The organism is Variovorax paradoxus (assembly GCF_000834655.1).
GTDB lineage: Bacteria > Pseudomonadota > Gammaproteobacteria > Burkholderiales > Burkholderiaceae_C > Variovorax > Variovorax paradoxus_F.
Genome location: NZ_JXQQ01000008.1, coordinates 225764 through 333991, shown reverse-complemented (window position 1 = coordinate 333991; position 108228 = coordinate 225764). Strand labels below are relative to the sequence as shown.

Annotated in this window: 113 protein-coding genes, 1 tRNA gene and 1 pseudogene (2 of these 115 only partly in view); 39 read left to right on the top strand and 76 right to left on the bottom strand. The window is 67.8% G+C overall.

What is annotated here, in order from left to right; all coding sequences use genetic code 11:
• A pseudogene (locus RT97_RS04145) lies at positions 1 to 1270 on the bottom strand (PQQ-dependent dehydrogenase, methanol/ethanol family) (it extends 851 nt beyond the left edge of the window).
• Positions 1271 to 1403: 133 nt separating this feature from the next.
• Here RT97_RS04145 and RT97_RS04140 point away from each other — a divergent pair.
• Complete coding sequence (locus tag RT97_RS04140; protein WP_042577505.1) at positions 1404 to 2633, top strand: helix-turn-helix domain-containing protein; 1230 nt, start codon at positions 1404 to 1406, stop codon at positions 2631 to 2633.
• A gap of 38 nt (positions 2634 to 2671) precedes the next feature.
• Here the strand turns inward: RT97_RS04140 and RT97_RS04135 are convergent, their stop codons facing one another.
• Positions 2672 to 3526 (bottom strand): IclR family transcriptional regulator, encoded by an 855-nt coding sequence (locus tag RT97_RS04135; RefSeq protein WP_042577504.1) that lies wholly within the window; start codon positions 3524 to 3526, stop codon positions 2672 to 2674.
• Positions 3527 to 3647: 121 nt separating this feature from the next.
• Here RT97_RS04135 and RT97_RS04130 point away from each other — a divergent pair, with 121 nt between their 5' ends.
• The 4 genes from RT97_RS04130 (at position 3648) to RT97_RS04115 (ending at position 7418) form a co-directional block, all read left to right on the top strand.
• On the top strand, positions 3648 to 4916 hold the full coding sequence (locus RT97_RS04130; RefSeq protein ID WP_253278120.1) for a 3-isopropylmalate dehydratase large subunit: 1269 nt from the start codon (positions 3648 to 3650) through the stop codon (positions 4914 to 4916).
• Positions 4913 to 5419, top strand: a complete 507-nt coding sequence (locus RT97_RS04125) for a 3-isopropylmalate dehydratase (protein ID WP_042577503.1) — start codon at positions 4913 to 4915, stop codon at positions 5417 to 5419. Before RT97_RS04130 ends, RT97_RS04125 begins: the two co-directional genes overlap by 4 nt.
• 71 nt (positions 5420 to 5490) lie before the next feature.
• Positions 5491 to 6372, top strand: coding sequence for an isocitrate lyase/PEP mutase family protein (locus RT97_RS04120; protein ID WP_042577502.1), 882 nt, complete (start codon positions 5491 to 5493; stop codon positions 6370 to 6372).
• A gap of 44 nt (positions 6373 to 6416) precedes the next feature.
• Complete coding sequence (locus tag RT97_RS04115) at positions 6417 to 7418, top strand: Bug family tripartite tricarboxylate transporter substrate binding protein (protein WP_052810541.1); 1002 nt, start codon at positions 6417 to 6419, stop codon at positions 7416 to 7418.
• Between the two features lie 25 nt (positions 7419 to 7443).
• Here RT97_RS04115 and RT97_RS04110 read toward each other — a convergent pair whose 3' ends face one another.
• The 5 genes from RT97_RS04110 to xylF all read right to left on the bottom strand — a co-directional run bounded on the left by RT97_RS04110 (position 7444) and on the right by xylF (position 14267).
• Entirely contained in the window at positions 7444 to 9903 is a 2460-nt protein-coding gene (locus tag RT97_RS04110) for a glucose/quinate/shikimate family membrane-bound PQQ-dependent dehydrogenase (RefSeq protein WP_042577501.1), read from the bottom strand.
• Positions 9904 to 9971: 68 nt separating this feature from the next.
• Positions 9972 to 11129 carry an ROK family transcriptional regulator gene (locus RT97_RS04105; protein ID WP_042577500.1) on the bottom strand — a complete coding sequence of 386 codons (1158 nt, stop codon included), beginning with the start codon at positions 11127 to 11129 and terminating at the stop codon, positions 9972 to 9974.
• Between the two features lie 13 nt (positions 11130 to 11142).
• The gene (locus RT97_RS04100; RefSeq protein ID WP_042577499.1) at positions 11143 to 11949 is read right to left on the bottom strand and encodes an ATP-binding cassette domain-containing protein; all 807 of its coding nucleotides are present in this window, start codon (positions 11947 to 11949) and stop codon (positions 11143 to 11145) included.
• Position 11950: 1 nt separating this feature from the next.
• The gene (locus RT97_RS04095; protein WP_042577498.1) at positions 11951 to 13141 is read right to left on the bottom strand and encodes a sugar ABC transporter permease; all 1191 of its coding nucleotides are present in this window, start codon (positions 13139 to 13141) and stop codon (positions 11951 to 11953) included.
• A 103-nt stretch (positions 13142 to 13244) separates the two neighbouring features.
• Complete coding sequence (xylF, locus tag RT97_RS04090) at positions 13245 to 14267, bottom strand: D-xylose ABC transporter substrate-binding protein (RefSeq protein WP_042577497.1); 1023 nt, start codon at positions 14265 to 14267, stop codon at positions 13245 to 13247.
• 233 nt (positions 14268 to 14500) lie between these two features.
• On the opposite strand from xylF, the gene RT97_RS04085 reads away from it, so the two are divergent.
• From RT97_RS04085 to RT97_RS04075, 3 genes are all read left to right on the top strand, one after another.
• Positions 14501 to 14905, top strand: coding sequence for a surface-adhesin E family protein (locus tag RT97_RS04085; protein WP_253278119.1), 405 nt, complete (start codon positions 14501 to 14503; stop codon positions 14903 to 14905).
• A gap of 68 nt (positions 14906 to 14973) precedes the next feature.
• Positions 14974 to 15993 carry a thiamine pyrophosphate-dependent dehydrogenase E1 component subunit alpha gene (locus tag RT97_RS04080; RefSeq protein ID WP_042577495.1) on the top strand — a complete coding sequence of 340 codons (1020 nt, stop codon included), beginning with the start codon at positions 14974 to 14976 and terminating at the stop codon, positions 15991 to 15993.
• Complete coding sequence (locus tag RT97_RS04075; protein WP_042577494.1) at positions 15984 to 16949, top strand: alpha-ketoacid dehydrogenase subunit beta; 966 nt, start codon at positions 15984 to 15986, stop codon at positions 16947 to 16949. The genes RT97_RS04080 and RT97_RS04075 overlap by 10 nt, the downstream gene beginning before the upstream one ends.
• Positions 16950 to 16978: 29 nt before the next feature.
• On the opposite strand, the gene RT97_RS04070 is transcribed toward RT97_RS04075, so the two are convergent.
• A complete protein-coding gene (locus RT97_RS04070) occupies positions 16979 to 17746 on the bottom strand; it encodes an SDR family oxidoreductase (protein ID WP_042577493.1) in 768 nt (255 codons plus the stop codon).
• A 124-nt stretch (positions 17747 to 17870) separates the two neighbouring features.
• On the opposite strand from RT97_RS04070, the gene RT97_RS04065 reads away from it, so the two are divergent.
• On the top strand, positions 17871 to 18797 hold the full coding sequence (locus RT97_RS04065; protein WP_042577492.1) for a LysR family transcriptional regulator: 927 nt from the start codon (positions 17871 to 17873) through the stop codon (positions 18795 to 18797).
• A gap of 64 nt (positions 18798 to 18861) precedes the next feature.
• Positions 18862 to 19881 (top strand): Bug family tripartite tricarboxylate transporter substrate binding protein, encoded by a 1020-nt coding sequence (locus RT97_RS04060; RefSeq protein WP_042577491.1) that lies wholly within the window; start codon positions 18862 to 18864, stop codon positions 19879 to 19881.
• A gap of 117 nt (positions 19882 to 19998) precedes the next feature.
• Here the strand turns inward: RT97_RS04060 and RT97_RS04055 are convergent, their stop codons facing one another.
• Entirely contained in the window at positions 19999 to 20322 is a 324-nt protein-coding gene (locus RT97_RS04055) for a DUF1840 domain-containing protein (RefSeq protein WP_042577490.1), read from the bottom strand.
• A 12-nt stretch (positions 20323 to 20334) separates the two neighbouring features.
• Complete coding sequence (locus RT97_RS04050) at positions 20335 to 21606, bottom strand: SAM-dependent methyltransferase (protein WP_042577489.1); 1272 nt, start codon at positions 21604 to 21606, stop codon at positions 20335 to 20337.
• A 122-nt stretch (positions 21607 to 21728) separates the two neighbouring features.
• Between RT97_RS04050 and RT97_RS04045 the strand changes: the two genes are divergently transcribed.
• Genes RT97_RS04045 through RT97_RS04020 form a run of 6 tightly spaced genes read left to right on the top strand, consistent with a single transcriptional unit; the run spans position 21729 to position 28662 of the window.
• Entirely contained in the window at positions 21729 to 24113 is a 2385-nt protein-coding gene (locus tag RT97_RS04045) for a bifunctional salicylyl-CoA 5-hydroxylase/oxidoreductase (RefSeq protein ID WP_042577488.1), read from the top strand.
• 1 nt (position 24114) lies between these two features.
• Positions 24115 to 24591 carry a MarR family winged helix-turn-helix transcriptional regulator gene (locus RT97_RS04040; RefSeq protein WP_042577487.1) on the top strand — a complete coding sequence of 159 codons (477 nt, stop codon included), beginning with the start codon at positions 24115 to 24117 and terminating at the stop codon, positions 24589 to 24591.
• Positions 24588 to 25442 (top strand): enoyl-CoA hydratase family protein, encoded by an 855-nt coding sequence (locus RT97_RS04035; protein WP_042577486.1) that lies wholly within the window; start codon positions 24588 to 24590, stop codon positions 25440 to 25442. Before RT97_RS04040 ends, RT97_RS04035 begins: the two co-directional genes overlap by 4 nt.
• A gap of 3 nt (positions 25443 to 25445) precedes the next feature.
• Positions 25446 to 26639, top strand: a complete 1194-nt coding sequence (locus RT97_RS04030) for an acyl-CoA dehydrogenase family protein (protein ID WP_042577485.1) — start codon at positions 25446 to 25448, stop codon at positions 26637 to 26639.
• 5 nt (positions 26640 to 26644) lie between these two features.
• Positions 26645 to 28267 carry an AMP-binding protein gene (locus RT97_RS04025; RefSeq protein ID WP_042577484.1) on the top strand — a complete coding sequence of 541 codons (1623 nt, stop codon included), beginning with the start codon at positions 26645 to 26647 and terminating at the stop codon, positions 28265 to 28267.
• Positions 28264 to 28662 (top strand): RidA family protein, encoded by a 399-nt coding sequence (locus RT97_RS04020; RefSeq protein WP_042577483.1) that lies wholly within the window; start codon positions 28264 to 28266, stop codon positions 28660 to 28662. The genes RT97_RS04025 and RT97_RS04020 overlap by 4 nt, the downstream gene beginning before the upstream one ends.
• Before the next feature lie 20 nt (positions 28663 to 28682).
• On the opposite strand, the gene RT97_RS04015 is transcribed toward RT97_RS04020, so the two are convergent.
• A complete protein-coding gene (locus RT97_RS04015; RefSeq protein WP_042577482.1) occupies positions 28683 to 29657 on the bottom strand; it encodes a GlxA family transcriptional regulator in 975 nt (324 codons plus the stop codon).
• Between the two features lie 114 nt (positions 29658 to 29771).
• On the opposite strand from RT97_RS04015, the gene RT97_RS04010 reads away from it, so the two are divergent.
• Entirely contained in the window at positions 29772 to 30416 is a 645-nt protein-coding gene (locus RT97_RS04010) for an HD domain-containing protein (protein WP_042577481.1), read from the top strand.
• Positions 30417 to 30526: 110 nt separating this feature from the next.
• Here RT97_RS04010 and RT97_RS04005 read toward each other — a convergent pair.
• The 18 genes from RT97_RS04005 to rplN all read right to left on the bottom strand — a co-directional run bounded on the left by RT97_RS04005 (position 30527) and on the right by rplN (position 39452).
• Positions 30527 to 30603 (bottom strand) — tRNA-Met (locus tag RT97_RS04005).
• A gap of 18 nt (positions 30604 to 30621) precedes the next feature.
• Entirely contained in the window at positions 30622 to 31020 is a 399-nt protein-coding gene (gene rplQ / locus RT97_RS04000; RefSeq protein ID WP_013544103.1) for a 50S ribosomal protein L17, read from the bottom strand.
• Positions 31021 to 31107: 87 nt separating this feature from the next.
• The gene (locus tag RT97_RS03995; RefSeq protein WP_009124827.1) at positions 31108 to 32097 is read right to left on the bottom strand and encodes a DNA-directed RNA polymerase subunit alpha; all 990 of its coding nucleotides are present in this window, start codon (positions 32095 to 32097) and stop codon (positions 31108 to 31110) included.
• 139 nt (positions 32098 to 32236) lie between these two features.
• Positions 32237 to 32860, bottom strand: a complete 624-nt coding sequence (gene rpsD / locus RT97_RS03990; protein WP_009124826.1) for a 30S ribosomal protein S4 — start codon at positions 32858 to 32860, stop codon at positions 32237 to 32239.
• Between the two features lie 129 nt (positions 32861 to 32989).
• Positions 32990 to 33394, bottom strand: coding sequence for a 30S ribosomal protein S11 (gene rpsK, locus RT97_RS03985; RefSeq protein WP_009124825.1), 405 nt, complete (start codon positions 33392 to 33394; stop codon positions 32990 to 32992).
• A 12-nt stretch (positions 33395 to 33406) separates the two neighbouring features.
• Entirely contained in the window at positions 33407 to 33772 is a 366-nt protein-coding gene (rpsM, locus tag RT97_RS03980) for a 30S ribosomal protein S13 (RefSeq protein ID WP_013544105.1), read from the bottom strand.
• A 23-nt stretch (positions 33773 to 33795) separates the two neighbouring features.
• Positions 33796 to 33909, bottom strand: coding sequence for a 50S ribosomal protein L36 (rpmJ, locus tag RT97_RS32320; RefSeq protein WP_013544106.1), 114 nt, complete (start codon positions 33907 to 33909; stop codon positions 33796 to 33798).
• A 77-nt stretch (positions 33910 to 33986) separates the two neighbouring features.
• On the bottom strand, positions 33987 to 35300 hold the full coding sequence (secY, locus tag RT97_RS03975) for a preprotein translocase subunit SecY (RefSeq protein WP_042577480.1): 1314 nt from the start codon (positions 35298 to 35300) through the stop codon (positions 33987 to 33989).
• Positions 35301 to 35327: 27 nt separating this feature from the next.
• On the bottom strand, positions 35328 to 35759 hold the full coding sequence (rplO, locus tag RT97_RS03970; RefSeq protein ID WP_042577479.1) for a 50S ribosomal protein L15: 432 nt from the start codon (positions 35757 to 35759) through the stop codon (positions 35328 to 35330).
• A gap of 11 nt (positions 35760 to 35770) precedes the next feature.
• Positions 35771 to 35956, bottom strand: coding sequence for a 50S ribosomal protein L30 (gene rpmD / locus RT97_RS03965; RefSeq protein WP_009124818.1), 186 nt, complete (start codon positions 35954 to 35956; stop codon positions 35771 to 35773).
• 25 nt (positions 35957 to 35981) lie between these two features.
• Complete coding sequence (rpsE, locus tag RT97_RS03960) at positions 35982 to 36500, bottom strand: 30S ribosomal protein S5 (RefSeq protein WP_042577478.1); 519 nt, start codon at positions 36498 to 36500, stop codon at positions 35982 to 35984.
• An 18-nt stretch (positions 36501 to 36518) separates the two neighbouring features.
• Positions 36519 to 36884 carry a 50S ribosomal protein L18 gene (gene rplR / locus RT97_RS03955; RefSeq protein WP_042577535.1) on the bottom strand — a complete coding sequence of 122 codons (366 nt, stop codon included), beginning with the start codon at positions 36882 to 36884 and terminating at the stop codon, positions 36519 to 36521.
• 14 nt (positions 36885 to 36898) lie between these two features.
• Positions 36899 to 37432, bottom strand: a complete 534-nt coding sequence (rplF, locus tag RT97_RS03950; protein WP_013544111.1) for a 50S ribosomal protein L6 — start codon at positions 37430 to 37432, stop codon at positions 36899 to 36901.
• A 24-nt stretch (positions 37433 to 37456) separates the two neighbouring features.
• Positions 37457 to 37852, bottom strand: a complete 396-nt coding sequence (gene rpsH / locus RT97_RS03945) for a 30S ribosomal protein S8 (protein ID WP_042577477.1) — start codon at positions 37850 to 37852, stop codon at positions 37457 to 37459.
• Positions 37853 to 37872: 20 nt separating this feature from the next.
• Positions 37873 to 38178, bottom strand: coding sequence for a 30S ribosomal protein S14 (rpsN, locus tag RT97_RS03940; RefSeq protein ID WP_042577476.1), 306 nt, complete (start codon positions 38176 to 38178; stop codon positions 37873 to 37875).
• 8 nt (positions 38179 to 38186) lie between these two features.
• Entirely contained in the window at positions 38187 to 38726 is a 540-nt protein-coding gene (gene rplE / locus RT97_RS03935; protein ID WP_013544114.1) for a 50S ribosomal protein L5, read from the bottom strand.
• A gap of 11 nt (positions 38727 to 38737) precedes the next feature.
• Positions 38738 to 39070 carry a 50S ribosomal protein L24 gene (gene rplX, locus RT97_RS03930; protein WP_042577475.1) on the bottom strand — a complete coding sequence of 111 codons (333 nt, stop codon included), beginning with the start codon at positions 39068 to 39070 and terminating at the stop codon, positions 38738 to 38740.
• A gap of 13 nt (positions 39071 to 39083) precedes the next feature.
• Positions 39084 to 39452, bottom strand: a complete 369-nt coding sequence (rplN, locus tag RT97_RS03925; RefSeq protein WP_009124801.1) for a 50S ribosomal protein L14 — start codon at positions 39450 to 39452, stop codon at positions 39084 to 39086.
• 215 nt (positions 39453 to 39667) lie between these two features.
• Here rplN and RT97_RS03920 point away from each other — a divergent pair, with 215 nt between their 5' ends.
• Positions 39668 to 40837, top strand: coding sequence for an esterase-like activity of phytase family protein (locus RT97_RS03920; protein WP_042577474.1), 1170 nt, complete (start codon positions 39668 to 39670; stop codon positions 40835 to 40837).
• A complete protein-coding gene (gene proC / locus RT97_RS03915) occupies positions 40834 to 41691 on the top strand; it encodes a pyrroline-5-carboxylate reductase (RefSeq protein ID WP_042577473.1) in 858 nt (285 codons plus the stop codon). Before RT97_RS03920 ends, proC begins: the two co-directional genes overlap by 4 nt.
• Positions 41692 to 41697: 6 nt before the next feature.
• Here proC and RT97_RS03910 read toward each other — a convergent pair whose 3' ends face one another.
• From RT97_RS03910 to RT97_RS03860, 11 genes are all read right to left on the bottom strand, one after another.
• Entirely contained in the window at positions 41698 to 42165 is a 468-nt protein-coding gene (locus RT97_RS03910; RefSeq protein WP_042577472.1) for a MaoC/PaaZ C-terminal domain-containing protein, read from the bottom strand.
• 10 nt (positions 42166 to 42175) lie between these two features.
• Entirely contained in the window at positions 42176 to 43036 is an 861-nt protein-coding gene (gene ubiA, locus RT97_RS03905; RefSeq protein ID WP_042577471.1) for a 4-hydroxybenzoate octaprenyltransferase, read from the bottom strand.
• A 94-nt stretch (positions 43037 to 43130) separates the two neighbouring features.
• Positions 43131 to 43712: a Dps family protein gene (locus RT97_RS03900; protein ID WP_042577470.1), complete on the bottom strand. Its 582-nt coding sequence runs from the start codon at positions 43710 to 43712 to the stop codon at positions 43131 to 43133.
• Positions 43713 to 43846: 134 nt separating this feature from the next.
• Entirely contained in the window at positions 43847 to 44812 is a 966-nt protein-coding gene (locus tag RT97_RS03895) for a LysR substrate-binding domain-containing protein (RefSeq protein WP_042577469.1), read from the bottom strand.
• 81 nt (positions 44813 to 44893) lie between these two features.
• Complete coding sequence (locus RT97_RS03890; RefSeq protein WP_052810540.1) at positions 44894 to 45901, bottom strand: TRAP transporter substrate-binding protein; 1008 nt, start codon at positions 45899 to 45901, stop codon at positions 44894 to 44896.
• A gap of 4 nt (positions 45902 to 45905) precedes the next feature.
• Positions 45906 to 47633 carry an acetyl/propionyl/methylcrotonyl-CoA carboxylase subunit alpha gene (locus RT97_RS03885; RefSeq protein ID WP_042577468.1) on the bottom strand — a complete coding sequence of 576 codons (1728 nt, stop codon included), beginning with the start codon at positions 47631 to 47633 and terminating at the stop codon, positions 45906 to 45908.
• 10 nt (positions 47634 to 47643) lie between these two features.
• The gene (locus RT97_RS03880; protein ID WP_042577533.1) at positions 47644 to 49245 is read right to left on the bottom strand and encodes an urea amidolyase family protein; all 1602 of its coding nucleotides are present in this window, start codon (positions 49243 to 49245) and stop codon (positions 47644 to 47646) included.
• 2 nt (positions 49246 to 49247) lie between these two features.
• Positions 49248 to 50027, bottom strand: coding sequence for a LamB/YcsF family protein (locus RT97_RS03875; RefSeq protein ID WP_042577467.1), 780 nt, complete (start codon positions 50025 to 50027; stop codon positions 49248 to 49250).
• A 52-nt stretch (positions 50028 to 50079) separates the two neighbouring features.
• Complete coding sequence (pcp, locus tag RT97_RS03870; RefSeq protein WP_042577466.1) at positions 50080 to 50766, bottom strand: pyroglutamyl-peptidase I; 687 nt, start codon at positions 50764 to 50766, stop codon at positions 50080 to 50082.
• Positions 50767 to 50776: 10 nt separating this feature from the next.
• Complete coding sequence (locus tag RT97_RS03865) at positions 50777 to 51733, bottom strand: DUF979 domain-containing protein (protein ID WP_042577465.1); 957 nt, start codon at positions 51731 to 51733, stop codon at positions 50777 to 50779.
• Between the two features lie 2 nt (positions 51734 to 51735).
• Entirely contained in the window at positions 51736 to 52479 is a 744-nt protein-coding gene (locus RT97_RS03860; protein ID WP_042577464.1) for a DUF969 domain-containing protein, read from the bottom strand.
• A 310-nt stretch (positions 52480 to 52789) separates the two neighbouring features.
• Here RT97_RS03860 and RT97_RS03855 point away from each other — a divergent pair, with 310 nt between their 5' ends.
• Both RT97_RS03855 and RT97_RS03850 read left to right on the top strand, forming a co-directional pair.
• Entirely contained in the window at positions 52790 to 53494 is a 705-nt protein-coding gene (locus tag RT97_RS03855) for a GntR family transcriptional regulator (RefSeq protein WP_042577463.1), read from the top strand.
• A gap of 75 nt (positions 53495 to 53569) precedes the next feature.
• Positions 53570 to 54202: a LysE family translocator gene (locus RT97_RS03850; protein WP_042577462.1), complete on the top strand. Its 633-nt coding sequence runs from the start codon at positions 53570 to 53572 to the stop codon at positions 54200 to 54202.
• A gap of 15 nt (positions 54203 to 54217) precedes the next feature.
• Here the strand turns inward: RT97_RS03850 and recG are convergent, their stop codons facing one another.
• Genes recG through RT97_RS03835 form a run of 3 tightly spaced genes read right to left on the bottom strand, consistent with a single transcriptional unit; the run spans position 54218 to position 58520 of the window.
• Positions 54218 to 56344: an ATP-dependent DNA helicase RecG gene (recG, locus tag RT97_RS03845; protein ID WP_042577532.1), complete on the bottom strand. Its 2127-nt coding sequence runs from the start codon at positions 56342 to 56344 to the stop codon at positions 54218 to 54220.
• Positions 56345 to 56355: 11 nt separating this feature from the next.
• Positions 56356 to 57852, bottom strand: coding sequence for a TIGR01777 family oxidoreductase (locus RT97_RS03840; RefSeq protein WP_042577461.1), 1497 nt, complete (start codon positions 57850 to 57852; stop codon positions 56356 to 56358).
• On the bottom strand, positions 57849 to 58520 hold the full coding sequence (locus RT97_RS03835) for a DUF4166 domain-containing protein (protein WP_042577460.1): 672 nt from the start codon (positions 58518 to 58520) through the stop codon (positions 57849 to 57851). The genes RT97_RS03840 and RT97_RS03835 overlap by 4 nt, the downstream gene beginning before the upstream one ends.
• Before the next feature lie 127 nt (positions 58521 to 58647).
• Here RT97_RS03835 and queA point away from each other — a divergent pair, with 127 nt between their 5' ends.
• Both queA and tgt read left to right on the top strand, forming a co-directional pair.
• A complete protein-coding gene (gene queA, locus RT97_RS03830; protein ID WP_042577459.1) occupies positions 58648 to 59691 on the top strand; it encodes a tRNA preQ1(34) S-adenosylmethionine ribosyltransferase-isomerase QueA in 1044 nt (347 codons plus the stop codon).
• A gap of 8 nt (positions 59692 to 59699) precedes the next feature.
• Positions 59700 to 60872, top strand: coding sequence for a tRNA guanosine(34) transglycosylase Tgt (gene tgt / locus RT97_RS03825; protein ID WP_042577458.1), 1173 nt, complete (start codon positions 59700 to 59702; stop codon positions 60870 to 60872).
• A 20-nt stretch (positions 60873 to 60892) separates the two neighbouring features.
• Here the strand turns inward: tgt and RT97_RS03820 are convergent, their stop codons facing one another.
• On the bottom strand, positions 60893 to 61264 hold the full coding sequence (locus RT97_RS03820) for a hypothetical protein (protein ID WP_253278118.1): 372 nt from the start codon (positions 61262 to 61264) through the stop codon (positions 60893 to 60895).
• A gap of 137 nt (positions 61265 to 61401) precedes the next feature.
• Here RT97_RS03820 and RT97_RS03815 point away from each other — a divergent pair, with 137 nt between their 5' ends.
• The gene (locus RT97_RS03815; RefSeq protein WP_042577457.1) at positions 61402 to 62202 is read left to right on the top strand and encodes an SDR family NAD(P)-dependent oxidoreductase; all 801 of its coding nucleotides are present in this window, start codon (positions 61402 to 61404) and stop codon (positions 62200 to 62202) included.
• Positions 62203 to 62313: 111 nt separating this feature from the next.
• On the opposite strand, the gene RT97_RS03810 is transcribed toward RT97_RS03815, so the two are convergent.
• The 7 genes from RT97_RS03810 to RT97_RS03780 all read right to left on the bottom strand — a co-directional run bounded on the left by RT97_RS03810 (position 62314) and on the right by RT97_RS03780 (position 68814).
• Positions 62314 to 62691 (bottom strand): DUF3597 domain-containing protein, encoded by a 378-nt coding sequence (locus tag RT97_RS03810; protein ID WP_042577456.1) that lies wholly within the window; start codon positions 62689 to 62691, stop codon positions 62314 to 62316.
• Between the two features lie 181 nt (positions 62692 to 62872).
• Positions 62873 to 63937 carry a zinc ribbon domain-containing protein gene (locus RT97_RS03805; protein WP_042577455.1) on the bottom strand — a complete coding sequence of 355 codons (1065 nt, stop codon included), beginning with the start codon at positions 63935 to 63937 and terminating at the stop codon, positions 62873 to 62875.
• 24 nt (positions 63938 to 63961) lie between these two features.
• Positions 63962 to 64747 (bottom strand): DUF2145 domain-containing protein, encoded by a 786-nt coding sequence (locus RT97_RS03800; RefSeq protein ID WP_042577454.1) that lies wholly within the window; start codon positions 64745 to 64747, stop codon positions 63962 to 63964.
• Positions 64744 to 65202: a hypothetical protein gene (locus RT97_RS03795; protein ID WP_155403718.1), complete on the bottom strand. Its 459-nt coding sequence runs from the start codon at positions 65200 to 65202 to the stop codon at positions 64744 to 64746. The genes RT97_RS03800 and RT97_RS03795 overlap by 4 nt, the downstream gene beginning before the upstream one ends.
• A gap of 44 nt (positions 65203 to 65246) precedes the next feature.
• Positions 65247 to 65744, bottom strand: coding sequence for a YiaA/YiaB family inner membrane protein (locus tag RT97_RS03790; RefSeq protein ID WP_042577452.1), 498 nt, complete (start codon positions 65742 to 65744; stop codon positions 65247 to 65249).
• Between the two features lie 117 nt (positions 65745 to 65861).
• Positions 65862 to 67817, bottom strand: coding sequence for an MFS transporter (locus RT97_RS03785; RefSeq protein ID WP_042577451.1), 1956 nt, complete (start codon positions 67815 to 67817; stop codon positions 65862 to 65864).
• Positions 67818 to 67956: 139 nt separating this feature from the next.
• Positions 67957 to 68814, bottom strand: a complete 858-nt coding sequence (locus RT97_RS03780; RefSeq protein WP_042577450.1) for a hypothetical protein — start codon at positions 68812 to 68814, stop codon at positions 67957 to 67959.
• A 139-nt stretch (positions 68815 to 68953) separates the two neighbouring features.
• Between RT97_RS03780 and RT97_RS03775 the strand changes: the two genes are divergently transcribed.
• A complete protein-coding gene (locus RT97_RS03775; RefSeq protein ID WP_042577449.1) occupies positions 68954 to 69688 on the top strand; it encodes a helix-turn-helix domain-containing protein in 735 nt (244 codons plus the stop codon).
• A 4-nt stretch (positions 69689 to 69692) separates the two neighbouring features.
• Here RT97_RS03775 and pyrF read toward each other — a convergent pair whose 3' ends face one another.
• The 5 genes from pyrF to RT97_RS03750 are packed head-to-tail and all read right to left on the bottom strand — an operon-like array spanning position 69693 to position 73449.
• Positions 69693 to 70517, bottom strand: coding sequence for an orotidine-5'-phosphate decarboxylase (pyrF, locus tag RT97_RS03770; RefSeq protein ID WP_042577448.1), 825 nt, complete (start codon positions 70515 to 70517; stop codon positions 69693 to 69695).
• A gap of 33 nt (positions 70518 to 70550) precedes the next feature.
• Positions 70551 to 71348 carry a uracil-DNA glycosylase family protein gene (locus RT97_RS03765; RefSeq protein WP_042577447.1) on the bottom strand — a complete coding sequence of 266 codons (798 nt, stop codon included), beginning with the start codon at positions 71346 to 71348 and terminating at the stop codon, positions 70551 to 70553.
• Positions 71348 to 71890, bottom strand: a complete 543-nt coding sequence (gene rimI / locus RT97_RS03760; protein ID WP_042577446.1) for a ribosomal protein S18-alanine N-acetyltransferase — start codon at positions 71888 to 71890, stop codon at positions 71348 to 71350. Before rimI ends, RT97_RS03765 begins: the two co-directional genes overlap by 1 nt.
• The gene (tsaB, locus tag RT97_RS03755) at positions 71887 to 72627 is read right to left on the bottom strand and encodes a tRNA (adenosine(37)-N6)-threonylcarbamoyltransferase complex dimerization subunit type 1 TsaB (protein ID WP_042577445.1); all 741 of its coding nucleotides are present in this window, start codon (positions 72625 to 72627) and stop codon (positions 71887 to 71889) included. The genes rimI and tsaB overlap by 4 nt, the downstream gene beginning before the upstream one ends.
• A 48-nt stretch (positions 72628 to 72675) precedes the next feature.
• Positions 72676 to 73449, bottom strand: a complete 774-nt coding sequence (locus RT97_RS03750) for a DeoR/GlpR family DNA-binding transcription regulator (protein WP_042577530.1) — start codon at positions 73447 to 73449, stop codon at positions 72676 to 72678.
• Between the two features lie 80 nt (positions 73450 to 73529).
• Here RT97_RS03750 and RT97_RS03745 point away from each other — a divergent pair, with 80 nt between their 5' ends.
• The 3 genes from RT97_RS03745 to RT97_RS03735 all read left to right on the top strand — a co-directional run bounded on the left by RT97_RS03745 (position 73530) and on the right by RT97_RS03735 (position 77327).
• The gene (locus RT97_RS03745) at positions 73530 to 74117 is read left to right on the top strand and encodes a GDP-mannose pyrophosphatase (RefSeq protein ID WP_042577444.1); all 588 of its coding nucleotides are present in this window, start codon (positions 73530 to 73532) and stop codon (positions 74115 to 74117) included.
• Between the two features lie 37 nt (positions 74118 to 74154).
• Positions 74155 to 75579, top strand: a complete 1425-nt coding sequence (gene dacB / locus RT97_RS03740; RefSeq protein WP_042577443.1) for a D-alanyl-D-alanine carboxypeptidase/D-alanyl-D-alanine endopeptidase — start codon at positions 74155 to 74157, stop codon at positions 75577 to 75579.
• A 155-nt stretch (positions 75580 to 75734) separates the two neighbouring features.
• Positions 75735 to 77327, top strand: coding sequence for an alpha/beta hydrolase family protein (locus RT97_RS03735; RefSeq protein WP_042577442.1), 1593 nt, complete (start codon positions 75735 to 75737; stop codon positions 77325 to 77327).
• A 100-nt stretch (positions 77328 to 77427) separates the two neighbouring features.
• On the opposite strand, the gene RT97_RS03730 is transcribed toward RT97_RS03735, so the two are convergent.
• The 3 genes from RT97_RS03730 to purE are packed head-to-tail and all read right to left on the bottom strand — an operon-like array spanning position 77428 to position 80167.
• Entirely contained in the window at positions 77428 to 78429 is a 1002-nt protein-coding gene (locus tag RT97_RS03730) for an L-threonylcarbamoyladenylate synthase (protein ID WP_042577441.1), read from the bottom strand.
• A complete protein-coding gene (locus tag RT97_RS03725; RefSeq protein WP_042577440.1) occupies positions 78426 to 79619 on the bottom strand; it encodes a 5-(carboxyamino)imidazole ribonucleotide synthase in 1194 nt (397 codons plus the stop codon). Before RT97_RS03725 ends, RT97_RS03730 begins: the two co-directional genes overlap by 4 nt.
• Positions 79616 to 80167, bottom strand: coding sequence for a 5-(carboxyamino)imidazole ribonucleotide mutase (gene purE, locus RT97_RS03720; protein ID WP_042577439.1), 552 nt, complete (start codon positions 80165 to 80167; stop codon positions 79616 to 79618). The genes RT97_RS03725 and purE overlap by 4 nt, the downstream gene beginning before the upstream one ends.
• 36 nt (positions 80168 to 80203) lie before the next feature.
• On the opposite strand from purE, the gene RT97_RS03715 reads away from it, so the two are divergent.
• The 4 genes from RT97_RS03715 (at position 80204) to RT97_RS03700 (ending at position 83551) form a co-directional block, all read left to right on the top strand.
• Complete coding sequence (locus RT97_RS03715) at positions 80204 to 81124, top strand: tetratricopeptide repeat protein (protein WP_042577438.1); 921 nt, start codon at positions 80204 to 80206, stop codon at positions 81122 to 81124.
• A gap of 125 nt (positions 81125 to 81249) precedes the next feature.
• Positions 81250 to 81558, top strand: a complete 309-nt coding sequence (locus RT97_RS03710) for a helix-turn-helix domain-containing protein (protein WP_042577437.1) — start codon at positions 81250 to 81252, stop codon at positions 81556 to 81558.
• Between the two features lie 41 nt (positions 81559 to 81599).
• On the top strand, positions 81600 to 83048 hold the full coding sequence (locus RT97_RS03705) for a type II toxin-antitoxin system HipA family toxin (RefSeq protein WP_080898158.1): 1449 nt from the start codon (positions 81600 to 81602) through the stop codon (positions 83046 to 83048).
• A gap of 62 nt (positions 83049 to 83110) precedes the next feature.
• Positions 83111 to 83551: an META domain-containing protein gene (locus tag RT97_RS03700; RefSeq protein WP_042577436.1), complete on the top strand. Its 441-nt coding sequence runs from the start codon at positions 83111 to 83113 to the stop codon at positions 83549 to 83551.
• Between the two features lie 104 nt (positions 83552 to 83655).
• Here the strand turns inward: RT97_RS03700 and RT97_RS03695 are convergent, their stop codons facing one another.
• The 4 genes from RT97_RS03695 to RT97_RS03680 form a co-directional block, all read right to left on the bottom strand.
• Entirely contained in the window at positions 83656 to 84561 is a 906-nt protein-coding gene (locus tag RT97_RS03695; RefSeq protein ID WP_042577435.1) for a phosphoribosylaminoimidazolesuccinocarboxamide synthase, read from the bottom strand.
• A gap of 206 nt (positions 84562 to 84767) precedes the next feature.
• A complete protein-coding gene (fba, locus tag RT97_RS03690; protein ID WP_042577434.1) occupies positions 84768 to 85832 on the bottom strand; it encodes a class II fructose-bisphosphate aldolase in 1065 nt (354 codons plus the stop codon).
• A gap of 64 nt (positions 85833 to 85896) precedes the next feature.
• The gene (locus RT97_RS03685) at positions 85897 to 86826 is read right to left on the bottom strand and encodes an alpha/beta hydrolase (protein WP_042577433.1); all 930 of its coding nucleotides are present in this window, start codon (positions 86824 to 86826) and stop codon (positions 85897 to 85899) included.
• Positions 86827 to 86861: 35 nt separating this feature from the next.
• Complete coding sequence (locus RT97_RS03680; protein WP_042577432.1) at positions 86862 to 87347, bottom strand: Lrp/AsnC family transcriptional regulator; 486 nt, start codon at positions 87345 to 87347, stop codon at positions 86862 to 86864.
• A 136-nt stretch (positions 87348 to 87483) separates the two neighbouring features.
• On the opposite strand from RT97_RS03680, the gene RT97_RS03675 reads away from it, so the two are divergent.
• Positions 87484 to 88500, top strand: coding sequence for a 1-aminocyclopropane-1-carboxylate deaminase (locus RT97_RS03675; protein WP_042577431.1), 1017 nt, complete (start codon positions 87484 to 87486; stop codon positions 88498 to 88500).
• A 102-nt stretch (positions 88501 to 88602) separates the two neighbouring features.
• On the opposite strand, the gene pyk is transcribed toward RT97_RS03675, so the two are convergent.
• From pyk to RT97_RS03660, 3 genes are all read right to left on the bottom strand, one after another.
• Positions 88603 to 90051, bottom strand: a complete 1449-nt coding sequence (gene pyk / locus RT97_RS03670) for a pyruvate kinase (RefSeq protein WP_042577430.1) — start codon at positions 90049 to 90051, stop codon at positions 88603 to 88605.
• Between the two features lie 87 nt (positions 90052 to 90138).
• Positions 90139 to 91332, bottom strand: a complete 1194-nt coding sequence (locus tag RT97_RS03665; protein ID WP_042577429.1) for a phosphoglycerate kinase — start codon at positions 91330 to 91332, stop codon at positions 90139 to 90141.
• A gap of 93 nt (positions 91333 to 91425) precedes the next feature.
• The gene (locus RT97_RS03660; protein WP_042577428.1) at positions 91426 to 92331 is read right to left on the bottom strand and encodes a LysR family transcriptional regulator; all 906 of its coding nucleotides are present in this window, start codon (positions 92329 to 92331) and stop codon (positions 91426 to 91428) included.
• Positions 92332 to 92416: 85 nt separating this feature from the next.
• Here RT97_RS03660 and RT97_RS03655 point away from each other — a divergent pair, with 85 nt between their 5' ends.
• The 3 genes from RT97_RS03655 to RT97_RS03645 are packed head-to-tail and all read left to right on the top strand — an operon-like array spanning position 92417 to position 95727.
• A complete protein-coding gene (locus RT97_RS03655) occupies positions 92417 to 92965 on the top strand; it encodes a VOC family protein (RefSeq protein WP_042577427.1) in 549 nt (182 codons plus the stop codon).
• A complete protein-coding gene (locus tag RT97_RS03650) occupies positions 92958 to 94079 on the top strand; it encodes an alpha/beta hydrolase family protein (protein WP_042577426.1) in 1122 nt (373 codons plus the stop codon). Before RT97_RS03655 ends, RT97_RS03650 begins: the two co-directional genes overlap by 8 nt.
• 7 nt (positions 94080 to 94086) lie before the next feature.
• Entirely contained in the window at positions 94087 to 95727 is a 1641-nt protein-coding gene (locus tag RT97_RS03645; protein ID WP_042577425.1) for an FAD-dependent oxidoreductase, read from the top strand.
• Positions 95728 to 95731: 4 nt separating this feature from the next.
• On the opposite strand, the gene RT97_RS03640 is transcribed toward RT97_RS03645, so the two are convergent.
• From RT97_RS03640 to def, 5 genes are read right to left on the bottom strand one after another with little or no spacing between them, the layout of a single operon-like run.
• Positions 95732 to 96067 carry an AzlD domain-containing protein gene (locus tag RT97_RS03640; RefSeq protein ID WP_042577424.1) on the bottom strand — a complete coding sequence of 112 codons (336 nt, stop codon included), beginning with the start codon at positions 96065 to 96067 and terminating at the stop codon, positions 95732 to 95734.
• Positions 96064 to 96804, bottom strand: a complete 741-nt coding sequence (locus tag RT97_RS03635) for an AzlC family ABC transporter permease (RefSeq protein ID WP_042577423.1) — start codon at positions 96802 to 96804, stop codon at positions 96064 to 96066. Before RT97_RS03635 ends, RT97_RS03640 begins: the two co-directional genes overlap by 4 nt.
• Positions 96804 to 97757, bottom strand: coding sequence for a methionyl-tRNA formyltransferase (gene fmt / locus RT97_RS03630; protein ID WP_042577422.1), 954 nt, complete (start codon positions 97755 to 97757; stop codon positions 96804 to 96806). The genes RT97_RS03635 and fmt overlap by 1 nt, the downstream gene beginning before the upstream one ends.
• The gene (locus tag RT97_RS03625) at positions 97754 to 98251 is read right to left on the bottom strand and encodes a hypothetical protein (RefSeq protein WP_042577421.1); all 498 of its coding nucleotides are present in this window, start codon (positions 98249 to 98251) and stop codon (positions 97754 to 97756) included. Before RT97_RS03625 ends, fmt begins: the two co-directional genes overlap by 4 nt.
• Positions 98252 to 98256: 5 nt before the next feature.
• A complete protein-coding gene (def, locus tag RT97_RS03620; protein WP_042577420.1) occupies positions 98257 to 98775 on the bottom strand; it encodes a peptide deformylase in 519 nt (172 codons plus the stop codon).
• Between the two features lie 160 nt (positions 98776 to 98935).
• Between def and RT97_RS03615 the strand changes: the two genes are divergently transcribed.
• Genes RT97_RS03615 through RT97_RS03605 form a run of 3 tightly spaced genes read left to right on the top strand, consistent with a single transcriptional unit; the run spans position 98936 to position 101895 of the window.
• Positions 98936 to 100153 (top strand): LysM peptidoglycan-binding domain-containing protein, encoded by a 1218-nt coding sequence (locus RT97_RS03615; protein WP_042577419.1) that lies wholly within the window; start codon positions 98936 to 98938, stop codon positions 100151 to 100153.
• A 37-nt stretch (positions 100154 to 100190) separates the two neighbouring features.
• Positions 100191 to 101342 (top strand): DNA-processing protein DprA, encoded by a 1152-nt coding sequence (gene dprA, locus RT97_RS03610; protein ID WP_042577418.1) that lies wholly within the window; start codon positions 100191 to 100193, stop codon positions 101340 to 101342.
• A 34-nt stretch (positions 101343 to 101376) separates the two neighbouring features.
• The gene (locus RT97_RS03605; RefSeq protein ID WP_042577417.1) at positions 101377 to 101895 is read left to right on the top strand and encodes a DUF494 family protein; all 519 of its coding nucleotides are present in this window, start codon (positions 101377 to 101379) and stop codon (positions 101893 to 101895) included.
• Positions 101896 to 102015: 120 nt separating this feature from the next.
• On the opposite strand, the gene RT97_RS03600 is transcribed toward RT97_RS03605, so the two are convergent.
• The 5 genes from RT97_RS03600 to RT97_RS03580 all read right to left on the bottom strand — a co-directional run.
• The gene (locus tag RT97_RS03600) at positions 102016 to 104433 is read right to left on the bottom strand and encodes a DUF1631 family protein (RefSeq protein WP_042577416.1); all 2418 of its coding nucleotides are present in this window, start codon (positions 104431 to 104433) and stop codon (positions 102016 to 102018) included.
• Between the two features lie 159 nt (positions 104434 to 104592).
• A complete protein-coding gene (gene secF / locus RT97_RS03595) occupies positions 104593 to 105546 on the bottom strand; it encodes a protein translocase subunit SecF (RefSeq protein ID WP_042577415.1) in 954 nt (317 codons plus the stop codon).
• Between the two features lie 12 nt (positions 105547 to 105558).
• Positions 105559 to 107442, bottom strand: coding sequence for a protein translocase subunit SecD (secD, locus tag RT97_RS03590; protein ID WP_042577414.1), 1884 nt, complete (start codon positions 107440 to 107442; stop codon positions 105559 to 105561).
• A 79-nt stretch (positions 107443 to 107521) separates the two neighbouring features.
• A complete protein-coding gene (gene yajC / locus RT97_RS03585) occupies positions 107522 to 107854 on the bottom strand; it encodes a preprotein translocase subunit YajC (protein WP_013544185.1) in 333 nt (110 codons plus the stop codon).
• A 288-nt stretch (positions 107855 to 108142) separates the two neighbouring features.
• Positions 108143 to 108228 carry the 3' portion of an indolepyruvate ferredoxin oxidoreductase family protein gene (locus RT97_RS03580; protein ID WP_042577413.1) on the bottom strand. Its footprint extends 3526 nt past the window's final position, so 86 of the gene's 3612 nt are visible here — the last part of the coding sequence; its start codon lies beyond the right edge, outside the window — the gene reads right to left on this strand; its stop codon occupies positions 108143 to 108145.

The following is a 108228-nucleotide window of genomic DNA, read 5'->3' as shown; positions in this document are numbered from 1 at the left end:
TGTGCGCGCCGAAGGGGCCGGGGATGCTGTCGCCGGGCTTCTCGTTCTGGCGCGCGGCGGCGATCTCGATGGGGCGGCCGTTCTTGTCGTAGCCGGTGGCCCAGTTCACCTCGACGAAGTTCTTCGCCGAGATGAACTTGCCGTTGGTGCGGTCGATGACGAAGAAGAAGCCGTTCTTGGGCGCATGCAGCAGCACCTTGCGCGCCTTGCCTCCGAGCTTGACGTTGGCCAGGATCATCGACTGCGTGGAGGTGTAGTCCCAGTTGTCGCCGGGCGTCTCCTGGTAGTGCCACACGTACTTTCCGGTGTCGGGGTCCAGCGCCACCACCGAGCCGAGGTACAGGTTGTCGCCGCCCTTGGGGCTGCGCGCCTTGTGCGACCACGGCGAGCCGTTGCCGGTGCCCACGTACATCAGGTTGAGTTCGGGGTCGAAGGCGAAGCTGTCCCACGCGGTGCCGCCGCCGCCGGCTTCCCAGTACTTGCCGCTCGGGTCCCAGGTCTTGGCGGCGCGCGCCATCGACTCGTCCTCGAAGGGCTTGGCCGGATCGCCCGGCACCACGAACCAGCGCCATTTCTGGTCGCCGGTCTTCGCGTCGTAGGCGGTCACGTAGCCGCGCACGCCGTATTCGGCGCCGCCGTTGCCGATGATGACCTTGCCCTTGAAGACGCGCGGCGCGCCGGTGATGGTGTAGCTGCCCTTCTGCCCTTCGATGGTGTTCTTCTCCCACACCTTCTGGCCCGTGGCCGCATCGAGCGCGATGAGCCGGCCGTCGTAGGCGGCCACGTAGACGCGGCCTTCGTGCAGCGCCACGCCGCGGTTCACCACGTCGCAGCAGCCCCTGAAGCCTTTCGATTTGTCGACCTGCGGATCGAAGGTCCAGAGCTTCTGCCCGGTGCGCGTGTCGATCGCATGCACCACGCTCCACGAGGCGGTGACGTACATGATGCCGTCCACCACCAGCGGCGTGGATTCCACCCCGCGTGTCGATTCCAGGTCGTACGACCAGACCAGCCCGAGCTGCTTGACGTTGCCCGCGTTCACCTGGTCGAGCTTGCTGAAGCGCGATTCGGCGTAGTCCAGGCCGACGCTGGGCCAGTCGGGGGTTTTCTGCGCCGCATTGGCGCGCACGAAGTTGCCGTCGACCTTCTTGACTGCGGCGGCGGCGCGGTCCTGCGGAGTCTGGGACTGGGTCTGTGCCGCGGCCAGCGATGCGCCCAGGCACAGCAAGGCGCCGGCCAGCAGGCGCAGCCCGGTGGTGGTTTTCTTCATCGTGGGTCTCCTTGTGGGCCAAGGATCGTTCGCGCGGCGCTCGCCTTCACCTTCGGGATTTCCCCAATCGAGCCTTGTTCCATTGCGGAACACATTCGCTGTGGTCCCCGAATCCAGGGAGGCATCGAGCACCATGGCTCACGACATGTTCGACAGGCTGGGCACCGCGGATGCGCCGCGCCAGCTCTTCGCCAGCACGCCCGCGCAGCGCGTGGCGCTCGCGCGGCGGCAGTTCTTCGAGGAAGGCGTGCGACCCTCGGGCCTCATCGGCGAGGCTGTGCTGCAGTCGTGGATGCGCTGCACCCGCACCCATGCCGACCGCCAGCGCATCGTGCCCTTCGATGCCGTCACGCCCAGCCGCCTGCACGCCACGCTCGCGCGCAACCGCGAGCTGCTCGACGTGGCGCGCCAGGAGCTCGGGCAGATGGAGCACGCGCTCGCGGGCACCGACTGCCGCGTGATCCTCACCGACCGCGAAGGCGTGGTGGTGCATGTCACCCAGCAGCCGTGCGCCGCGCACCAGCCGGTGCTGCGCAAGACCGCGCGCGTGGGCGTGAACATCTCCGAGCGCATCGTGGGCACGACCGCGCCGGGCATCGTCGCGAGCACCGGGCAGGCCTGCACCGTCGATGGTGCCGAGCACTACTTCGACGTGCTGCGCGAGATGCAGTGCGCAGCCGCGCCGATCCGCGACGTGAAGGGCCGGCTGGCCGGCGTGCTCGACCTCACGGCGGAGGCACGGCGCTTCGGCTTCGATGCGGCGTCGATGGTGTCGCTGTACGCCACGACGATCGAGAACCGCCTGCTGCAGGCGCAGTCGCGCGACCACCTCATCCTGCGTTTCCAGGCGAGCCCGACACTGCTGGGCACGCCGCTCGAAGCGCTCGCGGGCATCGCGCCGGACGGCACGATAGCGTGGCTCAACAATGCCGGCGCGCGGCTGCTCGGGCGCTTGCCCGAAGCGGCGGGCGAGCGCGATGTCGAATGCCTGCTGGGGCACGACCTCGCGAGCCTGCTGCGGCTGGGCCGCCGCGAATCGGCGCAGCCGCTGCGCCTGGCCAGTGGCCTGGGCGTCTGGGTGCAGGCGCACCTGAAGGGCGCGGACGGGGTGGACTTCCAGCACGCGGTGGCCATGCCGGGCGTGCATGCGCCCGCGCCCGTCGAACTTTCGGTGGATGCAGCGGCGGCGCCTGCGTGCACGGCGGCCACCGATGGGCCGCACGCGGAGACGCTGCAGGAACACAGCCGCAAGCTGATCGAGGAAACGCTCGCGGCGCATGGCGGCAACGTGTCGCAGGCCGCGCGCCAGCTCAACGTGTCGCGCGGCACGCTCTACCGCCGCATGCGCGGCTGGGAGTCCTGACGTCCGGTGCGGGCCGGCAGGCGCCGGTCAGTCACCCGTCAATCGCCGTCGCGGCCCGATGAAGGCGCCATCGACTTGGCCTCGAGCAGCACGCAGATCGCACGCACCTGCTGGTGGATGATCTTCGCCACTTCGGCGCGCCGCGCCGGCCCCATGCGGCTGGAAACGGCCGCCACGCTCACCGCGGCGACCGGGTTGTCGGGCGGAAAAGCCACGCCGATGGCCGCGGCGCCGGGCGTGGCCGCGCTGTCCAGGAACGAATAGCCCTGCGCACGCGTCTGCGCGATGGCGTCGCGCAGGAAGCCCGGCCCGAATGCGCCGAACTTGGCATAGCGCGCCTCGTTGGCGGCGACGATCAGCTCCGCTTCGGCCTCCGGAAGCGCGCTCAGGATCGCGAGGCCGCCGGCGCCCACGCCCATGGGGCGGCGAATGCCCACATCGAGCGTCAGCGCCTTGATGGGGTAGGCACCCAGCGCCCGGCTGGTGCAGATGGATTCGGGGCCTCGCCGCTCGCTCAGGTACACCGTGTCGTGCGTCAGCTCGGCGATGGTGCGCAGCGCCTCCTCGCACAGCTCGCTCAACTGGTAATGCGGCTGGGCCAGCATGCCCAGCTCGTACAGGAGCGGCCCCAGGTGGTACTTGCGGGTGAGCAGGTCGCGCACCAGCAGCCCTTCCACTTCCAGCCGCTGCAGCATGCGAAAGCAGGTGGACATGGGCAGGCCGCTCAGGCTCACGACATCGGCGATCCGCATGCCGCGCCTCCCACGGGAGGCCACCACGCGCAGCATGCCGACCACGCGCTCGATGCTCTGCGTGCCCGAGCGCGCGCCGCTGGCGGCCGGCGGCGCGGTCGAGGGGGTTTTCGAAAGAGCGGTTCGGCGTTTAGTTTCCACAATGCGGCAGTAATTCGGGTTGTTCCCCAAGAGGAGGGAAATTCGCTCGAATGTAATAGGGATCCAGAACCCATCCAACTGCCATATTGTGGAAGTGAAGGTCAAGCAGATGCCCCAGACGATGACAGAGAAGATCCTGGCCCGCGCCGCCGGCAGGCCGGCGGTGGTGCCCGGCGAAGAGATCACGGCGCGGCCGGACTTCGTGATCGCCTACGACTTTCCCGGCTACACCGATGTGTTCTTCAAGGAAACGCGGGAAGACTTCGGCATCGAGAAGGTTTCGAGCCCCGAGCGCTTCGTGCTGTTCATCGACCACATGGTCCCGGCCACCGCCCCGAAGGAAGAGGAACTGCACAAGATCACCCGCGCCTGGGGAAAGGAACAGGGCGTGCCGGTGCACGAGCGCGAAGGCATCGGCCACCAAGTGGCCGCCGAAATGGGCTACGCCACGCCGGGCGCCTTTGCCGTCCACTTCGACGGCCATGTGAGCCAGCTCGGAGCCTTCGGCACCTTCGCCTTCGGTGCGCGCAAAGGCGTGCTCGAATCCTTCGTGACCGAGACGCTCACCATGACCGTGCCGGCGACGGTGAAGGTCGAGCTGACGGGAACGCTGCAGCCCGGGGTGATGGCGCGCGACGTGTTCCACCACATGGTCCGCGTGATGGGCCCGGCCTCCTGCCGCTTCAAGGTGGTGGAACTGTGCGGGCCCGTGATCGACGCGATGAGCATCGAAGGGCGCCAGACCATTTGCGGCCAGGCCATGTTCCTCGGCGCGACCACGATGCTCATCGCGCCCGATGCCAAGACGCTGGCCTATGTGCAGGGCCGCTCGAAGATCGCACTCGCGCCGGTGTATCCCGATGCCGATGCGCACTACGACAAGGTGGTGACGATCGACGTCTCGACGCTGGAGCCCATCGTCGTGATTCCGCCGAGCCCCGCCAACACGCGGGACCTGAAGGACTTCACCGGCGTCGAAGTGCACACCGGGTATCTCGGCTCGTGCGCCAGCGGCCGGCTCGAAGACCTGCGCATCGCGGCCGAGGTGCTGCGCGGCCGCCGCATCCAGCCGGGCTTCCAGCTGCACGTGGTGCCCACGTCCAAGGCCATCATGGCGGCCGCCGCGCGCGAGGGGCTGATCGAGGTGCTGGTCGAAGCCGGGGCCTTCATCAGCTCGCCCAGCTGCGACTATTGCTTCGGCCGCATCGCCACCATGACCGACGGCCAGCGCGCCGTGTCCACCGGCACGCTGAACACGCCGGGGCGCATGGGCAGCGTGGATTCGGAGATCTACATCTGCAACGCCGCGGTGGTGGCGGCCTCCGCGCTGGAAGGCCGCATCGCCGACCCGCGCCCCTACCTGGCGCAAGCCGCGGGAGCCGCCGCATGAGCCTGGCCAACCTGCAGGGCCGCGCGGCCTGGGTCTTCGAGGAAGACGACTACGACATCGACCTCATCGTCGGCGTGCGCAACATCAAGATCACCGACGTGAAGGAGCTGGCCGCACTGGCCATGGCCGACTACACGCCGGACTTCGCGGCCAGCGTGGGCAAGGGCGACCTGCTCGTCGGCGGCCACAACTTCGGCTACGGCCATCCGCACTATCCGGCCATGCGCGCCATGCGGCACCTGGGCATTGCCGCGGTGATCGCCGAGTCGTTCTCGCCCGGGTTTTTCCGCGGCGAGACGAGCATGGGCTTTCCGCTCGTGAGCTGCCCGGGCATCCGCGCGGCCACCGCGCGCGGCGACGAGCTCACGGTGAACTGGGCCACGAACGAAGTGAAGAACCTGCGCTCGGGCCAGACCCTGACGCTGCAGCCCTTCTCCGATTCCGAGCGCGGCATGCTGGATGCGGGAGGGCTCATTCCCTATCTGAAGCGCCGCATGGCCTGACCTTTTTCTGCAAGCCCATGGCGCAGCGCCCATGCCGGGCAGCGGCGCAATTTTTCCAGGAGACAGAGACGATGACTTCATCACGCCAGGCGCTGCGCCAGCGCATCACCCACGGCCCGACCCTCTGGTGCGGCGGCGCGCAAGACGCGCTGTCGGCCCTGCTGGTGGACCAGTCGGACTTCGACGGCATCTTCAGCACGGGCTTCGGCATCTCCGCCGCGCTGCTGGGCCAGCCCGACATGGAGCTGTACACGCTCAGCGAGAACGTCGCCACCGTGAACCGCATGGCCAACGTGGTGCGCAAGCCGATCTTCGTGGACGCGGACACCGGCTACGGCAGCGTGCTGAACGTGGCCCGCGCCGTGCGCGAGTTCGAGAAGGCGGGTGCCGCGGCGCTGCAGCTGGAAGATCAGGTCAGCCCCAAGCGCTGCCCCGCCGCCGCGCCGACATCCACGCTGGTGTCGATGGACGACGCGCTCGCGCGCATCAAGGCCGCCCTCGATGCGCGCACCGACCCCGACCTCCTGATCGTCGCGCGCACCGATGCCCAGGACCCGGCCGAAGCGCTGGAGCGCGCGGCGCGGTACGCCGAGGCCGGCGCCGACCTGATCCAGCCCATCTCGCGCACCTTCGGCAGCTACGAGCAACTCGTGCAGCTGCGCGAAACCTGCGGCCGCCGGCTGTCGCTGATGCTGATGGCCGGCACCTGGATGACCGCGCTGACCCGCGCGCAGATCGAGAGCGTGGCGGCGATCGCGAGCTATCCGATCGCGAGCCTCCTGACCACCGTGCACACGGTGCAGGCCAACCTGCGCGAGCTGGCACGCCGGCGCTCGGGCGATTTCGCCGACCTGCCTTTCGCGCAGACGCCGATGGCCGAGTTCAAGGACCTCATCGGCTGGCATGCGCTCGAAGAAAAGCAGGCCCGCTACGAGGCCGGCGGCGCCCGCTGAGTCCGCCCCTTTCGGTCCCCCTTAGAAAAACCAGGAGCAAAAACGTGCGTACTCTCAACCTCATCGGCCGCGCCGTCGCGGCAGGAACACTGGCCCTGGGCCTCGGCACTTTCGCCATGGCGCAAGACGGCGCCGGCGCCTATCCGACCAAGCCGATCCGCCTGGTCGTGCCCTACCCGCCGGGCGGCGCCACCGACGTGGCCGCGCGCATGCTGAGCCCGCGCCTGCAGGAAGAGCTGGGGCAGACCGTCCTGGTCGAGAACCGCCCGGGCGCCGGCGGCAACATCGCCATGATCAACGTGGCGCAAAGCCCCGCCGACGGCCACACGCTGGCGGTGACGCTCACGGGCATGCTGTCGATCAATCCGGTCATCTACAAGAAAGCGGGCTTCCAGTCCTCGGACTTCGTGCCGGTGTCGCGTATTTCGCTGGCGCCGCTGCTCTTGGTGGTGCCCGAGAAATCGCCGTACAAGAACGTGCAGGAGCTGCTGGCCGCCGGCAAGAAGGCCGGCAAGGGCGGCCTGCCCTACGGATCGGCCGGCGCGGGCGGACTGTCGCACCTGGCATCGGAAGCCTTCAACGCGAACGCCGACGGCAACTTCACGCACGTGCCCTACAAGGGCGGCGCGCCGCTGGTGCAGGCCCTGATGGCCAACGAAGTGACCTGGGGCCTGCTGGGTACCGGGGACGTGCGCAGCTTCATCCAGTCGGGCAAGCTCAAGGCCATCGGCCAGTTGCGCAACGGCCGCTCGGAGCTGTGGCCCGACGTGGCGACCCTGACCGAGCAGGGCGTGCCCGGCGGCGTGGACTTCGATGTCTGGTTCGGCGTGGTGGCGCCCGCGAAGACACCCGCACCGGTGGTCAAGCTGCTGGGCGAAAAAATCGCCAAGATCACCGCCGAACCGGCGTTCCGCAAGCGCCTGAACGAACTGGGCGGCGTGGCGCCTGCGACCGGCAACACGCCCCAGGCTTTCGCGGACGTGCTCAAGCGCGAACTGGCCGTGCTGCCCAAGGCGGCGCAGGAGGCGGGACTGCAGCTCGATTGAGCACCGGCCGAATGTCGTTTCTCGCCTATCGCCTGGGCAGCGCGTAGGCGATCACATGGTCCCCGGTGCGCGTGCCGAGGGACCCATGCCCACCCGCAGCCACCACGACGTACTGCCGCCCGTCGCTGCCGCGGTAGGTCATCGGCGTGGCCTGTCCGCCCGCGGGCAGCCGGCTGCGCCAGAGCTCCTTGCCGTTGCCCACGTCGTAGCCGCGCACGAACTGGTCGAGCGTGCCCGACAGGAAGGCCACGCCGCCCGCGGTCATCACCGGCCCGCCGAGGTTGGGCACGCCCATCGCGAAGGGCAGCGGCAACGGCGAGCTGTCGCGCACGGTGCCGTTCTTGTGCATCCAGATGACCTTGCCGCTGCGCAGGTCCGCCCCCGCCACGTGCCCCCACGGCGGCGCCTGGCACGGCAGCCCCAGCACCGAGGTGAACGGGTTGAGCTTGATCGCGAACGGCGCGCCGAAGTTCTCGTTGAGCGCGGGCAGGCTGCCGGTGGGCTGCCCCTTGCCCTGCACGTAGCGCGTGGTGTCGTCCGCGCGCGGCACCAGCCGCGAGACGAAGGCCAGCGACGCGGGCGTGGTGAAGGCGATCTGCCGCTGCGGATCGACCGCGATGCTGCCCCAGTTGAAGACGCCGAAGTTGCCCGGATAGATGAGCGAGCCCTGCGTCGACGGCGGCGTGAAGCGGCCTTCGTAGCGCAGCCGGTGAAAAGCGATGCGGCAGGCGAGCTGGTCGAACACCGTGGCGCCCCACATGTCGGCCGGCTTGAGCGCGGGCGGATCGAACGACAGGCCCGACACCGGCTGCGTCGGCGCGGTGCGATCGCCCGTGGCCGCGCCCTGCGGCGCGGGCCGCTCGTTCACCGGCACGATGGGCTTGCCGTTGCGCCGGTCGAGCACGAAGAGCTCGCCCTGCTTGGTCGGCTGCACCAGCGCCGGAATGGTCTCGCTGCCCACGCGCAGGTCGATGAGGCTGGGCTGCGCGGGCACGTCGTAGTCCCAGAGGTCGTGGTGCACCGTCTGGAAACTCCAGCGCACCCGGCCGCTCGCCAGGTCGAGCGCGACCACCGACGACGAATAGCGCTCCGCGCCCTCGGTGCGCTTGCCGCCCCACTGGTCCGGCGGCTGGTTGCCCGTGGGCACGTAGACCAGCCCCAGCGCCTCGTCCACGCTGGAGATCGACCAGCTGTTGGGCGAATTGACGGTGTAGGTGCGGTCGGCTGCAATGGGCGCGGTCTCCTCGGGGTTGCCCGAATCCCAGTTCCACACGAGCGCGCCGGTGTTCACGTCGAACGCGCGGATCACGCCCGAGGTTTCCTTGGTCGAGACGTTGTCCAGCACCGTGCCGCCCACCACGATGAGCGAGCGCGTCACGACGACCGGCGAGGTCGAGTAATACGCGCCCAGGCTCACGTTGGGCATGTTCTTCCAGAGGTCGATCTGCCCGCTGCCGCCGCCGAAGGCCAGGCACGGCTTGCCGTTCTGGGGGTCGAGCGCGATCACACGGCCGTCGGCGGTGGGCATGAAGAGCTTGGCGTCGCAGTCGCCCGCGGGTGCCGAGGGTGAAGGCGAGGGCGTCGATGCGGCGGCAGGTTGCGTTGCGCTGCCTGCGTGATACGACAAGCCCCGGCAGGTCAGGTGCTGCAGCGCGAGCGGGCGCTTGATCTCGGGCGTGTAGCGCCAGAGCTGCTTGCCCGTGGTCGCATCGAGCGCCACCACCGCTTGGTGCGGCGTGCAGAGAAAGAGGCGCTCGCCGATCTTCAGCGGCGTGACTTCGAACGTCGTCTCTTCCGGATCGCCGGGCTGGGCGCGCACGTCGCCGGTGCGGAAGTGCCAGGCCTCTTCGAGCTGCCCGACGTTGGCCGGCGTGATCTGGTCGAGCGCCGAGTAGCGCTGGCCGAAGCCGGTGCCGCCGTAGGCGGTCCAGTCGTCCATCGGCGGGGGCGGGCTGGCAAGTGCCGAGGCCGTTGCATTGGCCGGCGCATCGGGCAGCGGCGCGATGCCTTCGATGCGGCCGGGCTCGCGCGCCCACGAGAACACCGCCGCCAGCAGGAAGGCCGCCAGCACCGCGCCGAGCACGGCGCGTGTGCGGCCGATGCCCGTCGCGTCGCGCCGCGCGAGCGCACGCGCCACCCAGGGCGTGAGGAGGACGAGGCCCCCCACGAAGAACACGTCGCCGCGCGCGGCCAGCGGCCACCAGTCCAGGCCCACCTCCCACAACGACCACACCAGCGTGAGCAGGACCACCGCCGCGTAGAACAGCAGCCCGATGCCGCCGCCACGCCGCATGAGCAGTGCCGAGGCGATGAGCCCGAGCCCCGCGACGAGGTAATACCAGGAGCCCCCGAGCGCAATGAGCCACGCTCCCGCGGCCACGAGCGCAAGGCCCGCGAGGCCGAGGGCCACGGCGATCACCACAAGCAATGCGGAGGGAGAGGAGGACTCGGCGGGCTGGGTGAACTGTGCGGACGAACGCGGCATGGCTTGGACTCCCGGAGGCAGGGTCCGACGTTAGGCCATCGGTCGCGCGCCGCGCGTAGGCCGAAGGCTCAGGCCGCGGCGAGAACGCGCTCAGCGCGCGCGCGCCGCGTTCGCGCATCGGGTTGCAGCGGCCTTAAGTATTCGTGCAGCGCGAGTGCCGCCGCGCCGACCGCGGGCGCGAGCTCTTCATAGCGCGCGGTGCGCAGCTCGGGCGCCGGCATGCCCGCGCCGTCGGCATGGCGCTTCACGCGTTCGAACGCGGCCTGCACGAAGCCGCGCTGCGCAGCGCACGACTTGCCGCCGATGACGATCGCGCGCGGATTGAACGTCACCCACAGGTTCTGCAGCAGCACGCCGAAGAAGGCGGCGGCGCGCTGCGTATCGACGCCCTCGCGCTCCAGCGTGCGCGAGCCGAAGAAGGCTTCGGCGCAGCCGCGGCGGCCGCACGAGCACAGCGGGCCGTCGAGCTCGAGGATCGTGTGGCCGATCTCGCCGGCCATGCCCTGCGCGCCGGTGAAGAGGCGGTCGTTCAGGATCACGCCCGCGCCCACGCCGACGTCACAGCTCACGAAGATCAGCGGGTCTTCACCCTCGCCCGCGGCGAATTCGTATTCGCCGAGCACGGCCGCGTCGGCATCGTTCTGCAGCTGCACCGTGACGCCGGGCAGGCCCGCCGCGGCGAACGATTTTTCGAGCGCGGGCAACAGGCTCACGTTGCGCCAGCCGAGGTTGGGCGCGAAGCGGACGACGCCGGTGCAATCGTCCACCGCGCCCGGCACGCACACGCCGATGCTCGAGAGGCGAAGGCCCAGCGCATCGAGCTGCCTGTGCGCCGCCGAAGCCATGCGCGCGACCTGCGCGCACACGCCGGCGGGCGAGCCGTCGGTGAGCGCGTGGGTGTTGGAATACAGCACCTCGCCCTGCAGCGAGACGCACACGAGCCGCACGGTCTCCACCGCGATCTCCACGCCCATCAGCGCGCGCACGCCGACGTCGATCTGCAGCGGCGTCGAGGGCCGGCCGAGCCCGTCGTTCACGGCCGCATCCGATTCCTTGAGCCAGCCTTCGTCGAGCAGCTCGCGCACCAAGAGGCTCACGGTGGATTTCGTGAGGCCGCTCACGGTGGCCAGGCGCGCGCGCGACAGCCCCGGCTGCGCACGCAGCAACCGCAGCAGCACGCTGCGGTTCATGCGCTTCAAGAGCTGATGGTCGGCGATGGTCGTCATGCCGCGGAGTGGATCAGGCTGCGGTCACGACGGCGGCCGATGCCGCATGGTGCGCCTCTGCCTTGCCCTCGGGGCGCTTGCCCGCGATGATCATCCCGAGCACTTCGTCCTCGGTCACGTCTTCGGTGCGGTAGGTGCCCACGAGCTTGCCGTTCTTCATCACGGCCACACGGTCGCTCAGCGAGAACACGTCGGGCATGTCGTGCGTGATGAGGAAGATGCCCACGCCATCGGCCTTGAGCTGCTTCACGAGGCCGCCGACCATTGCGGTTTCTTCCGGGCCGAGCGCGGCGCAGGGCTCGTCCATGATGAGGATGCGCGCGTTGAAATACAGCGCGCGCGAGATCGCCACCACTTGCCGCTGGCCGCCCGAGAGACGCCGCACCGGCACGCGGATGTTGGTGAAGTTCTTGTTCAGGCGATGGAACACTTTTCGCGCCTGCACCTCCATGAAGTGGTCGTCCAGCGTGTTCCAGCGCGTCATCTTCTCGCGGCCGAGAAAGAGGTTGGACACCGAGTCGAGGTTGTCCGCGAGCGCGAGCGTCTGGTAAATCGTCTCGATGCCCTGCGCCTGCGCTTCGGCGGGCGTGCGGATGTTGACCTTCTCGCCTGCAATGAGCGTGTCGCCCGAGTCGATGGGGTAGGCGCCCGCGAGCATCTTCATGAGCGTGGACTTGCCCGCGCCGTTGTGGCCGAGCAGCGCGACCACTTCGCCGGGGTAGAGGTTCACGCTCACGCCGTCCACGGCCTTCACGCCGCCGAAGGCCTTGCGGATCTCGCGCAGTTCGACGAGGGGCCTGGAGGTGTCGATGGTCTGCATGTCAGTTCTCCCCGAATTTGCGGCGATACAGCACGTCGAACACGACCGCCACGATCAGCACCTGGCCGATGATGACCATGCGCTTGCCGATCGGCACGTCGAGCAGCAGCATGCCGCTGTCGAGCGACTGCATGATGAGCGCCCCCAGCACCGAGCCGAAGATCGAACCGCTGCCCCCCGCGAGCGCCGTGCCGCCGATGACGGCCGCCGCGATCACGTAGAGCTCCATGCCGGTGCCCAGCGAATTGGTGCCGGCGTTGAGCCGCGCGATCGACACGATCGCCGCGACGGTGACCAGCACGGCGAGCAGCGCGAACAGCATCAGCGTCACGCGCTTGACCGGAATGCCCACCAGCGCCGCCGCATCGGGGTTGCCGCCCATCGCGAACACATAGCGCCCGAAGCGCGTGCGGTGCACGATGAACGACAGCACGATGGCCACCACCGCCCAGATCAGCACCGGGATCGGAATGCCCTGCGGCTCCGACTTGGAGGAAATCTGGTAGTTGTTCATGACCGCCGCGAAGCCGAACACCACCGCCACCGGCACGGCCGCGATGAGCACGTCGAGCCACAGCGGCTCGGTCGGCATGTCGTAGCGCTGGCGCGCGCGGCGCTTCTGCACCATGCGCCCGAAGAGCACGAGGGCCACCAGCGCCGCGATCACCCAGCTCGCGGTGGTGCCGATGCCGCCGTCGTAGCCGCCGCCCAGGCGCTGGAAGAATTCGTCGTTCACCGGCTGCGTCTTGCCGTCGGCCACGAGGAACGCCGCGCCGCGGAACGACATCAGGCCGCCGAGCGTGACCACGAACGAAGGCACGCCGAGCACGGCGGTGAGCCAGCCCTGATAGATCGACACCAAGAGGGCCACCGCCAGGCCCGCGAGGCAGGCCGTGGGCCACGACCAGCCCGAGGTGTATTGCAGGTACGCGATGAGCACGCCCACGAAACCCATCACCGAGCCGACCGACAGGTCGATGTGGCGCGCCACGATGATCAGCACCATCACGGTGGAGACGATCCCCACCACGGCGGTCTGCTGCGCGACGTTGTAGAGGTTCTCGGGCGAGAGGAACACGCCGCCCGACATGACGCTGAAGGCCACCGCCATGACGACCAGCAGCACGCACATCAGGATCAGGCGCAGGTCGACGCCCGTTCGGCGCCACCATCCCGGCGTTTGATTGCTCATTTTTCAGTCCCTCATCGAAGCGAATGCGCGACGGCGTCCCGGCCGGGCTTCACAGCCCGGCCTGACATATTCATCGCGCGGATTGACGACTGGCCTGGCCGGCCTACTTGCAGGCCGCCGGCGCGCTGGCCGCAGGGACGCCCTTGCAGAGCTCGTCCTTCTTGATCCAGCCGGCCTTGACCACGACGTCGAGGTTGTCGCGCGTGACGGGCACCGGCGTGAGCAGGCGCGAGGAGAGCGCGACCTTCTTCGGGCCCGAGTTCCACTGCGCCGCCTTCTCGACCGGCTTGCCCTGCGAGAGCGAGATGGCCGCGGTGGCGGCTTCGCGGCCGAGCTCGCGCGAGTCCTTGAAGATGGTGGCGGTCTGCGTGCCCAGCGCGATGCGGTTGAGCGCCGCGAAGTCCGCGTCCTGGCCCGACACCGGCACGCCGCGCAGGCCCTTGGCCGTGAGCGCCGCGACCGCGCCGCCGGCGGTGCCGTCGTTGGCAGCCACCACCGCATCGACCTTGTTGGCGTTCTTGGTGAGGATCTGCTCCATGTTCTTCTGCGCAACTTCGGGCTTCCAGCCTTCGGTGTACTCGTCGCCGACGATCTTGATATCGCCCTTCTTGATGGAGGCCTCGAGCACCTCCTGCTGGCCCGCGCGCAGGAAGTCGGCGTTGGGGTCGCTCGGCGAGCCCTTGATGATCACGTAGTTGCCCTTGGGCTTGACCTTGAGCACCTCGCGCGCCTCCATGCGGCCGACCTCGACGTTGTCGAAGGTGATGTAGAAGACGCCGGGCGCCTCGATCAGGCGGTCGTACGCGACCACGGGCACCTTCTGGCGCGTGGCCTTGGTGATGGCCGGCAGGATCGCGTCCTTGTCCATCGCGAGAACGATGAGCGCCTTGGCGCCCTTGGACATCAGGCCCTCGATGTCGCCCAGCTGCTTTTCGGGCGAGCCGCCCGCATCGGCGCTGATGTACTTGGCGCCGAGCTTCTCGAGCTGCGCCTTGATGGCCGCCTCGTCGGTCTTCCAGCGCTCTTCCTGGAAGTTGGACCAGCTCACGCCCACCACGGTTTGGGCCAGTGCGCTCACGGCGGTGAGGCCGAAGGCCATGGCGGCCAAAGTTTGTTTGAGTTGCATCGGTGTCTCTCCTGCCGTGTAAGAAATTAGTTAGTTTGAAAGGCGAACTAACTATCCCATCGAGGGCATTGGATTGGCATCGGGGAATTCCCCGAGCGGCGCTGTCCGACAAGCGCCCTTCCCGAAGAACGGTAAATTGATGTTTCAGCGGCCGGCCGGCAAGGTCGGCTTTTTTTGAGCCCGGCACGCGAGCGTGCCGTTCTTCCGGAGCGATTGGCGTGAGGTACTGGTTGATGGCAATCGGCCTGCTTGGCAGCATGGCCCACGCGCAGTCCGCGTGGTTCACGGTGGTGGGCGATCCGCAAGACAAGGCGGCCGACACCGTGCAGGTCGATCCGTCCGGCGCTGCGGCGCCAGCGGAACCCGCGCGGCAGGCCATGAACCTGCGCGTGAACCGCTCTGCGCCGCGCACCAACTGGGACGGCGTGCCCTACCGCTCCTACGAATCGCGCGTGGTGTTCGACTGCCAGGCGCGGCGCGCCTCCTACGTGGCCGCGCGCTTCTACATCGAGCCCCTGTGGCAGGGCGAGCCGCACCATGTCGCGGACTACAGCGATGCGCCCAAGCCGATGCTCTTTCGCGACATGAAGCAGAACCCGACGGCGCGCATCGTGCGGGCCGCGTGCCGCTCGAGCTAACTCCGTCCTGCCGCTCGATACTGATACGATTTTTGCCACGCGCCCATTCCAGAGGCGCTGGAGACAAGATGGACTCGAGCACATCCGGCGCCGGCGAGGCGCTCTATCGCACCATGGTGCGCATCCGCGCGTTCGAGAACGCCGCAGAGACGGCCAGCCAGGGAGGCGTGAGCGCCTACGGCCAGCAGGCGGCCGGTGCCGCCAAGGTGCGCGGTCCGCTGCACCTCTCGACCGGACAGGAAGCCGTGCCGGCCGGCGTCTGCGCCCATCTGCGCACCAGCGACTACCTCACCTCCACGCACCGCGGCCACGGCCACACGCTGGCCAAAGGCGCGGACCTCACCCGCATGATGTGCGAGCTTTTCGGCAAGGCCACCGGCTTCAACGGCGGCAAGGGCGGCTCCATGCACATCGCGGATTTCTCGGTCGGCATGCTGGGCGCCAACGGCGTGGTCGCGGCGGGGCTGCCGATCGCGGTCGGCGCAGCGCACGCGCAAAAGCTCATGAAGAAAGGCGACGACATCACGGTCTGCTTCTTCGGCGATGGCGCCATCAACCGCGGACCCTTTCTCGAAGCACTGAACTGGGCGCGCGTGTACGAATTGCCGGTGCTTTTCGTCTGCGAGGACAACCGCTGGAGCGCCACCACCGCGAGCGGGCCGATGACCGCGGGCGACGGCGCCTCGGCGCGCGCCATGTCGATGGACATCGCGGCCACGCAGGTCGACGGCAACGACGTGTTCGCGGTGCACGAGGCCGCCGCGCGGCTGGTGAACGAAGTGCGCGGCGGCGCCGGGCCGCGCCTGCTGCATGCGCTGACGTACCGCGTGAAGGGGCACGTGTCGGTCGATCTTGCGGCGTACCGCGATCCGGCCGAACTGGCCGCGGCGCTCCAGACCGATCCGATCGCGCGCACGCGCGGGCACCTGCTCTCGGCCGGCGTGAGCGCGGCCACGCTCGATGCCATCGAGAACGCGGCGCGCGACGAAGTCGATACAGCGCTCGCCATCGCCGATGCGGCGCCCTGGCCCGATGCCGGCGCCGCATTCACCGACGTGCAGACCATCGGAGCGGGCCAATGGCATTGAGCAAGGAACTGAGCTACGCCGAAGCCGCCGTGCTCGCCGTGAAACGCGAGATGGAAGCCGATGCGCGCGTGGTCGTGCTCGGCGAAGACGTCGGCCGCGGCGGCATCTTCGGCCAGTACAAGGGGCTGCAGGAAACCTTCGGCGCCGAACGCGTGATCGACACGCCGATCAGCGAGGCCGCGATCATGGGTGCCGGCGTGGGCATGGCGCTCGCGGGGCTGCGGCCGGTGGTCGAGATGCGCGTGGTCGACTTCGCGCTGTGCGGCATGGACGAGCTGGTGAACCAGGCCGCCAAGAACCGCTTCATGTTCGGCGGCCAAGGGCGCGTGCCGCTGGTGGCGCGCATGCCGGGCGGCATCTGGGATGCGTCGGCGGCGCAGCATTCGCAATCGCTCGAAGCGTGGTTCGCGCACCTGCCGGGCGTGGTGGTGGTGAGCCCCTCGACGCCGCAGGACAACTACGGCCTCTTGCGCGCTGCGCTGCAGTGCGGCGACCCGGTGGTCTACATCGAGCACAAGACGCTGTGGGGCTTGCGGGGCGATGTGGACGAAGACATCGCCGTGCCGCTCGGCAAGGCGGCTCGCGTGCGCGAAGGCAACGCGCTCACGCTGGTGAGCTGGAGCCGGCAGATGCAGGCCTGTGCCGCGGCGTGCAATGCGCTTGCGGCCGAAGGCATCGCGGTGGACCTGATCGACCTGCGCACGCTGTGGCCCTGGGACCGCGAGACGGTGCTCTCGTCGTGCGCGCGCACCGGGCGGTTGCTGGTCGTGCACGAGGCGGTGCAGGCCGCGGGCTTCGGCGCCGAGATCGCCGCCAGCGCCGCGGAGGCCACGGGCTGCCGCATCGCGCGGCTCGGTGCGCCGCGCATTCCAGTGGGCTATGCGCCGGTGCTGGAGGCCCAGTCGCGCATCGGCGCGGAGGCCGTCGCGGCCGCCGCGAGGAAGCTGCTGGGCTGAGCCTGCCGGCTTGGCCTGGGGGTTCGGCCTCAGGCGGCGAAGCCGCCGTCGATGTTCAGGCTCGCGCCGGTCACGAAGGCTGCATCGGGGCTGGCCAGGTACGCCACCATGCCCGCGATTTCGTCGGGGTGGCCGTGGCGGGCCAGTGCCATCAGGCCGTGCATCGCCGCGGCGTTCGGGCCGTCGACCGGGTTCATGTCGGTGTTGACCGGACCGGGCTGCACGTTGTTGACGGTGATGCCGCGCGGACCCAGGTCGCGTGCCAGGCCCTGCACCAGGCCCTTGAGCGCGGACTTGCTCATCGCGTAGGCCGCGCCGCCGGGCCAGGGCATGCGCTCGGCGTTGGTGCTGCCGATGTTGATGACGCGGCCGCCTTCGCCCATGTGGCGCGAGGCCGCCTTGGCGGCAACGAACACGGCGCGCACGTTGATGTCGAGCGTCTTGTCGAAGTCTTCGAGCGAGAAGTCGTCCAGGGCGCCGCCGAGGAACACACCGGCGTTGTTCACCAGGATGTCGATCTTGCCGAGCGTGCGGGCGGCTTCGTCGATGCCGGCGGTGAGGGCCGCGGCGTCGGCGCTGTCGATCTTCAGCGCGAGCGCGCGGCCGCCTTCGGACTGGATGCTGCGCACCAGTTCGTCGGCCGGCGCGGCCGAACTCGCGTAGCTGAAGGCCACGGCGGCGCCGTCGCGCACCAGGCGCCGCACGATGGCCGCGCCGATGCCGCGCGAACCGCCGGTGACGAAGGCCACCTTGCCGGCCAGGACGGGGGATGCAGAAGAAGAAGCGGTGGAAGCCATGATTTTTTCCGTTCGTTGAGTGGAGGAATGGCCTCAGTGTCGGCATTCCACTCCTTCTCCGGTAGCCGTCAATCGACGCAATCAAATTCAACCCAAAGTTGAAGATGAGATTGAAAATGGCGGCATGGAACCGCTCAATCACCTCGAATCCTTCGTGCAGAGCGCCGAAAGCGGCAGCTTCTCGGCGGCCGCGCGGCGCCTCGGACTCACGCCGGCGGCGGTCAGCAAGAACGTTGCGCGGCTCGAAGCGCGGCTGGGCGTGCGCCTGTTTCAGCGCAGCACGCGCCGGCTCACGCTGACCGAAGGCGGGGAGCGCTTCCTGGCGCAGATCGGCGGGCCGCTCGCCACGCTGCAGGAGGCGGTGGCCGGCCTCGCGAAAGACGACGGGCAGCCCGCCGGCACGCTCAAGGTGAGCATGGGCCAGGCGTTCGGGCGCGAGCACGTGCTGCCGATGATGGGCGACTTTCTCGCGCGCTACCCGGCCATCCTGCCCGACTGGTATTTCGACAACCAGCAGGTGGACCTGGTCGGCGAGGGGTTCGATGCGGCCATCGGCGGCGGCATCGAACTGTCGCCCGGCGTGGTGGCGCGGGAGCTCTCGCGCATCCACGTGGTCGCGGTCGCATCTCCTGCCTACATGGCGGGGCGCGGGATGCCCACGCAACCTGCCGACCTGGCAACGCTCGACGCGCTGCTGCGGCGCTCCTCCCCCACCGGGCGGCTGCGCAGCTGGACACTGCAGCACGCGAACGGCCAGCAGGCCACGGTGGAGCTGCCGCGGCCGCGCGCGATCTTCAACGACCCCGAGGCGATCGCGCAGGCCGCCATGCTGGGGCTGGGCGCGGCGATGCTGCCGATGCCTTTCGTCGAGCGGGGCCTGCGCACCGGCGAGCTGGTGCGGCTGCTGCCCGAATGGCATTTCGATGCGGGCGTGGTGTGGCTCTACTACCCGAGCAAGAAGCTGCTGCCGCAGAAAACCCGGGTGTTCGTCGACTTCGTGCTGGAACGATTCCACAGCGAACGGTTTTCGCAGCGGATGCAAGTGGGCTGAAGGCGCCGGTTCCCGGGGTTTTCACTCGCGGCGGCGGGCGGGGTTCACCTGTACAAACAGCCGCATGAACTTATCTTTCAAAACGAATCGCCGGGCCGCGCTGACGGTGTCGGCCGCTGCCGCAGCCGTCGCCTTGATGGCGCCCGCCGCGTGGGCACAGGGCACCTGGCCGACCAAGCCCGTGCGCATCGTCGTGCCCTTTGCGGCCGGCGGCACCACCGACATCCTGGCGCGCGCCGTGGCGCCCGAACTCTCCAAGGCCTTCGGCCAGCAGTTCATCGTGGACAACCGTGCGGGCGCGGGCGGCAACGTGGGCGCCGAACTCGTCGCGCGCGCGCCGAACGACGGCTACACGCTGCTGATGGGCACGGTGGGCACGCATGGCATCAACCGCGCGCTGTACCCGAAGCTGCCTTTCGATCCGATCAAGGACTTCGCGCCGATCACGCTCGTGGCGGCCGTGCCGAACGTGATGGAAATGAACGCCGAGAAAGCGAAGGCGCTGAACATCCACAACGTGCAGGACTTCATCAAGTACACCAAGGCCAACCCGGGCAAGCTCAACATGGCATCGAGCGGCAGCGGCACCTCGATCCACCTGGCGGGCGAGCTCTTCAAGAGCATGACGGGCACCTTCATGGCGCACATCCCGTACAAGGGCTCGGGCCCGGCACTGCTGGACATGGTGGGCGGCAATGCCGACGTGATGTTCGACAACCTGCCCTCGTCGATGGCGCAGATCAAGGGCGGCAAGCTCACCGCGCTGGCCGTGACCAGCTCGCAGCGATCGCCGGCACTGCCCGACCTTCCGACGGTAGAGGAGGCGGGCGGCCCGACGCTCAAGGGCTTCGAGGCGAGCTCATGGTTCGGCCTCCTGGCGCCGGCCGGCACCTCGCCGGAGATCGTGAACCGGATTCAGCAGGAAGTGGCCAAGTCGCTCGGCACGCCCGCCATCAAGGAGAAGATGCTCGCGCAGGGTGCGATCCCGAGCGGCAATTCGCCGGCCGACTTCACCAAGCTCATTGCTAGCGAGCACGTGAAGTGGGCGAAGGTCGTGAAAGACTCCGGCGCGAAAGTGGACTGACCCCCAGGCTTCGCGCACTTCGTGTCGCTGCGCCAACCCCCTTGCAGGGGGCAACACCTGCGGCCCGGCGGAGCCGGTTCCGCGGTGTTTCTGGTAAGGGTTCTGGCCTGAATCCGGTCAGGTGCTCCAGGTCACGTCCTTGCTGTCGGCCTGCGAGTCCTTGAGCATGTGAAGCAGGGGCGCTGCACGCTGGTGCAGGCCTACATGCTGCTTCTCGGCATCGCTGGTGTGGCCTTCGACGGCGTAGTCGTCGTTGTTGTGCGCATTGCTGCCTTCACGCGCCAGTGCGGCCTCGAGCGCCGCGATAGCAGCGGGAATCTGCTCGACCGTGATGATGCCTTGCGGCGCCGGGGATTTGCCGACGATGTCGAGCAGTTGGCGCGCGTGGACTTCGAGCATCACGAAATCGGGAGCGGCCCGGGACTTGAAGCGATAGAGCATGATTTTTTTCACTCACTTGTAGATGTAGTCACGGGCAAAAGGGTACACCGATTGCGCACCGCGCAAGACGCCTGCGCGCCCTACATTGCCGTCAGGCTTTGTCGACAACATCTGGTGCAAGGAAATCCATCCCTGCTCGAAACTCATGGCCGAGCCCGCCAGGTAGAGGCGATAGGCGCGCAGCACGCGCTCCGCGTTCTCGCCCTGGCGGCCGCCGCTGCGCTGCAGCACCTCGCGCGCGGCGTCCAGCTGCGCCTCGAGCGCGTCGGACCAGGCCCAGAGCGTGCGCGCATAGTGCGGGCGCAGGCTCTCGGTGTCGACCATCTCCAGGCCCGCGGCCGCCGTCTCGCGCAGCACGTGCGTCACGTGCAGCAGCTCGCCGCCGGGGAAGATGTACTTCTCGATGAAGTCGCCCATGCCCGCGCCGAGCTGACGGTAGTTGAGCTCGCCCGAAGTGATGCCGTGGTTGAGCACCAGGCCGCCCGGCTTGAGCAGCGAGTGGATCTTGCGAAAGTAGGTCGGCATGTTGGCCGCGCCCACGTGCTCGAACATGCCGACCGATGAGATCTTGTCGAAGGGCCGATCGGCCGAGAGCTCGCGGTAGTCGCGCAGCTCGACGCGCACGCGGCCCTGCAGGCCCTTCTCTTCGATGAGGCGCTGCACATAGGCATGCTGGTTCTTCGACAGCGTGATGCCGGTGGCATCGACGCCGTAGTGCTCGGCCGCCCACAAGAGCAGAGCACCCCAGCCCGAGCCGATGTCCAGGTAGCGCTCGCCCGGCTGCAGCATGAGCTTCTTGCAGATGTGGTCGAGCTTGGCTTCCTGCGCCTCTGCCAGCGTGAGGTCGGGCGTGCGGAAGTAGGCGCATGAATAGACCCGGCGCGCGTCGAGCCAGAGCGCGTAGAAGTCGTCGGAGACGTCGTAGTGGAATTCGATCTGCGCGGCGTCCTTGCGCAGCGAATGCGAGCCGTGCGACTTGGCCCTGCGCTGCAGGCGGCTCCACCAGCCGGTGTCGGTTTCGGCCGGGTTGCCGGGCAGCATGCCGACGGTGGCATCGATCAGGTCGCGCATGGCGCCTTCGATCTGCACCTTGCCCTCGACATAGGCCTCCCCGATGGCCCCCACCTGCCGGGCGGCCAGCTTGGCCAGCACCGCCCACTCCTTGAAAGCCAGCGTGACGCGGGCTCCCGCCTGGGCAACGCGCCGGCCATCCGGCAGTTCCAGCGCGATGGGGACAGGCAGCGAAGCCAGCTGCGACTCGATCTTGGGTATCAAGTTTTGCATGAGGCCGATGGTATTGATTTTTGCAAGTGTTTGCATCCCCGCCGGAGCCGGCCTCCCCCGGGGGCCGGCCGGTTACGAAACCAGCATTGACAGCAGATTGTTTATGTCTAAACTATTCAACCATGAACAGCCTCAGTCCGCTCCCATCCGCCCCCGCCTCGGACCTCCAGCGCATCCTGTGCATCGGCGGCGGGCCGGCAGGCCTGTATTTCGCCCTGCTGATGAAGGCGCGCAACCCCGCGTTGCATATCACGGTGGTGGAGCGCAACCGGCCGTTCGACACCTTCGGCTGGGGCGTGGTGCTGAGCGACCAGACCCTGGGCAACCTCAAGGCCGCCGATGCCGACACCGCGGCGCTGATCGGCAACGAGTTCCATCACTGGGACGACATCCAGGTGTTCTTCAAGGGCCGCCAGGTGCGCTCGGGCGGCCACGGCTTCTGCGGCATCGGGCGCAAGCGCCTGCTCAACATCCTTCAGGAGCGCTGCCTCGCGTTGGGCGTGGACCTCGTGTTCGAAACCGACGCCACCGACGACCAGGCGATCGCCGCCCAGTACAAGGCCGACCTCGTGATTGCGAGCGACGGCCTGAACAGCCGCATCCGCCAGCGCTACGCCGACGTGTTCAAGCCCGATGTCGACCTGCGCAATTGCCGCTTCGTGTGGCTGGGCACGCACCAGACCTTCGACGCCTTCACCTTCGCCTTCGAGGAAACCGAGCACGGCTGGTTCCAGGCGCATGCCTACCAGTTCGATGACAAGACCTCCACCTTCATCGTCGAGACGCCCGAAGCCGTGTGGAAGGCCCACGGCCTCGACCAGATGGAGCAACCCGAGGCCATCGCCTTCTGCGAGAAGCTGTTCGCCAAGTACCTGGGCGGTCACTCGCTGATCAGCAATGCCACGCACCTGCGCGGCTCGGCCAACTGGATCCGCTTTCCGCGCGTGGTGTGCGAACGCTGGACGCACCGCATCGACGTCGAGGGCCGCTCGGTGCCAGTGGTTTTGATGGGCGATGCGGCGCACACGGCGCACTTCTCGATCGGCTCGGGCACCAAGCTCGCGCTCGAGGATGCGATCGACCTCGCGAACGAGTTCGAACAGGGCGGCACGCTCGACCACGTGCTCGAAGGCTACGAGGCGCGCCGCAGCGTCGAGGTGCTGAAGATCCAGAACGCCGCACGCAACTCCACCGAGTGGTTCGAGAACGTGCCGCGCTACACCGGCATGCAGATCGAGCAGTTCGCCTATTCGCTGCTCACGCGCTCGCAGCGCATCTCCCACGAGAACCTGCGCGTGCGCGACACGCAATGGCTCAGCGGCTACGAGCAGTGGCTCGCGGGCGGCAAGGCGATGGCGCCCATGCTCATGCCCTACAAGGTTCGCGGGCTCACCCTCAAGAACCGCATCCTGGTCTCGCCGATGGCCACCTACAGCGCGGTCGACGGCGTGCCGCAGGACTTCCTGCTGGTGCACCTGGGCGCACGCGCGCTCGGCGGCGCCGCGATGGTGTTCGTCGAGATGACGAGTCCGACGCCCGAAGGCCGTATCACTCCGGCGTGCACCGGCCTTTACAACGACACGCAGCAGGCCGCATTCAAGCGCATCGTCGATTTCGTGCATACGCAGTCGAGCGCGAAGATCGCGATGCAGCTGGGCCACAGCGGCCCGAAGGGCTCGACGCGCGTGGGCTGGGAAGGCACCGACGAACCGCTGGAAGACGGCAACTGGCCGGTGCTCGGCGCCAGCGCGCTGCCCTATGGCGAGCAGAACCAGTTGCCTGCCGCCATCACGCGCACCGAGATGGACACGCTGCGCGACCAGTTCGTCGACTCGACCCGCCGCGCCGTCGAGTGCGGCTTCGACTGGCTCGAGCTGCACTGCGCGCACGGCTACCTGCTGTCGGCCTTCATCAGCCCGCTCACCAACCAGCGCACCGACGAATACGGCGGCGACATCGAGGCGCGCTGCCGCTACCCGCTCGACGTGTTCCGCGCGATGCGTGCCGTGTGGCCCGAGGACAAGCCGATGAGCGTGCGCATCTCCGCGCACGACTGGGCGCCGGGCGGCAACACCGACGCTGAGGCCGTGATCGTCGCGCGCCTCTTCAAGGACGCCGGCGCCGATTTCATCGACGTGTCGTCTGGGCAGACCACGCGTGCCGCCAAGCCGGTGTACGGCCGCATGTACCAGACGCCGTTTTCCGACCGCATCCGCAACGAGGTCGGCATCGCGACCATCGCCGTGGGCGCGATCACCGAAGCGGACCAGGCCAACAGCATCATCGCGGCCGGCCGTGCCGACCTCTGCGCCATCGCGCGCCCGCACCTGGCAGACCCCGCATGGACGCTGCACGAGGCCGCCAAGCTGCAGAGCCGCGATGTCGAATGGCCCAGGCAATACCTGAGCGGCCGCGACCAGATGTACCGCGAGATCGCCAAGCAGCAGCAGATCGCCGCGGCCAACGCAGCGACGGCCGCCGCGCCGAACCCCGAGGAGACGCACTGACATGGACCTCGAAGCGCGCGCGCACAGCGAACATCCCGAAGCCTTGCGGCTCTGGCTGCGGTTGCTCACCTGCACCCAGCTGATCGAGAAGCAGGTACGCAACGAGTTGCGCTCCCAGTTCGCCACCACGCTGCCGCGCTTCGACCTGATGTCGCAACTGGAGCGCTCGCCCGAAGGCCTGAAGATGAACGAGCTCTCGCGCCGGATGATGGTGACAGGCGGCAATGTCACCGGCATCACCGACCAGCTCGTGACCGAAGGCGTGGTCGAGCGCATCAACGTCGAAGGGGACCGCCGCGCCTGGCGCGTGCGGCTCACCGCGCGCGGCCGCAAGCTCTTCAACGAGATGGCGCAGCAGCACGAGGACTGGATCGTCGAGGCCTTCGCGGGCCTCAGCAGCAAGGAGATCGCGCAGCTGCACAAGCTGCTCGGCAAGGTCAAGCAACACTCACACAGCCAATTGGCGGAGACCCCATGAAGCATTACATCGGCGCGAGCAATCCCATGCGCGCGCAATTCGAAGCCAAGGCCGCCTACAAGGCCGAGCACTTCGCATGGAGCTACGAGGCCGGCGTCGGCACCGTCACGCTGAATCGCCCCGAGCGCAAGAACCCGCTGACTTTCGATTCGTACGCCGAGCTGCGCGACCTGTTCCGCGCATTGAACTACGCGACCGACGTGAAGGCCATCGTCATCACCGGCGCGGGCGGCAACTTCTGCTCGGGCGGCGACGTGCACGAGATCATCGGGCCGCTCACGGGCATGCGCATGCCCGAGCTGCTCGAGTTCACGCGCATGACCGGCGACCTGGTGAAGGCGATCCGCGCCTGTCCGCAACCGATCGTGGGCGCCATCGACGGCGTGTGCGCCGGCGCTGGCGCGATGATCGCGCTGGCCTGCGACCTGCGCTATGGCTCGCCGGCCACGCGCACCGCGTTCCTCTTCACCCGCGTGGGCCTCGCGGGCGCGGACATGGGTGCGTGCGCATTGCTGCCGCGCGTGATCGGCCAGGGCCGCGCGTCGGAGCTGCTTTTCACCGGCCGTGCGATGACGGCGCAGGAAGGCCACGCCTGGGGCTTCTTCAACGCGCTGCACGAAAGCGATGCACTGCTCGAGGCTGCCACCAAGATGGCGCGTGAACTGGCCGAAGGCCCGAGCTTCGCGCACGGCATGACCAAGACGATGCTGGCGCAGGAATGGTCGATGACCATCGACCAGGCCATCGAGGCCGAAGCGCAGGCGCAGGCGATCTGCATGCAGACCGAAGACTTCAAGCGTGCGTACGAAGCCTTCGCGGCGAAGCGCAAGCCGGTGTTCGGTGGGGACTGAGCCATGATGACGAAAATCCCCGCACCACCTTCGACGGCGCACCTCGCGCTGCCCTTCTTCGATGAAGCCCATCGCTCGCTCGCACGCGACCTGCTGCCCTGGTGCGCAGCGCAGGAAATCGACGAGCGCGACGACCGCGCGGCTTGCCGGGAATGGGTGCGCCGCCTCGGCGATGGCGGCTGGCTGCGCTACGCCGTGCCCGGCAGTGCGGGCGGCGCGCTGGAGCGCCTCGATTCGCGCGCGCTCGTGCTGCTGCGCGAGACCCTCGGCTATCACTCGCCGCTGGCCGACTTCGCCTTTGCGATGCAGGGACTGGGCAGCGGCGCGATCACGCTCGCGGGCACGCAGGAACAGCAATCGCAATATCTGGCTGCGGTCGGCAAGGGCGAGAAGATCGCGGCCTTCGCATTGAGCGAGCCCGATGCGGGCTCGGACGTGGCCGCAATGGCCATGCGTGCCGAGCCGACGGCCGATGGCTGGCTGCTGAACGGCACGAAGACCTGGATCAGCAACGGCGGCATCGCCGATTTCTATTGCATGTTCGCCAAGACCGATCCGACCGGCGGCACCCGAGGCATCACCGTGTTCATCGTCGATGCGAAGACGCCCGGCCTCGACACCTCCGAGCACATCGACGTGATGGCACCGCACCCGCTTGCCACGTTGCGTTTCGAGAACTGCGTCGTGCCGCGCACCGCGCAGCTCGGTGAACTCAACGGTGGCTTCAAGCTCGCGATGCGCACGCTGGACATCTTCCGCGCATCGGTCGCGGCCGCTGCGCTCGGCATGGGCCGCCGCGCGCTGGCCGAGGCCATCGCGCACGCAAAGAGCCGCCGCATGTTCGGCCAGACGCTCGCCGACTTCCAGCTCACGCAAGCCAAGCTCGGCGAGATGGCCGCGCTGATCGACAGCGCCGCACTGCTCACCTACCGCGCCGCATGGATGCGCGACGACGCCGAACAACGCGGTGCAGTGGCGGTGGGCGATGTGTCCGCCGCAGCAGCGATGGCCAAGATGTGCGCCACCGAGAACGCGAGCCGCGTGATCGACATGGCACTGCAGATGCACGGTGGTCTCGGCGTGAAGGTTGGCACGAAGATTGAAAGCCTCTACCGCGACATCCGCTCGCTGCGCATCTACGAAGGCGCGACGGAAGTCCAACAACTGATCATTGGCAAATCCGTTCTGCGGGGATAAATACCGTGTCTGCCCAAGTCGACCGCTTCGTTCACGACCGCCTGCCGCCCGCCGCGCAGTTGCCGGTCTTTCGCTATGACCTGCCCGAGCTGCAGTTGCCCGACCAGTTGAACCTCGTGGAGGAGCTGCTGGACAAGGCCGATGCCAAGGGCTTCGGCGACAAGCCGATGCTGCGCTCGCCGGCCGGCACGCTCACGTACAGGCAGGCTGCCGTCGAGGTCAACCGCATCGCGCAGGTACTGACCGAAGACCTCCGGCTCGTGCCCGGCAACCGCGTGCTGCTGCGCGGCGGCAACTCGGTGGCGATGGCGCTCGCGTGGCTTGCAGTGGTGAAGGCCGGCTTGATCGCGGTGGCGACGATGCCGTTGCTGCGTGCGAAGGAACTCGGCGAGATCATCGAGAAGGCCCGCCCTGTTGCCGCGCTGTGCGACGGTCGCCTGCTCGACGAACTGGCGACTGCGCAGAAGGAGCATCCGGTGCTCGCAACGGTGATCGCATTCAACAAGCCCGATGCGGCGGACTCGCTTTCCGCACGCGCCGCGGGCAAGAGCGGCGTATTCACCGCGTGCCCCACAGCGGCGGACGACATCGCGTTGCTCGCGTTCACGTCGGGCACCACGGGCAAGCCCAAGGCGCCCGTCACCACGCACCGCGACGTGCTCGCGATGTGCGAGACCTGGCCGCGCCACGTCCTCAAGGCGCGCAGCGACGACATCGTCGTGGGCTCGCCGCCGCTGGCGTTCACCTTCGGGCTCGGCGGTTTGCTCGTGTTCCCGATGTGGGCCGGCGCCTCGGTGTACTTTGCCGATGCACCGTTCACGCCTGAAGGACTGGTGAAGCTCATCAACGAGGTCGGCGCGACCATCTGCTACACCGCGCCCACGTTCTATCGCCAGATGGCGCCGTTCGTGAAGCAGCACGGCATGCCGAGTCTGCGCATCAGCGTGAGCGCGGGCGAGGCCCTGCCCGATGCGACGCGCCAGCTGTGGAAGGAAGCCACCGGCATCGAGATGCTTGACGGCATCGGCGGCACCGAGGTGTTCCACATCTACATCTCCGCCGCGGGCAACGACGTGCGCAAGGGCGCGGTTGGCAAGGCGGTGCCCGGCTTCACCGCGAAGGTGGTTGACGACAAGGGCAACGAGGTGCCGCACGGCACCGTCGGCAAGTTGGCGCTGCAAGGGCCGGTCGGCTGCCGCTACCTGGACGATCCGCGCCAGGCCGATTACGTGAAGAACGGCTGGAACTACCCCGGCGATTCGTTCGTGCAGGACGACGACGGCTACTTCTTCTACCAGGCGCGCGCCGACGACATGATCATCACCGCCGGCTACAACGTCGGCGGTCCGGAGGTCGAAGACGCGCTGCTCAAGCACCCCGCGGTGGCCGAGTGCGGCGTGATCGGCAAGCCCGATGCGGACCGCGGCATGATCGTGAAGGCCTTCTGCGTGCTCAAGCCCGGCAACGAAGGCGACGCGACCCTGGTGAAGGCGTTGCAAGACCATGTGAAGGCCACGATCGCACCCTTCAAATACCCGCGGGAGATCGAGTTCGTGACGGTGCTTCCGCGCACCGAGACCGGCAAGCTCCAGCGATTCAAACTGAGACAACTCAACAGCACACCATGATCAACAAACTCCTGCAGCCCGAGGGCTGGCTGCCTCCCAAGGGCTATGCGAACGGCGTCGCAGCGCGCGGCACCATGCTGTTCGTCGGTGGCCAGATCGGCTGGAATGCGCAGCAGCAATTCGAGTCGGACGACTTCATCGAGCAGTGCGGCCTCGCGCTGCGCAACATCGCCGAGGTGCTGCGTGCGGGCGGCGCGGGCCCCGAGCACATGGTCCGCATGACCTGGTATGTAACGGACCGCGACGAATACAGCCGCCGGCTGGCCGAGCTGGGCCCGGTCTATCGCGATGCGATGGGACGCAACTTCCCGGCAATGACCTGCGTGCAGGTAGCGGCGCTGGTCGAGCACCGGGCGAAGGTCGAGATCGAGGTCACGGCGGTTATTCCGGACTGACCATTTATTTCGCCATGCCGTCAGCCGACGGCATGCGCGTAACGCTTGCGGTACTCCGCCGGCGTGATGCCGACCTGGCGCTGGAATGCGCGCCGCAAGGTGTCGGCATCGGCAAATCCGCATTGGGCGGCCACCTGCTTCGGCGCAGCATCGCCGGACTCGAGCAGTCGGCGTGCGGCGGAGACACGAATGCCTTCCACCCAGGCTGCGGGCGTGGCTCCGACCTCTTGCGTGAACAGCCGTGCGAAGTGGCGAGGGCTCAGGCTCATGCGTCCGGCCAGGTGGGCGACGCTGTGGTCCTCCGCGGGGTTCGCCGCGATCCAGCGCTGGACCTCCTGCAGGGCCGATCGGCCGGTGGGCGCAGCCTCGCCCTTCCGGCTGAACTGCATCTGGCCGCCCGGACGCTTGAAGAACATCACGAGCTGGGCGGCGACCTTCATGGCGATCTCGCGGCCAAGGTCTTCCTCCACCAGCGCCAGCGCCAGATCGAGGCCCGCGGTCACGCCGGCAGCGGTGCGAAGGCGCCCGTCTCGCACGTGGATGGCATCGACGTCGACTTGCACCGCGGGGAAGGCCTGCGCCAACTGATCGGCCACTGCCCAGTGCGTCGTGACTCGCTTCCCATTGAGCACCCCCGCCTGCGCCAGCACGAAAGCGCCGCTGCAGACTGAGCCGAAACGGCGCACCTTGGGCGTGACCTTGCGCAGCCACGCGGTGACGTCAAGGTGGGTCGCCGCGCTCGCGGCATGCGGCGTGCCGGCCACCAGGAGCGTGTGGATCGCCTCGTCGATGTCCTCGCCGATGACGGCGTCGGGCATGAGCCGCACGCCCGATGAACTGCGGATGGCGCCGGGCTGGCTCGCGATGACGCGCAGCCGGTAGGCCTCGGTACGCGCCTGCACGTTCGCCTCGGCGAACACGTCGAGCGGGCCAGAGACGTCCAGCAATTGGACGCCGGGCATGGCAAGGATCGCGATGGTCTTCGTGGTGCGCATGGTTGTTCTCGTGTCTCTTTCACAGGCGCAATGGCAGGATTTGCCATAACACGTCTATTGAAGACACTCTAGCCGACTCCTAAAGTTGTTCCCACACTCACAGGAGAAATCCACATGGCTTTGACGACGATCGACGGGGTCCGCATCCCCGACAGCAAGCTTGCGCGCGAGATCACCGAAGTGGTCCGGGACACGGTGCCCTCGCTGCTGTTCCACCACTCCAGCCGGGTCTATTACTTCGGCGCATTGGCCGGCAAGCGCCGCGGGCTCACATTCGACCCGGAGTTGCTCTACGCGGGCGCGATGTTCCACGACATGGGGCTGGTGAAGGCGCACAGCAGCACGACCGAGCGCTTCGAGGTCGACGGGGCCAATGTGGCGCGCGATTTCCTGCGCGGCCGCGGGATCTCGCAGCAGGACGTCGACCTGGTCTGGACGGCAATCGCGCTGCACACGACGCCGGGCATCCCGAAGCACATGCATCCGGTCGTGGCGCTGGTGACGGCAGGGGTTGAGATGGACGTGCTCGGGCTGTCCTACCCGGAGTACAGCGAAGCCGAGCGCACGCAGGTCGTCCATGCACATCCGCGTACCGAACACTTCAAGGAAGACATCATCCAGGCCTTCTACGACGGCATCAAACACAAGCCGGACACCACCTTTGGCAATGTGAAAGCCGACGTGATCGCGGACAAGGAGCCGCATTTCCATCGCGGGAATTTCTGCAGCGTGATTCGCTGCTCGGCCTGGCACGGCTGAAAAATCCAGGAGATCTGGAAAATTAAAAAGCCCTCATTGCGAGGGCTTCATTCATTCAATTTCCGACCCAAGAAAAAAGGCCCTTTGAAAATTCAAAGGGCCTTTTAAATTGGTTGCGCGAGCAAGATTTGAACTTGCGACCTTTGGGTTATGAGCCCAACGAGCTACCAGGCTGCTCCATCGCGCGGCAAGATCGAATTATAGCTTATTCTGCAGCGCCTTGCTCGGCATCTGCTTCTTTAATTTCAGGACGGTCGACCAGTTCGACCAGAGCCATCGGCGCGTTGTCGCCCACGCGGAAACCCATCTTCAGGATGCGCGTGTAACCGCCCGGACGTGCCGCGAAACGCGGGCCCAGATCGGCGAAGAGCTTGACGACGCTGTCGCGGTCGCGCAGGCGGTCGAAAGCCAGGCGCTTGTTGGCGAGCGTGGGCTTCTTGGCGAGCGTGATCATCGGTTCGATGACGCGGCGCAGTTCCTTGGCCTTGGGGACCGTGGTCTTGATGACTTCGTGCTCGATGAGCGAATTCATCATGTTCTGCAGCATCGCAAGGCGGTGCGAGCTGGTGCGGTTGAGTTTGCGAAGTCCGTGTCCGTGACGCATGGTGCTTTTCCTTTACTTTATTAAACAGGCAGCCGTGTCAGGTACTGCCCGGGCACGAGCCCTCATGGGCTCAATTCAAAACAAAAATCAACGCTTGTCGAGACCGGCCGGCGGCCAGCTTTCAAGCTTCATACCCAAGGTGAGGCCGCGCGAAGCGAGGACTTCCTTGATTTCGTTGAGCGACTTGCGACCCAAGTTCGGGGTCTTGAGCAACTCGTTCTCGGTGCGCTGGATCAGGTCACCGATGTAGTAGATGTTTTCGGCCTTCAGGCAGTTGGCCGAACGCACGGTGAGCTCGAGCTCGTCGACAGGGCGCAGCAGGATCGGATCGAATTGCTGTGCGCTGCGCGGTGCCGGTGCATCGAATGCAGCCAGTTCGCCGCCTTCGAGCTGTGCGAACACTGCGAGCTGCTCGACCAGGATTTTAGCCGAGGCGCGGACCGCATCTTCAGCGGTGATGGCACCGTTGGTTTCGATCTCGACCAGGAGCTTGTCCAGGTCGGTACGCTGTTCGACGCGGGCGCTTTCGACGGTGTAGCTCACGCGCTTGACGGGCGAGAACGACGCGTCGAGAACGATGCGGCCAATCGACTTGGTCGGCTCGTCGGCATAGCGGCGCATCGTGCCGGGCACGTAGCCGCGACCCTTCTCGACCTTGATCTGCATGTCGAGCTTGCCGCCTTGCGACAGGTGCGCGATCACGTGGTCGGGATTGATGATCTCGACGTCGTGCGGGGTCTGGATGTCCGATGCCAGGACCGGGCCTTCGCCGTCCTTGCGCAGGCTCAGCGTGACTTCGTCGCGGTTGTGGAGCTTGAACACCACACCCTTGAGATTCAGAAGGATGTTGACGACATCTTCCTGCACGCCGTCGATCGACGAGTACTCATGCAGAACGCCAGCGATCGTGACTTCGGTGGCCGAGTAACCGACCATGGACGACAGCAGGACGCGACGCAGCGCGTTGCCGAGCGTGTGGCCGTAGCCGCGCTCGAAAGGCTCAAGCGTCACCTTGGCCTTGTTGGCGGCAAGTTGCTCGACCTGAATGGTCTTGGGTTTCAGCAGGGTGGTTTGCATGCAGACTTCCTCTCAATACCCCCGGCTCGTTACACCGGTAAGGCTGGTGAAGCACCTGACCCGCAACAAAGCACGGGGCAGGAACGTGAACAACAAAAACTTGTCTCCCATACGCGCGAGGCGTGCGGGAACAAAAATATCAACGCGAATAGAGTTCGACGATCAGCGATTCGTTGATGTCGGCTGCGAATTCGTCGCGATCGGGCACCTTCTTGAAGGTGCCTTCGGCCTTGTCGGCGTTCACATCGACCCAAGCCGGAATGCCGACTTGCTGGGCGAGTTGAAGCGCTTCAACAATGCGGTTCTGCTTCTTCGACTTGTCGCGCACAGCGATCACGTCGCCGGTCTTGACCAGGTACGACGGGATGTTGACCGATTGGCCGTTCACCGTGATCGCCTTGTGCGACACGAGCTGACGTGCTTCAGCGCGGGTCGAGCCGAAGCCCATGCGGTAAACGACGTTGTCCAAGCGCGATTCAAGAATGAACAGCAGGTTGGCGCCAGTGTTGCCACGGCGGCGATCGGCTTCTTCGAAGTAGCGGCGGAATTGCTTTTCCAGCACGCCGTACATGCGCTTGACCTTCTGCTTTTCACGCAGTTGCAGACCGTAGTCCGACGTGCGCTGACCCGAAGTGCGACCGTGCTGGCCGGGCTTGGAATCGAACTTGGCCTTGTCTTGAATCGAACGACGGGCGCTCTTCAGGAACAGGTCGGTGCCTTCACGGCGGGAAAGTTTGGCCTTGGGGCCGAGGTAGCGTGCCACGAGTATTCCTTTGTGTCATCTGCCGCAGTTGCCTGCGGGAGCCATCAGCGGGACGCGGATGGCGGTGGGCTTAGTTAAAAAACAAATGCGCAGCCGCTCGAAAGCTGGCTGCGCCTTGCGGACTGACGATCAGATGCGGCGACGCTTCTGGGGACGGCAGCCGTTGTGCGGAACGGGCGTCACGTCGGCAATGGAATTGATCCGGATGCCGAGCGCAGCCAGTGCGCGCACCGACGATTCGCGACCGGGGCCCGGGCCCTTGATCTCGACGTCGAGGTTCTTGATACCTTGTTCGACAGCAGCACGGCCGGCCACTTCGGAAGCGACCTGCGCAGCGAACGGGGTCGACTTGCGCGAGCCCTTGAAGCCCTGGCCACCCGACGAAGCCCACGACAGGGCGTTGCCCTGGCGATCGGTGATCGTGATGATGGTGTTGTTGAACGAGGCATGCACGTGGGCGATACCGTCCGCAACGTTCTTGCGAACCTTCTTGCGAACGCGCTGTGCGGCGTTGTTTGCAGGTGCTTTAGCCATGCTGGTCTATCCTTATTTCTTCAGGGACTGCGCAGCCTTGCGCGGACCCTTGCGGGTGCGGGCATTGGTGCGCGTGCGCTGGCCGCGCATCGGCAGGCCGCGACGGTGACGGAAGCCGCGATAGCAGCCGATGTCCATCAAACGCTTGATGTTCATCGTCGTCTCGCGACGCAGATCGCCTTCGATCGTGAACAGAGCGATCTGATCGCGGATCTTCTCGAGATCGGCGTCGGTCAGATCCTTGATCTTCTTCGAATATTCGATGCCGCTCGCTTCGCAGATTTGACGGGCGCGGGTGCGACCGATACCGAAAATGGCGGTCAGGCCGATTTCAGCGTGCTTGTGCGGCGGAATGTTGATGCCAGCAATACGTGCCATGTGCGTCCTCTAATACTCTTCAATCAACCCTGGCGCTGCTTGTGGCGCGGGTCGGTGCAAATCACACGCACCACACCTTTACGGCGGATGACCTTGCAATTACGGCAGATGGTTTTGACCGAAGCCGAAACTCTCATTTCATTCTCCTAAAACTGTTTAACGTGGCGGTACACCGCCCACTTACCCAATATTCTCAATACTGAAACTCACAGCCCTACGATGTCTTGAAGTTCGCCTTCTTCAGCAGCGATTCGTACTGCTGGGACATCATGTAGTTTTGCACCTGGGCCATGAAGTCCATCGTGACGACCACGATGATCAGCAGGGAGGTACCACCGAAGTAGAACGGCACGTTGTACTTCAGGATCAGGAACTCGGGCAGCAGGCAGACGAAGGTGATGTACACCGCGCCGGCCAACGTCAGGCGAACCAGAATCTTGTCGATATAGCGAGCGGTCTGGTCACCCGGGCGAATGCCAGGTATGAATGCACCACTCTTCTTCAGGTTGTCGGCCGTTTCCTTGCTGTTGAACACGAGAGCCGTGTAGAAGAAGCAGAAGAAAACGATCGCGGCAGCGTACAGCAGCACGTAGATCGGCTCGCCCGGACGCAGCGCGCCGGCGATGTCCTTGATCCAGCGGAAACCACCCTCACCGGTACTGAACCAGCCGACCACCGTTGCAGGCAGCAGGATGATCGACGAGGCGAAGATCGGAGGAATCACGCCAGCCATGTTCAGCTTCAAGGGCAGGTGCGACGACTGGCCGCCATAGACCTTGTTGCCGACCTGGCGCCGCGCATAGTTCACGAGGATCTTGCGCTGGCCGCGTTCGACGAACACCACGAAGTAAGTCACCAGGACCACGACCGCGATAATGAAGAGCGCAACGATCGGGTTCATCGCACCGGTGGTCACCAGCGAACCGAGACCTGCCACGGCACTCGGCAGACCTGCTGCGATGCCTGCAAAGATCAGGATCGAGATGCCGTTGCCCAAGCCGCGTTCGGTGATCTGCTCGCCGAGCCACATCAGGAACATCGAACCTGCCGTCAGGCTCACCATGGCGGTCAGGCGGAAGCCGAAACCGGGGGCGATAACCAGACCGGCCGACGATTCGAGGGCCACTGCGATGCTGAACGACTGGAACAGGGCCAGACCGAGCGCGCCATAGCGCGTGTACTGCGTGATCTTGCGGCGGCCGGCCTCGCCTTCCTTCTTCAATTGCTCGAAGGTCGGAAGCACGTAGGTCATCAGCTGCATGATGATCGACGCCGAGATGTACGGCATGATCCCCAACGCGAACACGGTGAAGCGCGACAGCGCCCCGCCCGAGAACATGTTGAACAGGCTCAGAATGCCGCCCTGCTGGCCCTGGAAGAGCGCCGCCAGCTGGTCCGGGTTGATACCCGGCACAGGAATGTGCGCGCCAATCCGGTAGACCACGAGCGCGAGCAGCAAAAAGACGAGCCGACGACGAAGGTCGCCGAACTTGCCTGTTTTTGCGATCGTTGCCGCGTTAGTTGCCACGAAGAACTTCTTTCAGTCCGATGGTGATCAGGCGACGCTGCCGCCGGCTGCTTCGATTGCAGCCTTGGCGCCAGCGGTTGCACCCACGCCCGTCAGCTTGACGGCCTTGGTGAGTTCACCGGTCTTGACGATCTTGACGACCTTGGCAAGTTGGCCCACGAGGCCGGCTTGCTTCAGCGCCAGGACATCCACTTCGGCCAGGCCGAGCTGCTCGAGGGCAGTCAGCGTGACTTCAGCGTTGAACTTCAGCAGGTGCGACTTGAAACCACGCTTGGGCAGGCGACGCTGCAGCGGCATCTGGCCGCCTTCGAAACCAACCTTGTGGAAGCCGCCAGCGCGCGACTTCTGGCCCTTGTGACCGCGACCTGCGGTCTTGCCGATGCCCGAGCCGATACCGCGGCCGACGCGGCGCTTGGCGTGCTTGGCGCCGGCTGCCGGCTTGATGCCATTGAGTTCCATATCAGTCTCTCTTACAGAACTTTGACCAGATAACTGATCTTGTTGATCATGCCGCGCACCGCCGGGGTGTCCTGCAGCTCGCTCACGCTGTTGAGCTTGCGCAGGCCGAGGCCACGCACGGTCGCGCGATGCGATTCCTTGGTGCCAATCGGGCTCTTGACCAATTGCACCTTGAGGGTTTGTTGTTGCGTCGTCATTTGAATGCTTCCTTCAGGCTTACGCTTAAGCGAAGATTTCTTCGACGGTCAGGCCGCGCTTGGCAGCCACTTCCGACGCGGTCGTCGAGTTCTTCAACCCGTCGAGCGTGGCGCGAACCATGTTGTAGGGGTTCGACGAACCATGGCTCTTGGCCACGATGTCGGTGATGCCCATGACTTCGAACACGGCGCGCATCGGGCCGCCGGCGATGATGCCGGTACCCTTCGGGGCGGGGATCATGACGACCGAAGCGGCGCCATGGTGACCCGTCACGCGGTGATGCAGCGTGCCGTTCTTGATCGAGATCTTGGCCAGGTTGCGGCGAGCTTCTTCCATCGCCTTCTGCACGGCAGCAGGCACTTCCTTCGACTTGCCCTTGCCCATGCCGACGCGGCCTTCGCCGTCGCCCACGACGGTCAGCGCTGCGAAACCGAGGATACGACCACCCTTCACCACCTTGGTGACGCGGTTGATCGCGATCATCTTTTCGCGCAAACCGTCTTCAGGGCCTTCGTTCTGCGTTCTTGCTTGAATCTTTGCCATTTTGAATCTCGTGTCCGGTTAGAACTGCAGACCGGCTTCGCGAGCCGCCTCGGCCAGCGCCTTGACGCGGCCGTGGTACGCAAAACCTGCGCGGTCGAAGGCGACCTTCTCGACGCCGGCGGCCTTCGCCTTTTCAGCGATGCGCTTGCCGACGGCGGTGGCTGCAGCGGCATTGCCGCCCTTGCCCGAACCGCCGAGCGAGGTGCGCACTTCGGCTTCGGCCGTCGATGCGCTTGCGATCACCTTGGTGCCGTCGTCGGAAATGACGGTGGCATAGATGTGCAGGTTGGTGCGGTTCACCGTCAGACGGGCCACGCCCTGCGTCGCGATGCGAATGCGGGTCTGGCGCGAGCGGCGAAGACGCTGTGCTTTTTTGGTCAACATCATTTTGCTGCCCCTTACTTCTTCTTGGTCTCTTTGATCACGATCTTCTCGTCCGAATAACGGATGCCCTTGCCCTTGTAAGGCTCAGGCGGACGAACAGCGCGGATCTCAGCGGCGATTTGACCAACGCGCTGACGGTCAGCACCCTTGATCACGATTTCGGTCGGGGTCGCAGTGGCCACCGTGATGCCTTGCGGCATGTCGATGTTGACCGGGTGCGAGTAACCGACTTGCAGGTTCAACTTGTTGTTGGACGCTGCGGCCTTGTAGCCGACGCCGACCAGGTTGAGCTTCTTCTCGAAGCCCTTGGTCACGCCAACCACCATGTTGTTCACCAGCTGACGGATCGTGCCGCTCATCGCATTCGCTTCACGCGATTCGTTGGCCGGTTCGAAGTTCAGCTTGCCGTCGTTGCTGACGACCTTCACCAGGGGGTTGCGTGCAAGGTTGAGCGTGCCGCCCGTGCCCTTGACGCTGATCTGGTCTTCCTTGATCGACACATCCACGCCTGCGGGGATGGTGATCGGCATTTTTCCTACTCGGGACATTTCAGTGACTCCTCGATGTCTCGGTTAGGCGACGTAGCACAGAACTTCGCCGCCGACACCGGTGGCGCGCGCCTTGCGGTCGGTCATCACACCCTGGGGGGTCGTGACGATCGCAACGCCGAGGCCGTTCTGGACTTGCGGAATGGAAGCACTGGCCTTGTAGACACGCAGGCCAGGACGGCTCACGCGCTCGATGCGCTCGATGACCGGACGGCCAGCGTAGTACTTCAGGACGATTTCAAGTTCGCTCTTGCCGGCTTCGGTCTTGACCTGGAAGCCGTCGATGTAGCCCTCGTCCTTCAGGACTTGTGCGATCGCGACCTTCACCTTGGAAGACGGGACCGACACGGTGGGCTTCGCCACCATCTGCGCGTTACGGATACGCGTCAGCAGGTCGGCAATGGGATCACTCATGCTCATGTTGTTTGCTCCTGCCTGGCTTACCAGCTGGCCTTGGTGACACCGGGGATGTCGCCATTGAAAGCCAGTTCGCGGATCTTGGCGCGGGCCAGACCGAATTGACGGAAGGTGCCACGGGGGCGACCGGTAATTTCGCAGCGGTTGCGCTGACGCGTGGGGTTCGCGTTGCGCGGGAGCTTCTGCAGGCCCAGGCGGGCAGCAGCGCGCTCTTCGTCGCTCTTCTTCACGTCGTTGGAAATTGCCTTCAGTTCCGCGTGCTTCGCAGCGAACTTGGCAACCAGCTTGTCGCGCTTGAGTTCGCGCTGGATCAAAGATGCTTTAGCCACAGATCACCTCAGTTCTTGAACGGGAAACGGAAACCAGCGAGAAGCGCCTTGGCTTCTTCGTCGGTCTTGGCCGTCGTCGTGATGCTGATATTGAGACCGCGCAGGGCATCGACCTTGTCGTACTCGATCTCGGGGAAAATGATCTGTTCCTTGACGCCGATGTTGTAGTTGCCACGGCCGTCGAACGCACGGCCGGAGATGCCGCGGAAGTCGCGAACACGCGGCAGCGCGATGGTCACGAAACGGTCCAGGAACTCATACATCTGCACGCCACGCAGCGTGACCATGCAGCCGATGGGCTGGTTTTCGCGGATCTTGAAACCGGCGATAGCCTTCTTCGACTTGGTGACCACGGGCTTCTGGCCGGCGATCTTGGTCAGGTCGGCGACAGCGTTGTCGAGAACCTTCTTGTCGGCGACTGCTTCACCCACACCCATGTTCAGGGTGATCTTGGTGAGGCGGGGGACCTGCATCGGCGACTTGTAGCCGAACTTTTCCGTCAGGTCTTTCGCGATCTTTTCGCGATAGTGTTGTTGGAGACGTGCCATGTGAGTACCTCTTAGGCGAACTTGATTTCGTCGCCGCTGGACTTGAAGACGCGAACAGCCACGCGCTTGCCGTCAGCACCCTGGGTGATCTTGATGCCCACGCGATCGGCCTTGCCGGTCGCGGCATTGAAGATCGCCACGTTGGATTGGTGAATGGGCATGGACTTCTCGACGATGCCACCGGTCGTACCCTTGAGCGGGTTCGGCTTGGTGTGCTTCTTCACGAGGTTCAGGCCTTCGATGACGATGTGCGAGTCGTCCTTGCGGAGCGACACGGTACCGCGCTTGCCCTTGTCACGACCGGCCAACACGATGACCTGGTCGCCTTTGCGAATCTTGTTCATGGCGTTGTTGTCCTTACAGAACTTCGGGTGCCAGCGACACGATCTTCATGAACTTTTCGGTGCGCAGCTCGCGCGTCACCGGTCCGAAGATGCGGGTGCCGATAGGCTCCAGCTTGGCGTTGAGCAACACTGCTGCGTTGCCGTCGAACTTGACGAGCGAGCCGTCGGCGCGACGGATGCCCTTGGCGGTGCGGACCACCACTGCGCTGTAGATCTCGCCCTTCTTGACGCGACCACGCGGAGCGGCTTCCTTGATGCTGACCTTGATGACGTCGCCCACGCTGGCATAACGCCGCTTGGAGCCACCGAGCACCTTGATACACAGGACGGATTTCGCGCCCGTGTTGTCGGCCACTTCGAGCCGGGATTCAGTTTGGATCATTTCTTGATATTCCCAACTTGTACCGATGAGCCTCCAGGAGGGAGACACCGCGGTCAGTCTTGGGCCCGTCGTTGGCGCCTCGAACCACTCGAGGCACTTCCGCTTTGGGCTGAAAGCTTCGCCTTTTGGAAGCGAAGCCCGCGATTATTGCAGGCACTTCTGCCGATGTCAACCGACTCATTACACCACCACGTGCTGGCACTAGACTCCAAGGCGTGCGCGCCACTGCCCGAACCCATCTTTCACCACCGCTCCCTACCCGCCGCAGCCTTCTTGGAAGTGCAGCTGCCGCGCTGGCGCTGGGCCTTGCCGGATGCGGCAGCGCAGCGCCAGTTCCAGCCACCGGACGCTTGCGGTGCATCGCCGAGGCGCGCTGGGCGCACCGGCTGCATATAGAAGACACCACGGCCGGCGGCCTCTCCGGCATCGACTACGACGCCGCCCGAGGTGAGTACCTGCTTATCAGCGACGACCGGTCAGACCTTGCACCCGTCCGCTGCTATACGGCGCGCTGGCCCCTCCCGCAAGCCGCCCAGCCAGAGCCGACCGGCGTTGTTGAGCTGCAACGCCCGGGCGGCGGACCTTGGCCCGACCGGCGGCACGCGATCGCCGGGCTCCCGGTTCCCGACCCCGAAGCCATCCGCTTGCGCTCATCCACCGGCACCCTGCTCTGGACCAGCGAAGGCGACATCGCCCGGGGTTTCGGCCCCGCGCTGTATGAATCGGCGCGCGACGGCCGTTTTCTGCGCGAATTCGCCCTGCCCGCCATGTTCACGCCCGACCCGGCCCAGCGCCGCGGTCCGCGCGACAACCTGACCTTCGAAGGCATCGCCCTCACGCCCGACGGCCGCTTCGCCTGGCTCTCGATGGAAAACGCCCTGATACAGGACGGGCCCATCCCTAGCGTCCGTGCGCCCGGTGGCCCCTGCCGCTTCACCCAGGTCGACCTGGATACCGGCAAAACCACCCGCCAGATCGCCTACGTTCCCGACGCCATCCCCCTTCGGCCCCTGATCCCCGGCAGCTACGCCGACAACGGCGTGAGCGAGGTGCTGATGCTCGATGCGCACCGCATGCTGGTGCTCGAGCGCGCCTATGCCACCGGCGCCGGCAACTCGCTGCGCCTCTACGAAGTCGACACCCGCGCCGCCAGCGACGTGCTCGCCGTCGATGCGCTCGCCCCAGGCAACCACCAGCCCGTTGCCAAGACCCTGGTGGCCGACTTCGCCGCACTCGGCCTGTCCCGCCTCGACAACACCGAGGGCATGTGCTGGGGACCGCCGCTGGCCAACGGCAACCGCCTGCTGGTGGTCGTGAGCGACGACAATTTCAACCCGCTGCAAGTGACCCAGTTCGCCGCCTTCGAATACATCGACCGACCATGACCATCGCCGTAACCTTCCTGCCCCGTACCGCCCCCGCACCCCTGCCGCCCATCGCCTTCATCGGCGGCGGCAACATGGCCAGCGCCATCATCGGCGGCCTGATCCAGCAAGGCACGCCGGCCGACGCGTTCGAGGTGGTCGAGCCCTTCGAGGCGGCGCGCACGAAGCTCGCGCAGTCCTTCGGCATCACGGCAGAGACCGAGGCCGGCGAGGGTCTTTCGCGCTGCGCCGTCGTGGTGTGGGCCGTGAAGCCGCAGACCTTCGCCGAAGCTGCCAAGCAGGTGCGCGCATTCGCCGGGGACGCACTCCACCTGAGCGTGGCCGCAGGCATTCCGTCGGACAGCATCGCCCGCTGGGTCGGCACCGAACGCGTGGTGCGCGCCATGCCCAACACGCCCGCACTGGTCGGCCAGGGCATGACGGGCCTCTTCGCGCGGCCGGACGTCACCGGCGCCGATCGGGCGCTCGTCAGCCAGTTGCTCACACCCACTGGCGAGTTGCTTTGGGTCGATGCCGAACCCGCACTCGACGCGGTCACCGCCATGTCCGGCTCGGGCCCGGCCTACGTGTTCTATTTCATCGAGGCGATGACCGAAGCCGGCGTCGAGATGGGCCTCACGCCCGACCAGGCCCAGCGGCTGGCCATCGGCACCTTCACCGGCGCCTCGGCGCTGGCGCACAGCGCGACCGAGCCACCTTCGGTGCTGCGCGAGCGCGTGACCTCCAAGGGCGGCACGACCTACGCGGCGATCACTTCGCTGGAAGGCGCGGACGTCAAGGCGCAGTTCAAGACCGCCATTCGCGCCGCGCAGAAGCGGGCGGCCGAGCTGGGCGACGAATTCGGGCGCGGCTGAGCCCGATCAGCCGGCAAGCGCGCGCGGCCCGAGGAAAAACAGCCACTCGGCCGCCAGCGTGACGGTGCCGTCCTCGAGTTCGAGCAGCACCTCTTCCTTCAGCAGAAAGCCATCTTCTCCCTTGGGCGTCGCGCCCAGGATGCGCACACGCGCCCGGAAGCGTGCGCCCACCGGCATCGGCCTGACGAAGCGCAGGCGGTCGAATCCATAGTTCAGCGCGTGGTTCGAATCGAACTGCAGCAGCGTGCGCATGGCCTCGCCAGTCAGCCGGATCAGGTGCGAGACCTGGAAGAAGCCCGGCACGATCGTGCCGCCGTAGCTCGCCTCGCAGGCCGCGCGCTCCGGGTCGAGGTGGATCCATTCGCCTTCGCCATCGCCCGAAAGCACCGCGTACTGGTCGACCATCTGCTGCGTGATGGCATGCCACTCGGACAGGCCTTCCTGGCCGATCTTCTGCGTCAGGCGGTCGAGCATGCGCGCTCCTTCAACGGATGGCGTAGCCGGCGACAACGCCGGCGAACACCGTGAAGCCCAGCCAATGATTCAGCCGGAAGGCCTTGAAGCAGCCGTCGCGGGTCCGATCGCGAATCAACCGCCAGTGCCAGAGCGCCTGCCCTGCAGCGATGGCGATCCCCGCGAAGAACAGCACGCCCAATGACCGGCTGGCACCGGCCCACGCCCAGACCGCCAGGAAGATCGCGTAGCTCATCATCACGGCCGCCACGTCCAAGCGGCCGAAGGTGATGGCCGAGGTCTTCATGCCGATCTTGAGGTCGTCGTCGCGGTCGACCATCGCGTACTCGGTGTCGTAGGCAAGCACCCAGAAGAGGTTGCCGGCCAAGAGCCACGCGGCGAACACCGGCACTGTGGACTGCACCGCCGCGAAGGCCATCGGGATGCCGAAGCTGAAGGCAATGCCCAGCACCGCCTGCGGGATCGACACGAAGCGCTTGGCGAACGGATAGATCAGCGTGATGGCCAGCGCAGCGAACGACCACAGCACCGTCACCCGGTTGGTGGTGAGCACCAGCCCGAAGGCCATGAGTGCGAGCACGGCGCCGAGCGCGAGCGCTTCCCTGACCGAGATGGCGCCGCTCGTCACGGGCCGCTGGGCGGTGCGCTTGACGTGCCGGTCGAAGTCGCGGTCGGCCACGTCGTTGACGCAGCAGCCCGCGCTGCGCATGAGGAAGGTGCCGAGCGTGAACACCACGACCAGCTGCCAGCCCGGCCAGCCGTCGGCCGCGAACCAGAGCGCGCCCAGCGTGGGCCAGAGCAGCAACAGCCAGCCGGCAGGGCGGTTCCAGCGGATCAGGTCGAGGTAGAGCGCGAGACGACGGGCAAGCATGCGGCGGCAGAAGGACGAAAACGACGGACGAAAAAAGAGCGGCCATTGTGCCGCTCTCTGTTTTCGCTTCCCGGATTCCGGGATGCCCGTCAACTCAATCCTCGAGCAGCGAACGCAGCATCCAGGCGGTCTGATCGTGCACCGTGCAGCGCGCGGTCAGCATGTCGGCGGTCGGATCGTCGCCGGCCTCTTCGGCCACGGGGATGAATTCGCGCGCGATGCGGGAGACCGTTTCGTGGCCCTTCACCAGGATGCGCACCATCTCCATCGCCTTGGGCGGGTTCTGGGGCACGTCGGGCACGGTGGCGATCTTGCTGAACTCGGCGTACGAGCCCGGCGCGTAGTGGCCGAGGGCGCGAATGCGTTCGGCGAGCACGTCGGTCGCGCCCCACAGCTCGGTGTACTGGCCCATGAACATCGCATGCAGCGAGTTGAAGTGCGGGCCGGTCACGTTCCAGTGGAAGTTGTGCGTCGTGAGATACAGCGTGTAGGTGTCGGCCAGCACGCGGCTCAGGCCTTCGGCGATGGCCGCGCGGTCCTGGCGCTCGATGCCGATGTTGATGATCGGCGCGTTGCGGCTGCCGGACTCCTGCGCGACGATGGCGCCGCCCTTTTTGGGCACCTTGCCCGAGGAGGGGGTGGACGCTGGCTTGGTTTTCTTTGGAGCTTTGGCCATGGCGAGTGGTCTTTCTTCAAGTTGAGATGAACATGTCGATTCTCGAAGCCGGCACGCGGCTTCGCAACAGCGTCACTCTATCCCAGCGATCAACGATTCAAAACGGCCGGCACGTAGGCCGACTTCGCAAATCGTCAGGACAAACGTTTGACGCCCGGCAACTCGCAGGCATAGATGGCATTGCGCAGCGCGGCGATCGCCTCGTAGCGCGTGAAGGTGCGCCGCCACGCCAGCACCACGCGGCGCGTGGGCGGCTCGCGGTCGTGCGCGTCGCGCACCGGCAGGTAGCGCAGCATCTGCTCGGCGTCTTTCTTGCCCTTGGGCTTGGGCTTGAGCGCCTCGGCCGGCACCGACAACCGCGGCACCAGCGTCACGCCCATGCCCGAGGCCACCATGTGCTTGATGGTCTCCAGCGACGAGCCCTCGAAGCTCTTGCGGATGCCTTCGGCATTGCTGGAGAAGCGCGCGAACTCGGGGCACACCTCGAGCACGTGGTCGCGAAAGCAGTGGCCGGTGCCCAGCAGCAGCATGGTCTCGTTCTGCAGCTCGTCGGAGGTGATCGATTCGCGGCCGGCAAACTTGTGATTGACCGGCAGCGCGGCCATGAAAGGCTCGTCGTACAGCGGCGCCATCGCCAGGCCCGTATCGGGAAAGGGCTCGGCCATGATCGCGCAGTCGATTTCGCCGGCACGCAGCATCTCCAGCAGCTTGGCGGTGAAGTTCTCCTGCAGCACCAGCGGCATCTGCGGCGTGCGTGCGATCACCTGGCGCACCAGGTCGGGCAGGAGATACGGGCCGATGGTGTAGATCACGCCCAGGTTGAGCGGTCCGGCAAGCGGGTCTTTGCCGCGCTTGGCGATTTCCTTGATGCTGGCGGCCTGGTCGAGCACGCTTTGCGCCTGCTGCACGATCTGCTCGCCCAGCGGCGTGACGGTCACTTCGCCGGCGCTGCGCTCGAAGAGCTTGACCTCCAGCTCATCCTCGAGCTTCTTGATGGCCACCGAGAGGGTCGGTTGGGAGACGTAGCAGGCCTCGGCCGCCTTGCCGAAGTGCCGTTCGCGGGCTACTGCGACGATGTATTTGAGTTCGGTGAGAGTCATAGCTTGCGTCAATTATGCGCAAGCGGGCGTGACAGGAGCGCCCTGGGGTCTAAGCGGGCCTTGCGCCGCGCCCCGCGTCCCTCAGCGCCCGTCGAAATACGGAATGAAGATGTCGTTCGCCCCCACCCCCACCTGCCTGACCCAGTCCAGCGAAAAGTGCTCGCCCAGGCGCCGCAGGTCGCGGTTGAACAGATAGGACACCGGCTCGGTCTTCACCCCGTTGCGGCGCAGTTCGTCCATCGAGCGGGCCGCGGCGGCGGCGCTGTCCGCCCAGCCGCGCCGCTCGGCGGCCGCGCAGGCGGTCTGCAGCGCGTCGCGCGAGGGCGCGGCCAGCGCGTCCCAGGCCTTGCCGTTGGCGAACACCAGGTTCTTCGGAAACCAGGCGTCGATGTCGTAGAAGAAGCGCATCGACTGCCACACCCGGCTTTCCACCCCCGTAACGGCCGAGGTCAGCATGCAGTCGATGCGGCCGTCGGCCAGCGCCTTGTCGAGTTCGGCGGCCGGCACGTCGACCGGCACCGCACCCATCAGCGTGGCGATGCGCGCAGTGGTGGCGTTGTAGGCGCGCATGCGCAGGCCGCGCACATCGCCCATGCCGGCCAGCGGGCGGTTCGCGTACAGGCCCTGCGGCGGCCAGGCCACGGCATAGAGCACGCGCAGGCCGCGCTGCGTGAACTCGCGCTCGATCAGCGGGCGCTGGATGCGCCACAGCCGCATCGCGTCGGCGTAGCCGTGCGTGATGAACGGCACCGAGTCGGCGCCCGCGAGCGGCACCTCGGCGACCAGGCTGCTCATGATGGCTTCGCCGGCCTCGGCCTTGCCGTCCTGCACCGCCGCGCGGATGGCGTTCATCGCGAACAGCGTGTTTTTCGGATGGACCTCGACGCGCAGCTGCCCCTGGGTGGCCTGCTCGACCTCGCGCGCCATCGCCACGAGGTTGACGGTGTGGAAGTTCTCCGCCGGATAGCCGGTGGCCAGCCGCCACACGACGGCGCCGGGCGCGGCCCAGGCGGGCGGCAGCGCGCACAAACTCCCCGCACCGCACGCCAGCATGTGGAAGGACCGACGCGTCAGGGCGAGGTGCTCCATGGCATCAGCCGATGGTCGCGAGCGTGGCGCCCGCCGCCACATAGCCGCCCGTCGCCACCGAGAAGGCGATGCGCCCCGCGCGGTGCGCGACGACCTGCATCTCCATCTTCATGGCCTCCATCACGGCGACGACGGCGCCCTGCGCCACCTCGTCGCCGTCGGCCACCTTCCAGCCCTGCAGCGTGCCCGACACGGGCGCGGCAACCGCCGCGGCATCGGCCGCAGGCGCTTCGGCCGCCGCGATGCCCGGCGTTCCTGCGGCAGCCGACAACCCACCCAGCAGCACCGCAGGCAGGCCCAGCGCCATGCGCTTGCCGTCCACTTCGATCGCGGTGCGCAGCAGCGCGGTGTCGGGCGCCGGGTCTGGCCGCATGGCGGGCGCCTCGCCGTTGGCAAAGTCCGTCTCGATCCAGCGCGTGTGCACCTTGAAGGCATCGCCCGAGACGAAGTCCGGGTGCGTCATCACGGCGCGGTGGAATGGCAGCACCGTGGGCAGGCCCTCGATGCGGAATTCCTTCAGCGCACGGCGCGCGCGCGCGATGGCCTGCGCGCGCGTGGCGCCGGTGACGATGAGCTTGGCCATCAGCGAATCGAAGGTGCCCGGCACCTGCGAGCCCGCGTCCACGCCCGTGTCCACGCGCACGCCCGGGCCCGAGGGCGCCTCGAACACCTTCACCGGCCCCGGCGCGGGCAGGAAGCCGCGTCCCACGTCCTCGGCGTTGATGCGGAACTCGAAGGCATGGCCGCGCGGCACCGGCGTCTGCGTGATCGACAGCGGCAACCCCTCGGCGATGCGCAACTGCTCGATCACCAGGTCGATGCCCGTGGTTTCCTCGGTCACCGGGTGCTCCACCTGCAGGCGCGTGTTGACCTCGAGGAAGGAGATGGCGCCGCTCGCGCTCAGCATGAATTCGACCGTGCCCGCGCCGGTGTAGCCGGCCTCGGCGCAGATGTCGCGCGCCGACTGGTGGATGCGCGCGCGCTGTTCGTCACTGAGGAAGGGTGCGGGCGCTTCTTCGACCAGCTTCTGGTTGCGACGCTGCAGCGAGCAGTCGCGCGTGCCGAGCACCACCACGTTGCCGTGCGTGTCGGCCAGCACCTGGGCCTCGACGTGGCGCGGCCGGTCGAGGAACTGCTCCACATAGCACTCGCCGCGCCCGAAGGCCGTGACGGCCTCGCGCACCGCCGATTCGTACAGCCCCTCGACCTCGTCGAGCCGCCACGCCACCTTGATGCCGCGACCGCCGCCGCCGAAGGCCGCCTTGATCGCGACCGGCAGGCCGTGCGCCTCGGCGAATGCGAGCACCTCGCCCGCGTTCTTCACCGGATCGGCCGTGCCCGCCACCAGCGGCGCACCCACCTTCAGCGCGAGCTTGCGTGCCTGCACCTTGTCGCCCAGCATCGCGATGGCCGCGGGCGAGGGGCCGACCCAGGTAAGCCCGGCGTCGATCACGGCCTGCGCGAACGCGGCGCTTTCGGAAAGGAAGCCATAGCCCGGGTGCACCGCGTCGGCTCCGCTGCGCTTGGCCACGGCAAGCAGCTTGGCGATGTTCAGGTAGGTGTCGGCGGGCCTGTCGCCTTCGAGCCCGTAGGCCTCGTCGGCCATGCGCGCGTGCAGCGCGTTCAGGTCGGCGTCGGCGTAGACGGCGACCGACTGCACACCGTGGTCGGCGCAGGCGCGCGCGATGCGAACGGCGATTTCGCCGCGGTTGGCGATCAGGAGTTTTTTCATCGGAGGGCTTTCACGAGATGCTGGAGGCACTTGGGGCGACGGGCCCGGGCGCCGGGATCGGGTTGAACCGCACGCGCGCGTTCACGGGAATCTGCCCCGCGCGGTCCAGGTGATGGGTGGCGACGGACGCGACCACGGGGTAGCCGCCGGTCAGCGGATGGTCGGCCAGGAACAGCACGGGCTGGCCGCTGGGCGGCACCTGGAGCGCACCATGCGCGGTGCCTTCGCTCGGCAGTTCGGCGTGGATGGCGCGCGCCAGGGGCACCTCGCCCGCGAGCCGGATGCCCACGCGGTTCGACTGCGGCGTGACCGCCCACGACTGGCTGCACAGCAGCGCGAGCGCGTCGGGCGTGAACCAGTCGGTGCGCGGGCCGAGCACGATGTCGAGCACGACTTCCTCGCGCACCGTGGGCAGGTCGGCCGGCGGCGTTTCGGGCGCGCCGACCAGCGCGCCGGTGGCAACCGCGCGCAAGGGCAGCACATCGCCCGTGGCCAGGGCGGGCGGGCCGATGCGCGCGAGCGTGTCGGTCGAAAGGCTGCCGAGCACCGGCGCCATGTCGAAGCCGCCGCGCACCGCCAGGTAGCTGCGGATGCCGGCCTGCGGTTCGCCGAGCGCGAGCACGTCGCCGTCGCCCAGCGCGATCGCCTGGTAGCGCGGCAGCGGCCATGAAGTGCCATCGGCGCGGGTGAGCGTCAGGGGCGCATCGGCACCGGTGATCGCCACCACCGCATCGCCACGGCAGGCGAATTGGAAGCCGCCGTAGGCGATCTCGAGGCAGGCCATGTCCGATGCGTTGCCGACCAGCCGGTTGGCCGCCTGCAGCGAGCGCCGGTCCATCGCGCCCGAGACGGACACGCCCTGCTTCGCCTGGCCATGGCGGCCGCCGTCCTGCAGCAGCGCCTGCAGTCCGGCGGCGCGGACCTCGAAGGCGCTGCCGGCCTTGGCGGCGACGGGCTGGACAACCGCGACGGCTGCGGGTGCGGGCACCGCCTGCGGCTGCGCCGTGACATCCACGAAGCGCACCGTGTCGCCCGGCTGCAGCAGCGCGGGCGTCTCGCGCGACAGGTCCCACATCGGCGCATCGGTGATGCCGATGATCTGCCAGCCGCCCGGGCTGGCCTGCGGATAGACGCCGCTGAAACTGCCCGCCAGGCCCACGGCGCCCGCCGGGATGCGCGTGCGCGGCACCTTGCGGCGCGGCACGTTCAGGCTCGCGTCGCCGCCCGAGAGGTAGGCGAAGCCGGGCGCAAAGCCGGTGAAGGCCACCGTGTAGTCGCTGCCCGTGTGGCGGCGCACCACTTCCTCGGGTGCGATGCCCAGCAGCCCGGCCACTTCGGCCAGGTCTTCGCCGTCGTAGCGCACCGCAATCTCGATGCGCTTGTCGACGCGCGCCTCGCGTGCGCCCAGGCTGCGCTGCCCGATGCGGCGCACGAGCTCGTCCGCGCCGATGGCGGCCGGGCGGAACGTGACCAGCAGCGTGCGCGCCGCCGGCACCAGCTCCTCGATGCCCGCGATGGGCTCGGCGCGCAGCGAGGCCAGCAGCGCCAGCGTCTGCGGCAGGTCGTCGAGCTCGACCAGCAGCGCGTTCAGGTTGACCGGCAGAAAGCGCATCGTCATGCGGCGGCGTCCACAAGGGAGTCCACGAAGGGCCGGATCGAAACGCCCGCCTGCTCGAGCCGCACGCGCACCTGGCGCGCCATCTCGACCGCGCCCGGGCTGTCGCCGTGCACGCAGACCGATTCGGCCTCGATGCGCACCGTGCTGCCGTCGATCGCCGTGAGCACGCCATCGGCGGCCAGGCGCAGCATGCGCTCGGCCACCTCTTCGGCATCGTGCAGCACCGCGCCGGGTTCGCGGCGCGACACCAGCGCGCCCTGGGGCGTGTAGGCGCGGTCGGCGAAGGCCTCGGCCACGGCGCGCAAGCCTTCGGCGCGCGCCCAGCCCAGCAGTGGCGAGCCTGCCAGCGCGACCAGGCACAGCGTGGAGTCGACCGCGCCGATGGCCGCGATCACGTCGCGCGCCTGGCGCTCGTCGTGGGCGATGGTGTTGTAGAGCGCGCCGTGGGGTTTCACGTAGCGCACCGTGGTGCCGACCGCGGCGGCCAGGCCTTTCAGCGCGCCGATCTGGTAGATCACGTCGGCGCGCAGGTCGGCGCTTTCCACGTCCATGTTGCGGCGCCCGAACCCCACGAGGTCGCAGTAGGACACGTGCGCGCCGATCGCCACGCCGCGCTCCTTCGCCTGGCGCAGCGTGCGCAGGATGCCGGCCGGGTCTCCCGCGTGGAAGCCGCAGGCCACGTTGGCGCTGCTCACCAGCGACAGCATGGCCGCGTCGTCGCCCATGCGCCACACGCCCAGGCTCTCTCCCAAGTCGCTGTTCAAGTCGATGTTCATCGTTCGTCTTTCCGGCGCGCGGGGGGTGCGCGCCATGGATATCAATGCAAGCTCAATGCAGGCGGCCGGCTGTTTCGCGCACGTCTTCGCGCACCGTGAGCGCGGTTCGGATCGCCACGCGCAAGGCTTCCACTTGCGCGGCCAGCGCCATGCTCGCGACGCCCGGCCTGGAGGCCGCCTGCTCGGGCAGGTAGGGCACGTGCACGAAGCCGCCGCGCGTGCGTGCCAGCACGGGCTGCGTGGCCAGGCGATGCATCAGCGCATAGAAGATGTGGTTGCATACGAAGGTGCCGGCGCTGTTCGACACGGCCGCGGGCAGCCCCGCGGCGCGCACGTCGCGCACCATGGCCTTGATGGGCAGGCTCGAGAAATACGCGGCCGGGCCGCCGGCCACCACTTCCACGTCGATCGGCTGATGGCCCGCGTTGTCGGGAATGCGCGCGTCGTCCACGTTCAGCGCGGCGCGCTCCATCGAGATCTCGGTGCGCCCGCCTGCGGCGCCCACGCACAGCACCAGCGGCAGCGGCGCCTGCCCGCCGAGGATGTCCGCCAGCGCCGCGTCGAGCGTGTCGATGGCGCGGCCGAACACGCAGGGCAACTGCAGTGCATGCACCGATGCGCCCTCGCAGGTCCAGCCGTCGAGCGCGCGCGCGATCTCCCACGCGGGGTTGACGGGATCGTTCTCGAAGGGCTCGAAGCCCGCGAGCAGCACCCGGGGTGCCTTGGCATCGGAGGTCATGCGCAGTGCCTCAGCGGAACATCAAAAAGTACAGCAGGAAGATGTTGACCACCAGCAAGGCGGCGGCGGTCGGCACCTGCACCTTGATCACCGCGTTCTTGTCGGGCAGCTCCAGCAGCGCCGCCGGCACGATGTTGAAGTTGGCCGCCATCGGCGTCATCAGCGTGCCGCAGTAGCCCGAGAACATGCCGATGGCCGCCATCACGGCCGGATCGCCGTGGTACACGCCCACCAGCACCGGCACGCCCACGCCGCCCGTCATCACCGGGAAGGCCGCGAAGCCGTTGCCCATGATGATGGTGAAAAGCGCCATGCCCACCACGTACACGGCCACCGCCACGAAGCGGATGTCCATGTTGATGTAGCTGGTGGTGATGTACGCCACCGCCTTGCCCACGCCCGCGTCCGAGAACACCAGCCCCAGCATGCCCAGCATCTGCGGCAGCACCACGGCCCAGCCCAGCGCGTCGGTCAGGCGCCTGGACTCGCGCAGGCCCTGCATGGGCGTCTCGCGCGTCAGCCAGCAGGCCAGCGCCAATGCGATGACGCAGCCCACGCCCAGGCTCACCAGCGTGGTGTTCTTGGGGTCCAGCAGGAAGGCGTCGCCGATCTTCACCTTGCTCATGAGCACGGTGCCGATCACGGTGACCAGCGGGATCGCCAGTGCCGGCATGAAGAGCTTGTTGCCCAGGCGCCTGGCGCTGGTTTCGTATTGGGCGGCGGTCGGCTCGCGGTGCTTGCCCGCGCCCACGCCGCGCATGCCGGCAATGACCGCCATGGCGATGGCGCCCACGCCGACCCAGGCCGGCGGCAGCTGGTCGCCGATGAGGAACACGAGCGAATACAGCGCCCAGAAAAGGCCGCTGGTGTAGCGCTTGGGGTGCTGCCTGTCGGTCAGCGTCATGATGGCCGTGACCGCGAGGATCAGGCCGACCAGGATGTAGAGGTGCTGGATCGAGAGGATCATGATCAGCGGCCTTCCGGGGTGGCAACAGGTGCAACGACAGCGTCGTGCGCCGTCTCGCCCGCCATCTCGCGCGCGATCGACTGGTCGAGCCGGCGCAGGCGCCACGAATGGATGATGAACGCGGCAATGGCCGTCGGAATGCCCCACAGCGCGATGTGCAGCGGCTCCACGTCGATGCCGGCCTCGTGCAGGAAGGTGCTCATCAGCACGATGGCGCCGAATGCCACGAAGATGTCCTCGCCGAAGAACAGGCCCACGTTGTCGGTGGCCGCGGCGTAGGCGCGCAACTTGTGGCGGATGCGCTCGGGCAGCTTGCCGTAGCGGGTTTCGGTGGCGCCTTCGGCCATGGGCGCGAGCAGCGGGCGAACCATCTGCGGGTGGCCGCCCAGGCTGGTGAGGCCGACGGCGGCGGTGAGCTCGCGCGCGGCCAGGTACACGATCAGCAGGCGCCCGGCGGTGGCCGACTTGATGCGGCTGATCCAGTTCTGCGCGTGCTGGCGCAGGCCGTGGCGCTCGAGCAGGCCGATGACGGCCAGCGGCAGAAGAATGATCAGCGGCAGGTTGCGCGTCTTGACGAACCCGCTGCCGATGGCCGTGAGGATGGCCATCGGCCCGAAGCCCGCGGCGACCGCCGTCACGATGGCCGTGACGATCACCACCAGCATCGGATTGAAGCGCAGGATGAAGCCCGCAATGATCACGGCCACGCCGATCAAGGGCCACAGATGAGGGATGTCAGGAGTCATGTTGGTCTTTCGTTATGGATTCAGAGACACCTTGCGCGGGAGCGCCGGCCTTCGCTTGACGCAAACCTCGTGCCAATGAATGAGCAATTGATTTCACTTGCATCACTCATTAATTAGCAATTGTTGAACAATCATGGTGAGTGTGCCCAACAACAGTGCCCGAAAGTCCCCATGAAAACCCTGAGGCCGACCCATTTGGTGCATCCGCGACGTGGCCCGAAACCTGCGGAGGGACGGCGCGAAACTGCTGCAAACTCGCGGTTCCCCGCTCATCTGCCTTTTTTCGCTCGTCCTTCCACTCACCTCCGGCATGAATTCCCTGGCTTCACCGACTTCCCCCGCCTCGTCCTCGCCCGGCGCGCAGACGCTCAACGACCGGGTCGCCGAGCTCATCCGCCAGAAGATCGTGAAGGGCGAGTTCTCGCCAGGGCAGCGGCTGTCGGAGGCCGCGCTGGCCGACAGCTTCGAGATTTCGCGCAACACCCTGCGCGAGGTGTTCCGCACGCTGACCAAGGAGGGGCTGCTCAAGCACGCGCCCAACCGCGGCGTGTTCGTGGCGGTGCCGAGCATCGCCTCGATCATCGACATCTACCGGGTGCGCCGGCTCATCGAGTGCCAGGCGCTGGCCCAGGCCTACCCGCGCCACCCGGCCAAGAAGCACATGCGCGAGGCGGTCGAAGTCGCGCTGAAGTGCCGCGACGCGGGCGACTGGCTGGGCGTGGGCACGGCGAACATGGAGTTCCACAAGGGCATCGTGGAGCTGGCGGACAGCGAGCGGCTCAACGTGCTGTTCGCGCACATCCTGGTCGAGCTGCGGCTGGCCTTCGGGCTGCTGAAGGACCCGGAGTTCCTGCACGCGCCCTACGTGGACATGAACACCAAGCTGCTGGAGCTCATCGAGGCGGGCAAGTTCGCCGAAGGCTCGGCCTCGCTGAACGACTACCTGATCCACTCCGAGCGCATCGTGCTCGCGGTCTACGCGCGGCAGATGCCCGAGGGCGGCATCGACAACTGATCAGGACGGCGCGAGCTTCATGCCAATAATGCGCCCTTCCCGCAAGACCCCGCAACTCCCGCTGACGGATACGCCATGACCCTGTCTGCCTACCTGCTCTTCCTGCCGGCCTGCTTCGCCATCAACATGGCATTCGGCCCCAACAACCTGCTGTCGGTCACCAACGGTGCGAAGCACGGCGTGTCGCCCGCGGTGATCGCGGCCAGCGGGCGCCTCGTGGCCTTCGCGCTCATGATTGCGGTGGCGGGCCTGGGCATGGGCGCGGTGCTGGTGGCCTCGGAGCTGGCCTTCGATGTCATCAAGTACCTCGGTGCGGCCTACCTGGTGTGGATCGGCATACGCCTCCTGCGCGCACCGGCGCCGACAGCCGAGGTGCAGGCACGGGATGCGGCCGCGCCGCCTTCGCTGCGCGCACTGGCGCGGCAGGAGTTCACCGTGGCGGCCGGCAACCCGAAGGCCATCCTGGTGTTCACCGCGTTCTTCCCGCAGTTCGTGGTGCCCGGCGCCTACGCCTCCAGCTACGTGCTGCTGGGCGCGACCTTCCTGGTGTTCGAGCTGGTCGCGATCGCGCTCTACGCGATGCTCGGCGCGCGCATGCGCCGGCTGGCCAACGGCAGCCGCGCGATGCGCTGGTTCAACAAGGTGAGCGGCAGCATGATGGTCGGCTTCGGGCTGATCCTCGCCTTCACCCGCCGCCCCGCGGCGTAGACACCGCGCGGTCGCTCAGGCCTTCAGGTATTCGGCCTTGGTGCCGAGCCAGCGATCGATGTGCCGCTGGGCCAGCTCGGCGTGCCTCTCGAGCATCACCGGCGCGAGTTCGCGGGCCCAGTCGAGCAGCAGCGTGTCGGTGGTCAGGTCGGCAAAGCGCAGCAGCGGCGCGCCCGACTGGCGCGCGCCCAGGAATTCGCCGGGGCCGCGGATCTCCAGGTCGCGGCGCGCGATCTCGAAGCCGTCGCCCGTCTCGGCCATCGCCTTGAGCCGTGCGCGCGCGGCCTCGCCCACGCGGCCGCTGTCGCCCGGTGCGTAGAGCAGCACGCAGGCCGAGGCCGCGGCACCGCGCCCCACGCGGCCTCGCAGCTGGTGCAGTTGCGAGAGCCCGAAGCGCTCGGCATGCTCGATCACCATCAGCGACGCATTGGGCACATCGACGCCCACCTCGATCACCGTGGTGCTCACCAGCACCTGGATCTCGTTGGCAGTGAAGGCCGCCATCACCGCCTGCTTCTCGGCCGTCGGCATGCGCGAATGCAGCAGGCCGACGTGGATGGCGTCCCCGAGCGTTTCGGCCAGCTCGTCGCGCGTCTCGGTGGCGTTGCGCAGGTCGACCGCCTCGCTCTCCTCGATCAGCGGGCACACCCAGTAGACCTGCCGGCCCTGCGCGATCTGCGCCTGGATGCGGTCGATCACCTCGTCGCGCCGGTGGTCGGCCACCAGCTTGGTGACGATGGGCGTGCGGCCCGGCGGCAGCTCGTCGAGCGTGGAGACGTCCAGGTCGGCGTAGTAGCTCATCGCGAGCGTGCGCGGGATGGGCGTGGCGCTCATCATCAAGAGGTGCGGCTCGAGGTGGCCCACGGCCTTGCCGCGCAAGGCAAGGCGCTGCGCGACGCCGAAGCGGTGCTGCTCGTCGATGATCGCGAGCGCGAGGTTCCTGAAGCGCACCTTCTCCGAAATGACCGCATGCGTGCCGATGACCAGCGCGGCCTCGCCGCTCTCCACCGCGGCCGACATCGCGTCGCGCTCCTTCTTCTTCTGGCTGCCGGTGAGCCAGGCCACGCGCAGGCCGCGCGCGGCCAGGAGCGGATCGAGCCAGCCCACGAGCTTGCCGAAGTGCTGGGCCGCGAGGATTTCGGTCGGCGCCATCAGCGCGCACTGGAAACCCGCGTCGATGGCGCGCGCCGCCGCGAGCGCCGCCACCACGGTCTTGCCCGAGCCGACATCGCCCTGCAGCAGCCGGTGCATCGGAATCTCGCGGCCGAGGTCGCGCGTGATCTCCTCGCCCACGCGCTGCTGCGCGCCGGTCAGGCCGAAAGGCAGCACCGCGAGCAACTGCGCATGCAGCGAAGTCGCCACGGGCTGCGGCGACGAAGGCAGCACCGGCGCACGCTGCGCCGCACGCTCCAGCCGGGCCTGCAATTGCGAGAGCTGCTGCGCGAGCAATTCCTCGGCCTTGATGCGCTGCCAGGCCGGATGGCTGTGGTCTTCGAGCGTCGCCATCGCCACATCGGGCGTGGGGTAGTGCAGGAAGGTCAGCGAGCTGCGCAGGTCCCACGCGCCGCGCAGGCCGATCTGCACCGGAATCGTCTCGTCGAGCACCGCGCGTGCGAGGCCCGAGCGCACCTCGCGCCGCAGCACCGGTTGCGCCAGGCCGGCGACGGTCGAATAGACAGGCGTGAGCGCCTCCGGGAGCGAAGTGCCCGCGGCCTTGACGGTGGGATGCATGATCTGCCGCCCCACGAAGCCGCCGCGCATCTCGCCGCGCACGCGCACCCGCGCGCCGATCGCGAGCTGCTTTTGCTGCGAGGGGTAGAAGTTGAAGAAGCGCAGCTGACAGGTGTCGCTGCCGTCGTCGATGGTGGCGATCAGCTGGCGGCGCGGGCGGTACACCACCTCGCACTCGGTGACCACGCCCTCCACCTGCGCCATGTCGCCGTCGCGCGTGTCGGCGAGCTTGACGATGCGCGTCTCGTCCTCGTAGCGCATCGGCAGGTAGAGCGCGAAGTCGATGTCGCGCACGAGGCCCAGCTTGCGCAGGGCGCGCTGCACGAGGCTCAGGCCCGAGCCGGGTGGCTGCGGCGGCGACGGCGCGGTGGCGGCGTCTACCGGCGTGGAGGGAGCTTTCTTGGCGGGCACGGGCAAGGCTTCTATCGCGGCCGGCAAAGGTCCGTCAAGGCGCTGCGGGCATCGGGGAACGCGAAACGAAATCCCGTCTGCAGCAACTGGGCCGGCACCACGCGCTGGCCTTCGAGCAGGAGGTCGGCCTGTTCGCCCAGCAAGAGCTTGACCGGCGCTGCGGGCGTCGGCATCCAGAAGGGCCGGTGCATGACGCTCGCGGCGACGCGGGTGAATTCCTCCTGGCTGAGTGCGCCGGGTGCGGTGAAGTTGAAGGCCTGCGCGGTCGCGGGCCTGTCGGTTCTCGCATGCTCGGCAGCACTCCACACATGGGCCATGGCGCGGATGACGTCGTGCACATGAACCCACGACAGCCACTGCCGCCCGCTCCCCAGCCGGCCGCCCATGCCCAGCGCCACGGGCAGCAGCAGTTGAGGCAACGAGCCCTGGTGGCCGAGCACGAATCCGAAGCGCATGCAGGCCACGTGCACGCCGTGCGCCGTCGCGGCCTGCGCCGCCTGCTCCCACCGCTGGCACAGCGTCGACATGAAGATGTCCTGCGGCGGCGCGTCTTCGGCCAGTTCGGTGGCATCGCCTTGCGGCTGCACCCCGTAGTAGCCGATGGCCGAGCCCGACAGCAGCAGCCAGGGCTTGCGCGGACGCGTGGCGATCCATTCGACCAGCGTGCGGGTGAGCCCCTCGCGGCTTTGCAGCAGTTGCCGCTGGCGCCGCTCGCTCCAACGCTGGCCGAGGATGCGCGCGCCTGCGAGGTTGACGACCACGTCGCACGGGTCGGTCTCGGGGATCTGGTCGAGCCGCTGCACGCAGCGCACAGCGCCGCCGAAGTTCCATGCGGCCGAACGCGCGTCGCGCGTCCACACGGTCACGGCATGGCCATCGGCCAGCAGGTGGCGCACCAGGGTCTGGCCGATGAAGCCGGTGCCGCCGGTCACCAGCACGCGTTGCGGCCGCGTGCCGAAATGCACCGGCGCCTCGGCGGCGCGCGCCTCTTCCTGCGCCGTGCGCCGGAACAATGCGCGTGCCGCGAGCCCGTCGCGCAGCCCCGAGATGCCGACACCTGCGCCGCACAGCGCGAGAAATGCACCCAGCCAGCCTTGCGGCTGCCACACCAGCGCCGTCGGCTGCGCGGCCCAGTCCACTGCATTCATCGCCAGCAGCGCGATGAACGCGCCGGCGTTGATGGCCAGCACCGTGTGCGTGACGCGCTCGGTCGGCGGCAGGAGGCGGCTGCCGTCTTCGACCACGAAGTCCCACAGCGTGAGCACGATCTCCACGCCGAACACGGCCAGCAGCACCCAGGCCCACGCGCCATGCCAGGCCCATGACGACAGCCCGATGAACATCGCGCAGTAGATCGACGAGCGCACCGCATGGATCGCCAGCTCGCGCCGCGCCGTGTTGCGCTGCGCGAGCGCCTCGGTGCCTTCGTGGTGATAGAGCGTGTCGAACGCGCCCATCAGCCCCTGCGCTGCCATGAGCTGCAACGCCAGAAGGTGCGTGTCGATCATGCGGCGGCGCCCCCCGGATCGGCCACTTCCTCGAACACGCCGACCTGGGTGAAGGTCGTGCCCATGAGCCAGTGCCGGATCTCGATGCGGATGTTGAAGCGCTCGGGCGTTTCGTTGTGGTGCCAGAGAAAGGTCTTGCCGGGCGTGAACACGCCGGGCAGCGGAATGCGCCAGCCGAGCACGTCCCAGAAATAGCCGTCGCTCTGGAAATGCAGGCTGCCGTTTTCCACGCTCAGCACCAGCTTCATGCCCAGGCCCATGCCCACGTACTCCAGCACCTCGCCGCGTTCGCTCTCGCGCATGAAGCTGGTGAACTGGATGGGCTTGCGCCCGTGCAGGCGGTAGATGCGCTGCTTGTAGATGGCCGGGTCGTCGGGCCTGGCGTAGACCTGGATCTCGACCGGGAAGTGGCTGTCGCTGTAGGGGATCAACGCGCCCTGGATCAACGGCTGCGTCAGGTGCCCCAGCAGCTTGCCGAAGCGCGAGCAGCGCAGCTCGCTCAACGCGCCCAGGTAATGCAGCGCCTTGCCGGGCGACGGGTTCCTGTCGAAGCGCCGGCGGATGTCCGGGTGCAGGCCCTGCCAGGCGCGTCCGAGGATCTTCTTGAAGAGTTCGCCTTCGGAGGGAGGAGGCGCCAGCGGAACGCGCGCGACGGATGAATCGACCATCCGTCGATTCTGCCTCGGCAACCCCGCGCCGGCCCCCTGATTCCGGGCATGGGACAATCGCCGCCTTCCCGCGGTTTCTTCCCTTTCCATGCCTCCTTGGCACGGGCCCGTCCGGCCCTCAAGCACCATGCGCGCCTTCACGCTCTCCGATTTCGATTTCGACCTGCCCCCCGACCTGGTGGCGCAGCACCCCGCCTCCGAACGCACCGCCTCCCGTCTCCTCGACGGCACAGGGGATGCACCGGCCGACCGCATCTTCAAGGACCTGCCCTCGCTGCTGCGCGAGGGAGACCTGCTGGTCTTCAACGACACGCGCGTGGTCAAGGCGCGCCTCTTCGGCGAGAAGCCGACCGGCGGCAAGCTCGAACTGCTGGTCGAGCGCGTGCTGCAGGGCCAGGAGGTGGTGGCGCACATGAAGGTCAGCAAGAAGCCGCCGGTGGGCACCACGCTGCAGATGGTCGGCGGCTTTCGCGCCACGCTGCTGGGCCGCTGGCCCGAGGAAGACGGCGCGCTGTTCCGCTTCGCCTTCGAGAGCGATACCGGCGAGAACCCCTACCTGCTGATGGAGCGCTGCGGCCACGTGCCGCTGCCGCCCTACATCACGCACACAGATTCGGCCGACGACGAGAGCCGCTACCAGACCGTGTTCGCGCGCGTGCCGGGCGCGGTGGCCGCACCGACCGCAGCGCTGCATTTCGACGAAGGCCTGCTGGCCGCGCTCGAAGCGCGGGGCGTGCAACGAGCCAACGTCACGCTGCACGTGGGCGCGGGCACCTTCCAGCCGGTGAAGACCGAAAACATCGCCGAACACACGATGCATGCCGAGCGCTACGAGGTGCCCGAAGCCACGCAGCGCGCGATCGCCGAGTGCAAGGCGCGCGGCGGCCGCGTGGTCGCGGTCGGTACGACCACCGTTCGCACACTTGAATCGTGGGCCAAGAGCGGCGAGGCGACGGGCGACACGCGCATCTTCATCACGCCGGGTTTCGCCTTCGCGCACGTCGATGTACTCGTCACCAACTTCCATTTGCCCAAGAGCACGCTGATGATGCTGGTCTCGGCCTTCGCCGGGTACGAGCGCGTGATGGCGCTCTATGCCCACGCCATCGCCAACCGCTACCGCTTCTTCAGTTATGGCGACGCCATGCTGCTGGCACGACAAAAAGATTGAAGACGACCATGCTGAACTTCGAACTCCTCAAGACCGACCCCGACAGCCACGCGCGCCGCGCCACGCTCACGCTCAACCACGGCAAGGTGCAGACGCCGATCTTCATGCCCGTGGGCACCTACGGCACCGTCAAGGGCGTGATGCCGCGCAGCCTGGAAGAGATGGGCGCGCAGATCATTCTGGGCAACACCTTCCACCTGTGGATGCGACCGGGCCTGGACGTGATGCAGAGCTTCGGCGGACTGCACCAGTTCGAGAAGTGGAACAAACCCATCCTCACCGACTCGGGCGGCTTCCAGGTGTGGTCGCTGGGTGCGATGCGCAAGATCAGCGAGGAGGGCGTGAAGTTCGCCTCGCCCGTCAACGGCGACAAGCTCTTCCTCACGCCCGAGGTGTCGATGCAGATCCAGACCGTGCTGAACAGCGACATCGTGATGCAGTTCGACGAGTGCACGCCCTACGACACCAAGGGCCACATCACGACCGAGGCCGAGGCGCGCATCTCGATGGAGCTGAGCCTGCGCTGGGCCAGGCGCTGCCAGTCTGAATTCGCGCGGCTCGAGAACCCGAATGCGCTGTTCGGCATCGTGCAGGGCGGCATGTTCGAGAACCTGCGCGAGGAATCGCTCGCCGCGCTGGTCGACATGGACTTCCCCGGCTACGCCATCGGCGGCGTGAGCGTGGGCGAGCCCAAGGAAGAGATGCTGCACATCATGGGCCACACGCCGCACCGGCTGCCCGCGAACAAGCCGCGCTACCTGATGGGCGTGGGCACGCCCGAGGACCTGGTGCAGGGCGTGGCCGACGGCGTGGACATGTTCGACTGCGTGATGCCCACGCGCAATGCGCGCAACGGGACGATGTTCACACGTTTCGGCGACCTGAAGATGCGCAACGCGCGCCACAAGAGCGACCCGCAGCCGGTGGACCCCAGTTGCACCTGCCATGCCTGCGCTGGCACCTCGGGCGTGAGCTGGAACGACGGCGGCCGCGAAGGCTTCAGCCGCGCCTACCTGCACCATCTGGACCGCTGCGGCGAAATGCTCGGGCCGATGCTGTGCACCATCCACAACCTGCACTACTACCTGAACCTGATGACCGAGATTCGTGCGGCGCTCGATGCGGGCACGTTCACGGAATTCCGCGCGCGGTTCAAGGCCGAGCGCGCGCGCGGCGTCTAGCCGGCAGCTCGCCGCGCGCCCTACTTGGCGGCGCTTGGCGCCTTGATCGCGAGCGGCGTGGTGTACGGCTCGATGCGCAGCAGGTCGTTCTTGAACACCACGATCTGCCGCAGCGGCGCCTGCACCAGCGCGCCGCCCTCGCCGTGCTGCGAGGCGTATTGCCAGAGCGTGAGCTGGCCCTTGTCGGCCAGCATCGCGGCCAGGCGCTGGACGGCCGGCGTGGCGCCGGCGCCGAGCTGAGCCGCCTCGATGCCGACCACGACGTCGTCGCGCGGTGAAACCATCTTGAACAGCAGGATGGGCGCCGCGGCCTGGGCGCGTACCTGGCGCGTCACGATGAGGGCAGGGAGAAGCGCAAAGCTGCACAGGGCGCGGCGATTGAACGAGTTCATGGCCGCAAGCCTATCCATGCAACGCCCTCCTGCCCACAGGCCGGAAGCCATACGCCGGGCGGAAGGCCGCGTTTCCACCATGGCGGCCGCATCCGGTACGCTCGTGGCCTGTTTCCACCGCCGTCGTCTTCACTCCCATGACCACAGCCACTCCCGCTTCCCCCGCTTCACCCGCCTCCCCCTACACCGCCCGCTATCCGTCGCTGGCCGGGCGCACCGTCTTCATCTCTGGCGGTGCCAGCGGCATCGGCGAAGCGCTCGTGCGGGCCTTCCATGCGCAGGGCGCGAAGGTCGGCTTCTGCGACCTCGACACGGCCGCCGGCACGGCGCTCGCCGCCCAGCTGCAGGGCGATGCGCCCGCGCTGTTCGCCGCCTGCGACGTGACCGACACGGCCGCGCTCTCGGCCACCATCGCTGCGGTGCGCGCGCGCTTCGGCCCCATCGGCGTGCTGTTGAACAACGCCGCCAACGACCGGCGCCACGAGATGGCCGATGTGACCAGCGACGACTTCGATCGCCTCGTGGCCGTCAATATCAAGCACCAGTTCTTTGCCGCACAGGCGGTGGCCGAAGACATGCGCGCCCTGGGCGGTGGCTCGATCGTCAACTTCGGCTCGATCAGCTGGATGATGAAAGGCCGCGGCTACCCGGTCTACCAGGCCTGCAAGGCGGGGGTGCGGGGTCTCACACGCTCGCTGGCTCGGGACCTGGGCAAACAGAACATCCGCGTCAACACGATCATGCCGGGCTGGGTGATGACCGAGCGGCAGATCAAGCTGTGGGTCAAGCCCGAGTCCGCCGCCGAGATCGATGCGGCCCAGTGCCTGCCGGGGCGCGTGATGGCCGAGGACATCGCGGCCATGGCGCTCTTCCTGGCGGCCGACGACTCGAAGATGTGCACCGCACAGGACTACGTGGTGGATGCCGGCTGGACCTGAAGCCTTCGGCTTCCTTTCTCCTCTTCGTCGAGGCAGGAAAAAGGAACGAGGCAGGACGCAAAAAAGCCCGGCATGGCCGGGCTTTTGCGTTGGCGTGGTCCGGGGGCCGGATCAGTCGCGCAGTTCGGCGGGCAGCGTGCCGCCATTGGCTGCGATGCGGCTCATCACCTGCTTGTGCAGGCCGATGTTCCATTCGGCCGAACCCGGCTCGCCGTCGCTGTAGAGGATTTCGCTGGCCAGCTCCTTGCGCGCGGCAAGGCTGCTGTCCAGGCCCAGCAGCTTGAGCAGGTCCACGATCGAGGTGCGCCAGTTCAGGCCGGCGGCACCAGGCATCGCGTCCAGGATGGCAGGCACGTCACCCAGCGGGATCGAAGGCGGCGGTGCCGCAACGGCCGGTGCGCCCGGTGCCGGCGCCGGCGGTGCGGCGACGACTTCAGCGGCGTTGGCCGACGGAAAAATCTTGGAAAAAATCTTGCCGAAAAAGCTCATGGAAGGATGTCCTCGTCGTGCGTGGCAGGGGCCGGGCGACGCATGAAAGCGAACGCCGGCTGCGTGCGAAATGCAGCGCAGGCCCAGGTTCTAACACCTTGCGGCGACAGGCTCGCCAAATTCGGCCCCCGCGCGTGCGGAATACCCGCCTGCGCTGCAAAGATAAAGCGCCTTCGCGCCCTCAAGCCGGCGCGGTGCCGCCAGCGTGCTCCGCATGGGCCGAGGTGCCGCAGGCATGGCAGAACCTGGAGAACGCGCTCTTGCGCGCCTCGCACACGCCGCAATGATCGAACAGGCCGATGCCGCAGTGCGGGCAGAAATCGATCTCGGCGTTCTTCAGGTCCACCGGCCGTTCGCAGCCGGGGCACACACCCTTGCCGAGCCGCACGAGCGCGGTGTCGTAGCTCAGCTCTTCGCGGCGCACCTGGTCGGGCTGCTGCTCGGCGAGCTTCTGGCGCGCGAGGTACGCGTTGAGCGCGACGATCGCGTAGCGCCCGACGAGCACCGTGAGCACGATGCCCACGACGTAGCGCACATAGCCGCCATAGCTCGGCAGGTAGGGCACCAGCTCCACGAAGAAGGCGAACAACGCGAAGAAGATGAAGCCCCAGACGAACGGCCAGTAGGTGCTCTTGCGCTTCTTCGCGAAGAGCCAGCCGGCCACCACCAGGAGCGGCAGCGTGAGCGCCAGGCGGTAGGCGAACACGCGCAGCTCGATGCGGCGGTACTCGGCATCGAGCTTCACCTGCGCATCGCGCTCCAGCTCGGCGAGCGCCGAGCGGGCGCGCTGCTCGGCCTGGCGCGCGTCGAGCATGATCTTCTGCTGCGCGTTGACCTGGCGCTGGACGGCGTCTTCCTTCTGCTTGAACGCATCGAGCGCCTTGGTGCGCGCGATGAGCTCGGTGTCCTGGTCGGGCTGCGCGGTGGCGCGGCGGGTCGCGATCCAGTTGCCGAAGGTCTCGCGCGCATTGGCGCTGGCCTGCTGTGCGGCGACGAGCTGCAGGCGGATCTGGTCGAGGTCGCGCGCGGCCTGCAGCTCCGTGGCTTCGGACGCCTTGATGGTGCCCCGCAGCGGCTCGGCCGCGCGCAGGTCGATGAAGTCGTCGATGCCGCGCACGCGCTCGACCTGCGGCAGGTCGCCGACGACCGTGCTGCCCAGGCCGATCAGGAAGCTCGCGAACACCAGCGCCACGAGCCAGAGGCCGCGGCGAAACCATTTTTCGGACAGGCGCAATGACTTGCTCATTTGGTTTCTTCTCCAGGGGATTTCTTATTGCAGCTTGAACGCCACCGGCGCCCCACCCAGGCCCGCGCGCGGCATCCACGCGAAGACCGAGTCGACCGTCACCGTCTCGATGCGGTCCGAAAACCGCTTCTCGTTCGGATGGTCGTCGAAGGCGATGTTGGCCGAGCCCACGCGGCCGCCAAGCCGCGTGAGCGGGCCGAGCTTCAGCGTGGTCGGCTCGTAGCCCTTGAACTGCATCCACGCCTGCGCCTGCGCGCGGTTGCCGATGGTGGCGGGCTCCATCGCGGCGGCCAGCGTCTCGATGGCCCACTGGTTCGACTGCTGGTACTTCTGGCCCCAGGCATAGCTCACGATGCTGTAGGGCGCCACGTTCAGCCGCACGATGCGCGAGGGCGACTCGTTGAGCGCGGCGAGCAACTGCGCTTGCACCTGCGGCGTGGGCACGACCCAGGCGGCTTCGTAGCGCCACAGGTCGTCGAGGAAGAATTCGCCCAGCCCCTGGCGGTAGACCGCAGCCACCGCGGTGCCGCACTGGTTGAGCTTGTGCACCACGCGCCACGGGCCTTCGTCGGTCTTGTAGGCAATGCCCAGGTGCGAGTAGCGCAGGCCGTACTTGCCGAGGTCTTGCCCGGCACGCGCCAGCAGCACGACGCGCGCGCCGCTCGCATCGAGCTGCTGCGAGGTGCGTTCGGCCAGCTGCATGCCCTTGACGATGAGCGCCGGGGTCGGCTTGACCTGCTCGCACGAGCGCCCGGCCTGCGCCTGCAGTGCCACGAGCGCGAGCAGGCACACCGCGAGCGCGCGCCTCATGACAGCCTCTCGTTGTGCAGCAGCGCGCGGCCGATGGCGTTCGGCACGAAGGCCAGCACCTCGCCCGCGGCCGACAGCACGACGCCGCTGCCGATCACGCTGACCACGACAGCCGTGCCGACCGACGCGGCCGCGCCGTTGGCGGCACGACCCATCACCTTGACGCTGGCACGTGCGCCGTCCGACGCACGTTCCAGCACATAGACGGTGCCGTCGGCCGACGCCTCGACGGCAACCACGGCGAGCGTCGAGCCGCCCACCGACAGCGCCGCGGGCACCGCGACCACCGCGGTGGCGGAGGCGCCGACGACGGAGGCCGCGCCGATCACCGAGGCGACGGGCAGCATCGAGAGCGCTGCCGAAGCGTCGCTCTGGGCCTGTGCATGAAGCGGAGCCGCGACACCGGCGAACGCGCAGCAGATGGCGAGAGCGAGCGTGGCAATCGACTTTTTCATGGCGGTCTTTCGTTCGTTGGCAATGGTTGAAGAAACGGCCGCGTTCATTCGGCAGCGGCGGAAGCGGCGGCTTCCTGGCGGGCGGCGCGGCGGCCTTGCAGGCGGGCATCGATCAGGTCGGCTTCATGGCGGTCGCGCAGCGTCTTGGCCAGCGTGAAGGCCGAGCTGATGAGAAACAGCCAGCTCACGCCCAGGAAGGCCTTGTAGGCGTCGTTGATCTCCATGCGGACCAGGCCCCAGCCGGTGAGGCCCATCGCGGTGAAGAAGCTGCCCCAGACCACCAGCCGCCACATCGGCACATCGCGGCCGGCAGTGCCTTCGGCTTGCTGGCTGTCGCGAATGAACTTGGCCAGCATGAAAGCGGTGCTCAGGCAGAACACGTAGCCCATCACCATGAACGCCCGGTCCAGCGCCTCGCCCGGCAGCCAGCTCAAGCCGGTGGCGCAGAGGAAGACGGCGACTGCGAAGGAAGCCCAGACCTGGAACTGCCAGGCCCGCGTGTCGCGCTGGATCGAAACGGAGGTGGATGAGAAGGTTTGCATGAGTGCCTCGCGGCGTTGTGAAGGTGGGCGAATGATGGTTCGCCACCGCACCGCGGGACTCGAATGCTTCGACCAGTTCCGGTTTGAGCCGCTACTGGTATCTCGAAGGGATACTTTTCAGGCCGCCAGCAACCCGCTCACGCGCTGCTGCAGCGCCTCGGGCCGCACCTCCTGCGGCGGCACGGCCTGCCCGACATTGAGGCCCACGCGGCTGTAGAAGCCGCGGCGGAAGGGCTTGGCCATGGCGACCTGTTGGCCGCCACGCAGCTCGATGCGGCTGAAGTACGAGCCCCAGAGGTTGGTCAGCGCCATCGGGATCACCGGCGGCTCGATGCCTTCGGCGCGCGCGCTTTCGACGATCTTCATCACGCCGCCCTTGAAGGGCTGCAGCGTGCCGTCGCGGGTGATCGCGCCCTCGGGGAAGATCGCGAGCAGGTCGCCCTCTCGCAGCACGGCCAGCGCCTTGGCGAAGGCCGCTTCGTACGCGGCGGGGTCTTCCTTCTGCGGCGCGATGGGGATGGCCTTGGCCAGCTTGAAGAGCCACCCGAGCACCGGCACCTTGAAGATGCGGTGGTCCATGATGAAGCGGATGGGCCGCGGGCTCGCCGCCATCAGCAGCACCGCGTCGATGAAGCTCACGTGGTTGCACACCAGCACCGCCGCGCCCTCGGTGGGAATGTGCTCGTCGCCCTTGATCTCGAAGCGGTAGACGAAACGCGACAGCACCCAGGCCACGAAGCGCAGCAAATACTCGGGCACCAGCATGAAGATGTAGAACGCCACCACCGCGTTGGCGATGCCGGTGAAGAGAAAGATCTGCGGAATCGTGAAGCCCGCGCCCAGCAGCGCACCCGCGATGACCGAGCTGCCGATCATGAAGAGCGCATTGAGGATGTTGTTCGCCGCGATGATCCGCGCCCGGTGCGTGGGCTGGCTGCGCAGCTGGATGAGCGCGTACATCGGCACGCTGTAGAGCCCCGCGAAGAGCGAGAGCAGCGCGAGGTCGGCCATCACGCGCCAGTGCGCGGGCTGGTGCACGAAGGCGCCCAGGCCCATCTCGGCCACCTTCGGCAGCGCGCGCGAGGCGAAGTACAGGTCGATCGCGAACACGCTCATGCCGATCGCGCCCAGCGGCACGAGGCCGATTTCCACCTGCCGGCGGCTGAGCGTCTCGCACAGGAGCGAGCCGACGCCGATGCCGACGGAAAACACCACCAGCAGCAGCGAGGCCACCTGCTCGTCGCCGTGCAGCACTTCCTTGGCGAAGTTCGGGAATTGGCTCAGGAACACCGCGCCGAAGAACCACATCCACGAAATGCCCAGCAGCGACCGGAACACCACCACGTTGCCGTGCGCGAGCTTCAGGTTGCGCCAGGTTTCGCTGAAGGGATTCCAGTTGATGACCAGCCCCGGGTCGGTGGCCGGCGCCTGCGGAATGGCCTGCGCCACGGCCCGCCCGACCAGCGCGAGCAGCACGCAGGCCACGGCCACGCTCGTGTGGCCGATCTGCGGCACCGCCACCAGGAGGCCGCCCGCGACCTGGCCGAGAAGAATCGCGACGAAGGTGCCCATCTCGACCATGCCGTTGCCGCCGGTGAGTTCGCGCGAATCGAGCACCTGCGGCAGGTAGGCGAACTTGACGGGGCCGAACAGCGTGGAGTGCAGCCCCATGAGGAACACGCAACCCAGCAACACCACCGCATTGGCCGTGACGAAGCCCCAGGCGGCGATCAGCATGATCGCGATCTCCAGGTTCTTGACGAAGCGGATCATCTTCGTCTTGTCGAACTTGTCGGTGAGCTGCCCGGCCGTGGCCGAGAACAGCAGGAAGGGCAGGATGAACAGCGCCCCGATCGCCAGGCCCGCCATGGCCGGCGGCATCCAGCTCAGCTGCAGCTGGTAGGTCACCATGACGGTAAAGGCGAACTTGAAGAGGTTGTCGTTCGCCGCGCCCGCGAACTGGGTCCAGAAGAAAGGCGCGAAACGCCGCTGCTTGAGCAAGGCGAACTGGTTGGCGTGGGCGTTCGCTTCGTGAGGCGCCATGGGGGTGGCGGCAGCAGCGGGGGTCGTCATTCGAAGAATTCTCCTCTTGGTTTTCTACTGCACCTTCGGAAAACGCCGCGGAACCGGCCTTGCCGGGCCGCCGGCGTTGCCCCCTCCAGGGGGTCGGCACAGCGACACGCAGTGCGCGAAGCCTGGGGGTCGTTCCAGTTCACGCCGTCACAGCGGCTGCGTCGGGATTGTGCCGCAGCAAATCGGCTTGCCAGCCCTTCTCCATCGTCCTGAGCGCCAGCAGCACCGGCAGGCCCGCGAGCGCCGCCGTCAGGTGCTTGAGCGTGTGGCCGGAGACCAGGTGATGCGTCGCCTCGTAGATCTGGCGGTCGCCCAGCTCGAAGGCCTTGGCCAGCGCGTAGAAAAAGATCACCCAGCCCAGCTTGAGCCCGACCGCGCCGCGCATCGGTGCGGCCAGCGCCAGGGTGAGCACCAGCGCCATGCCACCGAACTGCACCAGCGCCCAGGGCATGACGTTGCCGGTTTCCTGTGCCACCTCGGCCGCCAGCAGGCCCGCCGTGAGAACGAACCACGCCGCCGGCCAGCCGGTGCGCTGGCTCACCCGCTCGCACACCGCGATACCGATGAGCCCCGCGAAGGCCACCGCCATGCCGGCGCGGTCCGCCGCGAGCCGGGGGGCGTCGGGCATCAGGTGATAGAAGGCCGAGCCGGCAGCGGTGGCGATCAGGCCGGCGAAGAAGAGCCAGGCGCAGTCCAGGGTGTTGTCCGGCGGATCGCTGGCGGGCGGCGCCAGCGGGTACTCGGAGAGCGCCTCCTGGTGCGAGCGGTCGATGCGGTTGAGGCGATAGAGCCCGAGGAAGCCGATCACCACGAACGGCAGGTTGCTCAGCACGTCCATCGCGTTCGGCAGGCCGTGCCAGCCACGGTCATCGGCGAACACCGAGGCGAACGCCACGTCGGCCGCCGGCAACGCGGGGCCGAAGAAGGCGACGAGCGTGAGCAGCGCGAAGGTGACGAGCAGGGCGCGTTCACGGCGGCTGAGAGCGGGCAAGAGCATGGCGGACCTCGGTTGGGTGGGTAACGAGCCGCGGAATTTAGTTGCCAGTCGCTCTGGAGGCATCGAGAATCGATACGAGGCACTATTTCACACCCAACGGTATCTTTTTCTAATACCCACCCAGCGCCACGCACCCTTCATGAGCACCACCGTCGACCTCGTACTCGCCCTCAAGAACGAACTCAAAAGCGCCCGCATGACCTACGCCGACTTGGCTCGGTCGCTCGACATGGCCGAATCCAGCGTCAAGCGGATGCTGGCCAAGAGCGACATGCCGCTGTCGCGCGTGGACGCCATCTGCCGGGCCCTGAAGATCGATTTCGCCGAACTGGCCCGCCGCGTGGCCGACGCCCAGCCGCTCCTAAAGGAACTGACGCACGAGCAAGAGAAAGCGGTGGTCAAGGACAAGAAGCTGCTGCTGGTGGCCATCAGCGTGCTGAGCCAGTGGACGCTGGAACAGATCGTGACCGCCTACCGGATCAGCGAGGCCGAGTGCATCGGCTGCCTCGCGCAGCTGGACCGCATCGGCATCATCGAGCTGCGCCCGCTCAACCGGTATCGCCTGAAGCTCGCCAAGACCTTCCGCTGGCGGCCGCACGGCCCTGTGATGGAGTTCTTCCGCGAGAACGTGGTGCTGGACTACTACCGCGGCGGGTTCGACGGCCCGGCCGAAGGCCTGCTGCTGGTGCACGGCTCGATCAGCCGCTCGCTGGCGCCGGCGTTCCTGGAGCGCCTGCAGCGCGTGGCGCAGGACTTCGCGCAGCAGCACCAGACCGACCAGAAGCTGTCGGCCAAGGACCGCGAGGGCTACACGCTGCTCCTGGGCATGCGCAACTGGGAGTTCGAGCTCTTCACCCGGCTCCGGAGAGCCTGACGGTTCAGGGCTTGGCCGCTTCGAGGGCGTCGCGGGTCGCGCGGGCCGCATTCTTGGCCGCATCCGCGAAGTCTTCGCCCGACGAGGCGTAGATGATCGCCCGCGACGAGTTCACGATGATCGGCGCGTCGGGCCGCCAGCCGGCGCGCACGGTGGCGACCGCATCGCCGCCCTGGGCGCCGACGCCCGGAATCAGCAGCGGCACCGTCGGCGCAAGTGCGCGCACCCGCTCGATTTCCGCCGGGTAGGTCGCGCCCACCACGAGGCCGAGTTGGCCGTTGAGGTTCCACGGGCCCTGCGCCAGCTTGGCGACGTGCTCGTAGAGGAAAGGCTGGCCTTCGATATCGGCCAGGCGCTGGCCCTGCAGGTCGGCGCCGCCCGGATTGCTGGTGCGGCACAGCAGGAAGGCGCCCTTGCCTTCGTGCTTGAGGTACGGCGCCACCGAGTCGAAGCCCATGAAGGGCGAGAGCGTCACCGCGTCGGCGCCGTAGCGCTCGAAGGCTTCGATGGCGTACTGCTCGGCGGTGGAGCCGATGTCGCCGCGCTTGGCGTCCAGGATCACGGGCACATGGGGCGCGTTGCGGCGCATGTGCTCCATGAGCTTTTCGAGCTGGGCTTCGGCGCGGTGTGCGGCAAAGTAGGCGATCTGCGGCTTGAAGGCGATGACCAGGTCGGCCGTCGCGTCGACGATGCGCGCGCAGAAGTCATAGATGCTGGCGGCGTCGCCCTTGTATCCCCCGGGGAACCTGGCCGGCTCGGGATCGAGCCCCACGCAGAGCAACGAACCGTTTTTTTGCTGTGCGGCGGCCAGCTTGTCGAGAAAAGTCATGGGGGCCGATTTTAAGGACCCCATCGGGCAGTCTCAGGTCGACGGCGCTTGCTGTTCGGCCGCGAGGCAGAGATCGGCCCAGGCGCGCGCCTTGTCGGCGGGGTTTCGCAGCAGGTACGCCGGGTGGTAGGTCGCCACCACCGGCACGCCATTGGCCGATGCCAGCGGCACCGCGCGGCCGCGCAGCTTGCCCAGCGGATCGCCGCTCTGCATCAGGCCCTGAGCAGCCAGCGGGCCCATCGCCAGCACGACGCTCGGCGCGAGCGTGGCGGCGTGTTCGCCGAAGGCTTCGGCCATCTGGCGCGGGCTGCCGGGATGGCCGGCGGCCACGCCGCGATGCGTGCGCATGAGGTGCACCGGCGTCTTGCCGTCGTGCAGCTTCAGGGCGCGCAGCATGTTGTCGAGCAGGCGGCCGGCGTCGCCCGAGAACGGCTCGCCGTGGCGGCCGTCGGCCTCGGGGGGCATGTCGGCCACGACGAGCCAGCCGCCTTGCGGAGAAGCCGGAGCTCCGGCGGCATCGGCATAGAGGCGGCAGGGCGCTTCGACGAGCACGGCGGCGCCCTGTGCGGCGGGCGCGGTCGGGCGTGCGGCCGGCGCGGGTGCGGCCACCGGCCTTGCGACCGGCAAAGGCGCAGCGACCGGCGCTCGCGGCACATGGCGCTCGGCGACCGGTTCCGGCGCCACGTCGACCGCCCGCTCCGCCACGGGCGCAGCCTCGACGACCTCGGCCACCTCGGCGGCCTCGGGCACCGGCCACCAGACCTTGACCCGCATCTCGTCGAGCATCGCGCGCTGGCGCGCATCGAGCTTCAGTGTCTGCACCGCATTCATTACTTCAGGGCTCCCCAGGCGGAGCCTGTTTCGTTCAAACGCAAACTCATCACGACCGCGTCTTCGCGCTTGCCTTCGAACGCCGGGTAGTAGCCCTTGCGCACACCCACGCTGCGAAAGCCCTGCCGCGCATAGATCTCCAGCGCGCGCCGGTTACTCTCGCGGACCTCGAGCCAGAGCCATTGCGCACCCTCGGCGCGCGACCAGCCGGTGAGCGCCTCCAGCATCAGCGGCGCCCAGCCCTGGCGCTGGAAAGCCGGCGCCACGGTGATGTTGAGCAGGTGCACCTCGTCCACGCCCTTCATGGCGACGAAGTAGCCGATGAGCGTTTCGCCCAGGCCCGTGACCGGCGAGGTCACGCCCTTCGCCAGCCCGGGCGCCAGCAGGCACTGGCAGTGGTAGCCCACGGCCATCGAATCGGTGAAGTTCGCGCGCGTCCAGGGGTGGGTGTAGGCCGTCTGCTCGACCGCACAGACGGCGTCGATCCGCTCGACGGTGAGCGGCTCGAGGCGGGCTTCGACGGGCTGGAGGACGGCGCTCATGCGGTGGCGGGTGGAGTAACGGCTGCGGCAGCGGCCGCCTTGATGGCAGCGCGCTCCTCGGTGGTTTGCGCCACTTTATCGCGAACATAGAGCGGCCAGGCCTGCGCCGCCGGAACGATCCGCCCGGCCGCGAGCAGCGCCGGGGCCAGCCGCAGCATCGCGGTGGCGGTGGGCAGCACCTCGTGGCGGGCGGTGGCGGGCGCAAGACGGGGGCCGTAGGCAGAAAAGGCATTGCCGGCCAGCGACCAGCCGGCGGGCACCTCGAGCGCCTCGGGCGAGAGCAGCAGCGGCTCGCCGTCACCGCCTTCACCGCCATCGCCGAGCGGGCCGGCGGCATCGAAGTCGTAGCGGGCGGCGTAGAGCTGGTCCATGCGCGCATCGAGCACCGCCACGACCTGCCGGGCGCCGAAGGCGTGGCGCGCCTCCTCGGCCACGGCCAGCAGCGTGTCGACCGGCAGCAGCGGCACGTTGGCGCCGAAGGCCAGGCCCTGCGCCACCGAGCAGGCGGTGCGAAGGCCCGTGAACGACCCCGGCCCGCGGCCGAAGACGATCGCATCGAGATCGGCCAGCTTCAAACCGGCGTCGGCCATCAATTGCTGGATCAGCGGCAGCAGCGTTGTCGAGGCCTGTGCGCCGCCCGCGCCGCTGTGCGCAAGCAGTTGCTCGCCGTTCTGTACCGCCACCGAAAGGTGCTCGGTGCTGGTGTCGAAGGCGAGGAAGCGGGACGCGATGGGCATCCCCCGATTATCGAGGGCGCTCCGGGGGCACGCCCAGGCTGGGGCAAATCAGCCGGCACCGGGGTCGTCGCTGCGCAAGATGGCGAGCCCGGCCTTGCGCAGCGGCGCCAGCGCCTTGGGCGGAGCGTCGGGCGATACCAGCAGGCTCGTCGCCGCGGTGACCGGATTGATCACCCAGGCCGACGCCACGCCCAGCTTCTCGGACGAGGCCAGCACCACCGTCTCGGCCGATGCCGCCATCAGCGCGCGCTTGATCTCGGCCTCCTCGATGTCGCCGGTGGTCAGCCCCGCCTCGACATGCACGCCCGCGACGCCCATGAAAAAGGTGTCGGCATGGACCCGCGCGATGGCGCCCATGGCCGCGGCACCGATCGCCACCAGCGAATGCTTGAACAGGCGCCCGCCGATCAGCACCACCTCCAGCTGCGTGTGCGAGACCAGCTCGATCGCCACCGAGGGGCTGTGCGTGACCACCGTCGCCTGCAGTTTCTTCGGCAGGTGGCGCGCGAGCTGCACGGCGGTGGTGCCGCCGTCGATGAAGACCACCTGCCCCGGCTTGACCAGCCGCGCCGCGGCCCGGCCGATGGCCACCTTCTCGTCGGGCGCGAGCTGCTGGCGGCTCGCGAAATCGGTGTCGGCCGGCGCAATGGGCAGCGCGCCGCCGTGCACGCGCTGCAACAGGCCCTCGGCCGCCAGTTCGCGCAGGTCGCGGCGGATGGTGTCTTCGGAGAGCGCGAGTTCTTCGCTGAGCGACTTGGCCACGACGTTGCCGTCGCGCTGCAGGACCGAGAGGATGTGTTGCTTGCGCTGGCGGGTGAGCATCGGCCGATGGTAGCCGCGCTGCACGCTTTCTGCACGAAATTTCTTGTTATTGCACGAATTCGCGCCTATGCTCGCCGCCCATGACCCTCCAAGACCGCGTCCGGGTGCACGAAACCACCCTCCTTTCCGACAACTGGTACGTGCTCAAGACCACCCGCTTCGAGTGGCGGCGCAACGACGGCCAGTGGCAGCGCATGGACCGCGAGACCTACGACCGCGGCAACGGCGCGACGCTGCTGCCCTACAACCTCGCGCAGCGCACGGTGCTCCTGACGCGGCAGTTCCGCTACCCGGCCTTCGTCAACGGCCACGACGACCTGCTGATCGAAGCCGCGGCGGGGCTGCTCGACAACGCGGCGCCCGAGGAGCGCATCCGCGCCGAGGTCGAGGAAGAACTGGGCTACCGGCTCGGCACGGTGCAGAAGATCTTCGAGACCTTCATGAGCCCGGGCTCCGTGACCGAGAAGCTGCACTTCTTCGTCGCGCCCTACGAGCCCTCGATGCGCATCGGCAGCGGGGGCGGGCTGGCCGAGGAGGGCGAGGACATCGAGGTGCTCGAACTGGGCATCGACGAGGCGCTCGCGATGGTGGCGGACGGCCGCATCGTCGATGCCAAGACGGTGATGCTGCTGTACCACGCGAAGCTGCACGTCTTCGTGCCGGCGTAGCGTCGAGAAGCGGCAGGCCGCCCGGGATAATCGCCGGATGCCCATCGCCTCTCGCCTGATCCCCCCGCTCTTCATCTGCCTGGCCGCACTGGCCTCGGCCAGCGCCCTGGCCCAGCAGGCCCTCCCCACCGAAGTCGAAACCGCCCTGGCACGCGCCAAGGTGTCGCGCGACACGGTGACGCTGCTGGTGGCTGACGCCGACGGCGTGCGTCCGCCGCGCCTGGCATGGAGGACGCAGGTGCCGGTGAATCCGGCGTCGATGATGAAGCTGGTCACCACCTACGCGGCGCTCGACCTGCTCGGGCCCGCCTACAGCTGGAACACGCCGGTGTACGTCGAGGGCCCGGTCAGCAACGGCGTGCTCAACGGCAACCTCTACATCAAGGGCCAGGGCGATCCGAAGCTGGTGCTCGAGCGCGTGTGGCTCATGCTGCGCCACGTGCAGGGCCTGGGCATCACCACGGTGAGCGGCGACATCGTCATCGACCGCAGCGCCTTCGAGAACACGGTCGAGAACGACCCGAGCGCCTTCGACGGCGAGCCGCTGCGCCCCTACAACGCATCGCCCGATGCGCTCCTGATCAACTTCAAGTCGGTCAACATGACCTTCGCGCCCGACCGCGCCGGGCAGATCGCGCGCGTGAGCTACGAGCCGCCGCTCGCGAGTGTGGCGATGCCGGCCACGGTGCCGCTCGTGCCCGGCGAATGCGGCGACTGGCGCACCGCGCTCAAGACCGATTTCAGCGACGTCAACCGCATCCGCTTCAACGGCGGTTTTCCGGCCACCTGCGGCGAGAAGAGCTGGGCCGTGGCGTACGGCGATCCGCGCACCTACAGCCTGCGCGCGCTCGGTGGCATGTGGGCCGAGATGGGCGGACGCGTGGGCGGCCAGATGCGCGAAGGGCGCGTGCCCGCGGGCCTGAAGCCGGCCTTCGAGTTCAGTTCGCCGCCGCTGGCCGAGGTGATCCGCGACATCAACAAGTACAGCAACAACGTGATGGCGCAGCAAGTGTTCCTCACCATCGGCCTCACGCAGAAGAACCGAGGCACCTTCGAGGCCTCGCGCAGCGCGCTGGGCCAGTGGTGGCGCGACCGCATCGGCACCGGCGAGGCGCAGCCGGTGTTCGAGAACGGCTCGGGCCTCTCGCGCGACGAGCGCATCAGCGCCGCCGCGATGGGCAAGATGCTGCAGGTGGCGTGGCGCTCGCCGGTGATGCCGGAGCTGATGTCGTCGCTCCCCGCCTCGGGCGTCGATGGCACGCTGAAGAAGCGCGCGCTGCGCTCGGGCGGCGCCGCGCACCTGAAGACCGGCACGCTGCGCGATGCCTCGGGCGTGGCCGGCTACGTGCACGGCGCGAGCGGCCGGCGCTATGTGCTGGTGGCCATCGCCAACGGCGAGAACGCGGTGGCCACGCGCGCCGCGTTCGACGCGTTGGTCGATTGGGCAGCGCAGGACAACTGACCCGCAACGGCTGCTTCAGCCTGGTAGGCCGCACCGGGGTGTACTGAAAACTTCTGTAGGCGGACGCCGCTTGCGCGCGGGCATGGCGCTGCCCAGAATCGGACGCTCGTTCGATTCCATACACAGCGTCACAGCCACGCAGCAGGAGACACGCCTTGAACAAGCCGCAACGACAACAACCTTCCACCCCGCTGCCCAGGCTGGCGGCCCTTGCCGGCGTCACGCTGCTCCTGGCAGCCTGCGGGGGTGGCGGCGGAGGCGGTGGCGGAGGCATCGGCGTGGGCTTTCCGCCGCCGGTCGCCGACACGGGGCGCGGTTCGGTGGTCACCAATCCGCCCGAGCAGGTCACGCGGCTGTCGGTCGACCAGTTCAAGACGCTGCTGGGGGCCGACGACAAGGGCCGCGCGCTGCTGCAGGTCGCGGGCACGCCCAAGTGCGGCATCGACACGCGCTACCTCGAATACCGCACCGTCGGCGGCAAGGGCGAAGCCACCACCGCGACCGCCGCGATCATGGTGCCCGCGGGCACCGACGTGGCCTGCAACGGCGCGCGTCCGGTGGTGCTCTATGCGCACGGCACCAACACCGCCCGCGACTACAACTTCGCCAAGTGGACCGATATCAACCAGGCCGCCGCCGGCGAAGGCGTGGTGGTGGCCGCCATGCTCGCGGCGCAGGGCTACATCGTGGTCGCGCCGAATTACGCGGGCTACGACAAGTCGACGCTGCCCTACCACCCGTACCTGAACGGCGACCAGCAGGGCAAGGACATGGTCGATGCGCTCACCGCCGCGCGCAAGACCTTCTCGAACATCGACGCGAACGATGCGGGGTCGCTCTTCATCACCGGCTATTCGCAGGGCGGCTATGTGGCAATGGCCGCGCACCGCGAGATGCAGGCCACGGGCAAGGCGGTCACGGCCTCGGCGCCGCTTTCGGCGCCTTCGGCCATCAGCCTGCTGACCGACTACACCTTCCTCGGCTGGCCGGCGCTGGGCTCGACGATCTTCGTGCCGCTGCTCTCGACCAGTTGGCAGCAGCAGTTCGGCAACGTCTACAACGCCACCAGCGACGTGTACGAAGCGCAGTACGCCACCGGCATCGACACCCTGCTGCCGAGCCTGACGCCCACCAGCACCCTCTTCGCCCAGGGCAAGCTGCCGCAGCTGGCGCTGTTCCCGGCCAATGCGACGCCGGGACCGGTGAGCCCCGACCTGTCGATCTTCTATGGCGCCAACAACCTGATCCGCCAGAGCTACCTCACGCAGGCGGCCACCGACATCCAGTCGAACGCCTGCCCGGGCAACGCGCTGCCGCCGACGGCAGCCTCGCTGAGCTCGACGACGCCGCTCAACTGCAGCCCCTCGGTGGGCTTTCGCAAGGCGGCGCTCGCCAACGACCTGCGCAACTGGGTGCCGACCCGGCCGATGCTGATGTGCGGCGGCGCCAACGACCCGACGGTCAACTTCGCCAGCACCCGCGCCACGGCGGGCTACTTCCGCGCGAAGGGCATGCCGGCCGCGGCGCTGTCGGTGGTGGACCTGGAGGATTCGGCCGCGACCGACGCCTACTCGGCCGCCCGCGCCGGCTTCGCTCAGGCCAAGGGCACGCTCGCGCAGAGCACGGCGGGCAGCGACGCAGACAAGGCCCGTGCCGTCACCGCCGCCTACCACGGCACGCTGGCGCCGCCGTTCTGCCTGGCGGCAGCGCGCGGGTTCTTCCAGGGTGTGTTGGCTGCCGGGGGATAGGTCTCGCCCCAGGCTGCGCGCACTTCGTGTGGCGCGCGCCTTCCCCCTACCGGGGGCAACACCTGAGCCCCGGCGAAGCCGGTTCCTCGGTGTTTTCCGATCAGGCTGCGGCCGCTCGCTGAAGGCGGTCGCGCACGCCTTCCCACTCGGGCGTGTCGGGCGGCGTCTCGACCCAGATCAGCTTGACGCCCTGCGCGTCGAATTCGCGCAGCACCGCGAACAGCTGGTGCGCGCTGGCCGCCGCGTCGTCGGGCATGCGCCGCTGCAGCACGCGCTGCGAGCGGCAGCGCAGGCTGCTGCGCGACCAGACCGCGATGTGCGCGGCATTGGCGCCGAGCACATCGAGGCCCGTCTGCAGCGCTTTCGCATCCATCAGGCGCACCTTGGCGTTCGGCGCGTAGTGCGCCTCGAGCGTGCCCGAGGCGCGCGGGTCGGGGGTTTCGAGCACGTCGCGATCGCTGAGCTTCTCGCCGCAGGCCGCTTCGATCTGCGCGCGTGTGATGAGGCCGGGGCGCAGCAGCACGGGCGCGCCCCGGCTGCAGTCGACGATGGTCGATTCGATGCCGACCTCGCAGGCGCCGCCGTCGACCACCGGCACCGCCTCGCCGAACTCGTCGTACACATGCTGGGCCGTGGTCGGGCTCACGCGGCCGAAGCGGTTGGCGCTCGGCCCCGCGACGCCCGGCACGCCCTGCTCGGCGCAGGCTTCGAGGAGCGCCTGGGCCACCGGGTGCGAGGGGCAGCGCAGGCCGATGGTGTCCTGCCCGCCCGCGGCCGCGGCGCCCACGCCGGGCTGGCGCGTGACGATCAACGTGAGCGGGCCGGGCCAGAAGGCCTGCACCAGCTTCTGCGCGAAGAGCGGCAGCGGCTGGGCGAAGCGCGAGAGCGCCTCGGTGCCCTTCATGCCGGCCGCGACGTGCACGATCAGCGGATGGTCGGAGGGCCGCCCCTTGGCCTTGAAGATCCCGGCCACGGCCATGTCGCTGCTCGCGTCGGCGCCCAGGCCGTAGACGGTCTCGGTCGGGAATGCGACCAGCCCGCCCGCGCGCAGCCTGCGCACTGCCTCGGCGATGGCCTCGGGGGATTGGCCGTCCAGGATCATGCGAGCCCAGTCACGTCCACCGCCGGCAGGCCCAGCAGCAGGGCCGCCTGCGAGGCATTGGCGCGCACGCTCTCCAGCGTCGCGCCGGTGAGGGTCAGGTGGCCCATCTTGCGGCCGGGCCGCGGCTCGATCTTTCCGTAGAGGTGCAGGTGCACGCCGGGCAGCGCGAGCACGTCGCTCCAGCGCGGCGAAACCGGCTTTTCCTCACCGGACGAGAACCACAGGTCGCCCAGCAGGTTCAGCATGATCGCGGGGCTGTGCTGGCGCGGCGGCGAGAGCGGCAGGCCGGCGAGAGTGCGCACCTGCAGCTCGAACTGCGACACGTCGCAGGCTTCCATGGTGTAGTGGCCGCTGTTGTGCGGGCGCGGCGCCATTTCGTTGACCACCAGCGAGCCGTCGGCCAGCGCGAAGAACTCGACGCACAGCACGCCGACGTAGCCCAGGCCGTTGGCGATGCTTTTCGCGGAATTGACCGCGCCCTGCGCCACCGTCTTGGGCATGTTCAGCGCATGCACCTCGGTGACGGCCAGGATGCCGTCGCGATGCAGGTTGCGCTGGGGCGGAAAGTGCACGATCTGACCGTCGCGGCCGCGCGCGAGGATCACCGAGCATTCGAATTCAAGCGGCAGCAGCTTCTCGAGCACGCAGGGCACGCAGCCGGTGGCCTGCCAGGCCTCGACCAGCTCGGCGCGCGTCTTCACGCGTTGCTGGCCCTTGCCGTCGTAGCCCAACCGCGCGGTCTTCAGGATGCCGGGCAGGAGGTGGTCTTCGACGGCGGCGAGCTGGGCGGCCGTCTCGATGGCCGCATAGGGCGCGCAGGGCACGCCGCAGCGGGTGAAGTGGGCCTTCTCGGCAATGCGGTCCTGCGCGATGGCGATGGCCGAGGCGCCGGGCGCCACGGGGCGCGCCACGGCCAGGTGCTCCAGCGAGGGCGCGGGCACGTTCTCGAACTCGGTCGTGACTGCGTCGGCCAGGCCGGCCAGGCGGGCGAGGCCGTCGACATCGGCGTAGTCGGTGTGGATGTGGTGATGGCTCACCCGGCCGGCGGGGCTGTCGGCGTCGGGGTCGAGCACTGCGGTGAAGTAGCCCATTCGCTGGGCAGCGTGCGCGAACATGCGGCCCAGCTGGCCGCCTCCGAGCACGCCGAGCGTGGCGCCCGGGAGGATGGGCAGATCGCCGTTCTTGGTCACAGGGCACCTCCGCCTTGCGGCGAGAAAGGGGAAACGGAAGGTGCCTCGCCCGCGGGGGCCGGCGGCAGCGTCATGGCTTCGGCAGCGGCGGTCTGGGCCGTGCGGAAGGCGTCGAGCTTCGCGCGCAGCGCGGGGTCGTTGACCGCCAGCATCGCCACCGCGAACAGCGCCGCGTTGGCCGCGCCGGCATTGCCGATCGCAAAGGTGGCCACCGGCACGCCCTTGGGCATCTGCACGATGCTGTAGAGGGAATCGACGCCCTGCAGGTGGCGGCTGGCCACCGGCACGCCGAGCACCGGCACCGTGGTTTTGGAGGCCAGCATGCCCGGCAGGTGGGCCGCGCCGCCCGCTCCCGCGATGATCGCGGTGAGCCCGCGCCCGGCGGCGCTTTCGGCGTACGCGAACAGCGCATCGGGCATCCGGTGGGCCGAGACCACCTTCGCTTCGTGCCCGATTCCGAATTGCTGGAGAATCTCGACCGCGTTGCGCATCGTCTCCCAATCGGAGTTCGAGCCCATCACTACACCGACCTGAATGGTTTCGTTCATGGTTTCAATTTTACGTTTCACCCCCAGTTGGTTCCGATGATCGACATCACTCTCGAAAATTTCCAGGCCGAACTGATCGAAGGCTCCGTCGCCACGCCGGTGCTGCTGGACATCTGGGCCGAATGGTGCGGCCCCTGCAAGCAGCTCGGCCCGGTGCTCGAAAAGCTCGAGGTCGAATACGCCGGCCGCTTCACGCTGGCCAAGCTGGACGCCGACAAGGTGCCGCAGATCTCGTCGCAACTCTCCGAGATGTTCGGCGTTCGCAGCATCCCGTTCTGCGTGATGTTCAAGGACGGCCAGCCGGTCGACGGCTTCGTCGGAGCCATCCCGGCCGAGAAGATCCGCGAATTCCTCGACAAGCACGTGCCGGGCGCCGACGAGGCCGAAGCCGCCTCGGAAGAAGCCGCCGCGCAGGAAGCGCTGGCCGAGGGCGACACGGAGGGCGCACTCGAGAAGCTGCAGCACGCCGTGGCCACTGACCCCGCCAACGACGACGCCCGCTTCGACTACATCAAGCTCCTGCTGCAGGAAGGCCGCGTCGACGACGCCAAGGTCGCCTTCGCGCCCGTGATCGCCAAGACCGGGCTGGTGCGCCGCTTCGATGCGCTGCAGCGCTGGATGGACGCCATCGATTTCGCAGTGCCGGTCGCAGGTGCCGCACCCGCGATCGCCGAGTTCGACGCGAAGATCGCCGCCAACAAGCGCGACTTCGACGCCCGCTTCGGGCGCGCCCGCCTCCTGATGGCCGGGCAGCGCTGGACCGATGCGATGGACGAGCTGCTCGACATCCTGATGCGCGACAAGAGCTGGAGCGAGGAGCTCGCTCGCAAGACCTACGTCGCGATCCTCGACGTGATCGAGCCGCCGAAAGTGAAAGTGGCCGACGGGCAGATTCCGCCGGACGATCCGGTCGTGGCCACGTACCGCCGCCGCCTGAGCAGCGTCGTGCTAAGCTGAAAAACCAAAATGCGCAGTTTGATGCGCATTGAATTGATAAAGCGACTCAAGGGTCGCTTTTTTATTGTCTTCTCGGCCTTAGATAGATAGCATTGCTACTCAATTTGAAAGAAAAGCGTACGCCAATGCTCCAACTCACTGAAGAACTCGAAAAAGCCCGGAAGGCCGGTGGCCTCAGCCAGGAGGCGCTGGCCACCCAGGCGGGGCTCTCGCGCATGACGGTGCAGCGCATCGAAAGCGGCCAGATCGATCCGCGCCTGTCGACGCTGCTCGAAATGGCGCGCGTGCTGGGGCTCGAGCTGATGCCCGTGCCCGCCAGCCTGCGTCCGCAACTCGAAGACTTCGTGCGCTCGGGCGGCCGCCTGCTCGGGCAGCCGGCAGGTGTCGGCGCACCGCCGTCCATCGCACAGAGCCTGGCTGACGAAAGCCGGTGAGCACCAGCGCCGCCTTCAACACCGGCATCCGCTACCTGCGGATGTACCTGCATGCGCCGGGTGGCGATGCACAAAGCCCCCACGCTTCCGCTCCTGGTGTGGGCGCTGTCCCCCGAGGGGGCTCGCCCGCCCCGGGGCGGCCCAGCGGCGGGCGGCGCGCCATCGGCTATCTCTCGCAGTACGGCGACATCCTGCGCGTGTCGTTCGACGAGGCGTACATCGCCGATCCCGGACGGCCGACGCTTTCGCTCGCCTACCGCGGCGCCGACGAGGCCGCGACCCGCGCGATCCTGGCCTCGGCGCGCGACACACGCGTCTCGCGCAGCGACGGCCACTGGCCGAGCTACTTCCAGAACCTGCTGCCCGAAGGCCACAACCGCGAGCGCCTCGCGCAACAGCGCGGCTGCGCGGCCGACGACGAATTCGAGCTGCTGGCGGCCGCCGGCCACGACCTGATGGGCGCGCTCGAAGTCGAGCCGGTGCCCACGGCCGAAGGCATTCCCGACACCGTGCGCCACTGGCACACCGCGCTCGGCCTGGATGTGCTGGAGCCCGGCTTCGTCGAGATGCCGGTGGAAGACGCCGCCGCCATTCCGGGCGTCGTGACCAAGTTCTCGGCCGTGCAGGACGGCCGGCGCTACGTGGTGCGGCGTCACGGCTTGCACAGCCCCGAAGCTCGGCTGCGCCTCGCGGCCCCCCAAGGGGGCGCACCCGCCTTGGGGCGGCCCGGCGGCGAGCTCGGCTCCTTCATCCTCAAGCTGCCGAGCACGCGGCATCCCGACCTGGTCGACAACGAATTCACCGGCTATCGCCTCTGCGGTGCGCTCGGCCTGGACTGCGCCGAAGCCAGCGTGATCGGCCGCGCCGACGCCGACCTGCCCGAGCAGGTGCGCTTCGAGCACATCCTCGCGGTGCGCCGCTTCGACCGCACCCCCGAGGGCGGGCGCATCCACATGGAGGAGTTCGCGCAAGTGCTGCAGTACGAGCCCCGGCAGAAATACGGCCGGGGCCTGGCGGTCGACTGGCCCGCGATGCTGCGCGTGCTCGACCGGCTCTCGCCCAACCCGGTGGCCGACGTGCGCGAATGCGTGCGGCGCATCGTCGCCTTCATCCTGCTGGGCAACAGCGACGCGCACCTGAAGAACTGGGCCCTGCGCTACCCCGACGGCGTGGCACCGGTGCTGGCGCCGCTGTACGACCCGGTGTGCGTGGCGGCCTTCTTCGAGGACGTACCGGCCGGCGACTACGGCGTCAACCGGGCGATCGACGCCAAGCTGCGCGCCTTCGACTGGCCGGCGCTCGACGCCCTGCTGCGCTCGGCGGGCCTGCTGCGCCCCGCGCGGCTCATGGCGATTGCCCGCGACACGGTGCGCCAGGCGCAAGCCGAATGGCCCGCGCTGCTCGCCCAAGATGGCACGCCCGCCAGCGTGCGGCGCTGCGTGAAGGTCCGGCTGGCGGGCGGCGTGGCGCTGGCGTCATTGGCGAGCTGAGCCGCGTCGAATACGATGGCGCCCGATTCATCTTGTTGCAGATTCAAAAGGAAAGACTGGCCATGCGTTCCTTCGCCCGCCACATCGCGCTCCCCGTGCTTGCAACGGCTGCGCTGTTGACCACCTTGACCGGCTGCGGGAGCGGCATCAGCCTGGACGAACCGATCGAAGGGCCGCTGTGGCGCCTCACGCAGCTGGGCGACGAGTCCATCACGCCGGGCGGCGATGCGCAGATCCAGTTCGACCGCAGCAGCGGCCGCGTCAGCGGCTCGGGCGGCTGCAACCGCGTCTCGGGCACCTACACCCGCAGCGGCATCAGCTTGAGGATCGGGCAGCTGGCGGCCACGCGCATGGCCTGCGCCGACCCGGTGCGCGGCGCCAACGAGGCGCAGTTCCTGTCGGCCCTGCAGAGCACGACGAGCTACAGCCTTGCGCCGGGGCGCCTCGCGCTGCTGGACGCCGGCGGGCGGACCGTGGCGACGCTGAGTTCGGGAAACCGCTGAAGGCGGCCGCCGCCGGGCCGCCCCAAGGCGAGCCGCGCCTCCCCCTTGGGGGGTGGCGAATTACGCGCAGCGAGGCGAAGTGAAAAGCCGGGGGGCTCTATGGATCAACCGGTGAGGCGCTCGAGCGCTTCGCGGTACTTGGCGGCGGTCTTTTCGATCACTTCGGCCGGCAGGCGCGGCGCGGGCGGCGTCTTGTCCCAGGGCTTGCCGTTGATCTTGGTGGCTTCGAGCCAGTCGCGCACGAACTGCTTGTCGTAGCTCGGCGGATTGGTGCCGGCGGCGAGCGCCGCTTCGTAGCCTTCGACGGGCCAGTAGCGCGAGCTGTCGGGCGTGAGCACCTCGTCCATCAGCACCAGCGTGCCGGCCTCGTCCAGGCCGAATTCGAACTTGGTGTCGGCAATGATCATTCCCTTGGTCAGGGCGATCTGCGCGGCGGTTTCGTAGATGGCGATGCTGGTCTCGCGGATCTGCTGCGCCAGCTTGGGGCCGACGATCTCGACCACGCGGTCGTAGCTGATGTTCTCGTCGTGCTCGCCGGCCGCGGCCTTGGCGGCGGGCGTGAAGATCGGGCGCGGCAGCTTGCTCGCGTTGGTCAGGCCTTCGGGCAGCGGCACGCCGCAGACCGAGCGGCTTTCCTGGTACTCCTTCCAGCCGCTGCCGGCGAGGTACCCGCGCACCACGGCCTCGACCGGGATCGGCTTCAGGCGCTTGACCAGCATCGAGCGCTTGGTGACCTGGGGCACTTCTTCGGCGGTGACCACGCTCTCGGGCGCATCGCCGGTCAGGTGGTTGGGGCACAGCTGGCCGAGCCGCTCGAACCACCACAGCGCCATCTGCGTGAGGATCTCGCCCTTGCCGGGAATCGGCTCGCCCATGATCACGTCGAAGGCGCTCAGCCGGTCGCTCGCGACCATCAGGATGCGGTCTTCGCCGACGGCGTAGTTGTCGCGCACCTTGCCGCGCGCAAGCAGGGGCAGGCTCTGGATGGAGGAGGTGTGGACGGTGGTCATGGGCAGATGCGATGGAAAAACGGGATGGCGGGATTCGGATTGTGCGCGCAGAAAAAAGCCACCGTTGACGGTGGCCCGAAGATCGTGAAGAGACCCCTGACTGTTCGGGAGGGCCGCCGCGCACGGCCGCCCGAAGCGGCCGGCCCGCCCCCTGCAGGGAGTTGGCGAAGCGACACGAAGTGCGCGCAGCCTGGGGGCAAGCCTCGTTAGACGACTTCCTGCGCCAGTTCGCCCTTGGCGTACCTGGCGGCGACCACTTGCAGCGTGTCGCCCTTGATCTTGGCGCCCTGGCCTTCGCAGCCGAACTCGATGTAGCGCTGCTTGCAGATCAGCTTGGCGGCCTCGCGCGCGGGCTTGAGCCATTCGCGGGCGTCGAACTTCTCGGGGTTCTCTGCCAGGAACTTGCGCACCGCGCCGGTCATGGCCAGGCGGATGTCGGTGTCGATGTTGATCTTGCGCACGCCGTGCTTGATGGCTTCCTGGATTTCCTTGACGGGCACGCCGTAGGTTTCCTTCATGTTGCCGCCGTACTGGCGAATGATCGCCAGCAGTTCCTGCGGCACGCTCGAGGAACCGTGCATCACCAGGTGGGTGTTGGGAATGCGGCGGTGGATTTCCTTGATGCGGTCGATCGCCAGGATGTCGCCGGTGGGCTCGCGCGTGAACTTGTAGGCGCCGTGGCTGGTGCCGATGGCGATGGCCAGTGCGTCGATCTGGGTGCGCTTGACGAAGTCGGCGGCCTGCTCGGGGTCGGTGAGCAGCTGCTCGCGCGTCATGGTGTCGTCGGTGCCGTGGCCGTCTTCCTTGTCGCCCTTCATGGTTTCGAGCGAACCGAGGCAGCCGAGCTCGCCTTCGACGGTCACGCCCAGGCGGTGGGCCATGTCGGACACCTTCTTGGTGACGTCCACGTTGTAGTCGTAGCTGGCGATGGTCTTGCCGTCGGCCTCGAGCGAGCCGTCCATCATGACCGAGCTGAAGCCAAGGTCGATGGCGCCCTTGCAGACGTCGGGGTTCTGGCCGTGGTCCTGGTGCATGACCAGCGGGATGTTCGGGTACTGCTCGATCGCGGCCTGGATCAGGTGCTTGATGAAGGCTTCGCCGGCGTATTTGCGGGCACCTGCGCTGGCTTGCAGGATGACGGGAGCGCCGGTTTCCTTGGCGGCCTCCATCACGGCCTGGACCTGTTCGAGATTGTTGACGTTGAAGGCCGGAATGCCGTAGCCGTTGGCTGCGGCGTGGTCCAGCAGTTCGCGCATCGAGACGAGTGCCATGGAAATACCTCGCGGGAAATAGGGAAAGAAGAAGGCGGAAAGACGAAAGAAAACTACCGCAATTCTACCGAGCCCCCTTGTGGGACAGGACTGACGCCAACCCGAGGAAGTCCATGACCGGCGGCAGCACCGGACCGCCCAGCCACTGGATCGGCTTGCCGAACGCGCCGATCAGTGTGACGTGGCTCAGGTTGTCGAAGAGCCGCACCTGCACCGGGACCCCGGCGGCACGCAGCGCCGCGGCCATCTGGCCGGTGTTGCGGTCGGGGTAGACGAGGTTGTCCTTCGATGCCGCCATCAGCAGCGCGCGGGGCGACGCGGCGCTCGCATGCACGAGCGGCTGGGAGTCGCGCGGTGTGTTCGGCCAGTTGAAGGCGGCCTGCGCCTGCGGGTCGCCGATGGGCAGGAAGTCGTAGGGGCCGGCCAAGCCGATCCAGCCGGCGAGCTGCTTCGGGCTCGCGCCGAGTTCGCCGAGCCAGCGATCGTCCAGCGCCACCATCGCGGCGTTGTAGCCACCCGAGCTGTGTCCCATCACGTAGACCTGCTTGGGGTCGGCGCCGAGTTGCGCGGCGTTGTCGAGCGCCCATTTGACGGCCATCGCGCTGTCGCGCACGAAGACCGGGTAGGTGTAGGCGGGCGAGAGGCCGTAGTCGGGAATCACGACCACCGCGCCCCGGGCCGCCAGCGCCTCGCCGACGAACTTGTAGCTGGCGCGATCGCCGCTCGTCCACGTGCCGCCGAAGAAAAACACCACCAGCGGCCGCGCGCCGCGCCCTGGCTGCGTGGCGGGCAGCGGCTGGTAGACGTCCAGCTGCTGCCGGGGCGCCGCGCCGTAGGCGATGCCGCCCTGGAACTGGTAGGTGTCTTCGGGCACCAGCCCGTTGAGCACCTTGATCGGGGAGCAGGCCGACAGCGCGGCGGCTGCGGCGACGGTGAACGCGGTGGCGATGGCGCTGCGGCGCCGGCGGAGTGACGCGAAGGTAGGAAAGCTCATCGCACCAGTACGCACGCGGGCGAGCCGCGGTTTCGTCAGATCGGAAGCTGCGTGGTCGACAGCACTTGCTTCAGAACCACGAAGGTGCGGATCTGCCGCACGCCCGGCAGGTACAGCAGCTGCTCGGCGTGCAGGCGGTTGAAGCTGTCGTTGTCGCGGGTGCGCACGAGCATGAAGTAGTCGAATTCGCCCGTCACCACGTGGCATTCGAGGCAGCCCGACACCTTCTGCGCGGCCTTCTCGAAGTCGGAGAACGAGTCGGGCGTGGAGCGGTCGAGCACCACGCCGATCATCACCAGCATGCCGACCTCCAGCGCATCGGGATCGAGCAGCGCGACGATGCCCTTGATGAACCCGGCCTCCTTGAGCCGCTCGACGCGGCGCAGGCACGCCGGCGCACTGAGGCTCACCTTGGCGGCCAGCGCGACGTTCGACACCGAGGCGTCGCGCTGCAGCGCGCGCAGGATCGCGCGGTCGGTGCGATCGAGCTCCACCGAGGGACGCAACTTTGTTGTGCTCATGAAACCATCCTTGACCCAAAAACCTTCTACAGGCGCATCTTGCCTTCTTTTTTCCCGAAATCTCCTTGAACTTCGCAAGCACGTTGCAAACCCTTCTTCCTACGATCGATGGCTTCAACCCCTCGGAGCCGCATCGATGAACCTGAAGAAATTTCCCCGCCACGCCCTGACCTTCGGCCCCACGCCGATCCATCCGCTCAAGCGCCTTAGCGCCCACCTGGGCGGCAAGGTCGATCTCTATGCCAAGCGCGAGGACTGCAACAGCGGCTTGGCCTTCGGCGGCAACAAGACGCGCAAGCTCGAATACCTGATCCCCGAGGCGCTGGAAGGCGGCTACGACACGCTGGTGTCCATCGGCGGCATCCAGTCGAACCAGACGCGGCAGGTGGCCGCGGTGGCTGCGCACCTGGGCCTCAAGTGCGTGCTGGTGCAGGAGAACTGGGTGAACTACTCCGACGCGGTGTACGACCGGGTCGGCAACATCGAGATGTCGCGCATCCTGGGCGCCGACGTGCGCCTGGATGCGGCGGGCTTCGACATCGGCATCCGCAAGAGCTGGGAAGAGGCCATGAGCGACGTGCGCAAGGCCGGCGGCAAGCCGTTCCCGATTCCCGCGGGCTGTTCGGAGCACCCGCGCGGCGGCCTGGGCTTCGTCGGCTTTGCCGAGGAAGTGCGCCAGCAGGAGGCCGAGCTCGGCTTCAAGTTCGACTACATCGTGGTCTGCTCGGTCACCGGCAGCACGCAGGCCGGCATGGTGGTGGGCTTCGCTGCCGACGGCCGCGCCGACCGCGTGATCGGCATCGACGCCTCGGCCAAGCCGCAGCAGACCTTCGAGCAGATCGTGCGCATCGCAAGGAACACGGCCGAGCTGGTGGAGCTGGGCCGCGAAATCACCGAGAAGGACGTGGTGCTGGACCGCCGCTTCGGCGGGCCGGAATACGGGCTGCCGAACGAAGGCACGCTGGAGGCGATTCGCCTCTGCGCGCGCTTCGAAGGCATGCTGACCGACCCGGTGTACGAGGGCAAGTCGATGCACGGGATGATCGAGAAGGTGCGGCTCGGGGAATTCCCGGCAGGCTCCAAGGTGCTGTATGCGCACCTGGGCGGTGTGCCCGCCTTGAACGCCTACAGCTTCCTGTTCCGCAACGGCTGATTCCAGGAACACCGCGGAACCGGCTTTGCCGGCCCGCAGGTGTTACCCCCCGCAAGGGGGTTGGCGCGCGCGACACGAAGTGCGCGAAGCCTGGAGGTGCGCCTAACTTGCGCGGCAGATCTTGAGCATGTTGGTGCCGCCGGGGGCACCCATCGGCTCGCCGCAGGTGATGGCGTAGACATCGCCGCTCTGCACGATGCCGCGCTTCTTCAGGTGGTTCTCGGCCTGCAGCAGCGCGGTGTCGCGGTCGCTTTCCGAATCCATCAGGAGCGGGCGCACGTTGCGGTACAGCGCAAGCTTGCGCTGCGTGGCCAGGCGCGAGGTCAGGGCGTACATCGGGATGTGCGCGCGGTGGCGGCTCATCCACAGCATCGTGGAGCCCGACTCGGTCAGCGCCACGATGGCCTTGGCGCCCAGGTGGTGCGCGGTGAAGAGCGCGCCCATCGCGATCGACTGGTCGATGCGGCTGTAGGTCTTGCCGCTGAAGTCGGCGTCGAGCATCTTGTCTTCGGCCGCCTCGGCCGCCTCGCAGATGCGGCTCATCTCCTGCACGGTCTCCAGCGGGTAGCGGCCCGAGGCGGTTTCGGCCGAGAGCATCACGGCGTCAGTGCCGTCGAGCACGGCGTTGGCCACGTCGCTCACCTCGGCGCGGGTGGGCACGGGGTTGGTGATCATCGACTCCATCATCTGGGTCGCGGTGATCACCACCTTGTCCATGTCGCGCGCCATGCGGATCATCTTTTTCTGCAGCGCGGGCACGGCGGCGTTGCCGACTTCGACGGCCAGGTCGCCGCGGGCGACCATGATGCCGTCGCTCGCGCGCAGGATCTCTTCGAGCTTCGGAATGGCTTCGGCGCGCTCGATCTTGGCGATCATCCCGGGCTTGTGGCCGTATTCGGCGGCCGCCACGTTGCACAGCTGGCGGGCCATTTCCATGTCGGTGGCGTTCTTCGGAAAGCTCACGGCCACGTAGTCGGCCTGGAAGCTCATCGCGGTCTTGATGTCTTCCATGTCCTTGGCGGTCAGCGCGGGGGCGGTGAGGCCGCCGCCCTGCTTGTTGATGCCCTTGTTGTTCGAGAGTTCGCCACCCAGCTTGACGGTGGTGTAGACCGCTTCGCCCTTCACGCCGTCGACCGTGAGCACGATCAGGCCGTCGTTCAGGAGCAGCCTGTCGCCGGGCTTCACGTCGCGCGGCAGGTCCTTGTAGTCCAGGCCCACGGCATCGACGTCGCCCAGCTCGGTGCGCGAGGCGTCGAGCACGAACTTGGCGCCCGCCTCGAGCAGCACCTTGCCCTGCGCGAAGCGGCCGACGCGGATCTTCGGTCCCTGCAGGTCGGCCATGATGGCCACTTCGCGCCCGGCCTTGCGGGCGGCTTCACGGACCATGGTGGCGCGGTCGATGTGGTCCTGCGCCGTGCCGTGGCTGAAATTCAGGCGCACCACGCTGACCTTGGCCTGGATCATCTTCTCCAGCAGTTCGGGGGTGCTGGACGCCGGGCCGAGGGTGGCGACGATCTTGGTGGCGTGGCGGGGGATGCGATCCGTGCTCATGAAATGTGTCTCCGTTTTGTATTCGCTACTGTATACACTTTGTGTGTCTGACGGAAGTCACCCTCACGAGATTCCCCGCCGCGGAGATCACCCCGCCGCGCGCTTGCTCAGAATTTCGAAGGCCGGCAGGGTCTTGCCCTCCAGCACTTCGAGGAAGGCGCCGCCGCCGGTCGAGATGTAGCCGACCTGCTTTTCGATGCCGTACTTGGCGATGGCTGCGAGCGTGTCGCCGCCGCCGGCGATCGAGAACGCGCTGCTCTCGGCAATGGCTTGTGCGATGGCCTTGGTGCCGCCGGCGAACGCGTCGAACTCGAACACGCCGACCGGGCCGTTCCAGACGATGGTGCCGGCTTCGCGCAGTTGCGCCGCAAGGATCGCGGCCGTCTTGGGGCCGATGTCCAGGATCAGGTCGTCGTCGGCCACGTCGCTCGCGTCCTTGACGGTGGCAGGCGCATCGGCCGCGAAGGTCTTGGCGGTGACCACGTCCACGGGAATCGGCACGTCGGCACCGCGTGCGCGCATCGCCTCGATCACCGCCTTGGCCTGGTCGACCAGGTCGGGCTCGGCCAGCGACTTGCCGATCGAAAGGCCCGCCGCCAGCATGAAGGTGTTGGCGATGCCGCCGCCGACGATCAGCTGGTCCACGTTGGCCGACAGGCTCTTGAGGATGGTGAGCTTGGTGCTGACCTTGGAACCGGCCACGATGGCCACCAGCGGCCGCTTGGGCTGGGCCAGCGCCTTGGTGATGGCGTCGATCTCGGCAGCGAGCAGCGGGCCGGCCGCGGCGATCCTGGCGAATTGCGCGATGCCGTAGGTGGTGGCCTCGGCGCGGTGGGCGGTGCCGAATGCGTCGTTCACGTAGATGTCGGTGAGCGCGGCGAGCTTGCGGGCGAGCGCCTCGTCGTTCTTCTTCTCGCCCTTGTTGACGCGGCAGTTCTCCAGCAGCACGACCTGGCCGGGCTTGACGTCGACGCCATCGACCCAGTTGGCCACCAGCGGCACATCGCGGCCGAGCAGTTCGCCCAGGCGCTTGGCCACCGGAGCGAGCGAGTCTTCGGGCTTGAACTCGCCTTCGGTCGGGCGGCCCAGGTGCGAAGTAACCATCACGGCGGCGCCGGCGTCGAGCGCCAGCTGGATGCACGGCACCGAGGCGCGGATGCGCGTGTCCTCGGTGATGTTGCCTGCATCGTCCTGCGGCACGTTGAGATCGGCGCGGATGAAGACGCGCTGGCCGGCGGCCTTGCCCTCAGCGCAGAGGTCGGTGAATCGAATGACGTTCATGGGTCTCTGGAGATAGTGGAAAACAGGTCGTCTTGCATTGTAGGTATCGCCCTGCGGGCGCTCTATGCGCCTCTTGCGGGGTTCTGATGCTTTTCAACCCTTCGGCTGCGCCTTGGCGAAGCGCTCCAGGATCTCGACGAAGCTCGCGGCGGCCGGCGAGAGCGCGCGCCGCGCCGCGCTGTAGACGCACACCTCGCGGTGGAAGTCGGGCGACTCCAGCCGCACCATCTGCAGCCCGTGTGCGCGTACCAGCGGCGCCGAATAGGTCGGGCACACGGTGAGCCCGAGCCCCGCGGCCACCATGCCGAGCGCGGTCGTCATGTACGACACCTCCTGGGTGCCGGGGCGCAGCATCAGCTCGCGGTCCGCCGGGGCCAGTTCGGGCAGCACGCGCTGGCGGAAGTCGCGCGTGGGCGCGATGAAGGTGCAGGGGCCGAGCTCGTGCCAGCGCACCTTGCGGCGCCTGGCAAAGGCGTGGTCGGGCGGGCAGATCAGCCAGTGCCGGTCGCGCAGCAGCGTGCGGCGGTCGATGGTGGCGTCCACCGCCACGTCCTGCCCGACCGCCAGCTCCACATCGCCAGCGATCACGCCGGCCAGCAGGTGCTCGGGCAACGTGTCGGCCAGGCGCACGTCGACATCGGGATACGCCGCGCGATAGAGCGCGATCACGCGCGGCATCAGCGTGCAGGCCATGAGCTGCGGCGCCGCAAGACGTAGCAAGCCTTTCTTCTTGTCACGAAGATCGGTCACGCCGGCCACGGCGCTCGTGAGGTCGCCGAGGAGGCGATGTACCGAGGGCAAAAACTCGCGCCCGGCCTCCGAGAGTTGCACGCGCCGCGTATGGCGATCGAGCAGCTGCACGCCCATCTCGCGTTCGAGTTCGCGCACCAGCACGCTGAGTGCCGACTGCGTGAGATGCAGTTGCTGCGCGGCGGCGGTGAAGCTGCCGGCCTCGGCAACGGCGGCGAAGGCTCGCAGCTGGCGCAGGGTCAGATTCATACGTCTATTTCATCAATCGATGAATTAATTTCGATTGCATCATAAGACGCAGCATCGCCAAATAGCGGCTCCAACGGAGACCCGAATGCCGACGACCGCCAACACCGCGCCACCTGTCCGGGGCCTTCACCACTTCGCCTGGCGCTGCCGCGACAGCGAAGAGACCCGCCACTTCTACGAAGACCTGCTGGGCCTGCCGCTGGCGCACATCATCCAGAGCGACCACGTGCCGAGCACGGGCGAATACTGCCCCTACGTACACATCTTTTTCCAGATGCGCGACGGCTCCTACATCGCCTTCTTCGACCTTGGCGACGACACCGCCGCGCTGCCTTCGCCCAACACACCCGCCTGGGTCAACCACATCGCGCTGCGCGTCGACTCGGTGGACGACCTGCTGGCCGCCAAGGCGCGGCTCGAAGGCGCGGGTGTCGAGGTGCTGGGGGTGACCGACCACCACATCATCGAATCGATCTACTTCTTCGATCCCAACGGCATTCGCCTGGAACTGACGACGCCGACCGTGCCGCAGGCGGAGATGGATGCGCATGCGCGGCACGCGCGCGCGGACCTCGATGCGTGGACGGCGCGCAAGGCGGGGCTTCGTGCAGCAAAGGGCGCCTCGAATGTCTGACCTTCAACTCGCCGTCATCGACGTGAAGCCCGGCGCGGCGATGGAAAGCCAGTCGGGCCTGCAGTTGCTGCGCCCGCGCATCTACGGCGCGTACCGCGCGCCGCAGGGTCCGAAGAAGGTCGCGGCCATCGTGATGCATCCGACCAGTAATTTCATGGGCCACTACCTCATCGGTCCGCTGGCCGAGCGCGGCATCTGCTGCATGGGGTTGAACTCGCGCTTCGTGGGCAACGACACGGTGCTGCTGATGGAGCGCGCGATCCAGGACCTGGGCGCCGGTGTGCGGTACCTGCGCGAAGCCGGCTACGAGAAGGTGTTCCTCGTCGGCAACTCGGGCGGCGCAGCGCTCGCGGCCTTCTACCAGGCGCAGGCCGAGCACCTCACCGCCACGCATTTGCCCGACGGCGATCCGACGCACCTGCACCCGAGCGACCTGCCGCCGGTGGACGGCATCGCGCTGTGCGCCGCGCACCTGGGCCGCACGCGACTGATGCGCGACTGGATCGACCCCTCGGTCACCGACGAGCACGATCCCCTGTCGATGGACCCCGACCTGGACATGTACGACCCGCGGCATCGCGTGCCCTACGACGTCGAATTTCTCGCGCGCTTCAGCGCAGCGCAGAAGGCGCGGCTGGACCGCATCGAGCAGTGGTGCATCGACCGCCTCGCGTTGCTGCGCAACACGCCGGGCGCACCGCGCGACCAGACCTTCATCGTGTACCGCACGCATGCCGACCCGCGCTGCGTGGACCTGTCGCTCGATGCCAACGACCGCCTGCCCGGCAGCGTGTGGGGCGATGCGCGGCAAGTGAACTACTCGGCCAATGCGATGGGCCGAACCACTTCGCTCACCGCATTCCTCTCGCAATGGTCGTCGCGCTCGCAGGCCGATGGGCCGGTCAATCTCGCGCGCACCACGGTGCCCAAGCTGCTGCTGACCTACACGGGCGATCAATCCACCTTTCCGAGCACGCGCGACGCGTGGATGGCCGCGGGCGGCGCGCGCATCCGCAACGTCGACATCGTGGGCGGCAACCATTACCTGGCGGGCCAGCCCGAGCTGATCCCGCAAGCGGCGGACGCCATCGCCGGGTTCGCCCACGCGCTCTAGACGATCGATGGAAACCTTCGCGTTCGCACCGGCGTACGAGCTGCCGGCCTGGCCATTCGAGCCGCCGCCCGAACTGGGCAGCGGCGAGATCGTTCGCCATCCGATCGTGATCGTCGGTGCCGGCCCCTCGGGGCTCACGCTGGCCTGCGACCTCGCGCGACGCGGCGTGCGCGCGGTGCTGCTGGACGAGGACGACACCGTCGGCGTGCGCGGCGCGTCATCGCGCGGCATCTGCTATGCGCAGAAGAGCCTGGAGATCTTCGAGCGCCTGGGCATCTGCGGACGCATCGCGGCCAAGGGCATCACCTGGTCGTTCGGGCGCACCTTCTCGGGCGTCGAGGAGGTCTACAACTTCAACCTGCAGGCGGCGAGCGTCTCGAAGCAGCCGCCGTTCATCAACCTGCAGCAGTTCTATGTCGAGTGGTTCCTGGTCGAGCGCATCCTCGAGCTCGGGCTGACCGACGTGCGCTGGAAGAGCCGCGTGACGCGCGTCGAACAGCTGGCCGATGGCGTGCGCCTGGACATCGAGACGCCGGCGGGCAGCTACGCGATCGAGGCCGACCGGCTGATCGACGCGACCGGCGCCAACAGCCCGATCCGCACGCAGCTGGGCATCGAGGCGCATGCGTCGCGCAGCACCGACCGCTGGTGCATCAGCGACGTGCGCTTTGCCAAGCCGCTGCCCACCGAGCGCTGGACCTGGGTGGACGCGCCCTTCAACGAAGGCCGCGGCGTCTGGCAGCACCTGATGGCCGACGGCGTGTGGCGCATCGACTACCAGATGCCCGAGGACTGCGACACGGCCCACATCAGCCGCCCCGAAGTGGCGGGCGCGCGGCTGCGGGAGCAACTCGGGCCGGACGTGGAATTCGAGTTCGTCTGGATCGGCCCGTACGGCTACCGCGACCATCTGCTCGAGCGCTTTCGCCACGGCCGCGTGTTCTTCATCGGCGATGCGGCGCACGTGGTGAGCCCCTTCGGCGCGCGCGGCGGCAACAGCGGCATCCAGGATGCGGCGAACCTCGGCTGGAAGCTGGCGCTGGTCGCGCAGGGGCAGGCGGGCGATGCGCTGCTCGACAGCTACGACGCGGAGCGCCAGCCCGCCGCGCAGGAGAACCTGCGGGTGACCAGCCGCTCGGCGCGTTTCCTCGCGCCGCGTTCGCCGGCCGAGCACCTGCTGCGGCGGGCGGTGGTGGCGCTGGCGGCGCGCCATCCGTTCGCGCGGGCGCTGGTGAACACCGGGCGCATGTCGGTCGCCAACGACTACCCTGCCGCGCCGCAATTGCCCGAGGGCGGGCGCTCGCTGCAGAACCTGCCGATGCGCTGGGCCGATGGCCGCGAGACGTCGTTGATGCAGCTGCTGGCCGACGGCACCCGATGCATCGGCCTCTGGTTGAACCCCACGAGCGACGAAGCCAGGGAGGCGATGAACGCGACCGCATCGCTGCCGCTGCGCCTGCTCGCCATCGGCGGGGACAGCGGCTTGCCGACGCTGCAGGCCGACGAAAAATTGTCGGCCCACCTCGGCCTTCATGAAGCCGGCAGCTTCGTGCTCGTGCGCCCCGACGCCTACCGCGCCGCGACGCTTTCGAACGCCACGCCCGATGCCATCGCCGCCGCGCTGCGCACGGCCTTGGCCCTGCGCTGAAGGCCTACCAGCCCTGCCAGAGATGCAGCGGCAGGTACACCGCCATGCCTGCCAGCATCGTGCCGAGCACGCCGCGGCGCCAGAAGTAGTACGCGCCGCCGACGACGGCCGCATACAGGCGCGCATCGTGCAGCGTGGTGATCAGGTGGCCCTGCGTCATGACGATCTCGGGCGCGATCACGCCAGCCAGCGCCGCGGCCGGCGCGTAGTGCAGCGCGCGGTGCGCCCAGTCGGGCAGGCCCCAGGGACGGTCGAGGATGAAGAAGAAGCAGCGCGTGAGCACCGTGACGAGTGCCAGGCCGGCGATGACGCCCAGCGTCCACAGGTCGGTGCCTCTCACTTGGCGTCCTCCGCGTCGGGGTCGAGCCCGAACTGCTTCTCGAGCCAGAAGCACAGCAGCACCGCGGCACCGATGGCCACGACGATGTTGAGCTTGAGCGGCAGCGCATAGGCCGCGACGGCGGTGGCGCCGGCGATCAGCGCGGCCAGCACGCGCAACGGCGTCGTCGCCATCGAGCAGACGATCGCCACCAGGCTCAGCACGCCCGCGAAGCCCAGGCCCCAGGTCTGCGGAATGAAGTTGGCCAGCGCAATGCCCAGCAGGCTCATGCCCATCCACGAACACCAGGTCACGAAGTAGTTGCCGGTGAGGTAGGCCTCCTGCGACTGCTGCTCGGCAAGGGTCACGGGGGGCGCAGGGTACTGCTTCGTGAAGAGCGCGTAGCTCAGGTCCGCCGTCAGGTAGCCGTGCGTGAGGCGCCGCCAGCGCGGCATGTGCATGAGGTAGGGCCGCAGGTGCAGGCTGAAGACCACGAAGCGCAGGTTGACGCAGAAGCCCGTCGCCAGGATCACCCACGCCGGCGCGCCCGCGAAGAGCAGCGGAATGGCCGCAAGCTGCGAACTGCCGGCATAGACGAACAGCGTCATCGCCACCGCCTCGACCACGCTCATGTTCGACTTGACCATGGCCACGCCGGTCATCAGGCCCCAGGCACCGATGCCCAGCGCGGCCGACGACATGTCGCGGATGCCCTTGCGGAATTCGGGGCGCTGGCGGATGGCTTGCGAAAGAAACATCAGCCGAATACCTGCCCGGGCTTCAGGTCGAAGCCCCGCAGGAAATCGGCCACGGGCAAACGCTTGCCGCCCGGGCGCTGGAGCTCCGTGAGCATCACGCCGGCATCGCCCGCTGCCACCGCGACGCCGGTGTCGCTGACGGCCAGGATCGTGCCTGGCGCGGCCGAGGCATCGGCGGGCACCGCGTGTGCGGTCCAGAGCTTGACGGTCTCGCCGTCGAGCGGGCTGTTGGCGCCCGGAAACGGATCGAATGCCCGGATGCGTCGCACGATGGCATCGGCGGACTGGGCCCAGTCGATCTGCGCCTCGTGTTTTTCGACCTTGTTGGCGTAGGTGACGCCCTCGGCCGGCTGCGGCGTGCGGGTCAAGCTGCCGAGGTTCGCCAGTGCTTCTACGATCATCCGGCCGCCGAGCGCGGCCAGGCGGTCGTGCAGGCGGGCGGTGTTGTCGGCGCCGATGGCGACGGCTTCGCGCAGCAGCATGTCGCCGGTGTCCAGGCCAGCGTCCATCTGCATGATGGTGATGCCGGTTTCCGGGTCGCCGGTTTCGATGGCGCGGTGGATGGGCGCCGCGCCGCGCCAGCGCGGCAGCAGGCTCGCGTGGATGTTCAGGCACCCGTGCGCGGGCAGGTCGAGCACCCACTGCGGCAGGATGAGCCCGTAGGCAGCGACCACCATCACGTCGGGCTGGGCCTCCTGCAGGGCATCGCGACCGATGGCTGCTTCGTCGGGGTATTTGCCGTCCAGGCGCAGGCTCCGTGGCTGCGCGACCGGCCAGTTGTTGGCGACGGCGCACTGCTTGACGGGGGATGCCTGCAGCTTCATGCCGCGACCCGCAGGCCGGTCGGGCTGGCTCAGCACCAGGACGATGTCATGGCCGGCGGCGGCGATGGCCTCCAGGGCGACGCGCGCGAACTCGGGCGTGCCCGCAAAAGCGACCTTGAGCCGGCTCAATCCCGGACCCGTTCGAATTCGAGGTCATCCCCCGTGTGATAGCGACGGACCACGCCGGTCGGGTCGATATAGATATAGAGCATGCGCCGCTCGTTCACTGCCTTGTAGCGCCATGTCCAGACGACGCCGTCGAAGGAGCTCACGCGGTCGATCTGGTACGGACGGCCGTAGAACGCCATGACATCGTTCTGGCGCCACTGGTTGACCTTGATGTCGTAGCCGAAGCGTGCTTCGTTGAGCACCTGGGTCACCGAGACCACCTTGCCCGAGGCGTCCACATCGATGTCGGTGACCTCGAAGCCGGCCGGCATGCGCGAATACTGCAGGCGCTCGCCGCCGTTGTTGAGCGGATAGCGGCCGGTGGGCGCACCCAGGCGCTGCAGGGTGTCGGCGGCCGTGGCGCCGGGCTGGACGCGGGTAGGCTCGTTGGCACAGCCGGCAACGGCCGCAAGAACCGCCAATGCCGCGAGGGAGCCGAGGCTGCGCAATGTCATGAGGTTCAGGCCCGTTCGCGCATTTCTTCGCGCTGTTGCTTGAGCAGCTTGCTCTTGATGCGGTTGCGCTTGAGAGGCGAGAGGTATTCGACGAAGACCTTGCCCAGCAGGTGGTCGAGTTCGTGCTGGATGCACACGGCCAGGAGGCCCTCGGCCTCGATGGTGCGCATTTCGCCGTTTTCGTCGAGCGCCTGGACCTTGACCGAGGTGGAGCGCATCACGCCGTCGTAGATGCCAGGCACGGAGAGGCAGCCCTCTTCGTTGAGTACCTTCTCGTCGCTCGCCCAGGTTATTTCGGGGTTGATCAGCACGATCGGCTTGTTGCGCTCTTCGGAGACATCGATGACGACGAGCCGCTCGTGCACGTCGACCTGGGTGGCCGCCAGGCCGATGCCTTCGGCGTCGTACATGGTCTCCAGCATGTCGGCAACCAGGGCCTTGACGCGCGCATCGACGCCCTGCACCGGCTTGGCCACCGTGTGCAGGCGCTTGTCCGGGTAACTCAGAATGATTCGTTTGGCCATGAAATCGGGGGGAAGTTGTGGCTATTTTCGCCAATTCCGCGACGCCGGGCGCCCCGCAGGCCCGAAAACGTTGCCCTTCCAAGGGCTTCGGGCGCAGAATTCGTAGCAAATTGTGAGATTCGTATGCGCAGCGATACGTCGCGCGCTCACCCATCCAGACATGAAAAAGCTCAGATCCACCGAACGCCAGCGCCCCAATCTCTTCGCCACGCTGACCGCCCTGGCGGTAATCGGCAGTTGCGGCGCCACCACGGCCTGGGCACAAAACTATCCTGTCACACCTCAGCAGCGCGCCACCGCACAGCAGACCGCCCAGGCGGGCGTTCCGCTGAGCGAGCTGTCGCCCCGGGCACCCGACGAATACACGGTCAAGCCCGGCGATACGCTCTGGGCCATCTCCCGCCTCTACCTGCTGCGCCCCTGGCGCTGGCCGGAGCTGTGGGGCATGAACATCAACGAGATCGCCAACCCCCACCGCATCTACCCCGGCCAGGTTCTCTACCTGGACAAGAGTGGCGGCCGGGCACGCCTGACCACCCGCCGCGGCGGCGTGAGCGGCGACGGCGGCACCATCAAGCTGTCACCACGCACCCGTTTCGATTCACTGGCCGGCATGGCGTTGCCCACGCTCAACCCGAGCCTGATCGAACCCTTCCTCAGCGAGCCGATCGTCGTGGACGCCAACACGCTAGATAGCGCGCCGCGCATCGTCGCCGGCAACGACAGCCGCGTGCTGCTGTCGCGCGGCGACCGGGCCTACGCCCGCGGCAACCCCGAGACGCCGCTGGTCGAGGTGCCGGGCCCCGTGCAGCACTACCGCATCTTCCGCAACGCCACGCCACTGAAGGACCCGGGCACGGGCGAGATCCTCGGCTACGAGGCGCAGTACCTGGGCAAGGCCCAGCTGCAGCGCGGCGAGTCGACCACCATCGAGACGGTCGACGACAAGGACATCATCACGGTCGTTCCGGCCAGCATCGACATCGTGGCGTCGCGCGAAGAAATGCGCGCCGGCGACCGCCTGCTGCCCGAGCCGCCGCGCCAGCTCTTGAGCTACGCGCCCCGCGCGCCTTCGACGCAGGTCGACGGCCGGATCATCTCGGTCTACGGCAACGCGGTGCAGTTCGCGGCGCAGAACCAGGTGGTGGCCATCAACAAGGGCACGCGCGACGGCATCGACAGCGGCCACGTGCTGGCCATCCTGAAGAACGGCGAAACCATCCTCGACCGCACCGGCGCGCGCAAGGAAACCATCAAGCTGCCGAACGAACGCATCGGTCTCCTGATGGTGTTCCGCACTTTCGAGAAGGTCTCTTACGCCCTGGTGCTGGAGATCAACGACACGCCGAAGGCGGGCGACTTCCTCGTCAACCCCTGATCGGCTTTCCGGCGCCCACGTCCTCGCCCGTACCCGTTTGGAACGCGCAGAACTCGCAGGCTGGCTGCGGCTTTCACTGACGCCGGGCATCGGCGACGGCACCGCGCGCAAGCTGCTCGCGGCCTTCGGCCTGCCCGAAGGGGTTTTCGGGCAAGGCAATGCCGGGCTGCGGCAGGTCGTCAGCTCGGCGCAGGCAGATGCCCTCCAGCAGGCACCCCAAGGCCTTCAGGCGGCGGTCGACCAGACCTGGCAGTGGCTGCAAACGGCCGACGCCAGCGGCGTCACCCGCCGCCTCGTCACGCTTGGCGATGCCGGCTACCCCGCGTCGCTGCTCGAGATGGCCGACCCGCCGCTGATGCTCTATGTGCTGGGCGCCGCGGACTTCGACCTCACGCAGCTGCAGCACAGCGTCGCCGTCGTCGGCAGCCGCAACCCGACGCCGCAAGGCGCCACCAACGCGCGCAGCTTTGCCCGCGCGCTGGGCGATGCGGGGGTGCCCGTGATCTCTGGACTGGCGCTGGGGGTCGATGGCGCGGCGCACCAGGGCGCGCTCGATGCCGCCGGCGATGCGCCGCGGCTCGCCACGGTGGCCGTGGTCGGCACGGGCCTGGACCGCGTGTACCCCGCGCGGCATCGCGACCTCGCGCACCGCATCACCCTGCAGGGGCTGATCGTGAGCGAGCTGCCGCTCGGCACGCCGCCCCTCACGCAGAATTTTCCGAAGCGCAACCGGCTGATCGCGGGTCTGGCGCGCGGCACGCTGGTGGTCGAGGCGGCGTTGGCGTCCGGCTCGCTCATCACCGCACGGCTCACCTCGGAGCAGGGCAAGGAAGTGTTCGCCATCCCGGGCTCGATCCACTCGCCGCAATCGCGTGGCTGCCATGCGCTGATCCGCCAGGGCGCCAAGCTGGTCGAGTCGGTGGCCGACATCCTCGAAGAACTGCCCCCGCTGCGCACGAACGGCGTGGCAAACGCCGCAGCCTCGAACGGACACGGCGGCAATGACGCACCAGCCTCCGAAGACCCGCTGCTCGACGCGCTCGGCTTCGAACCCGTGAGCCTCGATGCCCTCAGCGCGCGCACCGGATGGAGCGCAGCCGCGCTGCAGGCCAGGATGCTCGAGCTCGAACTGGACGGGCACATTTCACGACTGCCCGGCGGACTCTTCCAACGAATGGCTTCCACCTAGCCTGCCACGCACATTCGTGGGCTATATTGGGCTCATGTTCGAAGTGCTTGTTTTTGTGTACGAAAACTATTGGCGCGGCGATGCCTGCCCCGAACCCGAACAGCTGGGCCGCAAGCTCAGCGCCCACGGCTTCGAGGCAGACGAGATTCGCGATGCCCTGCACTGGCTCGACGGCCTGAGCCTCGCAACGCAGGGCATACAGCTGGAACTCGACCCCGACGACGATGCCACCGCAACGATCAGCTTCCGCGGAGCCCCCGAAGCCTCGTTGCCCCAATCCGACGACGCCATGCGCGTCTATTCCCAGGCCGAGCAGGAGCACCTGGGTGCCGAATGCCTCGGCTTCATCCGTTTCCTCGAACTGTCGGACGTGCTGTCGTGTGGATTGCGCGAGATCGTGATCGAACGCGCGATGGCGGCACCGGGCGATCCGGTGGCGCTCGACGAACTCAAGATCATCGTGCTCATGGTTCACTGGAGCACCGGCATCGAGCCCGATGCATTGGTGCTCGACGAGCTCTGCGAAAGCCGCGAAGGCCGTATCGCGCATTGAGCTGGGCTCGCCCCCAGGCTTCGCGCACTTCGTGTCGCTACGCCAACCCCTTACCGGGGGCAGCGCCTGCGGCCCGGCAAAGCCGGTTCCGCGGCACTCTTGAAAAGGGACCGCAGCTCGCTAGTTCAGCAAACGCTCGGGGTTGGCATCGAGCTTCGCCAGCGCCTCGCGCGTGGCGCGCACCGTGAGCGTTTCTTCCTCGGCCGGCACCAGGAGGCCCGCCTGCAGGTAGGTTGCCAACCGGCCCGCCTGGATCAGGAAGCTGCGACCATCTGCGGTGGCGAACAGGTGCAGCTGCTTCCTGTCGCTGCGCCAGACGAACTGCACCTGGCTCACGCGGTCGTTGTGGTCCAGCATGAACCAGTTGCCCACCTGCAGTTCGTGCGCCCAGGCCAGCATGTCCTCGGGCACCTGCACGCCGGCGGCATCGGGCACCACCTCGATCGATGCGGCGTCCACCCCCAGCAGCAGTTCGATGCTGTGGGCATCGAGCGGCAGGTCGGCGGTGCCGCCGATGTCGCTCACGAAATCTTCCAGGTGCGCCAGGCGCTCGGCCATGGCTTCGATCTTGGCCTGTGGAATGGCCTCGGTCTTCGAGAGGAACGCATCGGACAGCGTGGCGCCGATGGTCTTGATGTGCGCTTCCTGCGGCTCGTCGACGATGCCCAGGAGCGCCATGCCCTGGCGCAGGCGCTGCAGGAGCTGCGGCAAATCCTGGATAACGCGGGCGCGGTCGGTGCGGTTGGGCTTGGCGCTCGCGGCCCAGACCAGCTCGGAGGCCACGCGCTTGAGCATGACCGTCTGCTCGCCCTGCGCACCGTAGCGCAGCGCGGCAATCGCCAGCACCTCGGCCCAGACCTTGAACAGAAACTCGCGGATCTCGTCGCGCACCGGCATGTCGTTGAGCATCTTGCGCAACTCGATGGTGTACTGGATCGCCATTGTCTCCTTCTGCTCGACCTGCTGCGCGACGCTCATCACGCGCTGCGTGGTGTCGCTCTGCGTGAGGTAGCGGTTGAGGAAGGCGACGAACTCGTCGAACACGAGCTTGAACACGCGCTGACCAGTCTCGGGGTACTGCTCGATCACCTGCACCACGCGGCGGATCTCGCCCTCGAGCGCGCTGCCGGTGATGGCGGCCGCATCGAAGCCCATCACGCAGGAGCCCATGCGGTCGATCAGCATGCGCGCGGGGTGCTGCAGCGTCCCGAAGAATTCGGGCTCGGCGATGGCCACGCGCAGCACCGGCATTTGCAGCCGCGCGAACCACACGCGCGCCGAGAACGGAATCCGCTCTTCCGCGAGGATGGCCTGGAACATGAGCGCGACGATCTCGACGGTGGCCTTGTCGGCCGTGGTGGGCGCGCGCTTCTTGAGTTCGGCGCTGCGCCGGCGCAGGTCGACTGCGGTCTGCTGGATCAGCGTGGCCTGCTCGCCGGACGCCTCCATGTACTGCGTGGCCGCCATGCGGTAGGCGGCCTCGGCGTCGGCGATGGCGCCGGCAAAGGTCCTGGAGAACGCTCGGGGCCCGGTGCTGCCGCCAACGCCGGCGCCAGCCACGTTGCCGCCGCCCGAGCCGGGGCCGGTCGCACGTCCCGCCTGTGCGGTGGCGGCGATCGAGTTCTGGGCGCTGACGATGGTGGTGTCGCCGCCGATGCGCGCGGTGACGAAGCGCTTGAGGCTCAGAAGCGCGGTCTGCGCGCGCTGCCGCGCGATCGTGAGCGGCGAGCCACCGATGGTCGACGACGTGGACATCGGCACGGAGACGTGCTGCTGTTGCGGCGCCTGGGCGCCGAAGCCGGATCGCTGCTGGCCGCCGCCGTCCATCGGTGCGGTGCCCGTCCCCGCTCCGCCCGCGACCGAACTGTTGCCGCCGCCGGCATTGCCGGTGCGCCGCACGAAGCTCTTGAGGTCGATCTCCTGCATCACGCCATTGGCGATCAGGTGGGCATTGGCGCTCTCGTAGGCTTTCACGACCACATCGAGCAACTGCTGCTGCACCGTGTCCTGGATGCGGCTCCAGAGCTCGCGGCTGAGACCCGCGGCCAGCCACTGCTCCACCAGCAGCCTGGCCAGCGTCTCGGGCTTGAGCACGTCCTTCGAATCGAGTTCGCTGGTGCCTTCCAGGTGCTGGATGCGCAGCCGCAGGTCGCTGAGCTCGAAGCTCGCCTTGTCGTGGATCACCTGCGCCAGGCGCGAGGCGAGGATGTTGGTCTCGACGACCTCGTCGCCGATGAGCTCGAGCCGCAGCGCCGTGGGAAAGCTCGTGAGCCCGCCGGTCTGGCCGGAAGCGCCCAGGGCCTTGCGCCAACTCGTCTGCGCGAGGGTCACCCATTGGGTGGCCTGCCCCTGGAACGCCACGAAATCGTCGCGGTGCTCCTGCATCGCGCGGGCGTTGCTTACCTCGGAAGCCAGCTGCGTCAGCCGGTCGCGGATCGCGCGGGCCAAGGGGACGATGGCCCCTTCCGTGGCCAATACGAAACGCTCACGCGTCTCGCGTGCGAGCTGCAGGGAAGAGGCGGACCGCGCAATGCTCATTGAAAGATCGGGAAGGCCAGGGGAGAACTTTGTTCGTCAGCAACAACCGCGAGCTTGCATCGGGAAGCGTCACCGCACAAGTGCGGAGAATGCCCAGCGTTGCACGCGAACAGCGGTGCGGCCCTGCCGCCCCGCTTTTGTTGAACCCTGAAGTATCCGTCAGACCACCGCGCCGGCGTTGGGGTCGTCTTCGGATTCGCCGTCGCGCTTGGTCGGGCCGCCCTTGATCAGGTCTTCGCGCTTCACGCCCAGCCACATCGCGATGGCAGCGGCCACGAAGCACGAGGAATAGATGCCAAAGCAGATGCCGATGGTGAGCGCCAGGGCGAAGTAATGCAGCGTCGGGCCGCCGAAGAAGAACATCGACAGCACCACCAGCTGCGTGGAGCCGTGGGTGATGATCGTGCGGCTGATGGTCGAGGTGATCGCGCTGTCGATCACTTCGGCCGTTGTCATCTTGCGGTAACGGCGGAAGTTCTCGCGCACCCGGTCGAAGATCACGACCGATTCATTCACCGAATAGCCCAATACCGCCAGCACCGCCGCCAACACCGCCAGCGAGAACTCCCACTGGAAGAAGGCGAAGAAGCCCAGGATGATCACCACGTCGTGCAGGTTGGCCAGAACGGTAGCCAGCGCAAACTTCCATTCGAAGCGAAACGCCAGGTAGATCATGATGCCCACGACCACCATGGCGAGCGCCTTCAGGCCGTTGCTGGTGAGCTCGTCGCCCACCTGCGGCCCGACGAACTCGTTGCTGCGCAGCTCGACCGTCGGCTCGACCGCCTTCAGCGCGCCCATCACCTGGTCGCTCTGCTGGGTCGAGGTCATGCCCTTGTGCACGGGCAGGCGGATCTGCACCGAGGTGCCGAAGCTCTGCACCTGCACCTCCTGGTAGCCCAGCTTGGCGACGACGTCGCGCACCTTGCCGACGTCGGCCGACTGCTTGTAGGCCACTTCCATCACCGTGCCGCCGGTGAACTCCACCGACAGGTGCAGCCCGCGGTGGAACAGGAAGAACACGGCCAGCGCGAAGGTGACGAAGGAAACGATGTTCAGCACCAGCGCGTGGCGCATGAACGGGATGGTCTTGTGGATCCGGAAGAATTCCATGGCTGCTGCCCCTTACTTGGTTTCGGCCACAGCCGCGGCGTCCGTCTTCGGGCGCCAGACCGTGCCGATCGACACGCTCTTGAGCTTCTTCTTCTGGCCGTACCAGAAGTTCACCAGGCCGCGCGAGAAGAACACGGCCGAGAACATCGAGGTGACGATGCCGATGCAGTGCACCACCGCGAAGCCGCGCACGGGGCCCGAGCCGAAGGCCAGGAGCGCGATGCCCGCGATCAGCGTGGTCACGTTGGAGTCGAGAATCGTGCCCCATGCGCGCTCGTAGCCCGCATGGATCGCCGCCTGCGGCGAGGCGCCGTTGCGAAGCTCTTCCCGCACGCGCTCGTTGATCAGCACGTTGGAGTCGATGGCCACGCCGATCGCCAGCGCCATGGCCGCGATGCCGGGCAGCGTGAGCGTGGCCTGCAGGATCGAGAGAATGGCCACCAGCAGCATCAGGTTGACCGCCAGCGCGATCGACGAGAACACGCCGAACAGCGCGTAGTAGAGGCACATGAACACCATGATCGCGGCGAAGCCGTACATCACGCTGTCGAAGCCCTTCTTGATGTTCTCGGCGCCCTGCGTCGGGCCGATGGTGCGCTCCTGGATGATCTCCATCGGCGCGGCCAGCGAGCCGGCGCGCAGCAGCAGCGCGAGGTCGTTGGCTTCGCTCACGGTCATGGCGCCCGACACCTGGAAGCGGTTGCCCAGCTCGCCGTTGATCGAGGGAGCGGTGAGCACTTCGCCCTTGCCCTTCTCGAAGATCAGCATCGCCATGCGCTTCTTGTAGTTCTCGCGGCTCACGTCACGCATGATGTTGCCGCCCTTGGAGTCCATGGTCAGGTCGACCTTGGGCTGGTTGGTCTGCTGCTCGAAGCCGGGCTGCGCGTCGGTGAGGTTCTCGCCGGTGACCAGCACCTGCTTCTTCACGATCACGGCGCGGCCCGAGCGGTCGAGGAATTTCTCGGAGCCGAACGGCACCGGCCCGGTGCCCTGCTCGGCCGCGCGGCCTTCGGCGCTTTCGTCCACCATGCGCATCTCGAGCGTGGCGGTGCGGCCGATGATCGTCTTGGCCTGGGCCGGGTCCTGCATGCCGGGCAGCTGCACGACGATGCGGTCGATGCCTTGCTGCTGGATCACCGGCTCGGCCACGCCGAGTTCGTTGATCCGGTTGTGCAGCGTGGTCACGTTCTGCTTGAGCGCCGCGTCCTGGAAGCGGCGCGCGGCCTCGGGCTTGATGCTCGCCACGATGCGCGACTCGGTGCCCTGCTGGCTCTCGACGGTGCTCAGGTCGGGCATCTGGTCCTGGATCAGGCGCCGGGCGATTTCAAGGCTGTCGGCGTCGCGCAGCGTGACCTCGACCGTCTGGCCGTTGCGGTTCACCGCGCTGCCGCGCACCTTCTTGTCGCGCAGGCCCGTGCGGATGTCGCCGGCGAAGGACTCGGCCTTCTTGTCCAGCACGCCGCGCATGTCCACCTGCAGCAGGAAGTCGACCCCGCCGCGCAGATCGAGACCCAGGTACATCGGGAAGGCATGCAGCGCCGTCAGCCAGTGCGGCGAGCGCGACACGAGGTTCAGCGCCACCACGTAGGAAGCTTCGTCTGCGTTGGGCACCAGGGCCTGCTGCAGCGCGTCGCGCGCCTTGATCTGGTCGTCGGTGGTGACGAAGCGCGCCCGCACGGCGGTCGGCTCGAGCGTCAGCAGGTCGGGCGCGAGGCCCGCTGCCTTGAGCACGCTCTCGACCCGGGCCTGGGTCGACGCATCGATCTTGACGGTGGACTTGGCCGCCGACACCTGCACCGCAGGCGACTCGCCGAAGAAATTGGGCAGGGCGTAGATGAGCCCCACGAGCAGCACGATCACGATGATCGAGTACTTCCAGACCGGGTAACGGTTCATGAGAAAGCGCTTTTCAAGAAACGGGACACGGCGTGAATTGGGGCCCTGCGCCGCAAAGCGCAAGGATCAGCTCACGCCTTTATTTGACGGCGCCCTTGGGCAGGACCTGGACCACGGCGCTGCGCTGGATCTTGATCTCGATGCCGTTGGCGATTTCCAGGCCCAGGTACTGGTCGCCCAGCGAGGTGATCTTGCCGAGCACGCCGCCGGCCGTTGCGACTTCGTCACCCTTGGCCAGGGCTTCGATCATGGCGCGGGCTTCCTTCTGGCGCTTCATTTGCGGGCGGATCATGACGAAGTACAGCACGACGAACATCAGCACCAGGGGCAGCATGCTGCCGAGCGAGGACAACATGTCGCCGCCGCCGGCGGCTGCGGGCGCGGTCTGGGCGAAAGCAGAGGAAATGAACAAGAGAGTCTCCAGCAGAGAGATAGGGAAGAGGAAGCGAGAGGAGCGCGGACCGGGCCTGCCATTCCATCTCTTCGCGGCCACGGGATACGGGCCGCAAGTCAAAGCTCGGCGGGGCTTGGCGCCGCGCACAGCACCGGGCATTGTATTCGGGGCAAGGCGCCCTCCCACCGGCTTATCCGGCGCGGTGGGGAGGGCTTTCCGGGTATCCGGCTTGGCCGTTCTTTGCTACGTTTTGAATAGCAAAGAGCGCCCGGCAGGCGCTCTTCGGAGGCTGGAACGGCTGAAAAATCAGGCGGCCGCGCGCTGCCCCTGCGGATTGCGCCACCGGGCCATCAGCTCGCTCCAGCGCGTGCGGGCCGCCACGAGGTTTCGCT

What these genes read in the sequence shown, in the direction of transcription:
- RT97_RS04120 (WP_042577502.1), top strand. Translation starts at nt 5,491, where the DNA reads ATGACTTCATCACGCCAGGCGCTGCGCCAGCGCATCACCCACGGCCCG.
- RT97_RS03750 (WP_042577530.1), bottom strand. Translation starts at nt 73,449, where the DNA reads ATGCTCACCCGCCAGCGCAAGCAACACATCCTCTCGGTCCTGCAGCGC.
- rplN (WP_009124801.1), bottom strand. Translation starts at nt 39,452, where the DNA reads ATGATCCAAACTGAATCCCGGCTCGAAGTGGCCGACAACACGGGCGCG.
- RT97_RS03715 (WP_042577438.1), top strand. Translation starts at nt 80,204, where the DNA reads ATGATCGACATCACTCTCGAAAATTTCCAGGCCGAACTGATCGAAGGC.
- RT97_RS04070 (WP_042577493.1), bottom strand. Translation starts at nt 17,746, where the DNA reads ATGGCTTCCACCGCTTCTTCTTCTGCATCCCCCGTCCTGGCCGGCAAG.
- RT97_RS03865 (WP_042577465.1), bottom strand. Translation starts at nt 51,733, where the DNA reads ATGATCCTCTCGATCCAGCACCTCTACATCCTGGTCGGCCTGATCCTC.
- RT97_RS04140 (WP_042577505.1), top strand. Translation starts at nt 1,404, where the DNA reads ATGGCTCACGACATGTTCGACAGGCTGGGCACCGCGGATGCGCCGCGC.
- RT97_RS03745 (WP_042577444.1), top strand. Translation starts at nt 73,530, where the DNA reads ATGACCCTCCAAGACCGCGTCCGGGTGCACGAAACCACCCTCCTTTCC.
- RT97_RS04030 (WP_042577485.1), top strand. Translation starts at nt 25,446, where the DNA reads ATGATGACGAAAATCCCCGCACCACCTTCGACGGCGCACCTCGCGCTG.
- RT97_RS04080 (WP_042577495.1), top strand. Translation starts at nt 14,974, where the DNA reads ATGGACTCGAGCACATCCGGCGCCGGCGAGGCGCTCTATCGCACCATG.
- proC (WP_042577473.1), top strand. Translation starts at nt 40,834, where the DNA reads ATGACCATCGCCGTAACCTTCCTGCCCCGTACCGCCCCCGCACCCCTG.
- RT97_RS03815 (WP_042577457.1), top strand. Translation starts at nt 61,402, where the DNA reads ATGACCACAGCCACTCCCGCTTCCCCCGCTTCACCCGCCTCCCCCTAC.
- queA (WP_042577459.1), top strand. Translation starts at nt 58,648, where the DNA reads ATGCGCGCCTTCACGCTCTCCGATTTCGATTTCGACCTGCCCCCCGAC.
- RT97_RS03615 (WP_042577419.1), top strand. Translation starts at nt 98,936, where the DNA reads ATGAAAAAGCTCAGATCCACCGAACGCCAGCGCCCCAATCTCTTCGCC.
- RT97_RS03600 (WP_042577416.1), bottom strand. Translation starts at nt 104,433, where the DNA reads ATGAGCATTGCGCGGTCCGCCTCTTCCCTGCAGCTCGCACGCGAGACG.
- RT97_RS04110 (WP_042577501.1), bottom strand. Translation starts at nt 9,903, where the DNA reads ATGCCGCGTTCGTCCGCACAGTTCACCCAGCCCGCCGAGTCCTCCTCT.
- RT97_RS03890 (WP_052810540.1), bottom strand. Translation starts at nt 45,901, where the DNA reads ATGGAGCACCTCGCCCTGACGCGTCGGTCCTTCCACATGCTGGCGTGC.
- rplO (WP_042577479.1), bottom strand. Translation starts at nt 35,759, where the DNA reads ATGGAACTCAATGGCATCAAGCCGGCAGCCGGCGCCAAGCACGCCAAG.
- RT97_RS04125 (WP_042577503.1), top strand. Translation starts at nt 4,913, where the DNA reads ATGAGCCTGGCCAACCTGCAGGGCCGCGCGGCCTGGGTCTTCGAGGAA.
- pyrF (WP_042577448.1), bottom strand. Translation starts at nt 70,517, where the DNA reads ATGACTTTTCTCGACAAGCTGGCCGCCGCACAGCAAAAAAACGGTTCG.
- RT97_RS04060 (WP_042577491.1), top strand. Translation starts at nt 18,862, where the DNA reads ATGAACTTATCTTTCAAAACGAATCGCCGGGCCGCGCTGACGGTGTCG.
- RT97_RS04015 (WP_042577482.1), bottom strand. Translation starts at nt 29,657, where the DNA reads ATGCGCACCACGAAGACCATCGCGATCCTTGCCATGCCCGGCGTCCAA.
- RT97_RS04055 (WP_042577490.1), bottom strand. Translation starts at nt 20,322, where the DNA reads ATGCTCTATCGCTTCAAGTCCCGGGCCGCTCCCGATTTCGTGATGCTC.
- RT97_RS03805 (WP_042577455.1), bottom strand. Translation starts at nt 63,937, where the DNA reads ATGAGCAAGTCATTGCGCCTGTCCGAAAAATGGTTTCGCCGCGGCCTC.
- rpsH (WP_042577477.1), bottom strand. Translation starts at nt 37,852, where the DNA reads ATGAGCATGAGTGATCCCATTGCCGACCTGCTGACGCGTATCCGTAAC.
- RT97_RS03795 (WP_155403718.1), bottom strand. Translation starts at nt 65,202, where the DNA reads ATGAAAAAGTCGATTGCCACGCTCGCTCTCGCCATCTGCTGCGCGTTC.
- rplR (WP_042577535.1), bottom strand. Translation starts at nt 36,884, where the DNA reads ATGTTGACCAAAAAAGCACAGCGTCTTCGCCGCTCGCGCCAGACCCGC.
- rpmJ (WP_013544106.1), bottom strand. Translation starts at nt 33,909, where the DNA reads ATGAGAGTTTCGGCTTCGGTCAAAACCATCTGCCGTAATTGCAAGGTC.
- pcp (WP_042577466.1), bottom strand. Translation starts at nt 50,766, where the DNA reads ATGACCTCCGATGCCAAGGCACCCCGGGTGCTGCTCGCGGGCTTCGAG.
- RT97_RS03810 (WP_042577456.1), bottom strand. Translation starts at nt 62,691, where the DNA reads ATGAGCTTTTTCGGCAAGATTTTTTCCAAGATTTTTCCGTCGGCCAAC.
- RT97_RS03910 (WP_042577472.1), bottom strand. Translation starts at nt 42,165, where the DNA reads ATGCTCGACCGCCTGACGCAGAAGATCGGCCAGGAAGGCCTGTCCGAG.
- pyk (WP_042577430.1), bottom strand. Translation starts at nt 90,051, where the DNA reads ATGAGCACGGATCGCATCCCCCGCCACGCCACCAAGATCGTCGCCACC.
- RT97_RS03775 (WP_042577449.1), top strand. Translation starts at nt 68,954, where the DNA reads ATGAGCACCACCGTCGACCTCGTACTCGCCCTCAAGAACGAACTCAAA.
- RT97_RS03695 (WP_042577435.1), bottom strand. Translation starts at nt 84,561, where the DNA reads ATGACCACCGTCCACACCTCCTCCATCCAGAGCCTGCCCCTGCTTGCG.
- RT97_RS03835 (WP_042577460.1), bottom strand. Translation starts at nt 58,520, where the DNA reads ATGGTCGATTCATCCGTCGCGCGCGTTCCGCTGGCGCCTCCTCCCTCC.
- RT97_RS03705 (WP_080898158.1), top strand. Translation starts at nt 81,600, where the DNA reads ATGTACCTGCATGCGCCGGGTGGCGATGCACAAAGCCCCCACGCTTCC.
- RT97_RS03800 (WP_042577454.1), bottom strand. Translation starts at nt 64,747, where the DNA reads ATGAGGCGCGCGCTCGCGGTGTGCCTGCTCGCGCTCGTGGCACTGCAG.
- fba (WP_042577434.1), bottom strand. Translation starts at nt 85,832, where the DNA reads ATGGCACTCGTCTCGATGCGCGAACTGCTGGACCACGCCGCAGCCAAC.
- RT97_RS03765 (WP_042577447.1), bottom strand. Translation starts at nt 71,348, where the DNA reads ATGAATGCGGTGCAGACACTGAAGCTCGATGCGCGCCAGCGCGCGATG.
- RT97_RS04085 (WP_253278119.1), top strand. Translation starts at nt 14,501, where the DNA reads ATGGCAATCGGCCTGCTTGGCAGCATGGCCCACGCGCAGTCCGCGTGG.
- RT97_RS03850 (WP_042577462.1), top strand. Translation starts at nt 53,570, where the DNA reads ATGACCCTGTCTGCCTACCTGCTCTTCCTGCCGGCCTGCTTCGCCATC.
- dacB (WP_042577443.1), top strand. Translation starts at nt 74,155, where the DNA reads ATGCCCATCGCCTCTCGCCTGATCCCCCCGCTCTTCATCTGCCTGGCC.
- RT97_RS03665 (WP_042577429.1), bottom strand. Translation starts at nt 91,332, where the DNA reads ATGAACGTCATTCGATTCACCGACCTCTGCGCTGAGGGCAAGGCCGCC.
- RT97_RS03885 (WP_042577468.1), bottom strand. Translation starts at nt 47,633, where the DNA reads ATGAAAAAACTCCTGATCGCCAACCGCGGCGAAATCGCCGTTCGCATC.
- RT97_RS03645 (WP_042577425.1), top strand. Translation starts at nt 94,087, where the DNA reads ATGGAAACCTTCGCGTTCGCACCGGCGTACGAGCTGCCGGCCTGGCCA.
- RT97_RS03820 (WP_253278118.1), bottom strand. Translation starts at nt 61,264, where the DNA reads ATGAACTCGTTCAATCGCCGCGCCCTGTGCAGCTTTGCGCTTCTCCCT.
- RT97_RS04130 (WP_253278120.1), top strand. Translation starts at nt 3,648, where the DNA reads ATGACAGAGAAGATCCTGGCCCGCGCCGCCGGCAGGCCGGCGGTGGTG.
- RT97_RS03880 (WP_042577533.1), bottom strand. Translation starts at nt 49,245, where the DNA reads ATGCGCTTTCTGCCGGTCAACCTGAACGCGCTGCTGGTCGAGCTCGAC.
- RT97_RS03700 (WP_042577436.1), top strand. Translation starts at nt 83,111, where the DNA reads ATGCGTTCCTTCGCCCGCCACATCGCGCTCCCCGTGCTTGCAACGGCT.
- rplE (WP_013544114.1), bottom strand. Translation starts at nt 38,726, where the DNA reads ATGGCACGTCTCCAACAACACTATCGCGAAAAGATCGCGAAAGACCTG.
- RT97_RS04010 (WP_042577481.1), top strand. Translation starts at nt 29,772, where the DNA reads ATGGCTTTGACGACGATCGACGGGGTCCGCATCCCCGACAGCAAGCTT.
- RT97_RS03605 (WP_042577417.1), top strand. Translation starts at nt 101,377, where the DNA reads ATGTTCGAAGTGCTTGTTTTTGTGTACGAAAACTATTGGCGCGGCGAT.
- RT97_RS03875 (WP_042577467.1), bottom strand. Translation starts at nt 50,027, where the DNA reads ATGAACATCGACTTGAACAGCGACTTGGGAGAGAGCCTGGGCGTGTGG.
- RT97_RS04040 (WP_042577487.1), top strand. Translation starts at nt 24,115, where the DNA reads ATGGACCTCGAAGCGCGCGCGCACAGCGAACATCCCGAAGCCTTGCGG.
- RT97_RS03840 (WP_042577461.1), bottom strand. Translation starts at nt 57,852, where the DNA reads ATGATCGACACGCACCTTCTGGCGTTGCAGCTCATGGCAGCGCAGGGG.
- rplQ (WP_013544103.1), bottom strand. Translation starts at nt 31,020, where the DNA reads ATGCGTCACGGACACGGACTTCGCAAACTCAACCGCACCAGCTCGCAC.
- RT97_RS03855 (WP_042577463.1), top strand. Translation starts at nt 52,790, where the DNA reads ATGAATTCCCTGGCTTCACCGACTTCCCCCGCCTCGTCCTCGCCCGGC.
- purE (WP_042577439.1), bottom strand. Translation starts at nt 80,167, where the DNA reads ATGAACGAAACCATTCAGGTCGGTGTAGTGATGGGCTCGAACTCCGAT.
- rplF (WP_013544111.1), bottom strand. Translation starts at nt 37,432, where the DNA reads ATGTCCCGAGTAGGAAAAATGCCGATCACCATCCCCGCAGGCGTGGAT.
- RT97_RS03730 (WP_042577441.1), bottom strand. Translation starts at nt 78,429, where the DNA reads ATGATCCTGGACGGCCAATCCCCCGAGGCCATCGCCGAGGCAGTGCGC.
- RT97_RS03895 (WP_042577469.1), bottom strand. Translation starts at nt 44,812, where the DNA reads ATGACTCTCACCGAACTCAAATACATCGTCGCAGTAGCCCGCGAACGG.
- RT97_RS03635 (WP_042577423.1), bottom strand. Translation starts at nt 96,804, where the DNA reads ATGTTTCTTTCGCAAGCCATCCGCCAGCGCCCCGAATTCCGCAAGGGC.
- secD (WP_042577414.1), bottom strand. Translation starts at nt 107,442, where the DNA reads ATGAACCGTTACCCGGTCTGGAAGTACTCGATCATCGTGATCGTGCTG.
- RT97_RS03995 (WP_009124827.1), bottom strand. Translation starts at nt 32,097, where the DNA reads ATGCAAACCACCCTGCTGAAACCCAAGACCATTCAGGTCGAGCAACTT.
- RT97_RS03685 (WP_042577433.1), bottom strand. Translation starts at nt 86,826, where the DNA reads ATGAGCTTTCCTACCTTCGCGTCACTCCGCCGGCGCCGCAGCGCCATC.
- RT97_RS04050 (WP_042577489.1), bottom strand. Translation starts at nt 21,606, where the DNA reads ATGCAAAACTTGATACCCAAGATCGAGTCGCAGCTGGCTTCGCTGCCT.
- def (WP_042577420.1), bottom strand. Translation starts at nt 98,775, where the DNA reads ATGGCCAAACGAATCATTCTGAGTTACCCGGACAAGCGCCTGCACACG.
- ubiA (WP_042577471.1), bottom strand. Translation starts at nt 43,036, where the DNA reads ATGCTTGCCCGTCGTCTCGCGCTCTACCTCGACCTGATCCGCTGGAAC.
- RT97_RS04035 (WP_042577486.1), top strand. Translation starts at nt 24,588, where the DNA reads ATGAAGCATTACATCGGCGCGAGCAATCCCATGCGCGCGCAATTCGAA.
- RT97_RS03660 (WP_042577428.1), bottom strand. Translation starts at nt 92,331, where the DNA reads ATGAATCTGACCCTGCGCCAGCTGCGAGCCTTCGCCGCCGTTGCCGAG.
- secF (WP_042577415.1), bottom strand. Translation starts at nt 105,546, where the DNA reads ATGGAATTCTTCCGGATCCACAAGACCATCCCGTTCATGCGCCACGCG.
- RT97_RS03780 (WP_042577450.1), bottom strand. Translation starts at nt 68,814, where the DNA reads ATGCTCTTGCCCGCTCTCAGCCGCCGTGAACGCGCCCTGCTCGTCACC.
- rpsK (WP_009124825.1), bottom strand. Translation starts at nt 33,394, where the DNA reads ATGGCTAAAGCACCTGCAAACAACGCCGCACAGCGCGTTCGCAAGAAG.
- RT97_RS04095 (WP_042577498.1), bottom strand. Translation starts at nt 13,141, where the DNA reads ATGAGCAATCAAACGCCGGGATGGTGGCGCCGAACGGGCGTCGACCTG.
- RT97_RS03625 (WP_042577421.1), bottom strand. Translation starts at nt 98,251, where the DNA reads ATGACATTGCGCAGCCTCGGCTCCCTCGCGGCATTGGCGGTTCTTGCG.
- rimI (WP_042577446.1), bottom strand. Translation starts at nt 71,890, where the DNA reads ATGAGCGCCGTCCTCCAGCCCGTCGAAGCCCGCCTCGAGCCGCTCACC.
- tsaB (WP_042577445.1), bottom strand. Translation starts at nt 72,627, where the DNA reads ATGCCCATCGCGTCCCGCTTCCTCGCCTTCGACACCAGCACCGAGCAC.
- RT97_RS03860 (WP_042577464.1), bottom strand. Translation starts at nt 52,479, where the DNA reads ATGACTCCTGACATCCCTCATCTGTGGCCCTTGATCGGCGTGGCCGTG.
- rpsM (WP_013544105.1), bottom strand. Translation starts at nt 33,772, where the DNA reads ATGGCACGTATTGCTGGCATCAACATTCCGCCGCACAAGCACGCTGAA.
- xylF (WP_042577497.1), bottom strand. Translation starts at nt 14,267, where the DNA reads ATGCAACTCAAACAAACTTTGGCCGCCATGGCCTTCGGCCTCACCGCC.
- tgt (WP_042577458.1), top strand. Translation starts at nt 59,700, where the DNA reads ATGCTGAACTTCGAACTCCTCAAGACCGACCCCGACAGCCACGCGCGC.
- RT97_RS04045 (WP_042577488.1), top strand. Translation starts at nt 21,729, where the DNA reads ATGAACAGCCTCAGTCCGCTCCCATCCGCCCCCGCCTCGGACCTCCAG.
- RT97_RS04075 (WP_042577494.1), top strand. Translation starts at nt 15,984, where the DNA reads ATGGCATTGAGCAAGGAACTGAGCTACGCCGAAGCCGCCGTGCTCGCC.
- RT97_RS03680 (WP_042577432.1), bottom strand. Translation starts at nt 87,347, where the DNA reads ATGAGCACAACAAAGTTGCGTCCCTCGGTGGAGCTCGATCGCACCGAC.
- RT97_RS03655 (WP_042577427.1), top strand. Translation starts at nt 92,417, where the DNA reads ATGCCGACGACCGCCAACACCGCGCCACCTGTCCGGGGCCTTCACCAC.
- RT97_RS04105 (WP_042577500.1), bottom strand. Translation starts at nt 11,129, where the DNA reads ATGACGACCATCGCCGACCATCAGCTCTTGAAGCGCATGAACCGCAGC.
- RT97_RS03790 (WP_042577452.1), bottom strand. Translation starts at nt 65,744, where the DNA reads ATGCAAACCTTCTCATCCACCTCCGTTTCGATCCAGCGCGACACGCGG.
- RT97_RS03675 (WP_042577431.1), top strand. Translation starts at nt 87,484, where the DNA reads ATGAACCTGAAGAAATTTCCCCGCCACGCCCTGACCTTCGGCCCCACG.
- RT97_RS03785 (WP_042577451.1), bottom strand. Translation starts at nt 67,817, where the DNA reads ATGACGACCCCCGCTGCTGCCGCCACCCCCATGGCGCCTCACGAAGCG.
- RT97_RS03710 (WP_042577437.1), top strand. Translation starts at nt 81,250, where the DNA reads ATGCTCCAACTCACTGAAGAACTCGAAAAAGCCCGGAAGGCCGGTGGC.
- rpsE (WP_042577478.1), bottom strand. Translation starts at nt 36,500, where the DNA reads ATGGCAAAGATTCAAGCAAGAACGCAGAACGAAGGCCCTGAAGACGGT.
- RT97_RS04100 (WP_042577499.1), bottom strand. Translation starts at nt 11,949, where the DNA reads ATGCAGACCATCGACACCTCCAGGCCCCTCGTCGAACTGCGCGAGATC.
- RT97_RS03650 (WP_042577426.1), top strand. Translation starts at nt 92,958, where the DNA reads ATGTCTGACCTTCAACTCGCCGTCATCGACGTGAAGCCCGGCGCGGCG.
- RT97_RS04065 (WP_042577492.1), top strand. Translation starts at nt 17,871, where the DNA reads ATGGAACCGCTCAATCACCTCGAATCCTTCGTGCAGAGCGCCGAAAGC.
- rplX (WP_042577475.1), bottom strand. Translation starts at nt 39,070, where the DNA reads ATGAACAAGATTCGCAAAGGCGACCAGGTCATCGTGTTGGCCGGTCGT.
- RT97_RS03900 (WP_042577470.1), bottom strand. Translation starts at nt 43,712, where the DNA reads ATGGCCAAAGCTCCAAAGAAAACCAAGCCAGCGTCCACCCCCTCCTCG.
- rpmD (WP_009124818.1), bottom strand. Translation starts at nt 35,956, where the DNA reads ATGACGACGCAACAACAAACCCTCAAGGTGCAATTGGTCAAGAGCCCG.
- RT97_RS04020 (WP_042577483.1), top strand. Translation starts at nt 28,264, where the DNA reads ATGATCAACAAACTCCTGCAGCCCGAGGGCTGGCTGCCTCCCAAGGGC.